107 protein-coding genes and 2 tRNA genes (2 of these 109 running past the window's edge) are annotated in these 110,971 nt (G+C 72.3%); 54 read left to right on the top strand and 55 right to left on the bottom strand.

Annotated features, from left to right (window positions below):
• Both ITJ55_RS09980 and msuE read right to left on the bottom strand, forming a co-directional pair.
• Positions 1-145: the 5' end (the start) of a hypothetical protein gene (locus ITJ55_RS09980; protein WP_194595217.1), read on the bottom strand. 284 nt of this gene lie to the left of the window's left edge; only the first 145 of its 429 coding nucleotides appear in the window; it begins with the start codon at positions 143-145; the stop codon falls past the left edge of the window.
• A gap of 49 nt (positions 146-194) precedes the next feature.
• Positions 195-902, bottom strand: coding sequence for an FMN reductase (msuE, locus tag ITJ55_RS09975; protein ID WP_194595216.1), 708 nt, complete (start codon positions 900-902; stop codon positions 195-197).
• A 72-nt stretch (positions 903-974) separates the two neighbouring features.
• On the opposite strand from msuE, the gene ITJ55_RS09970 reads away from it, so the two are divergent.
• The 3 genes from ITJ55_RS09970 (at position 975) to kynU (ending at position 4,306) form a co-directional block, all read left to right on the top strand.
• Positions 975-1,769, top strand: coding sequence for a class I SAM-dependent methyltransferase (locus tag ITJ55_RS09970; protein WP_194595215.1), 795 nt, complete (start codon positions 975-977; stop codon positions 1,767-1,769).
• Between the two features lie 105 nt (positions 1,770-1,874).
• Positions 1,875-3,047 (top strand): amidohydrolase, encoded by a 1,173-nt coding sequence (locus tag ITJ55_RS09965; RefSeq protein ID WP_194595214.1) that lies wholly within the window; start codon positions 1,875-1,877, stop codon positions 3,045-3,047.
• Positions 3,044-4,306, top strand: coding sequence for a kynureninase (gene kynU, locus ITJ55_RS09960; RefSeq protein WP_194595213.1), 1,263 nt, complete (start codon positions 3,044-3,046; stop codon positions 4,304-4,306). The genes ITJ55_RS09965 and kynU overlap by 4 nt, the downstream gene beginning before the upstream one ends.
• 175 nt (positions 4,307-4,481) lie before the next feature.
• Here the strand turns inward: kynU and nrdF are convergent, their stop codons facing one another.
• From nrdF to nrdH, 4 genes are all read right to left on the bottom strand, one after another.
• Positions 4,482-5,507: a class 1b ribonucleoside-diphosphate reductase subunit beta gene (gene nrdF, locus ITJ55_RS09955; protein ID WP_228498105.1), complete on the bottom strand. Its 1,026-nt coding sequence runs from the start codon at positions 5,505-5,507 to the stop codon at positions 4,482-4,484.
• A gap of 445 nt (positions 5,508-5,952) precedes the next feature.
• A complete protein-coding gene (gene nrdE, locus ITJ55_RS09950) occupies positions 5,953-8,058 on the bottom strand; it encodes a class 1b ribonucleoside-diphosphate reductase subunit alpha (RefSeq protein WP_194595609.1) in 2,106 nt (701 codons plus the stop codon).
• Between the two features lie 32 nt (positions 8,059-8,090).
• Entirely contained in the window at positions 8,091-8,510 is a 420-nt protein-coding gene (nrdI, locus tag ITJ55_RS09945; RefSeq protein WP_056261864.1) for a class Ib ribonucleoside-diphosphate reductase assembly flavoprotein NrdI, read from the bottom strand.
• An 82-nt stretch (positions 8,511-8,592) separates the two neighbouring features.
• Positions 8,593-8,826: a glutaredoxin-like protein NrdH gene (gene nrdH / locus ITJ55_RS09940; RefSeq protein WP_043596549.1), complete on the bottom strand. Its 234-nt coding sequence runs from the start codon at positions 8,824-8,826 to the stop codon at positions 8,593-8,595.
• 316 nt (positions 8,827-9,142) lie between these two features.
• On the opposite strand from nrdH, the gene ITJ55_RS09935 reads away from it, so the two are divergent.
• From ITJ55_RS09935 to ITJ55_RS09925, 3 genes are all read left to right on the top strand, one after another.
• On the top strand, positions 9,143-10,351 hold the full coding sequence (locus ITJ55_RS09935) for an MFS transporter (protein ID WP_194595212.1): 1,209 nt from the start codon (positions 9,143-9,145) through the stop codon (positions 10,349-10,351).
• Between the two features lie 107 nt (positions 10,352-10,458).
• Positions 10,459-11,289, top strand: coding sequence for an aldo/keto reductase (locus tag ITJ55_RS09930; RefSeq protein WP_228498103.1), 831 nt, complete (start codon positions 10,459-10,461; stop codon positions 11,287-11,289).
• A 156-nt stretch (positions 11,290-11,445) separates the two neighbouring features.
• Positions 11,446-11,979, top strand: a complete 534-nt coding sequence (locus tag ITJ55_RS09925) for a ribonuclease H (RefSeq protein ID WP_194595211.1) — start codon at positions 11,446-11,448, stop codon at positions 11,977-11,979.
• 243 nt (positions 11,980-12,222) lie between these two features.
• Here ITJ55_RS09925 and ITJ55_RS09920 read toward each other — a convergent pair whose 3' ends face one another.
• Positions 12,223-12,984, bottom strand: coding sequence for an SDR family NAD(P)-dependent oxidoreductase (locus ITJ55_RS09920; RefSeq protein WP_056261851.1), 762 nt, complete (start codon positions 12,982-12,984; stop codon positions 12,223-12,225).
• A 69-nt stretch (positions 12,985-13,053) separates the two neighbouring features.
• A complete protein-coding gene (locus tag ITJ55_RS09915; RefSeq protein WP_194595210.1) occupies positions 13,054-15,624 on the bottom strand; it encodes an RNA helicase in 2,571 nt (856 codons plus the stop codon).
• A 527-nt stretch (positions 15,625-16,151) separates the two neighbouring features.
• On the opposite strand from ITJ55_RS09915, the gene ITJ55_RS09910 reads away from it, so the two are divergent.
• Positions 16,152-16,667 carry a flavin reductase family protein gene (locus ITJ55_RS09910; protein ID WP_194595209.1) on the top strand — a complete coding sequence of 172 codons (516 nt, stop codon included), beginning with the start codon at positions 16,152-16,154 and terminating at the stop codon, positions 16,665-16,667.
• Positions 16,668-16,706: 39 nt separating this feature from the next.
• Here ITJ55_RS09910 and ITJ55_RS09905 read toward each other — a convergent pair whose 3' ends face one another.
• Complete coding sequence (locus tag ITJ55_RS09905) at positions 16,707-16,889, bottom strand: hypothetical protein (RefSeq protein ID WP_194595208.1); 183 nt, start codon at positions 16,887-16,889, stop codon at positions 16,707-16,709.
• Positions 16,890-17,113: 224 nt separating this feature from the next.
• Here ITJ55_RS09905 and ITJ55_RS09900 point away from each other — a divergent pair, with 224 nt between their 5' ends.
• The gene (locus ITJ55_RS09900) at positions 17,114-18,016 is read left to right on the top strand and encodes an NAD(P)-dependent oxidoreductase (RefSeq protein WP_071256952.1); all 903 of its coding nucleotides are present in this window, start codon (positions 17,114-17,116) and stop codon (positions 18,014-18,016) included.
• 203 nt (positions 18,017-18,219) lie between these two features.
• Here ITJ55_RS09900 and ITJ55_RS09895 read toward each other — a convergent pair whose 3' ends face one another.
• The 6 genes from ITJ55_RS09895 to galU form a co-directional block, all read right to left on the bottom strand.
• On the bottom strand, positions 18,220-19,818 hold the full coding sequence (locus tag ITJ55_RS09895) for a methyltransferase (protein WP_370544106.1): 1,599 nt from the start codon (positions 19,816-19,818) through the stop codon (positions 18,220-18,222).
• Positions 19,819-19,931: 113 nt separating this feature from the next.
• Positions 19,932-20,135 (bottom strand): hypothetical protein, encoded by a 204-nt coding sequence (locus ITJ55_RS09890; RefSeq protein WP_194595207.1) that lies wholly within the window; start codon positions 20,133-20,135, stop codon positions 19,932-19,934.
• Positions 20,136-20,340: 205 nt separating this feature from the next.
• Positions 20,341-20,416 (bottom strand) — tRNA-Ala (locus ITJ55_RS09885).
• A gap of 68 nt (positions 20,417-20,484) precedes the next feature.
• Entirely contained in the window at positions 20,485-21,534 is a 1,050-nt protein-coding gene (locus tag ITJ55_RS09880; RefSeq protein ID WP_194595206.1) for a hypothetical protein, read from the bottom strand.
• 118 nt (positions 21,535-21,652) lie between these two features.
• Positions 21,653-22,300 (bottom strand): GNAT family N-acetyltransferase, encoded by a 648-nt coding sequence (locus ITJ55_RS09875; RefSeq protein WP_194595205.1) that lies wholly within the window; start codon positions 22,298-22,300, stop codon positions 21,653-21,655.
• A 16-nt stretch (positions 22,301-22,316) separates the two neighbouring features.
• A complete protein-coding gene (galU, locus tag ITJ55_RS09870; RefSeq protein ID WP_194595606.1) occupies positions 22,317-23,213 on the bottom strand; it encodes a UTP--glucose-1-phosphate uridylyltransferase GalU in 897 nt (298 codons plus the stop codon).
• 66 nt (positions 23,214-23,279) lie between these two features.
• On the opposite strand from galU, the gene ITJ55_RS09865 reads away from it, so the two are divergent.
• The 3 genes from ITJ55_RS09865 (at position 23,280) to mscL (ending at position 24,901) form a co-directional block, all read left to right on the top strand.
• Positions 23,280-23,858: a 5-formyltetrahydrofolate cyclo-ligase gene (locus tag ITJ55_RS09865; protein WP_194595204.1), complete on the top strand. Its 579-nt coding sequence runs from the start codon at positions 23,280-23,282 to the stop codon at positions 23,856-23,858.
• Between the two features lie 26 nt (positions 23,859-23,884).
• A complete protein-coding gene (locus ITJ55_RS09860; RefSeq protein ID WP_194595203.1) occupies positions 23,885-24,313 on the top strand; it encodes an FmdB family zinc ribbon protein in 429 nt (142 codons plus the stop codon).
• A gap of 93 nt (positions 24,314-24,406) precedes the next feature.
• Positions 24,407-24,901 carry a large conductance mechanosensitive channel protein MscL gene (gene mscL / locus ITJ55_RS09855; protein ID WP_194595202.1) on the top strand — a complete coding sequence of 165 codons (495 nt, stop codon included), beginning with the start codon at positions 24,407-24,409 and terminating at the stop codon, positions 24,899-24,901.
• 127 nt (positions 24,902-25,028) lie between these two features.
• Here mscL and ITJ55_RS09850 read toward each other — a convergent pair whose 3' ends face one another.
• Together ITJ55_RS09850 and ITJ55_RS09845 are read right to left on the bottom strand one after the other, a co-directional pair.
• Complete coding sequence (locus ITJ55_RS09850) at positions 25,029-25,244, bottom strand: hypothetical protein (protein ID WP_194595201.1); 216 nt, start codon at positions 25,242-25,244, stop codon at positions 25,029-25,031.
• Positions 25,241-29,008, bottom strand: a complete 3,768-nt coding sequence (locus ITJ55_RS09845; protein WP_194595200.1) for an AAA family ATPase — start codon at positions 29,006-29,008, stop codon at positions 25,241-25,243. The genes ITJ55_RS09850 and ITJ55_RS09845 overlap by 4 nt, the downstream gene beginning before the upstream one ends.
• A gap of 275 nt (positions 29,009-29,283) precedes the next feature.
• On the opposite strand from ITJ55_RS09845, the gene ITJ55_RS09840 reads away from it, so the two are divergent.
• Complete coding sequence (locus ITJ55_RS09840; protein WP_194595199.1) at positions 29,284-29,688, top strand: hypothetical protein; 405 nt, start codon at positions 29,284-29,286, stop codon at positions 29,686-29,688.
• A gap of 341 nt (positions 29,689-30,029) precedes the next feature.
• A complete protein-coding gene (locus ITJ55_RS09835; protein WP_056261800.1) occupies positions 30,030-30,236 on the top strand; it encodes a DUF1508 domain-containing protein in 207 nt (68 codons plus the stop codon).
• Between the two features lie 19 nt (positions 30,237-30,255).
• Here ITJ55_RS09835 and ITJ55_RS09830 read toward each other — a convergent pair whose 3' ends face one another.
• Positions 30,256-31,098 carry a sulfurtransferase gene (locus tag ITJ55_RS09830; RefSeq protein WP_194595198.1) on the bottom strand — a complete coding sequence of 281 codons (843 nt, stop codon included), beginning with the start codon at positions 31,096-31,098 and terminating at the stop codon, positions 30,256-30,258.
• Positions 31,099-31,258: 160 nt separating this feature from the next.
• Here ITJ55_RS09830 and ITJ55_RS09825 point away from each other — a divergent pair, with 160 nt between their 5' ends.
• Together ITJ55_RS09825 and ITJ55_RS09820 are read left to right on the top strand one after the other, a co-directional pair.
• Positions 31,259-31,954 (top strand): DUF4166 domain-containing protein, encoded by a 696-nt coding sequence (locus ITJ55_RS09825; RefSeq protein WP_194595197.1) that lies wholly within the window; start codon positions 31,259-31,261, stop codon positions 31,952-31,954.
• Positions 31,951-32,919 carry an epimerase gene (locus tag ITJ55_RS09820; protein ID WP_194595196.1) on the top strand — a complete coding sequence of 323 codons (969 nt, stop codon included), beginning with the start codon at positions 31,951-31,953 and terminating at the stop codon, positions 32,917-32,919. The genes ITJ55_RS09825 and ITJ55_RS09820 overlap by 4 nt, the downstream gene beginning before the upstream one ends.
• Positions 32,920-32,937: 18 nt before the next feature.
• Here the strand turns inward: ITJ55_RS09820 and ITJ55_RS09815 are convergent, their stop codons facing one another.
• Positions 32,938-33,369: an Lrp/AsnC family transcriptional regulator gene (locus ITJ55_RS09815; protein WP_194595195.1), complete on the bottom strand. Its 432-nt coding sequence runs from the start codon at positions 33,367-33,369 to the stop codon at positions 32,938-32,940.
• 147 nt (positions 33,370-33,516) lie between these two features.
• Between ITJ55_RS09815 and ITJ55_RS09810 the strand changes: the two genes are divergently transcribed.
• The 3 genes from ITJ55_RS09810 to ITJ55_RS09800 all read left to right on the top strand — a co-directional run bounded on the left by ITJ55_RS09810 (position 33,517) and on the right by ITJ55_RS09800 (position 36,893).
• Positions 33,517-34,548 carry an ornithine cyclodeaminase gene (locus ITJ55_RS09810; protein WP_370544105.1) on the top strand — a complete coding sequence of 344 codons (1,032 nt, stop codon included), beginning with the start codon at positions 33,517-33,519 and terminating at the stop codon, positions 34,546-34,548.
• A 45-nt stretch (positions 34,549-34,593) separates the two neighbouring features.
• Positions 34,594-35,655 (top strand): citrulline utilization hydrolase CtlX, encoded by a 1,062-nt coding sequence (gene ctlX, locus ITJ55_RS09805; RefSeq protein WP_370544104.1) that lies wholly within the window; start codon positions 34,594-34,596, stop codon positions 35,653-35,655.
• Between the two features lie 197 nt (positions 35,656-35,852).
• The gene (locus ITJ55_RS09800) at positions 35,853-36,893 is read left to right on the top strand and encodes a TerC family protein (protein WP_194595193.1); all 1,041 of its coding nucleotides are present in this window, start codon (positions 35,853-35,855) and stop codon (positions 36,891-36,893) included.
• Positions 36,894-37,120: 227 nt separating this feature from the next.
• On the opposite strand, the gene ITJ55_RS09795 is transcribed toward ITJ55_RS09800, so the two are convergent.
• Positions 37,121-39,295 carry a phosphoenolpyruvate carboxykinase (GTP) gene (locus tag ITJ55_RS09795; RefSeq protein ID WP_194595192.1) on the bottom strand — a complete coding sequence of 725 codons (2,175 nt, stop codon included), beginning with the start codon at positions 39,293-39,295 and terminating at the stop codon, positions 37,121-37,123.
• Positions 39,292-41,073: a glyceraldehyde-3-phosphate dehydrogenase gene (locus ITJ55_RS09790; protein WP_194595191.1), complete on the bottom strand. Its 1,782-nt coding sequence runs from the start codon at positions 41,071-41,073 to the stop codon at positions 39,292-39,294. Before ITJ55_RS09790 ends, ITJ55_RS09795 begins: the two co-directional genes overlap by 4 nt.
• 135 nt (positions 41,074-41,208) lie before the next feature.
• On the opposite strand from ITJ55_RS09790, the gene ITJ55_RS09785 reads away from it, so the two are divergent.
• Both ITJ55_RS09785 and ITJ55_RS09780 read left to right on the top strand, forming a co-directional pair.
• Positions 41,209-42,642 carry a helix-turn-helix transcriptional regulator gene (locus ITJ55_RS09785; RefSeq protein WP_194595190.1) on the top strand — a complete coding sequence of 478 codons (1,434 nt, stop codon included), beginning with the start codon at positions 41,209-41,211 and terminating at the stop codon, positions 42,640-42,642.
• A complete protein-coding gene (locus ITJ55_RS09780) occupies positions 42,632-43,084 on the top strand; it encodes a DUF6314 family protein (RefSeq protein ID WP_194595189.1) in 453 nt (150 codons plus the stop codon). The genes ITJ55_RS09785 and ITJ55_RS09780 overlap by 11 nt, the downstream gene beginning before the upstream one ends.
• Positions 43,085-43,152: 68 nt before the next feature.
• Here ITJ55_RS09780 and ITJ55_RS09775 read toward each other — a convergent pair whose 3' ends face one another.
• Positions 43,153-43,401 (bottom strand): glutaredoxin domain-containing protein, encoded by a 249-nt coding sequence (locus ITJ55_RS09775; protein WP_194595188.1) that lies wholly within the window; start codon positions 43,399-43,401, stop codon positions 43,153-43,155.
• A gap of 322 nt (positions 43,402-43,723) precedes the next feature.
• Here ITJ55_RS09775 and ITJ55_RS09770 point away from each other — a divergent pair, with 322 nt between their 5' ends.
• On the top strand, positions 43,724-45,124 hold the full coding sequence (locus ITJ55_RS09770; RefSeq protein WP_194595187.1) for an MFS transporter: 1,401 nt from the start codon (positions 43,724-43,726) through the stop codon (positions 45,122-45,124).
• Between the two features lie 25 nt (positions 45,125-45,149).
• Here ITJ55_RS09770 and ITJ55_RS09765 read toward each other — a convergent pair whose 3' ends face one another.
• Entirely contained in the window at positions 45,150-46,631 is a 1,482-nt protein-coding gene (locus tag ITJ55_RS09765) for an amino acid permease (RefSeq protein WP_194595186.1), read from the bottom strand.
• Between the two features lie 241 nt (positions 46,632-46,872).
• Between ITJ55_RS09765 and ITJ55_RS09760 the strand changes: the two genes are divergently transcribed.
• Complete coding sequence (locus tag ITJ55_RS09760) at positions 46,873-52,302, top strand: S-layer family protein (protein ID WP_194595185.1); 5,430 nt, start codon at positions 46,873-46,875, stop codon at positions 52,300-52,302.
• 123 nt (positions 52,303-52,425) lie between these two features.
• On the opposite strand, the gene ITJ55_RS09755 is transcribed toward ITJ55_RS09760, so the two are convergent.
• A complete protein-coding gene (locus tag ITJ55_RS09755) occupies positions 52,426-52,611 on the bottom strand; it encodes a hypothetical protein (protein ID WP_194595184.1) in 186 nt (61 codons plus the stop codon).
• Between the two features lie 175 nt (positions 52,612-52,786).
• Between ITJ55_RS09755 and ITJ55_RS09750 the strand changes: the two genes are divergently transcribed.
• Positions 52,787-53,008 carry a hypothetical protein gene (locus ITJ55_RS09750; RefSeq protein WP_194595183.1) on the top strand — a complete coding sequence of 74 codons (222 nt, stop codon included), beginning with the start codon at positions 52,787-52,789 and terminating at the stop codon, positions 53,006-53,008.
• Between the two features lie 430 nt (positions 53,009-53,438).
• Here ITJ55_RS09750 and ITJ55_RS09740 read toward each other — a convergent pair whose 3' ends face one another.
• Together ITJ55_RS09740 and ITJ55_RS09735 are read right to left on the bottom strand one after the other, a co-directional pair.
• On the bottom strand, positions 53,439-53,627 hold the full coding sequence (locus ITJ55_RS09740; protein WP_194595182.1) for a hypothetical protein: 189 nt from the start codon (positions 53,625-53,627) through the stop codon (positions 53,439-53,441).
• Positions 53,628-53,901: 274 nt separating this feature from the next.
• Positions 53,902-54,624: a hypothetical protein gene (locus tag ITJ55_RS09735; protein WP_194595181.1), complete on the bottom strand. Its 723-nt coding sequence runs from the start codon at positions 54,622-54,624 to the stop codon at positions 53,902-53,904.
• A 192-nt stretch (positions 54,625-54,816) separates the two neighbouring features.
• On the opposite strand from ITJ55_RS09735, the gene ITJ55_RS09730 reads away from it, so the two are divergent.
• The 3 genes from ITJ55_RS09730 to ITJ55_RS09720 all read left to right on the top strand — a co-directional run bounded on the left by ITJ55_RS09730 (position 54,817) and on the right by ITJ55_RS09720 (position 56,087).
• A complete protein-coding gene (locus tag ITJ55_RS09730; RefSeq protein WP_194595180.1) occupies positions 54,817-55,101 on the top strand; it encodes a putative quinol monooxygenase in 285 nt (94 codons plus the stop codon).
• Between the two features lie 152 nt (positions 55,102-55,253).
• Positions 55,254-55,517 (top strand): hypothetical protein, encoded by a 264-nt coding sequence (locus ITJ55_RS09725; RefSeq protein ID WP_194595179.1) that lies wholly within the window; start codon positions 55,254-55,256, stop codon positions 55,515-55,517.
• Between the two features lie 183 nt (positions 55,518-55,700).
• Positions 55,701-56,087 carry an iron chaperone gene (locus tag ITJ55_RS09720; RefSeq protein ID WP_194595178.1) on the top strand — a complete coding sequence of 129 codons (387 nt, stop codon included), beginning with the start codon at positions 55,701-55,703 and terminating at the stop codon, positions 56,085-56,087.
• A 138-nt stretch (positions 56,088-56,225) separates the two neighbouring features.
• Here the strand turns inward: ITJ55_RS09720 and ITJ55_RS09715 are convergent, their stop codons facing one another.
• Positions 56,226-56,636, bottom strand: a complete 411-nt coding sequence (locus ITJ55_RS09715; protein ID WP_194595177.1) for an ester cyclase — start codon at positions 56,634-56,636, stop codon at positions 56,226-56,228.
• A 170-nt stretch (positions 56,637-56,806) separates the two neighbouring features.
• On the opposite strand from ITJ55_RS09715, the gene ITJ55_RS09710 reads away from it, so the two are divergent.
• Complete coding sequence (locus ITJ55_RS09710) at positions 56,807-57,706, top strand: SDR family oxidoreductase (protein ID WP_194595176.1); 900 nt, start codon at positions 56,807-56,809, stop codon at positions 57,704-57,706.
• A 207-nt stretch (positions 57,707-57,913) separates the two neighbouring features.
• Here the strand turns inward: ITJ55_RS09710 and ITJ55_RS09705 are convergent, their stop codons facing one another.
• The gene (locus tag ITJ55_RS09705) at positions 57,914-60,406 is read right to left on the bottom strand and encodes an excinuclease ABC subunit UvrA (protein WP_194595175.1); all 2,493 of its coding nucleotides are present in this window, start codon (positions 60,404-60,406) and stop codon (positions 57,914-57,916) included.
• A gap of 196 nt (positions 60,407-60,602) precedes the next feature.
• Between ITJ55_RS09705 and ITJ55_RS09700 the strand changes: the two genes are divergently transcribed.
• Positions 60,603-61,706, top strand: coding sequence for a hypothetical protein (locus ITJ55_RS09700; protein WP_194595174.1), 1,104 nt, complete (start codon positions 60,603-60,605; stop codon positions 61,704-61,706).
• Between the two features lie 131 nt (positions 61,707-61,837).
• On the opposite strand, the gene ITJ55_RS09695 is transcribed toward ITJ55_RS09700, so the two are convergent.
• The 3 genes from ITJ55_RS09695 to ITJ55_RS09685 form a co-directional block, all read right to left on the bottom strand.
• A complete protein-coding gene (locus ITJ55_RS09695) occupies positions 61,838-62,341 on the bottom strand; it encodes a GIY-YIG nuclease family protein (RefSeq protein ID WP_370544151.1) in 504 nt (167 codons plus the stop codon).
• A 241-nt stretch (positions 62,342-62,582) separates the two neighbouring features.
• Positions 62,583-62,816 (bottom strand): PLDc N-terminal domain-containing protein, encoded by a 234-nt coding sequence (locus ITJ55_RS09690; RefSeq protein ID WP_194595173.1) that lies wholly within the window; start codon positions 62,814-62,816, stop codon positions 62,583-62,585.
• 206 nt (positions 62,817-63,022) lie between these two features.
• Entirely contained in the window at positions 63,023-63,766 is a 744-nt protein-coding gene (locus tag ITJ55_RS09685; RefSeq protein ID WP_194595172.1) for an SDR family NAD(P)-dependent oxidoreductase, read from the bottom strand.
• Positions 63,767-63,960: 194 nt separating this feature from the next.
• Here ITJ55_RS09685 and ITJ55_RS09680 point away from each other — a divergent pair, with 194 nt between their 5' ends.
• Both ITJ55_RS09680 and ITJ55_RS09675 read left to right on the top strand, forming a co-directional pair.
• Positions 63,961-64,806: a helix-turn-helix transcriptional regulator gene (locus tag ITJ55_RS09680; protein ID WP_194595171.1), complete on the top strand. Its 846-nt coding sequence runs from the start codon at positions 63,961-63,963 to the stop codon at positions 64,804-64,806.
• A 56-nt stretch (positions 64,807-64,862) separates the two neighbouring features.
• On the top strand, positions 64,863-65,918 hold the full coding sequence (locus ITJ55_RS09675; protein WP_194595170.1) for a Gfo/Idh/MocA family protein: 1,056 nt from the start codon (positions 64,863-64,865) through the stop codon (positions 65,916-65,918).
• 76 nt (positions 65,919-65,994) lie between these two features.
• On the opposite strand, the gene ITJ55_RS09670 is transcribed toward ITJ55_RS09675, so the two are convergent.
• Together ITJ55_RS09670 and ITJ55_RS09665 are read right to left on the bottom strand one after the other, a co-directional pair.
• Positions 65,995-66,891, bottom strand: a complete 897-nt coding sequence (locus ITJ55_RS09670; RefSeq protein WP_194595169.1) for a hypothetical protein — start codon at positions 66,889-66,891, stop codon at positions 65,995-65,997.
• Positions 66,884-67,453, bottom strand: coding sequence for an RNA polymerase sigma factor (locus ITJ55_RS09665; protein ID WP_056259293.1), 570 nt, complete (start codon positions 67,451-67,453; stop codon positions 66,884-66,886). The genes ITJ55_RS09670 and ITJ55_RS09665 overlap by 8 nt, the downstream gene beginning before the upstream one ends.
• 188 nt (positions 67,454-67,641) lie before the next feature.
• Here ITJ55_RS09665 and ITJ55_RS09660 point away from each other — a divergent pair, with 188 nt between their 5' ends.
• A complete protein-coding gene (locus tag ITJ55_RS09660; protein ID WP_194595168.1) occupies positions 67,642-68,382 on the top strand; it encodes a CHRD domain-containing protein in 741 nt (246 codons plus the stop codon).
• A gap of 1 nt (position 68,383) precedes the next feature.
• Entirely contained in the window at positions 68,384-69,013 is a 630-nt protein-coding gene (locus ITJ55_RS09655; protein WP_370544103.1) for a sortase domain-bontaining protein, read from the top strand.
• A 69-nt stretch (positions 69,014-69,082) separates the two neighbouring features.
• Here ITJ55_RS09655 and ITJ55_RS09650 read toward each other — a convergent pair whose 3' ends face one another.
• From ITJ55_RS09650 to ITJ55_RS09615, 8 genes are all read right to left on the bottom strand, one after another.
• Positions 69,083-70,267, bottom strand: coding sequence for a M28 family metallopeptidase (locus tag ITJ55_RS09650; protein WP_194595167.1), 1,185 nt, complete (start codon positions 70,265-70,267; stop codon positions 69,083-69,085).
• Positions 70,264-71,544: a hypothetical protein gene (locus ITJ55_RS09645; RefSeq protein ID WP_194595166.1), complete on the bottom strand. Its 1,281-nt coding sequence runs from the start codon at positions 71,542-71,544 to the stop codon at positions 70,264-70,266. The genes ITJ55_RS09650 and ITJ55_RS09645 overlap by 4 nt, the downstream gene beginning before the upstream one ends.
• Positions 71,541-72,230 carry a TenA family protein gene (locus ITJ55_RS09640; RefSeq protein ID WP_194595165.1) on the bottom strand — a complete coding sequence of 230 codons (690 nt, stop codon included), beginning with the start codon at positions 72,228-72,230 and terminating at the stop codon, positions 71,541-71,543. Before ITJ55_RS09640 ends, ITJ55_RS09645 begins: the two co-directional genes overlap by 4 nt.
• Complete coding sequence (locus ITJ55_RS09635; RefSeq protein WP_194595164.1) at positions 72,212-72,961, bottom strand: glutamine amidotransferase; 750 nt, start codon at positions 72,959-72,961, stop codon at positions 72,212-72,214. The genes ITJ55_RS09640 and ITJ55_RS09635 overlap by 19 nt, the downstream gene beginning before the upstream one ends.
• A 70-nt stretch (positions 72,962-73,031) precedes the next feature.
• Entirely contained in the window at positions 73,032-74,120 is a 1,089-nt protein-coding gene (locus ITJ55_RS09630; protein ID WP_194595163.1) for a phosphotriesterase, read from the bottom strand.
• On the bottom strand, positions 74,117-75,172 hold the full coding sequence (locus tag ITJ55_RS09625) for an ABC transporter permease (RefSeq protein ID WP_056259307.1): 1,056 nt from the start codon (positions 75,170-75,172) through the stop codon (positions 74,117-74,119). Before ITJ55_RS09625 ends, ITJ55_RS09630 begins: the two co-directional genes overlap by 4 nt.
• Positions 75,169-75,924: an ATP-binding cassette domain-containing protein gene (locus ITJ55_RS09620; RefSeq protein WP_194595162.1), complete on the bottom strand. Its 756-nt coding sequence runs from the start codon at positions 75,922-75,924 to the stop codon at positions 75,169-75,171. Before ITJ55_RS09620 ends, ITJ55_RS09625 begins: the two co-directional genes overlap by 4 nt.
• Complete coding sequence (locus ITJ55_RS09615; protein WP_194595161.1) at positions 75,924-76,955, bottom strand: substrate-binding domain-containing protein; 1,032 nt, start codon at positions 76,953-76,955, stop codon at positions 75,924-75,926. Before ITJ55_RS09615 ends, ITJ55_RS09620 begins: the two co-directional genes overlap by 1 nt.
• Positions 76,956-77,209: 254 nt before the next feature.
• Between ITJ55_RS09615 and ITJ55_RS09610 the strand changes: the two genes are divergently transcribed.
• Complete coding sequence (locus ITJ55_RS09610) at positions 77,210-78,214, top strand: LacI family DNA-binding transcriptional regulator (protein WP_194595160.1); 1,005 nt, start codon at positions 77,210-77,212, stop codon at positions 78,212-78,214.
• A 97-nt stretch (positions 78,215-78,311) separates the two neighbouring features.
• Here the strand turns inward: ITJ55_RS09610 and ITJ55_RS09605 are convergent, their stop codons facing one another.
• A complete protein-coding gene (locus ITJ55_RS09605; RefSeq protein WP_194595159.1) occupies positions 78,312-79,424 on the bottom strand; it encodes a M20/M25/M40 family metallo-hydrolase in 1,113 nt (370 codons plus the stop codon).
• A gap of 141 nt (positions 79,425-79,565) precedes the next feature.
• On the opposite strand from ITJ55_RS09605, the gene ITJ55_RS09600 reads away from it, so the two are divergent.
• Positions 79,566-80,087, top strand: coding sequence for a Rho termination factor N-terminal domain-containing protein (locus tag ITJ55_RS09600; protein WP_194595158.1), 522 nt, complete (start codon positions 79,566-79,568; stop codon positions 80,085-80,087).
• Between the two features lie 126 nt (positions 80,088-80,213).
• Entirely contained in the window at positions 80,214-80,846 is a 633-nt protein-coding gene (locus ITJ55_RS09595; protein ID WP_194595157.1) for a Pr6Pr family membrane protein, read from the top strand.
• 226 nt (positions 80,847-81,072) lie between these two features.
• On the opposite strand, the gene ITJ55_RS09590 is transcribed toward ITJ55_RS09595, so the two are convergent.
• A complete protein-coding gene (locus tag ITJ55_RS09590; RefSeq protein WP_194595156.1) occupies positions 81,073-81,645 on the bottom strand; it encodes a YdeI family protein in 573 nt (190 codons plus the stop codon).
• Positions 81,646-81,878: 233 nt separating this feature from the next.
• On the opposite strand from ITJ55_RS09590, the gene ITJ55_RS09585 reads away from it, so the two are divergent.
• Positions 81,879-83,357: a CDP-alcohol phosphatidyltransferase family protein gene (locus ITJ55_RS09585; RefSeq protein ID WP_194595155.1), complete on the top strand. Its 1,479-nt coding sequence runs from the start codon at positions 81,879-81,881 to the stop codon at positions 83,355-83,357.
• 18 nt (positions 83,358-83,375) lie between these two features.
• On the opposite strand, the gene ITJ55_RS09580 is transcribed toward ITJ55_RS09585, so the two are convergent.
• On the bottom strand, positions 83,376-84,089 hold the full coding sequence (locus ITJ55_RS09580) for a LysE/ArgO family amino acid transporter (RefSeq protein WP_194595154.1): 714 nt from the start codon (positions 84,087-84,089) through the stop codon (positions 83,376-83,378).
• Positions 84,090-84,158: 69 nt separating this feature from the next.
• Between ITJ55_RS09580 and ITJ55_RS09575 the strand changes: the two genes are divergently transcribed.
• Entirely contained in the window at positions 84,159-85,136 is a 978-nt protein-coding gene (locus ITJ55_RS09575; protein WP_194595153.1) for a LysR family transcriptional regulator ArgP, read from the top strand.
• A 231-nt stretch (positions 85,137-85,367) separates the two neighbouring features.
• Here ITJ55_RS09575 and ITJ55_RS09570 read toward each other — a convergent pair whose 3' ends face one another.
• Complete coding sequence (locus tag ITJ55_RS09570; RefSeq protein ID WP_194595152.1) at positions 85,368-87,578, bottom strand: NADP-dependent isocitrate dehydrogenase; 2,211 nt, start codon at positions 87,576-87,578, stop codon at positions 85,368-85,370.
• A 274-nt stretch (positions 87,579-87,852) separates the two neighbouring features.
• Here ITJ55_RS09570 and ITJ55_RS09565 point away from each other — a divergent pair, with 274 nt between their 5' ends.
• The 11 genes from ITJ55_RS09565 (at position 87,853) to ITJ55_RS09515 (ending at position 99,868) form a co-directional block, all read left to right on the top strand.
• The gene (locus ITJ55_RS09565; protein ID WP_370544102.1) at positions 87,853-89,391 is read left to right on the top strand and encodes an O-acetylhomoserine aminocarboxypropyltransferase/cysteine synthase family protein; all 1,539 of its coding nucleotides are present in this window, start codon (positions 87,853-87,855) and stop codon (positions 89,389-89,391) included.
• Between the two features lies 1 nt (position 89,392).
• Positions 89,393-90,700 carry an LLM class flavin-dependent oxidoreductase gene (locus ITJ55_RS09560; protein ID WP_194595151.1) on the top strand — a complete coding sequence of 436 codons (1,308 nt, stop codon included), beginning with the start codon at positions 89,393-89,395 and terminating at the stop codon, positions 90,698-90,700.
• A 209-nt stretch (positions 90,701-90,909) separates the two neighbouring features.
• Positions 90,910-91,932: a methylenetetrahydrofolate reductase gene (locus tag ITJ55_RS09555; RefSeq protein ID WP_194595150.1), complete on the top strand. Its 1,023-nt coding sequence runs from the start codon at positions 90,910-90,912 to the stop codon at positions 91,930-91,932.
• Between the two features lie 78 nt (positions 91,933-92,010).
• Positions 92,011-94,335 (top strand): 5-methyltetrahydropteroyltriglutamate--homocysteine S-methyltransferase, encoded by a 2,325-nt coding sequence (metE, locus tag ITJ55_RS09550; RefSeq protein WP_194595149.1) that lies wholly within the window; start codon positions 92,011-92,013, stop codon positions 94,333-94,335.
• 220 nt (positions 94,336-94,555) lie between these two features.
• The gene (locus ITJ55_RS09545) at positions 94,556-94,834 is read left to right on the top strand and encodes a hypothetical protein (RefSeq protein ID WP_194595148.1); all 279 of its coding nucleotides are present in this window, start codon (positions 94,556-94,558) and stop codon (positions 94,832-94,834) included.
• Entirely contained in the window at positions 94,831-95,442 is a 612-nt protein-coding gene (locus tag ITJ55_RS09540) for a hypothetical protein (RefSeq protein ID WP_194595147.1), read from the top strand. The genes ITJ55_RS09545 and ITJ55_RS09540 overlap by 4 nt, the downstream gene beginning before the upstream one ends.
• Complete coding sequence (locus tag ITJ55_RS09535) at positions 95,439-96,494, top strand: peptidoglycan-binding protein (RefSeq protein ID WP_194595146.1); 1,056 nt, start codon at positions 95,439-95,441, stop codon at positions 96,492-96,494. Before ITJ55_RS09540 ends, ITJ55_RS09535 begins: the two co-directional genes overlap by 4 nt.
• Positions 96,491-97,087 carry an ABC transporter ATP-binding protein gene (locus ITJ55_RS09530; protein WP_370544101.1) on the top strand — a complete coding sequence of 199 codons (597 nt, stop codon included), beginning with the start codon at positions 96,491-96,493 and terminating at the stop codon, positions 97,085-97,087. Before ITJ55_RS09535 ends, ITJ55_RS09530 begins: the two co-directional genes overlap by 4 nt.
• On the top strand, positions 97,084-98,157 hold the full coding sequence (locus ITJ55_RS09525) for a hypothetical protein (RefSeq protein WP_194595144.1): 1,074 nt from the start codon (positions 97,084-97,086) through the stop codon (positions 98,155-98,157). The genes ITJ55_RS09530 and ITJ55_RS09525 overlap by 4 nt, the downstream gene beginning before the upstream one ends.
• A gap of 5 nt (positions 98,158-98,162) precedes the next feature.
• Positions 98,163-99,134 (top strand): ABC transporter ATP-binding protein, encoded by a 972-nt coding sequence (locus tag ITJ55_RS09520; protein ID WP_194595143.1) that lies wholly within the window; start codon positions 98,163-98,165, stop codon positions 99,132-99,134.
• Positions 99,131-99,868, top strand: coding sequence for a hypothetical protein (locus ITJ55_RS09515; protein WP_194595142.1), 738 nt, complete (start codon positions 99,131-99,133; stop codon positions 99,866-99,868). The genes ITJ55_RS09520 and ITJ55_RS09515 overlap by 4 nt, the downstream gene beginning before the upstream one ends.
• 96 nt (positions 99,869-99,964) lie before the next feature.
• On the opposite strand, the gene ITJ55_RS16015 is transcribed toward ITJ55_RS09515, so the two are convergent.
• A complete protein-coding gene (locus ITJ55_RS16015) occupies positions 99,965-101,311 on the bottom strand; it encodes a MalY/PatB family protein (RefSeq protein WP_228498098.1) in 1,347 nt (448 codons plus the stop codon).
• 130 nt (positions 101,312-101,441) lie between these two features.
• Here ITJ55_RS16015 and ITJ55_RS09500 point away from each other — a divergent pair, with 130 nt between their 5' ends.
• Complete coding sequence (locus ITJ55_RS09500) at positions 101,442-101,918, top strand: GNAT family N-acetyltransferase (RefSeq protein ID WP_370544100.1); 477 nt, start codon at positions 101,442-101,444, stop codon at positions 101,916-101,918.
• Between the two features lies 1 nt (position 101,919).
• On the opposite strand, the gene ITJ55_RS09495 is transcribed toward ITJ55_RS09500, so the two are convergent.
• Positions 101,920-102,360, bottom strand: a complete 441-nt coding sequence (locus tag ITJ55_RS09495; RefSeq protein WP_194595140.1) for a MarR family winged helix-turn-helix transcriptional regulator — start codon at positions 102,358-102,360, stop codon at positions 101,920-101,922.
• A 72-nt stretch (positions 102,361-102,432) separates the two neighbouring features.
• Here ITJ55_RS09495 and ITJ55_RS09490 point away from each other — a divergent pair, with 72 nt between their 5' ends.
• Positions 102,433-102,795, top strand: a complete 363-nt coding sequence (locus tag ITJ55_RS09490; protein WP_194595139.1) for a VOC family protein — start codon at positions 102,433-102,435, stop codon at positions 102,793-102,795.
• A gap of 73 nt (positions 102,796-102,868) precedes the next feature.
• On the opposite strand, the gene ITJ55_RS09485 is transcribed toward ITJ55_RS09490, so the two are convergent.
• Both ITJ55_RS09485 and ITJ55_RS09480 read right to left on the bottom strand, forming a co-directional pair.
• Positions 102,869-103,474 carry a hypothetical protein gene (locus tag ITJ55_RS09485; RefSeq protein ID WP_194595138.1) on the bottom strand — a complete coding sequence of 202 codons (606 nt, stop codon included), beginning with the start codon at positions 103,472-103,474 and terminating at the stop codon, positions 102,869-102,871.
• A gap of 352 nt (positions 103,475-103,826) precedes the next feature.
• Positions 103,827-104,633 carry a phosphatase PAP2 family protein gene (locus tag ITJ55_RS09480; protein WP_194595137.1) on the bottom strand — a complete coding sequence of 269 codons (807 nt, stop codon included), beginning with the start codon at positions 104,631-104,633 and terminating at the stop codon, positions 103,827-103,829.
• A 158-nt stretch (positions 104,634-104,791) separates the two neighbouring features.
• On the opposite strand from ITJ55_RS09480, the gene ITJ55_RS09475 reads away from it, so the two are divergent.
• Positions 104,792-104,968, top strand: a complete 177-nt coding sequence (locus ITJ55_RS09475; protein ID WP_194595136.1) for a hypothetical protein — start codon at positions 104,792-104,794, stop codon at positions 104,966-104,968.
• Positions 104,969-104,989: 21 nt separating this feature from the next.
• On the opposite strand, the gene ITJ55_RS09470 is transcribed toward ITJ55_RS09475, so the two are convergent.
• The 4 genes from ITJ55_RS09470 to ITJ55_RS09455 form a co-directional block, all read right to left on the bottom strand.
• Positions 104,990-105,061 (bottom strand) — tRNA-Arg (locus ITJ55_RS09470).
• Between the two features lie 165 nt (positions 105,062-105,226).
• On the bottom strand, positions 105,227-105,721 hold the full coding sequence (locus ITJ55_RS09465; protein WP_194595135.1) for an HNH endonuclease: 495 nt from the start codon (positions 105,719-105,721) through the stop codon (positions 105,227-105,229).
• Positions 105,722-106,051: 330 nt separating this feature from the next.
• Positions 106,052-106,936, bottom strand: a complete 885-nt coding sequence (locus ITJ55_RS09460; protein ID WP_194595134.1) for a C40 family peptidase — start codon at positions 106,934-106,936, stop codon at positions 106,052-106,054.
• Positions 106,937-107,262: 326 nt separating this feature from the next.
• Positions 107,263-107,955 (bottom strand): metal-dependent transcriptional regulator, encoded by a 693-nt coding sequence (locus ITJ55_RS09455; protein ID WP_056259359.1) that lies wholly within the window; start codon positions 107,953-107,955, stop codon positions 107,263-107,265.
• A gap of 88 nt (positions 107,956-108,043) precedes the next feature.
• On the opposite strand from ITJ55_RS09455, the gene serC reads away from it, so the two are divergent.
• Complete coding sequence (serC, locus tag ITJ55_RS09450) at positions 108,044-109,156, top strand: phosphoserine transaminase (protein WP_194595133.1); 1,113 nt, start codon at positions 108,044-108,046, stop codon at positions 109,154-109,156.
• Positions 109,157-109,249: 93 nt separating this feature from the next.
• On the opposite strand, the gene ITJ55_RS09445 is transcribed toward serC, so the two are convergent.
• Both ITJ55_RS09445 and ITJ55_RS09440 read right to left on the bottom strand, forming a co-directional pair.
• Entirely contained in the window at positions 109,250-109,927 is a 678-nt protein-coding gene (locus tag ITJ55_RS09445) for a DUF3027 domain-containing protein (protein ID WP_194595132.1), read from the bottom strand.
• Entirely contained in the window at positions 109,920-110,297 is a 378-nt protein-coding gene (locus ITJ55_RS09440; protein ID WP_043593516.1) for a cold-shock protein, read from the bottom strand. Before ITJ55_RS09440 ends, ITJ55_RS09445 begins: the two co-directional genes overlap by 8 nt.
• Before the next feature lie 91 nt (positions 110,298-110,388).
• On the opposite strand from ITJ55_RS09440, the gene ITJ55_RS09435 reads away from it, so the two are divergent.
• A complete protein-coding gene (locus ITJ55_RS09435) occupies positions 110,389-110,667 on the top strand; it encodes a hypothetical protein (RefSeq protein WP_194595131.1) in 279 nt (92 codons plus the stop codon).
• Positions 110,668-110,706: 39 nt separating this feature from the next.
• A protein-coding gene (locus tag ITJ55_RS09430) for a helicase-associated domain-containing protein (protein WP_194595130.1) crosses the window boundary here: on the top strand, positions 110,707-110,971 show its start. It continues 1,595 nt past the right edge of the window; the window shows 265 of its 1,860 coding nt (coding positions 1-265); it begins with the start codon at positions 110,707-110,709; its stop codon lies off the right edge, out of view.

Genomic DNA, 110,971 nt, shown 5'->3' with positions numbered 1-110,971 from the left:
ATCGGGCGGCACGCGTCGGCAGGACGCCCGGGGGCAACAGGCCGAGCCTGCGCTGGGCCTCGCTGTCGCGGATCTCGGCGCGCGCGACGGACGGGCCACGGGGCGTCGGGTCGGGGGTCACGTCGACCACGATACCCGTGGGCATCGTGCGTGGCTGCCCCGCCTTCGGGTCGCGACGCGTGGTGCGGGTCCGCTCAGCTGAACAGCCTCGTCGGCGTCGTGACCTCGAGTCCGTCCGCCCGGGGGTCGTCGACCGACAGCGCGTCGTCCGCCTCGCCGCGGTCGAGGGCCTGCTCGATGCGGCCCTTCTCGAGGATGCTCGAGCGGATCAGCGGCAGGCCCCGCTGGATCGCGTTGCGGATGCGCTCCTGCAGCAGGGGCGCCGTGACCGCGTACTTGTCGGCTCCCCCGGTCGCCGTGAAGTCGGTCGTGTGGGCGTAGACGCCGAGGGGCAGCGTGAGCGCCTGGAAGAACCCGAACAGCGGTCGCAACGAGTGCTCGATGATCAGCGCGTGGCGTTCGCTGCCGCCCGTCGCGGCCAGCAGCACGGGCACGTCGACCAGCGCGTACTGCTCGACGAAGTCGAACAGGTGCTTGAACAACCCCGTGAAGGAGGCGCGGTAGACCGGCGAGGCCGCGATCAGCAGGTCGGCGGTCTCGATCGCGACCAACTCGCGCTCGACCCGCGCGTCGAGCTGGTCGCGCGTGAGCGCCCCGGCGAACAGCGGACCGAGCTCGCTGACCCGGATCACGTGCGCCTCGATCGGCAGGACGTCGCCCAGCGCGGCGACGATCTCGCGCACGAGCGCGTCGGTCTTGGACGGCGTGCTGAGGGTGCCCGACACGGCGACGACCCGGAGGGGCCGGGGCGGACGCGGGGGCGGGGTGGGTGCGGAAGTCATCCCCACCATGCTGCGCCTGCGACCGGCGTAACAGAGGGTGTGTGACGGATCGTGACGTGCGACAGTGTTCTGGTGACACATCAACCAACCCGTCAGGGGTCCGATCCGGCCGCCCACGGCTTCGACCCCACGCGACCCGATTCCGACCTCGCCGCCTCGTTCGGGCTGGCCGCCGACGTCTACGAGAGGGGCCGCCCGTCGTACCCGCTCGAGGCCGTCGACTGGCTGCTGCCCGACGGCGCCTGTCACGTGGTCGACCTGGGGGCCGGCACCGGCAAGCTCACCCGACTGCTGCTCGACCGGGCACCGACGGTCACCGCCGTCGAGCCGTCACCCGGCATGCGCGCGACCCTCGAGCAGGTCGTGCCCGGGGCCGTCTCGGTCGCCGGTTCGGCCGAGGCCCTCCCGCTCGACGACGACTCGGTCGACGCCGTGCTGGTCGCGCAGGCGTGGCACTGGGTCGACACCGACCGCGCCGTGCCCGAGATCGCCCGGGTGCTGCGCCCCGGCGGCACGCTCGGCCTCATCTGGAACATCCGCGACGAGTCGGTGCCGTGGGTGGCCGAGCTCAGCCGCGTCATGCACCAGCCCCGCGAGCGCGACATGGGGTCGGACGCCCCGGTCGTCGGGGCCCCGTTCGGCGCCGTCGAACGTCACGACGTCACCTGGGTGCACGAGCTCGGGCGGGACGAGTTCCTCGCCATGATCGCGTCCCGCAGCTACGTCATCACGCTGTCGCCCGACGACCGCGCGGCGTTGCTGCGCGACGTCGAGCGGTTGCTCGACACGCACCCCGACACCCGCGACGTCGACCTGATCCGGTTGCCGTACGTGGCGCGGTGCTCGCGGGCCGTCCTGCCCGGGTAGGTCGCGCCTCCTCGGCTCCTCCCCAGCCCGCGGGCCCGCCTCGTCGTCCCCGGACGCGGGCGGGCCTGCGAGGCGTCGGCAGCGCGCACGAATAGGGTCGGGGTCATGGATCAGGAGGCGCGGCTCGTCACGGTCGACCACGCCTGGTCGGGCCGGTGGTCCGGTCGCAGCCTGCTGCGGCTCGACGCGCACGGCGTCGTCTTCGCCGGGCCCGCGGACGCCCACGACGCCGACGCGCTCGTCGGGGCCGAGCTGCCGCACGTCCCCGGCACCGTGCTCGCCCCCTTCACCGACTCGCACGTCCACCTCGGCCTCGTCGACGCCGCCCATCTGCCCGCCGGCGGCATCGCCCGCGTCGTCGACCTCGGGTGGGACCCTGCCGTGGCCCGCGGGTGGCTCGACCGGTCGGGTCGCGACGGCTGGCCCGAGGTGTCCGTCGCCGGCGGGCTCGTCACGGCCCCGGGTGGTTACCCGAGCCGGTCGGGCTGGGCGCCGCCCCGGGCCGCCCTGGCCGTCGGCGGCCTGCGTGCCTCGACCCGGCTGCGGCGTGCCGCCCGCGTGGTCGGGCAGCAGCACGCCCTCGGCGCCACGGTCGTGAAGGTTGCGCTGAACTCCGACGTCGGCCCCGTGCTCGACGACGCGACGCTCGCCGCCGTGGTCGACGCGGCCCACGGGTTCGGGCTGCCCGTCGTCGCGCACGTCCAAGGGGCGGGCCAGGCCGCGCGGGCACTCGAGGCGGGCGTCGACCGGTTCGCGCACACCCCCTTCAGCGAGCGGCTCGACGACGACCTCATCGCGCGGCTGGCGGCCTCGACGACGTGGATCAGCACGCTCGACATCCACGGGCCGCGCGGTGCAGCTCAGGGGGTCGCGAAGCGATCCGCGACCCCAGCGCCGAGGGAGCCTGCGACCGAGGTCCCGGGTGGGTCCGCATTCCTCACAGCCGTCGACAACCTGTCGCGGTTCCGCACCGCCGGGGGCCGCGTGCTCTACGGCACCGACCTCGGCAACGGCGACCTGCCCCTCGGGGTCAACGAGCGCGAGCTGCGCGCCATGGGTCGGGCCGGCTTCGGGCTGGCCGGCCTGCTCGAGGCACTCGCGCCCGACGTGGCCGAGCCGACCGGGGGCGCCCGGTTGCCCTTCACCCGCGTGACCTGGATCGCCGACGCGCCCCGCGCCTCCGCGTCCTCCGACGAGCGGGCCGCCTGGCTCGCCGGCGCCACAGCCCTGACCGCCGACGAACTGCTCGGCGTCGCCCTCGAGGAGAAGACCCGATGACCGATCCGCTCGCCTACCCCGTCGACGCCGCCGACCCCGACGAACAGGCCTCGGCGCACCCCGCGGCACCGCTCGACGCCGCCGACCCGCTCGCGTCGTTCGTCGACCGGTTCGTGCCGGCGGGCGACGTCGTGTCGTACCTCGACGGCAACTCGCTCGGCCGACCGGTCGCCGCGACGTCGACCCGCCTGGCCGAGTTCGTCGCGGACGCCTGGGGCACCCGGCTGATCCGCTCGTGGGACGAACGCTGGATGGCCTTGCCGACCGAACTCGGCGACCGCATCGCCTCGGCCTGCCTCGGGGCCGCCCCGGGTCAGACGGTCGTCGCCGACTCGACGACCGTGCTGCTCTACAAGGCGATCCGGGCGGCGCTGCGGGCCCGGCCCGACCGGCACGAGATCGTCATCGACGACGACCAGTTCCCCACCGACCGCTTCGTCGTCGAGGGCATCGCGCGCGAGCACGGCGCGACGATCCGCTGGATCGCCGTCGACAAGGCGACCGGCGTGACCGTGCCGCAGGTGCGCGACGTCGTGGGGCCCGACACGGCCCTGCTGATCGTCAACCACGTCTCGTACCGCTCCGGGTGGCTGGTCGACCTGCCTGCGATCACGGCGATCGTGCACGAGGCGGGCGGGCTCGTGCTGGCCGACCTCTGCCACAGCGTCGGGGTCGTGCCGATGCGGCTCGACGACTGGGGCGTCGACCTCGCCGTCGGCTGCACGTACAAGTACCTCAACGGCGGGCCGGGGGCGCCCGCGTTCGTCTACGCCCGCGCCTCGCTGCTGCCCGAGCTCGACCAGCCGATCCAGGGCTGGATGGGCGCGGCCGACGTGTTCGCCATGGCCGACGGGTACACGCCCGCCGAGGGCATCCGGCGGTTCGTCAGCGGGACTCCCCCGGTGCTCGGCATGCTCGCGATGCACGACATGCTCGACCTGATCGACGAGGCCGGCATCGACGCCGTCCGGGCGAAGTCGCTCGCGCTGACGGACTATGCGTTCGAGCTCGTCGACGCCTGGCTCGTGCCGCTCGGGGTGACGGTCGCGACGCCGCGCGACGCGTCGGAGCGCGGCAGCCACGTCACCATCACCCACGAGTCGTTCCGCGAGATCGTCGCCCGGTTGTGGGAGGGCGGCGTCGTGCCCGACTTCCGCAACCCCGACGCCCTGCGCATCGGTCTGTCTCCGCTCAGCACCTCGTTCGCCGAGGTGCGCCTCGGCATCGCGGCGATCCGGGCGGCGCTGCTCTCCGACTGAGCACGCCCCCGGCACACCGCCGTGTGGACAAGACACCGCGGCACGAGGCGGTGTCCGGTCCACTTCCCGGTGTTCTCGCCGATCGACCGCGCCGAAACCGACCTGCGGGGCGCACCCGGACGCAGAACAGGCGCCGCCCGGGTGGGCGGCGCCTGCTGCGCGGTGCGGGGGTGGGCTAGAAGTCCCAGTCCTCGTCTTCGGTGTTGACGGCCTTGCCGATGACGTACGACGAGCCCGACCCCGAGAAGAAGTCGTGGTTCTCGTCGGCGTTCGGCGAGAGCGCGGACAAGATGGCCGGGTTCACGTCGGTCGTCTCTTTGGGGAACATCGGCTCGTAGCCGAGGTTCATCAGCGCCTTGTTGGCGTTGTAGTGCAAGAACTTCTTGACGTCTTCGCTGAGGCCGACGCCGTCGTAGAGGTCTTGCGTGTACTGGATCTCGTTCTCGTACAGCTCGAAGAGCAGGTTGAACGTGTAGTCCTTGATCTCTTGCTTGCGCTCGTCGGAGGCGCCCTCGAGACCCTTCTGGAACTTGTAGCCGATGTAGTACCCGTGCACGGCCTCGTCACGGATGATGAGGCGGATCAGGTCGGCCGTGTTGGTGAGCTTGGCGCGCGACGACCAGTACATCGGCAGGTAGAAGCCGCTGTAGAACAAGAACGACTCGAGCAGCGTCGAGGCGACCTTGCGCTTCAGCGGGTCGTCACCGGTGTAGTAGTCGAGGACGATCTGGGCCTTCTTCTGCAGGTTGACGTTCTCGGTCGACCAGCGGAAGGCATCGTCGATCTCGGGCGTCGACGCGAGGGTCGAGAAGATCGACGAGTAGCTCTTGGCGTGCACCGACTCCATGAACGCGATGTTCGTGTAGACGGCCTCTTCGTGCGGGGTGATCGCGTCGGGGATCAAGCTGATCGCGCCGACCGTGCCCTGGATCGTGTCGAGCAGCGTCAGGCCGGTGAAGACCCGCATGGTCATCTGCTGCTCTTCGGGCGTCAGGGTGTTCCAGGACTGCACGTCGTTCGACAGCGGGATCTTCTCGGGCAGCCAGAAGTTGTTGACGAGCCTGTTCCACACCTCGACGTCTTTGTCGTCGTTGATACGGTTCCAGTTGATCGCACTAACGCTGCTCACCAGCGGCACGGACCTTCCAGTGGCGTGAGCCGGGTCGCCTGCAACGCTGTTGATCTTGTCGGTGATAGTCATGCGAGAAGCCTGCTCCAGAGTTGAGTCATCTTTTGGGTGGTGCGGCGGGCCGAAGACCCGCCGCACCTAGGGCACTAAACGCGCTGCGTGATCGTGCCGTTCGGGTTTCGAGCCGCAGTACTGGCCGTGACAAAACGACCAGTGCTAGCGGAACGGTTCACGGACGTGGAATTGCTCGTGCCGCGTCCCACTCGTTCCGTCGTGGTCTTACTGGGCCACCGCGCTGCGGCTGCCTTACTGACGAATCGACCAGAACCGGCACTTCGGTTGACTGTTCGAGCCATGTTTTCACCTCCCCTCCGGAGCGTTAGCCCCGGAGAGCCCAGCCGTAGTGGCCGGTTCAACTCGGTGTAGGGTTGACCTTCCGACTCGCCAGTTGGAAGTCCCTATCCGGGGCTTTGGAGGCCGAACCCTTGCAGGGGTTCGGCCTCCAGCTTTTTAAGTTCTAGAGCATGCAGCTGACGCAGCCGTCGACCTCGGTGCCCTCGAGCGCGAGCTGGCGGAGGCGGATGTAGTAGATCGTCTTGATGCCCTTGCGCCATGCGTAGATCTGCGCCTTGTTGATGTCGCGCGTGCTCGCGGTGTCTTTGAAGAAGAGCGTGAGCGACAGGCCCTGGTCGACGTGCTGCGTCGCCGCGGCGTAGGTGTCGATGATCTTCTCGGGGCCGATCTCGTACGCGTCGGTGTAGTACTCGAGGTTGTCGTTCGTCATGAACGGCGCCGGGTAGTACACGCGACCGAGCTTGCCCTCTTTGCGGATCTCGATCTTCGAGGCGATCGGGTGGATCGACGACGTCGAGTGGTTGATGTACGAGATCGAACCCGTGGGCGGCACGGCCTGCAGGTTCTGGTTGTAGATGCCGTGCTGCATGATGCTGGCTTTGAGCGCGAGCCAGTCGTCCTGCGTGGGGATCGAGACGCCGGCGTCGGCGAAGAGTGCGGCGGCCCGCTCGGTCTCGGGCTTCCACTCGGTCTCGGTGTACTTGTCGAAGAAGGTGCCCGACGCGTACGTGCTGTCTTCGAAGCCGCCGAAGGTGACACCACGCTCGATCGCGATGGTGTTCGAGGCGCGCAGGGCGTGGAACAGCACCGTGTAGAAGTAGATGTTGGTGAAGTCGATCGCCTCGGGCGTGCCGTAGTGCACGCGCTCACGGGCCAGGTAGCCGTGCAGGTTCATCTGGCCGAGGCCGATGGCGTGCGACTGGTCGTTGCCGACCTCGATCGAGCGGACCGACGTGATGTGGCTCATGTCGCTGACCGCGCTGAGGCCGCGGATCGCGGTCTCGACGGTCTTGCCGAGGTCGGGGGCGTCCATCGAGAGGGCGATGTTCATCGAGCCGAGGTTGCAGCTGATGTCTTTGCCGATCTGGTCGTACGAGAGGTCTTCGTTGAACGTGGTGGGCGTGTTGACCTGCAGGATCTCGGAGCACAGGTTCGACATGTTGATGCGGCCCTTGATCGGGTTCGCCTTGTTCACCGTGTCTTCGAACACGATGTAGGGGTAGCCCGACTCGAACTGGATCTCGGCGATCGTCTGGAAGAAGTCGCGCGCCTTGATCTTGGTCTTCTTGATGCGCGAGTCGGCGACCATCTCGCGGTACTTCTCGCTGATCGCGACGTCGCCGAAGGGGACGCCGTAGACCTTCTCGACGTCGTACGGCGAGAAGAGGTACATGTCTTCGTTGTTCTTGGCGAGCTCGAACGTGATGTCGGGCACGACGACGCCGAGCGACAGCGTCTTGATGCGGATCTTCTCGTCGGCGTTCTCGCGCTTGGTGTCGAGGAACCGCATGATGTCGGGGTGGTGCGCGCTGAGGTACACGGCACCGGCACCCTGACGGGCACCGAGCTGGTTCGCGTAGCTGAAGCTGTCTTCGAGCAGCTTCATGACGGGGATGATGCCCGACGACTGGTTCTCGATCTGCTTGATCGGCGCGCCGGCCTCGCGGATGTTCGAGAGCGACAGGGCGACGCCGCCACCACGCTTCGACAGCTGCAGCGACGAGTTGATGCCGCGCGAGATCGACTCCATGTTGTCTTCGATGCGCAGCAGGAAGCAGCTGACGAGCTCGCCGCGCTGGGCCTTCGCCGTGTTGAGGAAGGTCGGCGTGGCCGGCTGGAAGCGTCCGGCGATGATCTCTTCGACCAGGTCGACGGCGAGCTTCTCGTCACCCTGGGCGAGGCCGAGGGCCGTCATGACCACTCTGTCTTCGAAGCGCTCGAGGTAGCGCTTCCCGTCGAAGGTCTTGAGCGTGTAGGACGTGTAGTACTTGAACGCCCCGAGGAAGGTCTGGAAGCGGAACTTCTTCGAGTAGGCCAGGTCGTTCAGCTTCTCGATGAACGCGAAGTCGTACTGCTCGATGGTCGCGAGCTCGTAGTACTCGTTCTCGACGAGGTAGTCGAGGCGCTCACGCAGGTTGTGGAAGAACACGGTGTTCTGGTTGACGTGCTGCAGGAAGTACTGCTTGGCCGCCTCGCGGTCCTTGTCGAACTGGATCTCGCCGGACGGGCCGTAGAGGTTCAGCATCGCGTTCAGGGAGTGGTAGTCCATGCCGGAGCTGAGACCCTGCCCCGGTGCGGCGATCACTTCGAGGTCATCGACTGCAGTGTCCAAAATTCTTCCAATCCTGTCTGTACGGCTTGTACGTCGTCTGGCGTTCCGAAGACTTCGAAACGGTAGAGAAGGGGAACGTCGCACTTGGCGGCGATGATGTCGCCGGCCAGGCAGTAGCCCTCTCCGAAGTTGGTGTTGCCCGCCGCGATCACGCCTCGGATGAGGCGCCGGTTGCCCTCGTCGTTGAGGAACCGGATGACCTGCTTCGGGACGGCGCCTCGCCCCTCGCCGCCACCGTAGGTCGGCAGGACGAGGACGTAGGGGTCACGGACGTGGAGCGGTGGCTCGGACGGGAACAGCGGGATGCGCCGGGCCGGCAGTCCGAGCTTGGTGACGAAGCGGGCGGTGTTGCCCGAGACGCTCGAGAAGTAGACGAGTTCGTTCGTCACGACGAGTCCTCGCCTCCGACGCGGTGTGGGGCAGGGCCCCGGGTCACGATGCTGACTGGACGGACGCGACGCGCCCGGTCGACTAGTCGACCTTGGCGGCCAGCGCGGCGATCTTGTCGGGGCGGAAGCCGCTCCAGTGGTCGTCGTCGGCGATGACCACGGGGGCCTGCATGTAGCCCAGGGCGCGGACCTTCTCGAGGGCGGCGTCGTCGGCGGTGACGTCGAGCACGTCGTACTCGATGCCCTTGTTGTCGAGGGCTCGGTAGGTGGCCGTGCACTGGACGCAGGACGGCTTGGTGTAGACGGTGATGGCCATGGGATCCCCTGTGTTCTGGCCGGCCCCTGAGGCCGGATCGGTGGTTCGTGAGCCTGCGGGGCGTAGTGCCCGTGGCGACTCTTCGATACTACATCTTGTGGCCGACACTGGTGGGCACAACTAGATGCGGTGTTACACGGCTGTAATTATCCACAGGCCCATGCACAGGTTGTGAACAGATCGGGGCCGGTTCTCCCCCGTTTCTGGCGGGGTTGTGCACATCTTTCTCCCCACCACCGACATTCGGGGCCGGTGTCCCCAATTCGGGCCACCGGCGTGTCGCAACCGTCGACCGCGCTCGTAGACTTGACCCCTCGTGAGCACCTATTCGACCCTGCTGAAGACGCCCGGCGTCTCGCGCATCATCGCGGCCCAGCTGACCGCGCGCTTCCCGTTCGGCATGCTGTCGCTCGCGTTCCTGCTGCACGTCGAACACGTGCACCACTCCTACGCCGCGGCCGGCCTCGTGCTCGCCGCGACGAGCATCGGCCAGGCGATCTCGGGGCCGCTCACCAGCCGCTGGATGGGCCGCTGGGCGATGCGCCCCGTCCTGACGCTGACGCTGGTGGTCTGCCTGATCACGATGGTCACCTTCACCCTGTACGACTTCTCGGTGCCCGTGTTCATGGCCCTCGGCTTCGTCACGGGCCTCAGCGTGCCGCCCGTGCAGCCGGCCGTCCGCACCATCTACCCCAAGATGGTGACCTCGAACCAGCTGACCCCCCTCTTCTCGCTCGACGCGTCCGCCCAAGAGATCATCTGGGTGGCCGGCCCGGTCATCACCACCTTCGTCGGCACGCAGGTCGGCACTCGCGAGGCCATCTGGCTCGCGGCCGCGTTCCTGGTCGGTGGCGGCATCTGGTTCATCGCCTCGCCCGAGGTCGGTCGCGTCCGCATCCCCCGCAGCAAGCGGGCCTTCGGCAAGGTGCTCGCCCGCCCGACGGTGCTGCTCGCGACCGTCGCCGGGTTCTTGCTCATCGGGGCCTGCGCCGCGGTCGAGGCCGGGGTCGTGGCGCTCTTCGGCGAGGGCAGCGCCGACTCGGGCATCGCACTGGCGATCTTCGCCGCGGGCTCGCTCGTGGGCGGCCTCGCGCTCGGGCACGTCCCGGTCGGCCCGTGGGCGCTCGCCCGACGCATCGCCATCGTGTTCGTCGGCATGACGCTCGCGATCTTCGCGACGGGCCTCTGGCCGATCAGCCTCACCCTGTTGATCGCAGGCGTCGGCATCGCCCCGGCACTCGCCGTCATGTTCGCCGTCGTGTCGTCGAGCGTGAAGTTCAGCGACACCGCCGAGGCCTACGGCTGGGCCGGCACCGGCCAGCTGATCGGCTCGGCCCTGGGGTCGGCGATCGCCGGCTTCGCGATCGACCACGTCGGCGGCCAGGGCGGCCTGATCGTCGCGGCCTGCTTCGCCTTCGTCGGCACGATCGTCGGTGCCGTGTTCCACAAGGCGCTGCCCGACCTGCGTGGTCGCGACGCGAGCCCGCTGCCCGACACCGAACCGGTGCCGATCCAGGCGAGCTGACCCGCGCCTCCCGGGCCCAAGAGGTTCCGCCGCGGCACGCACCGTTCACCCGACCGTCGCCGACGACGGGCGACACGTGTCAGCCGGAGGCTGGCAGAGTTGTGGGCATGCCCACACCCGACATGCCCCAGATCACCCTCAACGACGGCCGGACGATCCCGCAGCTCGGGCTCGGCGTCTACAAGGTCGCCGACGACGAGGCCGAACGCGTCGTCGAGACCGCCCTCGCCGAGGGCTACCGGCACCTCGACACGGCCGAGTTCTACGCGAACGAGACGGGTGTCGGCCGAGCCCTCCGCGCGTCGGGCCTGCCCCGCGACGAGGTGTTCCTCACGACGAAGGTCTGGAACACCGCGCACGGCTACGATGAGACGCTCCGCTCGTTCGACGAGAGCCTGGCGAAGCTCGGCACCGACCACGTCGACCTCTACCTGATCCACTGGCCGGCCCCGCGGCAGGACAAGTACGTCGAGACGTACCGCGCCCTCGAGACGATCCGCGCCGAGGGCCGGGCGCTCTCGATCGGCGTGAGCAACTTCCAGGTGGCGCACCTCGAACGCCTGCTGGCCGAGACCGACGTCGTGCCGGCCATCAACCAGGTCGAGGTGCACCCCTGGCTGCAGCAGCACGAGCTGCGCGCCTTCGACGCCTCCCACGGCATCGTGACCGAGGCGTGGTCACCGCTCGCCCGCGGACGCATCCTCGACAACGCCGCCCTCGTCCGCATCGGCGCGAAGCACGGCGTCACCCCGGCCCAGGTGACCATCCGCTGGCACCTGCAGCAGGGTCTCGTCGTCATCCCCAAATCGGTCACGCCCTCGCGCATCCGCGCCAACCTCGACGTCTTCGGCTTCGAGCTCGACGCGGGCGACCTCGCGGCGATCGCGGGCATCGAGACCGGCGAGCGCACCGGTTCGCACCCCGACCACAACGGCTGACCCCGGCACTCCCGTCGGGCTCCGACGCCGACGGGCCGGCGACGACGCCCGGCCGCGACGTCGCTCCTCGACTCCCCCGCAGGAGGCGCGGGTCCGGTCGGTCGCGCCCGGCACGTTACCGTGGAGCGGCAACCCGTCGACGCAAGGAGCACCCGCATGACCATCACCGCCGCAGCAGACGGATCGGCCCTCGGCAACCCCGGCCCCGCCGGATGGGCCTGGTACGTCGACGACGAGCGGTGGGCCGCGGGCGGCTGGCCGCGCGCGACGAACAACCAGGGCGAGCTGACGGCCGTGCTCGAGCTGCTGCGCGCCACCGCCGGCACCGACGACGACCTGCACATCCTCTGCGACAGCCAGTACACGATCAAGGCGTGCACCGAGTGGATGCCCGGCTGGAAGCGCAAGGGCTGGCGGAAGGCCGACGGCAAGCCCGTGCTGAACGTCGAGATCCTGAAAGAGCTCGACGCCGCACTGGCCGGGCGGAAGGTGCGCTTCGAGTGGGTGCGCGGCCACGTCGGCCACGAGATGAACGAGGCCGCCGACGTGCGGGCCCGCGGCGCGGCCACGGCGTTCCAGAACCGCACCGACGTGCCGTCCGGGCCCGGGTGGCCGGGGGCACCGGCCGCGACGACCGCCCCGATCGCGGCGCCCGCGACCCCGCCCGCGCCTCCTGCGACGCTCTTCTGACCCCGGCGCCCCCGCACCGCACCGCACCGCACCGCACCGCACCGCACCGCGAATCGCGCACCGCACCTGATCTAGTCGCGGTGCCATGCACGAAACGCGGTGCCGTACCGCGAGGCGCGGGGCAGCGCAGGGCAGGGCAGGGCAGCGCGGGGCAGCGCAAGGCCGTGCCGTGATGTGCCGTGCCGTGGCGGGCCGTGGCGGGCCGTGCCGTGCGGTGCCGGGTCGGGCCGGGCCGCCGCGCAGCTACATCGAGGGGTGCGTGCTCGACAGGCCGCCGTCGACGACGAACTGCGCGCCGGTCGAGAAGGCCGAGTCGTCGCTCGCGAGGTGCAGGGCGAGCCCGGCGACCTCGTCGGGCTTGGCGAGCCGCCCGCGCGGGCTCATCGCCTTGAACGCGTCGAGCACCTGCGGCTGGGCCTCGACCTGGCGGCGGAACAGCGCCGTGTCGGTCGGGCCCGGGTGCAGCGAGTTGATGCGGATGTTCCAGCCCTCTTGGGCGGCGTGGGCCGCACTCGACCGGGTCAGGCCGACGAGCGCGTGCTTGCTCGCCGTGTAGGCCGCGTCGTCGCCGAAGCCGAGGAACGACGTCGCCGGGGCGAGGTTGATGATCGACCCGCCCCCACCGTCGGGGTTGGCGCGCATCTGCTCGATGGCGAAGCGGGTGCCGAGCATGACGCCCGTGACGTTGACGGCGAAGACCCTGTTCCAGCTCTCGAGCTGGGTGACGTCGATCGACTGGCCCGAGACGATGCCGGCGTTGTTGACCAGCACGTCGAGCCGACCGTAGTGCTCGGCGATGCGATCCATGACGCGCTTCCAGTCGCCGCCGTTGGCGACGTCGTGCTGCACGAACTCGGCCCCCGTCTCGGCGGCCACGCTCGAGCCGTCGACTATGTCGGTGGCGACGACCCGGGCCCCCTCGTCGGCGAACCGCCGGACGATCGCCTCGCCGATGCCCGAGGCGGCCCCGGTGACGATGGCGACTTTGCCGGACAGACGGGACATGGCGACCTCTTCGTGGTGGAACGCGGGCGGTGCTGGTCGGCTGCCGGGGTGTGGCACGACCCTACGAGATTACCCCTCGACGGGTGACGGTCGGCTCCGTTCGGAGGCCGGCCCGACGGCCGTCACGGTGACCACGGCCTCGCCGCGTTCGTCACTCGAGGCGAGGTCGACGACGGCCGAGATGCCGAAGTCGTGGTCACCCTCGGGGTCGGCGAAGATCTGCCGGACGCGCCAGACGCTGGGCAGCTGCTCGACCTGCAGCATCTGCGGTCCGCGCGCGGCGGCGTCGGTGCCGATCGCGTCGTACTCGTCGTAGTACCGGTCGAGCGCCTCGCCCCACCGGTCGGCGTCCCACCCCGAGCCCGCGTCGAGGGCGCCGAGGGCGTCGGCGTCGTCCCGCGCGGCCAGCTCGACGCGGCGGAACAGCTCGTTGCGCACCATGATGCGGAAGGCCCGCTCGTTGGCGGTGAGGGTGCGCAGGGTCGGCGGCACGATCTCGTCGTGGGCCAGGGCCTCTCGCGGGTTCACCATCTCCTCCCACTCGTCGAGCAGGCTCGAGTCGACCTGACGCACCAGCTCGCCGAGCCACTCGATCACGTCGACCAGCTCGTCGGTCTTGGCCTCGTCGGGCACGGTCTGCCGCAGGGCCCGGAAGGCGTCCGACAGGTAGCGCAGCACGAGCCCCTCGGAGCGGGCCAGTCCGTAGAAGTTCACGAAGTCGCCGAACGTCATCGCGCGCTCGTAGAGGTCGCGCACGACCGACTTGGGGCTGAGCGCGAAGTCGCCGATCCAGGGCTGCGAGGCCGCGTACGTCTCGAACAGGGCGGTCAGCAGTTCGTCGAGCGGCTTCGGCCAGGTGACCTCCTCGAGCAGCTCCATGCGCTGGTCGTACTCGATGCCCTCGGACTTCATCGCCGCGACGGCCTCGCCCCGGGCCTTGAACTGCTGCTGCGACAGGATCGGCCGGGGGTCGTCGAGCGTCGCCTCGACGACCGAGACCATGTCGAGGGCGTAGGTCGGCGACTCGACGTCGAGCACGTCGAAGGTCGCCAGGGCGAAGGGCGACAGCGGCTGGTTGAGCGCGAAGTTCGCCTGCAGGTCGACCGTCAGCCGGATCGTCGGGGCTCCGCCGTCGGGCGCGGGCTCTTGCACGACCACCTCGGCCGTGCGGAGCGTCCGGTAGATCGAGATGGCCTGGCGGGCCATGGCGTACTGCTTCGCGAGCGGCTCGTGGTTGTCGAACACCAGCGACCGCACGTTCGCGAACACGTCGCCGCCCCGGCCGATGACGTTCAGCAGCATCGCGTGGGTGACCTGCATGTGCGACGTCAGGGCCTCGGGCTCGGCCGCGATCAGCTTGGTGAAGCTGGGCTCGCCCCACGACACGAAGCCGTCCGGCGCCTTCTTGCGGACGATCTTGCGCTTCTTCTTCGGGTCGTCGCCCGCCTTCTCGATCTGCTTCAGGTTGTCGATCTCGTGCTCGGGCGCCTGCAGCGTGACCGTGCCCGAGGTGTCGTAGCCCGCGCGACCGGCCCGGCCGGCGATCTGGTGGAACTCACGTGCGCTCAGCTGGCGCATGCGGGTGCCGTCGAACTTGGTCAGGGCCGTCAGCAGCACGGTGCGGATCGGCACGTTGATGCCGACGCCCAGGGTGTCGGTGCCGCAGATGACGCGCAGCAGTCCGCGCTGGGCGAGCTGCTCGACCAGGCGGCGGTACTTCGGCAGCATGCCCGCGTGGTGCACGCCGATGCCCGAGCGCACGAGGCGGTTCAGGGTCTTGCCGAAGCCGGTGCTGAAGCGGAACCCGCCGATCAGCTCGGCGATCTCGTCGCGCTGCTCGCGGCTGGCGATCTTGATGCTCGACAGCGCCTGCGCCCGTTCGAGTGCCGCGGCCTGCGAGAAGTGCACGACGTAGACGGGTGCCTCACCGGTCGAGAGCAGCTCTTCGACCGTCTCTTGCACGGGGGTCTGGGCGTAGAAGTAGTGCAGCGGCACGGGGCGCTCGACGCCGGTGACCCGGGCGACGGGTCGACCGGTGCGACGGGCGAGGTCGTCGGTGATGCGCGTGACGTCGCCGAGTGTCGCCGACATCAGCAGGAACTGCGCCCGGGGCAGCAGCAACAGCGGCACCTGCCAGGCCCAGCCCCGCGACTGGTCGCCGTAGAAGTGGAACTCGTCCATGACGACTTGGTCGACGGCCGCGTCGGCCCCGTGCCGCAGGGCCAGGTTCGCGAGGATCTCGGCGGTGCAGCAGATGATGGGCGCGTCGGCGTTGACCGACGAGTCGCCGGTCACCATGCCGACGTTCTCGGGCCCGAACAACTCGACCAGCGCGAAGAACTTCTCGCTGACGAGCGCCTTGATCGGCGCCGTGTAGTACGACCGCCCGCCCTGGCTCAGGGCCACGAAGTGGGCGCCGGCCGCGACGAGCGACTTGCCGGTGCCGGTGGGCGTGCTGAGGATCACCGACGCACCGCCGACGAGCTCCATCATCGCCTCGTCCTGAGCCGGGTAGAGCGGCAGCCCGCGCGACTCGGCCCACTCGGCGAACGCCGTGTACGCCGTGTCGGCGTCGTACGAGTCGACGCCCGGGTGCGACGGGAGCAGGGCGGCCAGGGGGGCGACGGGAGCGGGCGACATGATGACTCAACCCTGCACCATCGACCGGGTCGTGGGCGACGTCCGCGACGCGACTCCGACGACGCGCGGATCGTCCGACCGCGGGGACGCGTCGACGCCCCCGCGGCCGGCCCCCCGCCTCGTGCCCTGAACCTCCACGAGGTGAGAGGAACTCAAGTAAAACACGAGGAGGCGCGCCTCGCGAACCGACGGCGACGGCGACGACGACGGCCTCGGCGGGCGGCGCCGACGCCGAGAAGAGGGCACGCCCCGGTCGACGAGCAGAACTCGGACCAGGGCGTGCCCACCGGGCCCACGGCCGAGGACCTCACGAAGTCGGATCAGGAGACCACGCTGGGTTCGACAGCCGCTTGTCGGGAACGGGCGCCCCGGTAACCAGCCGGTGAGCGCACTACACCGTACCTCGGACGGCGCCCGACGTGGTGGGTGACTTGCAGGTGATTGGACGAACGCGTAATCCGGACGAAACACCCGCGGGCTAACGTCGCGGTGAACCAACTGGTTCACATCAGTCGACGGGAGCCCCGATGACCCACACCACGACGCTCTCCCCGGTCGACCGCTCGGCCTTCGCCGTCTTCCCGAGCGGGGTCGCCGCCCTGGCCGCGACCCGCCCCTCGGGCCCGGACGGCCCCTCCGGCCCCGACGGCATGGTCGTCTCGAGCTTCACGGTCGGGGCGTCGTTCGACCCGCCCATGGTGACCTTCTCGGCACGCGACGACTCCGCGACCTGGGCCCGCCTTCGCGAGGCCCCGACCCTGGGGGTGTCGGTGCTCGCGGCCGATCAGGGCGAGCTGTGCCGACGGCTGTCGTCACGGACCCGCTCGGCGCGGTTCGCCGACGTCGAGTTCACGACGACCCCGGACGGGGCCGTCCTGGTGACGGGCGCCCCGCTCCGCCTCGAGTGCGTCGTGCACCGCGAGGTGCCCGCGGGCGACCACGTCGTCGTCATCTTGCAGGTGCTCGGCGCCGAGGTCGACGGCTCGGCGTCGCCGCTGGTCTACCACGACACGGCCTTCCACTCGCTGCAGCCGATCGCCTGAGCGGCCGCCGACTCGGGTTCTCGTGGGGCCGAGCGAACGTCAGCGCAGGGGCTGTTGTCCACCCAGCAGGTCGTCGAGCTGCTCGACCGCACCCTCGGTCGCGGCCTCGTCGGCGGCGGAGTCGCCGTGCACGTCGACGGGCTCGGGGCTGTCGCCGTGCACGGCCGCGGGGTCGGTGTGGTCGTCGGCGTCGTGCTGCGCGGGGTCGGTGTGCGTGCTCATGGGGGCCTCTCTCGGGGGCCGACGGTCGACCCCGGTCAGGCCGAAGCTACCCGTCACCTCCGACACGGCTCCCAGCGGACCGAGGCCGACGCCGCGCCTCCTCGGTGACGCGCTCGGCGCGGACCGACCGCGGACGGCCCCGGCCTAGTAGAAACGTGAGGAGGCGCGCAGCCCGACCCGTGCGCCTCCAGACCCGCCGGGCCCCCCGGCAGAAAGGGCCGACGATGTCGTCTCCCCGCACCCCCACCACCCGAGTCGCCGTCACCGGCGGCAGCGGCAAGCTCGGTCGCGCCGTCGTGCGCGACCTCGCCGAGCACGGCTACGAGGTCGTGCTGCTCGACCGCGTCCCGAGCCCCGACCCCGTCGAGGGCGTCGTCTTCGTCAAGGTCGACCTGACCGACTACGGCCAGGTCGCCCAGGCCCTGACGAGCGTCGACGACCGGTACGACCACATCGACGCCGTCGTGCACCTCGGCGCGATCCCCGCACCCGGCCTCGTGCCGAACGCGGCGCTGTTCACGAACAACGTCACCTCGAGCTACAACGTGTTCGCCGCGGCCCGCGCCGCGAAGATCCGTAACGTCGTATGGGCATCGAGCGAGACGCTGCTGGGCATCCCGTTCGACATCGACCCGCCGTACCTGCCGCTCGACGAGGAGTACCCGGTGCGCCCCGAGTCGTCGTACTCGCTCGGCAAGGCCGTCGAAGAAGAGATGGCGCGGCACTTCACGCGCTGGGACCGTCAGCTCAAGCTGATCGGCCTGCGCTTCTCGAACGTGATGGACGACGGCGACTACTCGGAGTACCCCTTCGACGAGACGCCCGAGAAGCGCACCTTCAACCTCTTCTCGTACATCGATGCCCGCGACGGCGCCCAGGCCGTCCGCAAGGCACTCGAGAGCGACCTGGTCGGCTTCGAGGCGTTCATCATCGCGGCGTCCGACACGGTCATGAACACGCCGACGGCCGTGCTCGCCGAGCAGTACTGGCCGCAGGTCGAGAAGCGCCGGGCGGTCGAGGGCGTCGAGCCGTTGCTCAGCAGCGACAAGGCCCGCGACCTGCTCGGCTTCGTGCCCGAGTACTCGTGGCGCGAGTGGGGCGAGCGCACCGGCAACCACCGCGGCTGATGCGTCGCCCGGCGGGCACGATCAGTCGGGCACGCCCAGGCGGGCGCGCTCAGGCGGGAACGATCAGTCGGGCGCGCCCAGGCGGGAACGATCAGTCGGGCGCGCCCAGGCGGGAACGATCAGTCGGGCGCGCCCAGGCGGGAACGATCAGTCGGGCGCGCCTCGGCGGGGACACTCCAGCGGGCACGGTCAGGCGGCCGCGATCAGGCGCGCAGCATGCCGATCGTCACGAGCTCGCGCACCCGGGGCAGCAACTCGGCCCGGAGACCGGCCTCGTCGACCCCGAGCAGTTGGGCGAGGGCCCCGACGATGGCGTCGACGCTGAGTTCGCCGTCGCAGGCTCCGACCAACGCCGAGAGCGCGGTGCCCGATTCGACCGTCCGGGCGAAGCCCCCGCCCTGGCGTAGCAAGATCACGGTGGGGTCGTCGTTGCCGGGCCAGTAGTGACGTTCTTCGGTGACGTCGCCCGCGACCACCAGTCGTCGCCCGGCCAGCTGCTCGTCGTCGAGCCCGCGCAGCAGGTCGATCGCCTCGAGCGTGCCGAGCAGGTGGGCACCGAGGCCGACGTCGTTCTGTCCGAGCCCGCCCAGGAGGCGCTCCGTGCGCACCATGGGCGCGCTCGCGTCGTCCGCCGGTCGCCTCACCGTGACGTACCCGAACCCGACCTCGACGACGCCCCGGGACTCGAAGTCGCCGAGCCACGCCTCGTAGAGCCGCTCGAAGTCCGGGGTGCCGGGGCGCGTGCCGCCGTCGCGGATCCAGGTCTCGGCGTACGCGGTGGGGTCTTGCACCTCGCGCTCGACCACCCAGACGTCGACGGGCACGTCGCCCCGGGCGGCCCAGCCGGCCACCGAGTACGCACCGCGCTTGCCGGCCACCGAGCCCGCGCCTCCGGACTCCCAGTTGCCGAGCAGCTGTGCGACGCCGCCCGGCGCGAGGTGCCGGCCGAGGCCCTCGACGACCGAGGCGACGAGGTCGTCGCCCACCATGCCGCCGTCGCGGTACTCGTACTCGGGCACGCCCTCGACCCGCGGCGTGATGACGAAGGGCGGGTTCGAGACGATGTGGTCGAAGGTCTCGCCGACGACCGGCTCGAAGAGGCTGCCGAGGCGGAGCTCGATGCCGTCGACCAGGTTGAGGGCGGCGTTGAACGCGGCGAAGTCGAGGGCGCGCCGCGAGATGTCGGTCGCGACGACGTGCCGCGCGTGCCGTGCCGCGTGCAGCGCCTGGATGCCGCACCCCGTGCCGAGGTCGAGCGCCCGGTCGACCTGCCGCGAGACCATGAGGCCGGCCAGCGTCGCCGAGGCTCCCCCGACGCCGAGCACGTGGTCCTCGCGGAGGGCCCCCTCGACCACGAGCTCGCCCAGGTCGGAGGCGATCCACCAGCTCGCCTCGCCCGACGCGTCGACGAACGCGTAGGGGCGGAGGTCGACGAGCGCCCGGACCACGTCGCCGTCGCGGGCCACGAGACCGACGTCGACCGCGCCGTCGACCCCGAGGGTCGGCAGGGCCTCGGCGACGACCTTGGGGGCCTGCGGGTAGCCGAGCACGAAGAGCAGGGCGAGCGTGGCGGCCGGGCGCACCGACTCGTCGCGGGCTGCGCTCCGGGCCAGGGCGCGTCTCGCGGCGACCCGCTCGCCACGGAAGAGCGCGGCGCCGGCGTGCGAACCCCAGGCGTCGGCACCCTGCAGCCGCTCGACCGTGAACCCGGACGCGGCCAGGTCGGCCCGCAACCGCGCCAGCAGCTCGGGGTCGGTGGTCAGGTGAGGCGTCGGGGCGTCGGTCGGGGTCGTCGGAGGCACCCGACCATCATGGTGCAGGAGGCGCGGTGCCGGTCGCCGAGGAGGCACGGCACCGCCCACCGGTGAGGCGCGGCGTCCGTCGCCTGCGGGCAGTCTTCCGTCGCGACGGACGATCAGGCGGGCAGCACCGAGAACTCGAACTCGCCGTACATGTGGGCGGCCTCACGGAGGTGGTGCAGGGCCTCCTCGGCGTCGAGTCGCGAGTGGTACGGCCCGCGGGCCGGCGCGCCCGGCAGGCTGCGCGCGTACGAGTAGTGCAGGTACCAGACCGGGTGGTCGTGCTCTTCGTGCTGCACGATGCTGACTGCGAGGGACATGCCGGGATGCTACGACCGCCCCACCCCGGCCGCACCCGCTCACAGCGGATCCATCAGATCGCACGCCTCACGCGTTCCGGGACCGTGAGACCCCACGAACTCGCCGAGACCCCTGTGCGCGCAAGAGGGTCTCGGCGACTTCGTGGGGTCTCGGCGGCGGGCGGCACGCAGAAGGCCCGGGTCGTGGTCGACCCGGGCCTTCGTCTGGTGGAGCTAAGGGGATTCGAACCCCTGACCTTCTCATTGCGAACGAGACGCGCTACCAACTGCGCCATAGCCCCAGAAACTGCTCTGCCACGATAGCACCTCGTCGAGCGACGGATGAACCTCGACAGGGCGCAGCCGCGGGTCAGACGGCGCGGCGGCGCTGCAGGGCCTCGTCGAGCGAGAAGGCCGACTGCGGCAGCTCGTCGATGATGCCCATCCGGGCGAAGCGGCTCTGGGGGCGGGGCGGGGCGACCGGCTCGACCCGCGCCTCCTCGGCGGGCGCGGCAGGCGCGTCGGCAGCCGACGCGGCGGGCGCAGGAGGCGCGGCGACGGTCACCGGAGCGCGTCGCGTCGACTGCAACGCGGCCTCGGCCCGCGCGGCCTCGCGCAGGGCGTCGTGCTGTGCCGCCCGCAGGGACTCGACCGAGCGACGGGAGTCCTGCCGCAGCACGGCGGCCGGGTCGACCGTCGCGGCGGCCGGGGCGGGACGCTGCCGCCCGCGGCGCAGGTAGAGCGGCTTCGGCACGGGCACGGGCGTCCAGAGGCGCGACTCCGCGGCGGCCTCGTCGTCGCGGACGACGACGCCCTCGCCCATCACGCCGGAGAAGTCCTTGAGCGGCTGGGCCACGGGGGCGACGACGGCCCGACGGGCACGAGCGCGCGAGACCGCGGCCAGTTGGGCCAGCATCGCGATCGACCCGCCACCGAAGACGAGCCCGGCGACGACCAGCACCCACGACGACGTCAGGCCCGCGGCGACTCCCCCGACGACGGCCACCACGCTGAGGGCCAGCACGACGGTCGAGACCAGCCGGGAGCGCCGCAGCCGACGCGCGGCGAGGGCGGGGTCGCGGTCGGCGGCCCGCAGCACGGGGGCGGCCGCGGCGAGCTCGCGGGTGACGGCACGCTGCCGCGCGGCCTCGTGGGCCCGCCTCAGGGCCTCGCGCCGCGCCTCCTCGTGTCGCAGGATCTTCTGGGCGTCGGCGACCGACCGGGCGTTCGCCTCGACGCGCACCTCGTCGGGCACCTCGGCCGTCTGGGCGAGGATGCGCAGGGTCTGCTGCAGCCGCACGGCGTTGCGCTCGGTCGCGAGGTACTCGCGTCGGCGCTGCCAGGTGGGCACGAGGTAGACGAGCCAGAGCGCGGCGACGAGAGCGAGGACGACGCCTCCACCCCACGACTCGATGTTCATGGTGACCAAGGTATGAGGGCGCGGGGCCCGGAAGCCGCTGATCGACAGGTGTGTCCGCGTGTCGCACGGCGGAACCGCCTCGGGGAGCCGGCCGACGACCCCCGCGGGGCCGGGCCGGCTAGAGCGGCAGCGTGCGCCCGGCCTCGGCCAGCGCCTCGGCCGGCACGCTGCCCTGGCCGACCGGCACGGTGCCCGTCGTCCAGCGACGCAACACGCCCTCGGGCACCTCTTCGGCGACGAGCGCGAAGCAGAAGTGGTCGCGCCACGAGCCGTTGATGTGGATGTACCGCCGACGCAGGCCCTCGTAGCGGAAGCCGAGCTTCTCGACCACGCGCAGGCTCGGGGCGTTCTCGGGCCGGATGCAGATCTCCATGCGGTGCAGGCCCAGCGCCCGGAAGCAGTGGTCGGTGGCGAGGGCGACGGCCGTCGGCGTCGCGTTGTGGCCCGCCGCGCCCTGGGTGACCCAGTAGCCGATGGTGGCCGAGCCGAGCGAGCCGTACGCGATGCCCGAGACGTTGAGCTGGCCGACGAAGCGGCCGTCGAGCTCGATGGCGAAGGGCAGCCCGAGACCGGCACGGGCGTTGGTCTGCAGCGAGCGGATGCTGCCGCGGACGTCGTGGCTGGTGAAGCCGTTCGGGTTGGTGGCCTCCCATTGCCGCAGCCACGACCGGTTCTCCATCAGGGCCTGGTCGAGGTCGCGGGTGTCACGGAGGCGGAGGGGGCGGATGGTCACCGCCCCCTCCGTCAACGTGGGGATGCTCGTCACGGAACGTGTCGCCTGCTTACTTCTCGAGCCCGGCGGTGAACTCTTGCAACCACGGGCGCAGTTCGCCACCGATGTCGTCGCGGTCGCTGGCGAGCTGCACGATGGCCTTGATGTAGTCGAGCTTGTCACCGGTGTCGTACCGACGACCACGGAACACGACGCCGTACACGCCGCCGGTCCACTCTTCGGCCCCGGCCATCTTCATGAGGGCGTCGGTGAGCTGGATCTCGCCGCCCTTGCCGGGCTCCTGCTTCTCGAGGACGTCGAAGACCTCGGGGCGGATGACGTAGCGGCCGATGATGGCCAGGTTCGAGGGCGACTCGCCCTGCGCCGGCTTCTCGACGAGGCCCGTGACCTTCACGACGTCGTCCTCGTCGGTCTTCTCGACCGTGGCGATGCCGTAGAGGTGGGTCTGCGAGGGGTCGACCTCGAGCAGGGCGATGACGGTGGCGTTCTTCTGGCCCTGCACCTCGACCATGCGCGTGAGCAGCGGGTCGCGCGCATCGATGATGTCGTCACCGAGCAGCACGGCGAAGGGCTCGCGACCGACGTGCATCTTGGCCCGGAGCACCGCGTGGCCGAGGCCGAGCGGGTCCCCCTGACGCACGTAGTGCATGTCGGCCAGGTCGGTCGATTGGTTGACCTTGGCGAGCTTGTCGTGGTCGCCCTTCTTCTTCAGCGTCTCTTCGAGCTCGCTGACGTGGTCGAAGTGGTTCTCGAGTGCGTTCTTGTTGCGCCCCGTGATCATCAACACGTCGGTGAGGCCGGCGGCGACCGCCTCCTCGACGACGTACTGGATCGCCGGCTTGTCGACGACCGGCAGCATCTCCTTCGGCATTGCTTTCGTGGCGGGAAGGAACCGTGTCCCCAGACCCGCGGCGGGAATGACTGCTTTAGAAATCGTGAAGCCCATGCGGGTCAGCGTAACCATCCCCGACGTTTCACGGAGGTTAATAGTCGGACGGTTAAGATCGACGTCATGACTGACGACGTCGGCAACGCCAAACGCGCCCTGCGAGCCGAGATCCGCCAGAAGCGTCGCACCCTCGGTGCGCACGAGAGAGAGACCTCGACCGAGGGCATCACGCAGCACCTCACCGAACTCGCCACGAGCCTGTCGGTGCGCTCGATCGCCGCCTACCTGTCGACCGACGTCGAGCCCAACACGCGCCCGTTCTTGAACTGGGCCTTCGCGAACGGCATCCGCGTGCTGTTCCCGATCACCCGTGCCGACGGCCTGCTCGACTGGGCGGTCGGCGACGGCGAGAGCGAGCGGCGCGGCCTGTTCGACCTGCCGGAGCCCGTCGGCGAGGTGCTCAGCCCGATGGCGATCAACGACGTCGACCTCATCGTCGTGCCCGCCGCCTCGATCGACCACGGCGGCATGCGCATGGGCTGGGGCCGGGGTTACTTCGACAAGACCCTCGGCTCGATGGAGCGTCGCCCGCCCGTCTATGCTGTGGTGTTCGACCCCGAGTACGTCGAGTCGGTGCCCCGCGAGCGGCACGACCAGCCCGTCGACGGCGTCGTCACCCCCTCCGGCATCCACGAGTTCTAGACTCGCCTTCCCCCAGGAGCGCCTCCGTGCCCACCTACTCGTACCGCTGCACCGAGTGCGACAACGCGTTCGACATCGTGCAGTCGTTCACCGACGACACCCTCACGGTCTGCCCGGTCTGCCAGGGCAAGCTGCGCAAGGTCTTCAGCCCCGTCGGCGTCACCTTCAACGGGTCGGGCTTCTACCGCACCGACTCGCGCTCGAAGAGCACCTCGGGCGCCGGCTCGGGCTCTGGCTCGGGCGACAAGGGCTCGTCGTCCGCCTCGTCGGACAAGGGCTCAGGAGGCGCGAGCGGCTCGTCGTCGTCGGGCGCCTCGGGCAGCGGGTCGGGTTCGTCCTCGTCCGGCAGCGGCTCGTCGGGGTCGGGTTCGTCCGGCTCCGGCTCCGGCTCGTCGGGCTCGGGCTCGTCCGGGTCGGGCTCGGGCTCGTCGAGCGGTTCGTCCCGCCCGTCCTGACCCGCTGAGGCGACGGGCGCGACCACGGCCGCGCGCCTCCGTGGTTGGCTGTACGTCGAGAAACTCATCTCGACGGATCAGAAGGAGTCGCCCGTGAAGGGTTTCAAAGAGTTCATCCTGCGCGGAAACGTCATCGACCTGGCGGTCGCGGTCGTCATCGGAGCGGCCTTCACGGCCATCGTGACGTCGCTCGTGACGAACGTGTTCAACCCGCTGATCGGCGCGGCGTTCAACGCGACGATGCTCGACAAAGCTCTCATCGTCACCATCCCCACGCTGAGCGGTGGCGAGGCGCAGCTGAAGTTCGGCGCCGTCATCGGGTCGGCCATCCAGTTCTTGATCATCGCCGCGGTCGTGTACTTCGTGCTCGTGCTGCCCGTGAACAACCTGCTCAAGCGCACCTTCGCCAAGCAGAAGGCCGAAGAGACCCCGGCCGACGTGCCGCCGACCGACGTCGAGCTGCTCAGCGAGATCCGCGACCTGCTGCGCGCCCAGGCGACGCCCACGACGGGCACCGGCTCGCACGCCGCGCCCGTGCTCGAGTCGCGCGACCCGCACAGCGAGAACGGGCCGCTCGGCAGCCGCTGACGCCCCGGGCGCCGACCAGACGCCGACCGCCCGCGAACCCCGGATGCGACGACGAACCCCGACACGACGGGGTTCGTCGGCGCATCCGGGGTTCGTCGTGTCGGGCGCTCGGCCCGGTGCGGCCCGCTCAGCCCCAGTGGGGCGGGACGTCGGCGCGCAGACGCTGGTCGTTCTCGCTCGACCCCTGGCGCGCGGGCTCGGGTGCCGGCGTCGGATCGCTGCCCGGCACGGGGTCGGTGGTGACGCGGCGACCGGCCCGTCGACGCACCACGAGGGGCCGGGGCTCGGCCGTCTCGAAGGCGTCGGAGGCGTCGCCTTCAGACGCCGCGCCTCCTGTGCTCATCGACGGTTGACGTGCTGACTGGCCGACAGGGCGGGCACCTCGTGCGTGTTCGCGTCACCGATGCCGAGGACGTCGGCGACGCGCTCGGCCACCGCGTCGGGGTCGGTGAAGAGCTGGAAGGCGTGCACCCGGATGTAGTGCCAGCCGAGTCGGCGCAGCACCTCGGGGCGCGAGCGCAACGATTCGCGCAGGCTCGTGCGCGACAGCGTCGTGTCGGTCTCGATGGTGACGCAGACGCCGTCGTGGGCCGCGACCAACCCGAGCTTGCCGCGGTGCCCGAGGGCGACGGGGATGCCCTTGGCCTCGAGTCGGCGGGCGAGGTCGACGAGCATCGGCTCGCTGTCGTCGGGGACGTGCTCGGCGGTCGTGCGGGCCTGCACCTCGGTGAGGATCTCGCTGAGCGCGACCGTGCCGTGGCCCATGCGGCTCGAGTCGATGTCGCCCGGCTGGAAGCAGGTGACGATGACCATCGACCGGCGGGCGCGCGTCATGGCGACGGCCAGCAGGCGTTCTCCGCCCGGCTGGCCGAGCGGACCGAAGTCGCTCAGCACGCGGCCGTGCGGCGTGCGGCCGTAGCCGATCGAGAACACGACGTGGTCGCGGCTCTGGGCGACGCTCTGCTCGAGCGTGGCGACCATGAACGGCTCGCTGCGGTCGCCGACGACGAACTCGGTCAGGTCTTTGTGGCCCGACACCGCGGTGAGCACCGCCTGCTGCACGCGGACGGCGTGCTTGGCCGAGGCCGTCAGCACCATGAGCGACTCGCTCGGACGCGTGCGGGCGTGCTCGAGGACGAGCGAGACGACGCGGTCGACCTCGGCGTCGACGCTCTCGACGGCACCCGACTCGGGGTCGGGCACGGCGGTGCCGCCCGAGACGTAGTCGAGCGCGATGCTGCCGTGCCCGAGGAAGCTGCCGGCCCACGGCAGCGACTCGATCCGGCCACCGTAGAAGCGGCGGTTCACCAGCTCGGCGAGGTCTTCTCCGCCGGCCCGGTAGCTGCGGGTCAGCGAGAGCGTCGGCAGCAGGGTCGCGAGACGAGCCAGGGCACTCTCGGAGTGCGAGGCGGCGAGGCTCTCTTCGTCGGCGTCGGCCACGGGCTTGCCCGGCAGCACCCCGATGTCGAACTCGGAGGGCGTCTGCGTGACGGGATCGCCGAAGGCGACCGTCTGCTTGCCGCGACGGATCGCCCCGACGTTCTCGGCGAGCGTGGTCGCCCCGGCGTCGACGAGCACGACGGTGTCGAACGGCACGGTGTCGGCGATCGTGTGCACCTCGTAGGGCGACGCGACCCAGACCGGTGCGACGGCACGCGACAGGTGCGGCGCCGCGTCGTGCAGGAGGCGCGCCGTCAGGTGGCCCTGCCGCAGCAGGCCCTTGAGGGCCGAGGCCTCGTCGGGCCAGTCGACCAGGCCGATCTTCCAGTTCTCGGCCAGCAACCAGGCGAGCAGTTGGGCGCTGCCGGCGGCGTGCGCCTCGTCGACGAGGCGGAAGTCGGCCTCGAGCCGGTCGAGCATCGCGGTGTTGGCCCCGAGCAGCGCCCGGTCGGCCTCGAGCAGCGACTCGAGGGCCGAGCGCCACCAGGCGAGCTCGAGCTCGGCGGCCACCTGGTGCTCGGGCACGTGCCGGTTGGCCAGGTCGGTGATCAGCGGCGTCAGCTCGAGGTCGCGGAGCGTCGTCATCAGCTCGGTGCGCTCTTGGAGGTTCTGCAGCACGTCGCTCTCGGCGGCGAGGGCCTCGAGCCGCTGCTGCAGCTCGACGACGCCGATCTCGGTGAGCCCGTCGTCGCCCGAGAGCCCCAGGGGGCCGTCGAGGCGTTCGAGGTCTTGAGAGACCTGCTGGTGCAGCACGTGCGTGTCGGCGATGCCCGTGGGCACCTCGGGCGGGGTGCCGGCCGACACGTAGCGCTGCCAGACGACCCGCTGCTGCTGGATGCGCTGCAGGGCACCGTGCAGGTCGGCGATGTGGACGCCGGGACGCACGTACTCTCGGGCGAGCTTCTTCAGCCGACGCCGGTTGGCGCTCGACATGTCGGGGGCCTCGCGCTTGGGCGCCGTCGCGGCGACCAGCTCGGCGACCGACCGGTCGAAGACGACGGGCATGAACTTGTCGAGGGTGTCGCGGATCTCGGTGAGCAGCCGCAGGTACACGCCGAGCTCGGCGACGCTCTCGAACGGACGCATGCGCGTGCTGCCGATGACGTCGGTCGCCCGCTCGAGCAGGCGGGGCAGGTCGCGGTGGTGCAGGTTCTTCGCGAGCTGGTGGGCGTCACCCGCCCCGACGCTCTCGGTGAAGCGGGCGCCGTACCAGGGCGAGTCGCCCGGCCCGTACTTGAACTCGCCGAGGTTGGCCGCACCGACCATCGTCTCGGCCACGCGGCCACGACCGTCGACCATGGCGGAGATGCTGCGGCGGCTGAGGCGCGCCGTCGTGGCGGGCGCGGCCGGCAGCAGCGCGAGGCGGGACAGCTCGGTCAGGCAGTCGAGCACCGAGACGCCGAGCTCGGGGTCGCGGCGGCTGAGCGCGCCCCGGTAGTCGACGAGCACCTTGCGGAGGCGCACGAGGGCGTCGTCGACCTCGCCCATCTGCGGGTGCGTGGCTTTCTCGTTGCGCGTGATCGAGCGGATCACGTCGCGGCGCAGGGTGGTCGGGCTGACGGCCACGCCGGGCAGGCCGATGTCGGCGAGACGGCTGGTGATGCCGCGCAACGAGGCACGCCGTGCGCTGACCACGAGGACCCGCTTGTTCTGCGAGACGAGGCGTCCGACGGCGTTGACGATGGTCTGGGTGCCGCCGGTGCCGGGCAGCGTCTTGACGACGACCGAGTTGCCGGCGGCGATCTGCGCCACGACGTTCTCTTGCTCGGGGTCGGCGTCGAGCAGCAGCGTGTCGGTCTCGGGGCTGCGCTCGTCTTGGGGGGTCGCCGTCGTCGGGCGGTACGCCTGCTCGACCTGACGGACGGCCAGGGGGTTGCCGGCGAGGGCGTCGAGCACGGGGTGCCCCAGCTCGCGGGCGTCGAGGGCCATCTCGGTCGAGACCTCGGCGAAGGTCGAGACGACCAGGCGCGGCTGCACGGTGAACCACTCGAGGTGCGCGGTCAGACCGCGGAGGCGGTCGATGACCGGGTTGGGCGTGAACGACCCCTCGCGGCTGGCGAGCGAGACGAACGACTCCGCGTCGAGGGTGATGTCGAACTGGTCGTGCAGGGCGTCGACCAGGGCCGGGTTGAGGAAGGGCTCACCGAGCAGCTTCACCTCGAAGTCGCGGCCGTGGCGACGGATCGCCAGGGGACGCAGCAACACGGGGGCCCGGAAGTCCTCGCCGGCGAACGACCAGGCGGCGACGCCGATGGCCAGGTGGACGGCGTCGATGCCGCGCACCGTGCTGAGCTCGAGCCCCTTGGCCGCGATCTCGCCCGCGGCCGCGCGAGCCGTCCGCAGGGCCAGGTCGTCGCGGATCAGGCTCGAGAGCAGGGTCGTCTTGCCCGTGATGAACTGCGCGAGCCCGCCCGGGTGGGTCGTGCTCAGCTCGATGCGGGACCGCTGCGAGTCACCGAAGTGCAAGAGGGCGGACGGGCCGCCCACGCGCCGCAGCGACTCGCGCCAGGTGTTCCAGACGGGCTCGGCCACGTTGCCCAGGGACTGCCCCGGGTGACCGAGGCTGACGGCGTGGGGTGCGATCACGCCCGTGGGCGCGCCGGTCGGGACGGCGACGGAGTCGTTCTCGTCGTCGTCGTTGTCATGCTGTCTGTCGGCTCGCCACACCCTGACACCTTAAGCGGTCCGCCCCGACGAAAGCCGGAGGTCGGGCCATTCCGTCGCGAGTCGTCGGGGCGGACGACGTTCGGCACGACGGGTGACTCGACAGCACCTGTCGTTCATCGCACGTCGGTGTTACATGAGCCGTCATCATGCGCGATACGTTCGGTTATGTGAGTTGGCGTCATGGCGGCACGCAGACACGTCAACGTGCAGTACGGTCATCACGGGGGCTATTCAATGAGCTGACACGACACCGTGTCTCGACATCAGGAGCGCACATGCCTTTCGAACAGAAGTACAGCGACGAGACCCGCGAGAAGTCGCTCGCCCGGGTGCTCGAGCGTCGCGAGGCCGAGCCCGGCAACCGGGCCATCATCCGTGAGACGGCCGCCGAGTTCGAGGTCGGCGAGCAGTCGTTGCGCGGCTGGATCCGAGCCCACGAGCGCTCGATCGCGCCGACGCCCGCACCCGACGACGCGGTCGAACGCGAACTCGACGCCGAGGCCGAAGCCGACGACGACGCGGCCGCGGCCCCGACGTCGGCCCCGCGTCGGGGTCGCCCGCCGGGATCGGGCTCGGCCGCCACGGCCGAGCGCGTCGCCGAACTCGAGGCCGAGGTCGCGAAGCTCCGTCGCGACCGCGAGTCGCTGAAGAGCGCGATGGCCGTCCTGCTGGCCGACTGAGCCGGCGACGAGACCTGCTGGCCGACTGGGCCGGCGACGAGGGCGCCCGCCCCCGAGACTGCCATCCGGGGCCGGGCGCTCTCGTGTGCCCGGACGGACCGGCCGCCGAGACGGGTCGGTGCGACCGCCGAGGCCCGGAGGGGGGAACGGGCCTCGAGGCGGTCGCACCGACCCCCTCAGTGTGGCGCATGACATGTCACATGTCAAGATGCTCGGCGAGACAACGTCGCTCGAGCGTGCTGCCCGTCGAGCGTCGACACCATCTCGTGCCGCCCGTCGGGCGTCGGCCCTATGCTGTCGCCACGCAGAGCGCGTGGACCACATCGGGCAAGGGGCCACCCATGGCAGGCAAGTTCATCGTCACCCAGGACGCCTCGGGTGAGTACCGCTTCGTGTTGACGGCGAGCAACGGCGAGGTCATCGCCTCGTCCGAGGGCTACAAGCAGAAGGGGTCGGCCATGAACGGCATCGACGCCGTGCGGAGCACCGCCGTCGACGCCGTGGTCGACGACCGGTCGGCCGCGCCCGCGCCCGGTCACGCCGACTGACCGCCCGCGAGCCGGCGCCTCAGCCGGGGCGGTCTCCCGTCGCGAGGGGACGGGCCGGGTCGTTCGACCAGGCGCTCCACGACCCCGCGAAGAGCACGGGCTCGAACCCCGCGATCGTCGCCGCCAGGGCGTTGTGCGCCGCCGTGATGCCCGAGCCGCAGTAGACGGCCACGGGCGTCGACGGCCCGACCCCCGCCTCCTCGAAGCGCGCCCTCAACCGGGCCGCGTCGACGAACCGGCCCGAGGCGTCGAGGTTGCCGCCCGTCGGCAGGTTGACGGCCCCGGGGACGTGGCCGGCCCGGGGGTCGACGGGTTCGACGTCGCCGCGGTAGCGCTCGGCCGCCCGGCTGTCGACCAGCACGCCGGTGCGCGGCCAGGCGGCGGCCTCGTCGGCGTCGATCACGGGCCACGGGTCGTCACCGAGCGTGACGTCACCGGGCCGCGCGACCACGTCGCCCTGCTCGAGCGGAAGCCCCGCCTCGCGCCAGGCCGAGAACCCACCGTCGAGCAGGCGCACGTCGGCCAGCCCCGAGGCCCGCAGCAGCCACCAGGCGCGCGCGGCCGACTGCCCGCCGAGGTCGTCGTAGACGACGACCGCGTCGCCGTCGTCGATGCCCCAGCGACGGGCCGCCGCCTGCAGGTCGGCCCGGTCGGGCAGCGGGTGCCGCCCCTCGACCGGGTCGCCGTGTCGGGCCAGCTCGGTGTCGAGATCGACGTAGACCGCCCCGGGCAGGTGGCCCTCGCGGTGGGCCGGGCGGCCGTCCGGTCGGTCCAACCGCCACCGGACGTCGAGCAGGCGGACGACGCCGCCACGCTGCAGGGTCGAGGCGAGCTCGGTCACGGTGACGAGGGGGTGGCTCATGCCGACGAGGCTAACGGGCGCGCGCCTCCTGACAGAGGCCCCGGCCGCCCCGAGGAGGCGCGCGCGGGCCACCCGCGGAGGGTCACGACGAACAGGTGAGTACTTCTCGACGTCGAGGCAACCCCGGCCCGTCGACCGGTCGGTCCCCTAGCGTGAGGCCATGACCGTGGCGCGCTCCCCGTACGAGGCCGCGATGGGTGACGAGCTCGACCGGCTGCACCCGCGCCTCCGGCCCTATTTTTCGGCCGTCCCCGCGGGCTCGGTCGGCCGGGGCCGGGGCACGTTCACCGTCGTGGGCACGCCGAGGCGCTGGCTCTGGCCCGCCCTGTGGGTGCTCGGCCGTCAGGGCGTGCTGTTCGCGGTCGACCGCCGGGACGTGCCGTTCCGGGTCGAGAACCGACCGTCGACCACCGCGAGCGGGGCGGTCGCCGTGACCGCCGTCCGCACCTTCGCGTTCGCGGACGGGTCGCGCCACATGGTCGACGAGATCATGGCCCGCGGCGACGGCCTCGAGGACCACCTCGGCCACCGACACCGCTGGTCGGCGCGCCTGCGGGCGACCGTCGTCGACGGGGCGCTGACGATGGTCTCGACGAGCACGGCGCTGCGACTCGGCCCGGTGCGCCTGCGGGTGCCCCGCGCCGTCGCTCCCCGCGTGACGCTGCACGAGAGCTTCGACGAGTCGGTGGGCCGACAGCGCGTCTCGGTCGTGCTCGACTCCCCCACCCTCGGCCGCCTGTACGAGTACACCGGCCACTTCGACTACGAGGTCGTCGCCGACGACCCCGCGCAGCCCGTCGGGTCCGCCGACGAGCAGCACCCCACCCAGCCCCGCCGACGAGGACCCCGCCCATGACCGACCACATCGTCCTCGCCGGAGCCAGCGGCTTCATCGGCCAGCACCTCGCCGCGGCCTTCCGCGCCGAGGGTGCCCGCGTCAGCCTGATCGGCCGCCACGGCCCCGACGCCTCGTGGGGCGACACCGCCGCGATCACGGCCCTGCTCGAGGGCGCGGACCTGCTCGTCAACCTCGCCGGCAAGAGCGTGAACTGCCGCTACGGCGCCGAGAACCGGGCCGAGATCATGCGGTCGCGCGTCGAGACGACACGCGAACTGACGGAGGCGGTGCTCGCCTGCACCGCGCCTCCTCGGGTCTGGATGAACTCGTCGACGGCGACGATCTACCGCCACGCCGAGGACCGCCCGATGACCGAGTCCACCGGCGAGATCGGTTCGGGGTTCTCGGTCGACGTCGCCACGTCGTGGGAGGCCGAGTTCTTCTCGGCCGAGCTGCCCGCGACCCGCCGCGTCGCCCTGCGCATGGCGATCGTGCTGGGCGACGGCAGCGCGCTCGTGCCGCTGATGAACCTCGTGCGGGCCGGGCTCGGTGGCCCACAGCTCGACGGCCCGTGGCCGGCCACCCGGGCACGGCTCGCGGCAGGCACGTACCACCGTGAGGGCCGAGGGGGCGGGCGCCAGAAGTTCAGCTGGATCCACGTCGACGACGTGCTCGGGGCGATCCGGTTCGCACGGGCGGACGAGTCGCTCGAGGGCGTGCTGAACCTGTCGTCGCCGAACCCGAGCGACAACCGGGGCATGATGCGCACCCTGCGCCGCGTTCTCGGCGTGCCGTTCGGCCTGCCCGCCTGGCGCTGGATGCTCGAGCTGGGCACGGCCGTGCTGCGCACCGAGACCGAGCTCGTGCTCAAGAGCCGGTGGGTGCTGCCCGAACGACTGGTCGAGGGCGGCTACGAGTTCGTCCACCCACACCTCGACGAAGCCCTGAAGAGCATCGTCGCCGGGAGGCGCGGCGCGGTCTAGCGCCGGACGGTCGTCGGGTCAGCGCAGCACCGAGCTGAGCAGCAGGCTGGTCTCGCTGTTGACCACGCCCTCGACGCTGCGGATGCGCGCGAGCACGCGGTCGAACTCGCCGAGCGACGACGTGCGCAGCTCGGCCACGAGGTCCCAGCCGCCGTTGGTGGTGTGCAGCGACGTCACCTCGGGGAACCCCCGCAGCTGCCGGATGACGTGGTCGGTCGAGCGCCCCTCGATCTCGATGAAGCCGACGGCCCGGATCAGGTCGGGGTCGTCGGCCTCGCGCACCCGCACCGTGTAGCCGAGCACCGTGCCCGACGCCTCGAGCCGGTCGAGCCGCGAGGTGACCGTCGCCCGGGTCACGCCGAGCCGCCGCGCCAGGCTCGCCGCCGACTCGCGGGCGTCGACCCGCAGGGCGGCGAGGAGGCGGCGGTCCAGTTCGTCGAGATCGGCCATGACACGGAACGTACAGCACGGGTGCGCAGATCGCCTGTCTCGGCGTGCGGAATGACGCTCGATGGTGATTGTGGCTGCACATCGCCCAGTCCTAGCGTGGTGCCACCGGGCGCGAGACCGAGCCGGGCCGAGCAGGAGGAGGTCGCCGTGGTGCGCTTCGTGGACGTGCAGAACATGATCCGGTGGGTCACCGACCGCGGGGTCGGCCCGATCACCAGCGGCATGGTGACCGCCCTCGAACGCGACTTCGCCCGCTGGCCCGCCTTCGACAAGTCGCCCCGCGTGGCCTCGCACAGCCCCATCGGCGTCATCGAGCTGATGCCCGCCAGCGACAGCGAGACCTACGGCTTCAAGTACGTCAACGGCCACCCCTCCAACCCCGGGCGCGGCTACCAGACCGTCACGGCGTTCGGCGTGCTCGCCGACGTCGACACCGGCTACCCGACGTTCCTCGCCGAGATGACGATCCTCACCGCGCTGCGCACGGCCGCCACGAGCGCGATGGCCGCCAAGCGCCTCGCCCGGGCCGACTCGCGCGTGCTCGCCCTGATCGGGGCGGGGTCGCAGGCCGAGTTCCAGGCGCTGGCGATGCGCGCCTCCCTGGGGCTCGAGACGGTCCGCGTGTTCGACGTCGACCCGCGCGCCACCGAGAAGTTCGTCCGCAACCTCGAGCCGCTCGGCTTCGACATCACCGTGTGCTCGAGCCCGGGCGAGGCGGCCTGGGGCGCCGACGTGATCACGACGTGCACCGCCGACAAGCAGAACGCGATCGTGCTGCCCGACGAGGCCGTCGCCCCCGGCGTGCACGTCAACGCGATCGGCGGCGACTGCCCCGGCAAGACCGAGCTCGACCCCGTCACCCTGCGCCGGGCCGACGTCTTCGTCGAGTACCCCGAGCAGACCCGCGTCGAGGGCGAGATCCAGCACCAGGCGGCCGACTTCGCCGTCACCGAGCTGTGGGAGGTCGTCGCCGGCCGCCGCCCCGGGCGCACGAGCGACGACCAGATCACGATCTTCGACTCGGTCGGCTTCGCCATCGAGGACGTCTGCGCCCTCAAGTACCTGCGCGACGACGTCGTCGGCACCGACTACGCCGTCGAGATCGACCTCGTCGCCGACCCCGACGACCCGAAGGACCTCTTCGGGCTCGTCGCCGCCCGTCGGCCCGTCGGCGTCTGAGCCGCCGGACGCCCAGCCCGAGCCCCTAGCCGCGCCGAGACCGTCGTGACGATCCTCGACCGCCCGCCCCGCGCCTCCTCGTCGTCCGCGACGGCCTCGCCGTCGGCCGCGACGAGGGCGCCGGCGTCGCCCCCCGAACTCCGCGCCTCCTCGCGCACCCGAAGCGCCGACGAGGAGGCGCGGCTGACCACGCAGTCCCCCGCCGCGGTCGTGATGGTGCGACCGCACCACTTCACGCCGAACCCGCAGACCGCGGCCGACAACGCGTTCCAGACCGACCCCGCCGACGTCGACGCGACCCGGGGCGAGCTCGCCGCTCGGGCCGCCGCCGAGGTCACCCGCGCGGCCGCGGCCCTGCGCGCCGCGGGCGTCACGGTGCACCTCGTCGACGACGTGCGGGCCGACCGACCCGACGGGGTGTTCCCGAACAACTGGTTCTCGACCCACGGCGACGGCCGGGTCGTGCTCTACCCGATGCACTCGCCGAACCGGCGGGGCGAACGGCGCGCGGACGTCGTCGACCTGCTGCGCGACGGGTACGCCGTGACCGACGTGCTCGACCACTCGCCGCTCGAACGCGCCGGTCGCGTGGTCGAGGGCACCGGGGCGCTCGTCGTCGACCACGTCGACCGCGTCGCCTACGTCGCCCTGTCGCAGCGGGCCGACCCGGCGGCCGTCGCGGTGGTCTGCGCCGACCTCGGCCTCGACGTGCTGGCCTTCACCGCCACCGACGCCGAGGGCGTGCCGATCTACCACACCAACGTCATGATGAGCTTGGCGTCGCGCTTCGCCCTGGTCGGGCTCGAGTCGATCGAGTCGACGAGCGAACGGAGGCGCGTGGTCGAGCGCCTGACGGCCTCCGGACGCGAGGTGGTCGCCCTGCGCCGCGACCAGCTCGGCGAATTCGCCGGCAACGCCCTCGAACTGCGAGGGGCCGACGGGCCCGTGCTGGCGATCTCGGCTCGCGGGTGGGCCGCCCTGACCGCAGCGCAGCGGCGGGCCGTCTCGCGGCACGCCCGGCCCCTGCCGCTCGAGGTGCCGACGATCGAGCTCGCCGGCGGATCGGTGCGCTGCATGCTGGCCGGGGTGCACCTGACGCGACGGTGAGGCGGTCGCCGAGCCGCGCCTCCTGGGCGGTCGGGTTCTTGCGCTCCCTGCAGCTTCTCAGCAGGGTCACGGTCGGTTGAGGGCTCGCCCCCAGCACGCACCCACGTACCGTTCTCTCAGGAGCTTGTTGCCCGGCGTCGGCCGATCGCGTCGACGTCCCACCCGCCTCATCAGCCCGACCCACCCGGAGCACCCCCGTGGACGTCTCACTGACCACCTGGCTCATCACGATCGCCGTCACCATCGCGTTCTTCGTGTTCGAGTTCTTCACCCACGTGCGCAAGCCGCACGAGCCCACGATCGGCGAGTCCGCCCGCTGGTCGGCGTTCTACATCGGGCTCGCGCTGCTGTTCGGCGTCGGCATCGGGTTCGTCAGCGGCTGGGGCTACGGCGGCGAGTACTTCGCCGGCTACCTGACCGAGAAGGCGCTGTCGATCGACAACCTCTTCGTGTTCTTGCTGATCATGACCGGGTTCGCCGTGCCGCGCATGTACCAGCAGAAGGTGCTGATGATCGGCATCGTCATCGCCCTGATCATGCGCGCCGGGTTCATCGCTGCCGGCGCCGCACTGATCGAGAACTTCTCGTGGGTGTTCTACCTGTTCGGCGCCCTGCTGTTCGTGCTGGCCTACCAGCAGATCAAGGGCGACCACGGCGGCAACGCGGCCGACAACGCCTTCGTCAAGATCGCCCGCCGCATCCTGCCCGTCGACGACGAGTTCCACGAGGACAAGTTCACCGTCAAGAAGGGCGGCAAGCGCTTCGTCACCCCGCTGCTGCTCTGCGTCATCGCCATCGGCTTCGTCGACCTGGTCTTCGCGCTCGACTCGATCCCCGCGATCTACGGCCTGACCAACGAGGCGTACATCGTCTTCACCGCCAACGCCTTCGCCCTGATGGGCCTGCGCCAGCTGTACTTCTTGATCGGCGGCCTGCTCGAGCGTCTCGTCTACCTGTCGCAGGGCCTCGCGATCATCCTCGCCTTCATCGGCGTCAAGCTGGTCTTCCACGCCCTGCACGTCAACGAGGTGCCGTTCATCAACGGCGGCGAACCGCTGCTGTGGGTGCCCGAGATCCCGATCTGGTTCTCGCTGCTCTTCATCGGCGCGACCATCACCGTCGCCACGATCGCCAGCCTCGCCAAGACCCGCGGCGACGCCCAGAAGGCCAAGCGCGACGAGATCGAGGGCGAGAAGGTCACGGTCGCCAAGGACGCGGACGACCCGACGCGCCACTAGGCGCCGGCGTCGGGCCGGCCCGACGACGCACCGCACCGCACCGCACCGCACCGCACCCCATCCCATCCCACCCCACCGCACCGCGTTTCGTGCACGGCACCCCGACTAGTCCGGGTGCGGTGCACGAAACGCGGTGCGGTGTCGTGTGAAGGGGCTCCGCGTCCCCACGACGCGGAGCCCCGGGCCCGTCACCCGCTGATCACGGGCGACGGGAGTCGTCGGTGCCGTCAGCCGGCCAGCGTGCCTGCCACACCCGCGGTCGGCACGGCCACACCCGCGGTCGGCACGGCCGCACCCGCGGTCAGCACGGCCGCACCCGCGGTCGGCACGGCCGCACCCGCGGTCAGCACGCCAGCGGCGGTCGGCACGCCAGCGGCAGCGGCGGCAGCGGCGGCCTCGAGCCGGGCGCGCAGGGCGGCCAGCTCGTCGCGCAGCGCTGCCGGCAGCGTCGACCCGAACCGGTCGAAGAACTCGTCGGTGAGGTCGCACTCGGCGAGCCAGGCGTCCGTGGGCACCGCGAACGACTCGGCCAGCGCCTCCTCGGTGAGGTCGAGGCCGTCGAGGTCGAGGGCTCCCGGCGCGGGGGCGAGGCCGAGCGGCGTCTCGACGGCGTCGGCGGTGCCCGCCAGGCGACCGGCGATCCAGGCGATCACGCGCGAGTTCTCACCGAAGCCCGGCCAGAGGAACGAGCCGTCGGCCCCCTTGCGGAACCAGTTGACCTGGAACACCTGCGGTGCCCGGTCGCCGAGCGCCGCCCCGAGCCGCAGCCAGTGCGCGAAGTAGTCGCCCATGTCGTAGCCGCAGAACGGCAGCATCGCGAACGGGTCGCGACGCAGCTCGCCGACGATGCCCTCGGCCGCGGCGGTCTGCTCGGACGCCACGGTCGCGCCGACGAACACGCCGTGCTGCCACGACCGGGCCTCGGTCACGAGCGGCACGTTCGTGGCACGGCGTCCGCCGAACACGATCGCGTCGAGGGGCACTCCGTCGAACGCGTCCCAGTCGGGGCTGAGCGACGGGCACTGCTCGGCGGGTGCCGTGAAGCGCGAGTTCGGGTGGGCGGCCGGGGTCGAGGAGGCGCGGGTCCAGTCGTCGCCCTGCCAGTCGGTCAGGTGCTCGGGCGCCTCGTCGGTCAGCCCCTCCCACCAGACGTCGCCGTCGTCGGTCAGCGCCACGTTCGTGAAGATCGTGTTCGCGTGCAGGGTGCGGACGGCGACGGGGTTCGACGTCTCGCCGGTGCCGGGGGCGACCCCGAAGAAGCCCGTCTCGGGGTTCATCGCCCAGAGGCGGCCGTCGGGGCCGGGCTTCATCCAGGTGATGTCGTCGCCGAGGGTCTCGACCCGCCAGGCGGGCAGGGTCGGCAGCATCATCGCGAGGTTCGTCTTGCCGCAGGCCGACGGAAAAGCCGCAGCGATGTGGAACGCCCGCCCCTCGGGGCTCGTGACCCGGATCAGCAGCATGTGCTCGGCGAGCCAGCCCTCGTCGCGTCCCATGGTCGACGCGATGCGCAGCGCGAAGCACTTCTTGGCCAGCAGGGCGTTGCCGCCGTAGCCCGAGCCGAACGACCAGATCTCGCGCGTCTCGGGGAACTGGGTGATGTACTTCGTGTCGTTGCAGGGCCAGGCGACGTCGTCTCGGGTGGTGCCGTCGTCGTCGCGCAACGGGTGGCCGACGCTGTGCACGCCGCGGACGAACGGCACCTCGCCCTCGGCGCCTCCGAACGCGGCCAGCGGCTCGGAGCCCACGCGCGCCATGATGCGCAGGTTGAGCACGGCGTAGGCCGAGTCGGTCAGCTGCACGCCGAGCTGCGAGAGCGGCCCGCCCACCGGGCCCATGCTGAACGGCACGACGAACATCGTGCGGCCCCGCATCGATCCGGCGAACCAGGGGCGCAGCTCGCGCTTCATGGCCCCGGCCTCGCGCCAGTTGTTGGTGGGGCCGGCGCCCGCGGGGTCGGTCGTGCAGATGAAGGTGCGGTCCTCGACGCGGGCGACGTCGCCGGGGTCGGTCCGAGCCAGGTAGCTGCCCGGGCGCCGCTCGGGGTCGAGCGCGATCAGAGCACCGCTCGCGACCAGGTCGGCGGTCAGTCGCGCGGCCTCGGCGTCCGAGCCGTCGATCCACTGCACGCCGTCGGGCTCGAGCAGCTCGACCTGTTCGGCGACCCAGGCTGCGAGGGCACGCGGAGCCCACGACGGGGCGGGCGCGTGACGCCGGCGGGCGACGCGCGCCCAGTCGGTCGCCGGAGCCGAGGAGGCGCGGGTCGCGTCGGCCGCGGAGGCGCGGCTCTCGTCGGTTGCTGAGGCGCGGGACGCGTCGCCCGAGGAGGCGCGGCTCTCGTCGGCCGAGGAGGCGCGGGTCGCGTCGGCGAGGACGCCGGGGTCAAGGGGTCGGGTGGTGATCATCGCGTGGCCTCCAGGGTCAGGTCGAGCTGGTCGTCGGTGGGTGCGGGTCGCGGCGCCGCCTCCGAGGCGGGGGCACCTCGTTCTCCGGCCGATCCGATACGTACCGGATCACGCGGAGCCGATCCGGTACGTACCGGATCGGCGCGCGAGGGGGATGCCTCCGCCGGGGCGGCGGGCGAACCGGACGCCGCGCGGGCCGAGCCGGCCGCGCGGGCCGAGCCGGCCGGGCGGGGCAGGGAGGGCGGCGTGCCGCCGGCGAGGTGCTCGAGCAGGCGGACGACCTGGCAGCTGTAGCCGAACTCGTTGTCGTACCAGACGTAGAGCACGACCCGGTCGTCGGCAGGAGCGCCTCCATCCGAGACCACCGTCGCGAGCCCGTCGACGACGCCCGCGTGGCGCGACCCGACGAAGTCCGTCGACGCGACCTCGGGCGACTCGACGTAGTCGATCTGTCGCCGCAGGGGCGAGTCGAGCGAGGCACGACGCAGGTGGGCGTTGAGCTCGTCGCGGTCGACGGGCGTCCGCAGTCGCAGGTTCAGCACCGCGACCGACACGTCGGCCGTCGGCACCCGGATGGCACTGCCGGTCAGGCGTCCCGCGAGCTGCGGCAGCGCCTTGGCGACCGCCGTCGCGGCCCCCGTCTCGGTGAGCACCATGTTGAGCGACGCCGATCGCCCTCGACGGTCGCCGGGGTGGAAGTTGTCGGTGAGGTTCTGGTCGTTCGTCACCGCGTGCACGGTCTCGATGTGACCCGACTCCACGCCCCACCGCTCGTCGAGGGCGGCCAGCACCGGCGTGATCGCGTTCGTCGTGCACGACGCGGCAGCGACCACGGCCTCGTCGCCGACCGTCTCGTGGTTCACGCCGAACACGACGTTCGGGATCGACCCCTTGCCCGGGGCCGTGAGCAGCACGCGGGACGCGCCCCGCGCCTCCAGGTGTCGTCGCAGGGACGGTTCGTCCCGCCACCGTCCGGTGTTGTCGACGACGATGGCGTCGCGGATGCCGTACCGCTCGTAGTCGACCGTCGCCGGGTCGTCCGAGTAGATCACCTGGATCGTCGTGCCGTTCGCGACGATCGTGTCGGTGGCCTCGTCGACCACGATCGTGCCCGCGAACGGGCCGTGGATGGAGTCGCGCCTGAGCAGGCTGGCACGCTTGACCAGGTCGTCGGCCGAGCCGCGACGCACGACGACCGCCCGGAGGCGCGCGCCTCCTCGTCCCCCGGCGTGCTCGATCAACAACCGGGCGACGAGCCGACCGATGCGACCGAAGCCGTAGAGGACGACGTCTCGCGTCGCGGCACCCCCGTCACCGCGACGCCCGACGACCTCGGCGAGCTCGGAGCGCACGACGTCCGCGAGCGACGACGCGACGTGGCCCTCGCGCCCTTCGCGCCCCTCTCGCCCCTCGCGCCCCTCCCGCTGACCCGTGCGCTCGGCGCGGTGCCGGGCGCTCAGCCGGGCGAGGTCGATCGAGGCGGGGCCGAGGTCGAGGCCGTCGAGCAGGTGCAGCACCGCCAGGGTCTCGGCGGGGTCGAGCACGTGGTCGTCGAGCTGACGGGCGAAGCGGTGCAGCTTGAGGACGCCGACGGGCGACTGGTCGAGCAGGCTGCGCCCGTGGATCGACACGACGACCCCGTCGCGCCGCCAGAGCCGACCGATCACGGGGATCATCGCCTCGGCGAGCGCCATGCGCCCCGCCCAGTCGTCCTGGCGCTCGTCGTACCGGACCACGGGGTCGTCGGTCGGGCCGGGGGCGGTGGGCGTCGGTGCCATCGCGTCTTCTCTCGTCGTCAAAAGGGGTGTTTATCCACGATGGCTGCCTCCGACCTTGATCTGCAGGCCGGTCGTGCGTAAAGATCGGGTGTTCTTTCGCATCCGTCAAAGTCCTGGCTCCGAGAGGGGTGCCCCGTGGTCGATGCCGACCCCCTGTTGCTCGGTCAGGCGGTGCGGCACGCCCGCAGCACCCGCGGCCTGACCCTCGACCAGCTCGCCTCGCGGGTCGAGGTGAGCGCGAGCCAGCTCTCGCTGATCGAGACCGGGCGGCGCGAGCCGAAGATCGGGCTGGTCAGGTTACTGGCCACCGCGCTCGACGTACCCCTGGCGACCCTGCTCACCGCCGAACCGCCGAGCGAGCGGGCGGCCCTCGAGATCGAGCTTGCCCAGGCGCAGCGCGGCTCCCTCTACCGGTCGCTCGGCCTGCCCGACGTCAAGGCGAACAAGGGGTTGAGCACGCCCGCGCTGCAGACGATCCTCGGGCTGCACCGCGAGCTCGCGCGTCGGCAGAGCGAGGCCAGCGCCACCCCGGAGGAGGCGCGGCGGGCGAACACCGAGCTGCGGCTCTGGATGCGCGAGCGCGACTCGCACCTGCCGTACGTCGAGGAGGTGGCGGCCGACCTGCTGCGCACCGTCGGGCACACCGCGGGCGCCCTGTCGCACAGCAGCGTGAGCCGCATGGCCCGCAGCCTCGGGCTCGAGATCATCCACGTGACCGACCTGCCGCACTCGGCCCGTTCGGTGATCGACCTGGCCAACGGGCGCATCTACCTGCCGCCGGCGTCGATCCCCGGCGGTCACGGCCTCCGCGCGTTGGCGTTGCAGGCGATGGCGCACCGCCTGCTCGGGCACGAGCGGCCCTCGACCTACGCCGAGTTCTTGAAGCAGCGCCTCGAGATCAACTACTTCTCGTCGGCCTGCCTCATGCCGCTCGAGGCCGCGGTCGAGTCGTTGCAGAGGGCCAAGGCGCAGCACGACCTCTCGGTCGAGGACTTCCGCGACGGCTTCGGCGTCACGCACGAGGCGGCGGCGATGCGCATGAGCAACCTGCTGACCTCGCACCTCGGCATCCGCATGCACTTCTTGCGGGTCACGGGCGACGGGGCCATCGCGAAGGCCGCCGAGAACGACAGCCTGCCCCTGCCCACCGACGTCACCGGCGCCGTCGAGGGGCAGCTGGTCTGCCGCCACTGGGCCGCACGCACGGCGTTCGCCCGGACGAACCGCACCACCGAGCACTACCAGTACGACGACACCCCCGCGGGCACCTTCTGGTCGGCTTCGCAGACCGGCACGACCGAGCACGACGAGTTCTCGATCACCGTCGGGGTGCCGTTCGCCGACGCGAAGTGGTTCCGCGGTCGCGACACCGACCGGCGCGAGACCTCGACCTGCCCCGACGAGTCGTGCTGCCGACGTCCACCGGCCGGCCTCGCCGCACGGTGGCGCGACGCCGCCTGGCCGAGCGCCCGCCTGCACGCCCACGTGCTGGCGCCGCTGCCGTCGGGCACCTTCCCCGGCGTCGAAGACACCGAGGTCTACGAGTTCCTCGACCGCCATGCCGGCTGAGACGCTCGCGCTGCTGCTCGGCCGCTGGGCGGTGGTCCGCGAGATCGACGACCACCGCACGGGCGAGAGCGCCCGCTTCGACGGGACGGCGACGATCGAGGAGGCGCGCGCGGCCTCCGACCTCGCCGCGACCTACGACGAGACGGGCGAGCTGGTCGTGGCCGACCGGCGGACGCCCGCCACCCGGCGCCTCGGCTACGCCGCCCGGGCCGACGGTTCGCTCGACGTCCGCTTCGCCGACGGCCGGCACTTCGTCGACCTCGACCTGCGGTCGGGAGCCTGGGAGGCGCGCCACCCGTGCGCACCGGACAGCTACCTCGTCGAGACCCGGGTGCTCTCGCCGACGTCGTTCGAGGAGCGGTGGACGGTGCGCGGCCCGGCCAAGTCGTACGACGCGCTGACGACGTACGAGCGCTTCGCCGAGCATCCCGCCACGAGATAAACACGCCGCCACACGTTCGCGTGGCGGGTTGTTTATTTCGTGGCGGGGTGGGGCCGGCGCGGCGGGGGCTAGAGCTTGGCGGAGAGCTCGGCGTCGGTCGGCTCGACCAGGTGGCTGCCGTCGGGGAAGACCACGACGGGGATCTGCGTGCGGCCGCTGATCGCGTACGCGCGGTCGGCCCCGTCGGCGACGGCCTCGAGGTCGACGTAGTCGTAGGCCACGCCCTCGCGGTCGAGCAGCGCCTTCGAGCGGCGGCAGTCGCGGCACCACTCGGCGCCGAACATCAGGATGCGGTCGGGGGCGGTGTCGGTGCTCATGGCGACCAGGGTACGCGCGGTGACGGGCGTCGGGCACGGCCGCCGCGCCTCCTCGGCTCGACCGGCCCCGCTCGCCGCGAGCGAACGCGGCCCCGATCTCGTTCGGGGGCCTTGCGGGCCTCCGGGGGTGGCATGTCACACTGGATGAGCGCCCTCGTCGTGGAGTGGCAATCCCCCCAATCCACCCGCCAGCAGCTCGGCCCGCGACGAGTGTGTCGCATCGTGCAGACCGGGGGTCGACCACGAGTCGGCCCGCCGACGTCCACGGTGCCCCCGACGAGACCATCGTCGTGCGCACGCGCCACGGGCCCGGAGGTACCCCGTGATCGACACCCTTCAGCGCCCGCCCGAGACCGCGAGCACGCCCGCCGTCAGCACGCCCGTCGCCCCGCCCCACGGGCGCGCCGCGACCAGGCACCCACGTGACGACCGTCCGACGCCGCAGCCGCACCGGCTGACCCCGTCCGGCGTCGTCGGCATCGCCGTCCTCTGCCTCGCGACCTTCTTCGCCATCACGACCGAGCTCAGCCCGGTCGGCCTGCTCTCGACCATGAGCCGCGACCTCGGCGTGACCGAGGCGCGCCTCGGCGTCGTCGTGACGGTCTACGCCGTGGCCGTCGCCGCGCTCGCGCTGCCGCTCACCTGGGCGACCGCGCGGTTCCCCCGCAAGGCCGTGCTCGTGACGACGCTCGTCGGCTACACGGTCTCGAACCTGATGGTCGCGCTGGCGCCGAGCTTCGGGGTGCTGCTGACCGGCCGCGTGGTCGGCGGCATCGCGCACGCGCTGTTCTTCTCGGTGGCCTCGGCCTACGCGACGCGGATCGTGCCGGCCCGCCTGGCCGGCCGGGCGATCGCGTTCGTCTACTCGGGCAGCTCGCTCGGCTTCGTGGTGGGCGTGCCGCTCGCCACCACCGTCGGCGACCAGCTCGGCTGGCGTCCGGCCGTCGGGGCCGTCGCCGTCGCCACCGCGGCCCTCGCCGTCGTCGCCGCGGTGTTCCTGCCGCACGTGCAGGGCGAGTCGTCGCCGCACGTCGGGTCGGTGCGTTCGTGGGCCCGGTCGGGGCTGCTCGCCGTCATCGTGGCCGACCTCATGCTGTTCGCCGGGCACTACGTCGTCTACACCTTCGTCGGCCCGTACCTGACGGGGGCCGGCCTCGGCGAGGACCTCGTCGGCGGTGCCCTGCTCGTGCTGGGCGGCGCCGGGGTCGTCGGCCTGCTGGCGGCCGGAGCGTTCGTCGACCGGGCCCCGCGACAGACGCTGATCGTGGCCGTCGCCGTGATGATCGGCGCCCTCGCCACCCTGCCGTTCGTGCACGGGTCGCTCGTCGGCACGTTCGTCGTCGCCGGCCTCTGGATGGCCGCCAACGGCACGACCGGCACCCTCTTCATGGCCGCGGCGATCCGCACCGGCGGGGTGAGCCCGGACATCGCGGGCGCCCTGATCAACGCCGGGTCGAACGTCGGCATCGCCGCCGGGGCCGCGATCGGCGGCCAGGTCTACGGCCTCTCGGGGCTGGCCACCGTGCCGTTCGCGGCCGCCGCGATCGTGGCGATCAGCCTCGTCGTGATCGTGGCGGGCCGCCGGGGCTTCCCGCTGGTCGGCCACGCGCAGGCCACCCTCTCGACGTCGTCGCTGGCGGTCATCACCTCGTCGGTCGCCGTCGTCACGACGTCGATCCCGACGGTCGGCGAGGGCCACCGCGGGCGTCGTCCCCGCCGCTGACGACGGCCGGCTCAGGAGGCGCGGGTCACGAGGCGCGGGTCGCGTCGCCCCCGTCACGCGCGGCCTCACGCGCGGACTTCAGCCGCGGGCTGTCGGGGTTCATCAGCGAGTGCCGACGCCCGTAGCCGAAGTAGAGCGCCAGGCCGACGGCGAGCCAGACGACGAAGCGCAGCCAGGTCTCCCAGTGCAGCTGTGAGATCAGGAACCCGCTCGCGACGACGCCGAAGGCCGGCACGACGGGCATGAAGGGCAGCCGGAAGGTGCGGGGCGCCTCGGGCTTGCGGTACCGGAAGACGATGACGGCGACGCAGACGACGACGAACGCGGCGAGGATGCCGATGTTCGTCAGGTCGGCGACCTCGCGGATCGGGAAGACCCCGGCGAGCAGGGCCGAGGCGACGCCGGCGATCCACGTGACCCGCTGGGGCACGCCGCGACGGTCGGTCCGGGCGAACCAGCCGGGCAGCAGGCCGTCGCGACTCATCGAGAACCAGACGCGGGTGACCCCGAGCAGGAAGGTCAGCATGACCGTCAGGATCGAGATCACGGCGAAGACCGAGATGACCGTCGCGACCACCGGCAAGCCGACGCTCTGGAACGCCGACGCGAAGCCCGCGGCCGGGTCGATGTCGCGGTAGTCCTGCATGCCGGTGAGCACGAGCGTGGCGAGCACGTAGAGCACCATGGCGATGACCAGCGACAGGATGATGGCCTTCGGCATGTGCTTCTTGCCGTCGACGCTCTCTTCCGCCGCGGTGCTCATGGCGTCGTAGCCGAACACGGCGAAGAACACGGTGGCCGCGCCCGTGAAGACCGGGCCGAAGCCGTTCGGCACGAACGGGGACCAGTTCTGCGTGTCGAGGTGGAACAGCCCGAGCCCGATGATGAAGAGCACGAGCAGCACCTTGAGGCCGACGGCCACGATCTCGAACCGCCCGAATGCCTTCGACCCCCGGCTGAGGATGAACGTCACGAGCAGGCACACCACGACGGCCGGCAGGTTGACGATGCCGCCCTGGCCCTCGTCGGGCGTCGACGCCATCCAGGTCGGCAGGTGGACCCCGAGCCCCGACAGGAAGGCGTCGAAGTACCCCGAGATGCCGATCGCCACGACGGCGACGATCGCGACGTACTCGAGCAGGAGGTCCCAGCCGATGAACCAGCCGACGATCTCGCCGAGGGCGACGTAGCCGTAGGTGTAGGCCGAGCCGGCCCGGGGCACCATGCCGGCGAACTCGGCGTACGAGAGGGCGGCGGCGGCCGAGGCCAGGCCCGCGATCAAGAAGGAGAAGAGCACGGCCGGGCCGACGCCCGGGTTGGCGTCGTCGCCGTGGGCGACGAGCCCCGCCAACGAGAAGATGCCGACGCCGATGATGCCGCCCACGCCGATCGCCGTGAGCTGCCACAGGCCGAGGCTCTTGAAGAGCCCGCTGCCGCCGACCTCGTCCTCGATCTCGACGATGGGCTTCTTGCGCAACACGGAGCGCGATCCATCGTTGGATGCCATGCGACGAGGGTAGACCCGCCGTGCCGTACCCCGATGTCCCCCACGTGGCGGACACGGGTGACCCCCGGTCTGGGGACTCTGCTCGACAGCAGAGAAGCTTTATTGTCGAAACATCCACTTCCGTGGTGCCCCCGATCCCGTGGGGGTGACACGCGGGCCCCTGAACCCCCGCGTGTCGACAGCACGACTGACGTCCGGCCGGATCCGACCCGGCCGGACGCCCCACCCGAGGACACCACCCATGTCGCTTCTCCGCGCCTCCGCGCGCCCCCGCCGTCGCGCCCTCTCGTTCGCAGCCTTCGCCACCGCCTCCCTGCTGGCGGCGGTCGCCGTGACGCAGGCCGTCGCGCCGGCACCCGCCCAGGCCGCCGCCGCCCTCTCGTGCGACCAGAACACGATCTACGCCACCGCGAGCCAGGGCCAGTTCGTCGCGATCAACGTCGCCGCCAACACGGTGTCCGACGTGATCGCCGGAACGGCCAACCCGTTCTCGCCCGCGAACAACGGCCTCGGTGTGGGACGCAACGGCCTCGACGCCTACGCCTTCACCAACGGCGCGGTTAACGGCTCGAACGGCAACGTGCTCGCCCGGTACGACTCGGCCAGCGGCGCGGTCACGACCGTCGCCGACGCGAACCCGACCGGCGCCCCCGCCTCGACGCTGCGCGGTGCCGTCAACCCGGTCACGGGCATCTACTACTACGCGACCGGCGGCGACCCCGCCACGATCTCGGCGTACAACCCGAAGACCGGTGACAAGATCGGGGTCGTCGGACGCATCCCCGGCCTCCAGGCCGGCAACGGCGACTTCGCCTTCAGCACCCAGGGCCTGCTCTTCGTCGTGGCGAGCAACGCGGTCTACCGCCTCAACGACGAGACCGTCCCCACGACGGCCGGCACCACCTCGCTCGCCGCGACCAAGCTGACCGACCTGCCCACGGGCACCAACAGCCCCGGCATCGCCTTCTCGTCGGACGGCTACCTGTACGTCTCGTCCGGCATGCAGATCATCAAGCTCGACTCGAGTTCGGGTGCCGAGGTCAGCCGCATGACGACCCCGGCCGTCAGCAACATCACCTCGTACTCCGACCTCGCGAGCTGCAACTACGCCAACACCCTCACGGGCAAGGCGGACGTCGAGGGCCGCTGGAAGTCCGGCGACCAGTTCGCCCTCAGGGTCGACGGCGGCAACCTCGCGTCGCCCTCCACCGCGACGACGTCCGGCAGCGCGACCGGCGTCCAGGCCCAGAAGGCCGGCGCCGCCCTGGCGATCCCCGCCCGCACCTACACGGTCTCGCAGACCGCGGGCAACTCGTCCACCCGCCTGGCGGACTACTCGACGACCTACGACTGCACGAACGTCAACAGCTCGACGTCGGTGGCCTCCGGCTCGGGGAACACGGCCCGGTTCAGCTTCCCGGCCGCTACCAGCGCCGACGGCACCGACGTCGTCTGCACCTTCACGAACGCGGTGGCCGCGACCTCGGCCGCAGCCAGCGACGACCAGGCGACCACCGCCTCCGGAACGACGCTGACCGTCGACGCACCCGGCGTCCTCGCGAACGACGCGGGCACCGATCTCACCGTCACCTCGAACACGCAGCCGGCGAACGGCACCGCCACCGTGAAGGCGGACGGTTCGTACGCCTACACGCCGGCGAAGGGCTTCTCGGGCACCGACACCTTCCAGTACACGACGACCGACGGAGGCGGCGGCACGTCGACCTCGACCGTCACGATCTCCGTCACCCCGTCGAGCAGCGACGACGTCGCGACCGCTCGCGCCGGCCAGCCGCTCGTCGTGGACGCCGCCTCGGGCGTGCTGTCGAACGACTCGGGCAGCGGCCTGACCGCCGCGGTCGCGACCGGCCCCTCGCACGGCTCCCTCGTGCTCGGTCGTGACGGCTCGTACCGGTACGTCCCGGCCGACGGGTTCTCGGGCTCCGACTCGTTCACCTACACGGCGACCGACGCCGACGGCGCACAGACCACCAGCACCGTCACCATCACCGTGCTGCCCACCGCCGCCGACGACACCGCGACCGCGATCTCGGGCACCCCGACGACCATCGCGGGCAGCGACCTGACGAGCAACGACGACGGCATCGACACGACGGTGACCGCGGTCTCGACGCCCGGGCACGGCACCGCCTCGGTGACGCCCGCCGGCGACGTCGCCTACACGCCCTCGGACGACTTCTCGGGCACCGACACCTTCGACTACACCGTCACCGACGGCCAGGGCGGCACCGACACCGCCACGGTCACCGTGACGGTCGCCCCCCGCGCCTCCGACGACTCGGTCGACGCCGTCGCGGGTGCACCCCTCGACGTCCCGGCCGGCCGTGGCCTGCTGGCGAACGACGGCGGCACCGGCCCCCTGACCGCCGCGGTCGCGACCGCCCCCTCGCACGGCACCGTCGTGGTGTCGCCCGACGGCTCGTTCGTCTACACGCCGGAGAAGGGCTTCTCGGGCACCGACTCGTTCACGTACACCCTGACCGACGGCAACGGCGTCACGAGCACCGCGACCGCCACCGTGGCGGTCGCCCCGAAGGCCGTCGACGACGCGGTGCAGGTCACGGCGGGCGGCAACGCCCACGTCGACGGGCCCGGCGTGCTCGGCAACGACCTCGGCACCGGCCTGACGGCCGCCGTCGTGACCGGGCCGCAGCACGGCACCGCGACCGTCGCCCCGAACGGCGAGTTCGACTACACGCCGGCGCCCGGCTTCTCGGGCACCGACACCGTGACCTACCAGGTCACCGACGCCGCGGGTCGCACCTCGACCGCGACGGTGACGATCACCGTCAAGCCGGTGGCCGTCGACGACCAGGCCACGACCCCGAGCGGCACCACCGTGACGATCGCGGCGCCCGGCCTGCTCGGCAACGACCTCGGCACCGGCCTCCGCGTCACCGACCACGGCACCCCCTCGCACGGCACCGTGACGGTGGACGCCGACGGCACCTGGAGCTACGCGCCGGACGCCGGCACCTCGGGCACCGACTCGTTCGAGTACCAGGTCACCGACGCGTCGGGTCAGACCGCGACGGCCCAGGCCTGGGTGATCGTGGGCGACCTCGCCGTGGCCGACCAGGGCACCGCGACGGCGGGCCGGCCCCTGTCGGTCGACGCCGCGAACGGCCTGCTGTCGAACGACAGCGGCACCGGCCTCACCGCCGTGCTCGACGGCGCCCCCCGCCACGGTGACGTGACCGTCGCGAAGGACGGCTCGTACGTCTACACCCCTGCGACGGGCTTCTCGGGCACCGACACCTTCACCTACACGGCGACCGACGCCGAGGGGCAGAAGAGCACGGGCATCGTGACGATCGTCGTCGTGCCCGACGCCGTCGACGACGTGACGTCGACGAAGGCCGGCACCGCGGTCACGGTCGCGGCGCCCGGCGTGCTCGGAAACGACCTCGGCACCGACCTGCGCGCCGAGCTCGTCGACGCCCCGGCCCACGGCACCGCGACGATCGCGGCCGGCGGCACCATCACCTACACGCCCGCCGACGGCTTCTCGGGCACCGACCAGCTGACCTACCGCGCCACCGACCCGTCGGGCGGCTCGGACGTCGCGACCGTGACGATCCACGTCGGTCCGATTGTGGTCGACGACTCCCCCGTCGGCGGCACGGTCGCCGACCAGCCCCTCGTCGTGGACGCGGAGCACGGCGTGCTCTCGAACGACAAGGGCACCGGCCTGACCGCGGCCGTCACCGACCAGCCGAAGGCCGGCACCGTGACGATGGGCCCCGACGGTTCGTACACGTACACCCCGAAGCCCGGCACCTCGGGCAAGGACACCTTCGGCTACGAGGTCACCGACGGCGCCGGCCAGAAGGGCACGGGCACCGTGACGATCGTGGTGGCCCCGAAGGCCGTCGACGACGTCGCCACCGTCGTGGCCGGCGGTCACGTGACGGTCGCCACCCCGGGCGTGCTCGGAAACGACGTCGGCACCGGCCTGACCGTCACCGCGGTCACCCCGGCGTCGCACGGCACCGTGACGGTCGCACCGGACGGCACGTTCGACTACACGCCGGCACCCGGGTTCTCGGGCGACGACATCGTGGTCTACACGGTCACCGACCGCGACGGCGGCACCGACACCGCGACGGTCACCGTCACCGTGGCGCCCCGCGCGATCGACGACCTCTACACGACGCCCGCCGCGACCACGCTCACCGTGCCGGCCCCCGGCCTGCTCGTGAACGACCTCGGCACCGGCCTGACCCTGACGAGCGTCGGCACCCCGTCGCACGGCACGATCGTCACCCAGCCGAACGGTTCGGCGGTCTACACGCCGGACGCGGGCTTCTCGGGCACCGACCGCGTCGAGTACACCGCGACCGACGCGTCGGGCCGCAGCACGAAGGCCGTCGCCACGATCGTCGTCGGCGCCCTCGCCGTGGACGACGCCGGCACCACCCACGCCGGCACGCCGCTGACCGTCAACGCCGCGCACGGCGTGCTCTCGAACGACTCGGGCAGCTCGCTGACCGCGACGCTCGACGGACGCCCCGCCCACGGCACGGTCGACCTGGCGAAGGACGGTTCGTACGTCTACACGCCGACGGCCGGGTTCTCGGGTGTCGACACGTTCACCTACACGGCCACCGACGCCGAGGGCCAGACCCGCACGGGCACGGTCGTCATCACGGTGCTGCCGACGGCGGTCGACGACAAGGCCTCGACCCCGGCCGACACGACGCTGACCGTGGCCGCCCCCGGCGTGCTGGGCAACGACCTGGGCACGGGGCTGCGCGTCACCGCGACGGGCACCGCCACCCACGGCACGGTCACCATCGACGCCGGTGGTCGCCTGGTCTACGTGCCGACGGCCGGCTACTCCGGCCCGGACGCGGTGACCTACACGGTCACCGACCGTGACGGCGGCACCGCCACCGCCACCGTCCGCATCAGCGTGGGCGTCAAGGCCGTGGACGACAAGGGCACGACGATCGCCGGGCAACGCCTGGTGTCGGGCAAGGTCGGCGGCGTGCTGGGCAACGACGACGGGTCGGCCCTCTGGGTCACCCTGGCCTCGAAGCCCGCGCACGGCACCGTGACGATGCAGCGCGACGGCTCGTACGAGTACCTGCCGGACGCCGGCTTCGTCGGGGTCGACTCGTTCGACTACGCGGCGACCGACGCCTCGGGGCAGACGTCCCGTGCGACGGTGACCATCACCGTGCTCGGTGCGGCCGTCGCGGTCGACGACGAGCAGCGCGGTACGACCGACCACGCCGTCACCGTCGACGTCACGACGAACGACACACCCACCCAGGGCGCGACGTTCGACCGCGGCACGGTCGTGATCGTGGACCCGGCGACCGGTGACGGGGTCAGCACGCTGGCCGTGCCCGGAACGGGCACCTGGACGGTCGTCGACGGCAGCGTCGTCTTCACCCCCGAGGCCGGCTTCGACTCCAAGGCCTCGGTGCAGTACCGCGTGACCGACACGGCCGGGGTGACGGTCCAGGCCGTCGTCACCGTGACGTTCCCGATGATCCTGACGGCGACGCAGCTCGCCTTCACGGGCAGCGCCTCCGTCCTCGGCATCGCCGCGATGGCCCTGCTCGGGGTCGCGATCGGCCTGGCGCTGTCGCGTCGCGGTCGCCGCGTCACCGGACCGATCCGGGGTCGCCGCGCCGAATAGCGCCCGACACCACGACGTCCCCGCCTGCCGGCCCTCTCGCGAGGAGCCGTGCGGGCGGGGACGTCCGTCGTTCAGGAGGCGCGGTGCCGGGAGGCGCGGAGGGCGCGCGGCCCGGTCGGTCGGCTAGCGCTGCTGCCGCTTCTGCTGCCAGGGGAAGCCGTGCACGAGACGCTGCCACAGCGACGGGTGACGGACGGGGGTCTGCTCTTCACCCGGCCTGTCGCCCCGGTGGTCCCCGCCGTTGACCGTGTCGGCCGGGTCGACGGCCCGTGCGTCTGCCTGGGCCAGCCACATGTGGTCTTGGAACATCCGGTGCCTCCTGGAGTGGGCGCGTGCAGGGTTGCGAGTTCTCGAACACTAGACCCCTCTGCCCGCTGGCGAAACAGGTCGTCGTCTGCGACGACCGACGTCTCAGCGGCCACCTCGGACCCGTGCCACTGAGGAGCCCGTGGTGCCGGACGCCTGTCGAGAGGACACTGGCGACGTGGGCGATCTGACGTGGTGGGACGGCGTGGACGATCAGGCGAGGGCGTGGTTGATCGCCCACAACGGCGAGGCGGTGGCTCCAGACGTTCTCGACCAGATCGTCGCCGCTGGCGGTGACCTGACGACCGACGCATGGTGGGTCGGGCAGACAGGACCGGAGGGCGTCCATCTCTCAGACGAGGCCACGGACTGGATCGAGACCGTCGCGAACGAGGAGTAGTCCCGATCGAGAAGGAATGACACCCACACGCTTGTCCCACGAAGAGAACGAGCGACACTTCTCTGCGGATGCGCACGGTCTGTCGGACATCCATCCGTCATCGGACTGGATCGACCTACACTCTGCCTTGTGAGTAGGAGCAGTGCTGGGCCGCGTTTCATGCGACGGCCGAAGGTCTACCGGGGCGAGGAAGTCTGGATCGTGCAGCATGATGACTCGCCTCACAACACGGTGCTCGGTGTGTTCGCCACAGTCGGCGAGGCGGATGCCTTCATGGACACGGTGAAGGACGACTACGAGAACGGCGTGATCTGCTCGAGCTTCCCGATCGGCTACCGGTCCACCGACGGAGCCGTTCGGTACCGGGCCGAGGACTGACGTCTGAGCCCTCGAGCCCGTCCCCTGGCGGGCAGCGCATCTCACTCGCGAGTCAGCGACGCATCTCGCCCATGGCGCGAACGTTGAAGTAGAGGCCGATCGCGATGAACCCCACACCCAGGAGCATGAGGGAGGTGGGCAGAGCCCCGAACGCCTTCAGGAGGAACAGCGTGGCCCCGAGGAGGTAGAAGATCGTGGCCACGCCCATGAGCTTCCGCCAAAGAGGCATCTTGGGTGGCATCAGTCGCTCCATGTCGATCGGGAAAGGTCACGCTTGAGAGCTGGGGAGATCGAGTCGTGACGAGACTCCCCGCAAGGTGTTGACGCGTGGTTCTGCATCAACATATGGGATGCAGAGGTCACGTGGTGAGGGGCAGACGACGCCCCGATCGATTAGTGACCGGCTATCAGGCCCTTCCCCCGGGCGCTGCCGCATGCGGCATAATCAGCCCGTGATGGCTTCCCATCTCAAGCTCGGCGATCGAGTCCCCCGACCACGCGCGATCGCCGATCGGTTAGTGAGACGGTTGCACCTTCTGGGTCGCGGGGCCGGTCACGAATGGAAGAAAATGCAGCTGACGGGGACGCAGCCGATGCACCCCGTCTCGATACGGGCCTCCGACGACAGCGCCATCGACGTCCAGGAGGTCACACGTGCGCCACGTACTGCGAACGGTCCCGCCCCTGACGACGAACTGCGTCACCACGCGGATCGCCTCGACCAGGCCGTCATCGCCGTCGCCGCCCAGATCCCACCATCCGAAGTCGTCACCCCGGACCACGACCGAGTCGTCCTTGATCACCAGGACCTCGAAGGGCACGGCCCCGCGCCGTCGCGGTCTCACGGTCATCACACGGTCGAACTCGGCCTGAACGGTGGAGACCTCGACGTCGCCCGCATCCCCGACCATCCCGATGACCCGGGCGACGAAGCCATCGAGAGCGCCGGGCTCGAGTCGCCCGGTCAGGAGGTGGTCCGAGAGCAGGAACCAAGCCTCGGCGAAGTCAGCCTCGTCCCAGCCGAGCTCCCACCGCCGTGCGGGCATGCCCGGGGTCGGAGCGATGTCGACCACCAGTCCGTCGGCCGCGACGACCGAGAACGAGCCCACCTGGAGCATAGGCAGCATCGAGCTGCCGGAACCGAGCGATCTCGACAGGACAGCACGACCGAACTCGTCACGGGCGCGAGTGGCGAACACCTCGAACCGCTCGACGACGTCGTCGGGGACCGGTGCCATGACTTCATCCTGCGGCATCGAGACCCAGACCGGCCACTACTCTGCAGACTCATGCCTGCTCGGTGAGCGCTCGCCTGTCGGGACGCGGCTTCGTTGCACTTCCCTGGCCTACTGAGCCCCTCGCCCCTGCGTGGGCTCCATGTCGCAGGTCACCCGAGCTGTCGGGTGCCAAGAGCGCCGTACGGTGTGCACATGACCGACGTGCATCTCACTGGCCAGCTCATCTGCGCAACCGAGGATGAGGCGAGGGTCGTCAGCCTGCACCTGCCCCAGCATGTCGAACTGACTCGGGCCGAAGCCGGCTGCATCGCCTTCGACGTCACTCCGACTGACGACCGTCTGGTCTGGGCGGTGGAGGAGCGATTCCACGATGGGCACGCATTCGAGCTGCATCAGCAACGAGTCGCGGGCAGCGAGTGGGGCCGAGCCACGGACGGATTCACACGCCGCTACTCGATCGAGGGCCTCGCCCACTAGAGCATCTCCTACCGGACAGTGAAGTCGACTCACGACAGAAGGCCTCGGGGCGTGAAGCCGCGGAGAGAAACAGGTCGTGCCGAGCTCCGCTCAGCGATCGCCTTTCGGGACGATTCTCGATGCCGGATCACGTCATGGAGCATGCTCGTCCCATGAGCAACCAAGAACGGCTGCCACGTGCTCGCCCTGTCGACGAAACCGCAGTGACTGAACGCCCGACTCCGTGGCTGCCGGCAAGGTCCGTCCTCCTCAACCTCGTCTTGATCTTGGTCGGCGGGGGGCTCTTCTGGTTCCTGATCGACCGCGTCCAAGCGCCCTTGTGGGTGGCCTTCATCGCCTACGCCGTCATCTTCACGGTGGGATCTCTCGCCGTTCGCTCCATTCGGAACGCCCGAGCTGATCGCACTCGCAACTGACGCCGATCGCCAGGCGACGCGATCCGGTGTGGGAGCCCGCAGAGCCTCACCATCGCGCGGGTGCCGACGCGGATCGTCAGCACACCAGGAAGGTCGAAAATCACGACTGCCTGGAGCGGCCCGGGGCTGGCGGCGCGGGGCGTTCCGTCGCACACTGGTGCCCAGCGAACGAGAGGACTCGTCATGAGCGACAGCGTGGTCGATCAGTACATCGCGGGGTTCCCGCCCGAGAAGCGCGAAGCGCTCGAGCGGGTGAGGGGGGCGATCCATGCCGGGTGCTCCGGCGGGGTCGAGAGCCTCAAGTACGGCATGCCCGCCATCCGCTTCGCCGACGGCCGCACGCTCTACTTCGCGGCATGGACCCGCCATCTCGGCATCTACCCGGTCCCGCGATTCGACGGAGCCCTCGAAGGCGACGTCTCTCCGCACCGCCGCGCCAAGGACACCGTCGCCTTCGGCTGGGGCCGACCGGTGCCGGACGAACTGGTCGAACGCATCGCCCGCGCCGTGGCGTGCGGAACGGGGGCGACGTCCGACGCGCCTCCCCCGGCCTTCGCCGTCACGCGCTGACGCGACCTCGCACCCGTCGACGCCCGCCGACGGGCCGGTCGAGTGGTCGCAAAACGTCCTCCGCGTACGACGGAAGGACGTTCTGGGACCACTCGACGCCCGCGACGACGGACGCGGGCGGGCAAGCAGTCCCGAGCGTCAGACGAGCCCGAGCTGCTGCAGGATGCCCAGCACGTCCGTCGACCCCCAGCGGTCGCACGCCTTGCCGTCGCGGTAGCCGATCACCTGCACGTTGCGCACCGTGAACCGCTTGCCGGTCGGCGCGTGCCCCATGAACTCACCCGTGTGGGTGCCCGACAGGTCGCTGATCGTGACGAACTTCGTCGGCGTCACGATCGTCTCGAGCACCGTGCGGTCGACGTCGCCGAACGACTCGCCGAACGTCTCCCAGAACCAGGCGATGCCCCCGCCGCCCTCGGGCTGCCCGTCCGCCGGGTCGTGGTCGGTGAAGTCGTCGGTGAAGCGCTCGTCGAGCGGGCGCTCCTGGTCGCGCATGCGCTCGACGGCGTCCATCGTCGCCTGCCCGCCCTCGGTGATCTCGGTCGCCATGATGCCCACTCCGTCCCGGCCGCGCTCGTCGCGACACCCGACCTGCCTACGCCCGCCGGTCGCGCCCACCGTGTGAAGTCGTACCCCGGAGCAGGAACCCACCCGCGGGGTACGACCCGCAGTGCACCCGGCGTACCGTCCAGGGCACCGCGACCACGAGAGGACCCCGCATGACCCGCGACCAGTACACCTTCGCCGACCCGCGCACGCTCTACCCGACGATCAGCCCCGAGGTGCAGCACCAGGACGAGCCCGGCCTGCAGTCGAAGATGACGCCCGTGCCCGACCTCGGCGAGGAGACCTACCGCGGCACCGGCCGCCTGACCGGCCGCAAGGCGCTCATCACGGGTGCCGACTCCGGCATCGGGGCCGCCGTCGCCATCGCCTACGCCCGTGAGGGTGCCGACGTCGCGCTGAACTACCTGCCGAGCGAGCAGTCCGACGCCGACCACGTGATCGCGATGATCGAGGCCGCGGGGCAGAAGGCCGTGGCACTCCCCGGCGACCTGACCAGCGCCTCCTTCTGTCGCGAACTGGTCGAGAAGGCGGTCGACGGGCTCGGCGGCCTCGACGCCGTCGTCAACGTCGCCGGCAAGCAGGTCTGGCACGAGGACATCGCCGACATCACCGACGAGCAGTTCGACCTGACCTTCCGCACCAACGTCTACGCGCCGTTCTGGATCGTCAAGGCAGCCGTCCCGCACCTGGCCCCCGGCTCGACCATCATCAACACGGCGTCGGCCGAGGCGCACACGCCGGCTCCCGACCGCCTCGACTACGCGGCCACCAAGGGCGCCGTCAACAACCTGTCGAAGGGCATGGCGCAGCAGCTGATCAAGAAGGGCATCCGCGTCAACGTCGTCGCCCCGGGCCCGACCTGGACGGTGCTGCAGGTCACCGACGGCGTCGACCCCGAGTCGCTGCCCGAGTTCGGCTCGAGCGAGGCGCCGCTCGGCCGTGCCGGGCAGCCCGCCGAGCAGGCTCCGGCCTACGTGTTCCTCGCGTCGGCCGAGTCGAGCTTCGTCTCGGGCGAGACGCTCAACGTGAACGGTGGCATGGTCTCGCCGTAGCCCCCGCTCCGACACGACGTGCCGCCCCTCTACCGGTGGGCGGCACGTCGTGTCTCGTCTGGATGTCGCGAGGGCAGGAGGCGCGGGTCGCGAGGGCAGGAGGCGCGGGTCGGCTGCACCGCGCCTCCTCGGCTCGGCGGCTCGGCAACTCGTCGGCCCGTCGGCTCGTCGCGTCGGCGGCTCGTGGGCTCGTCCGCTCTCGGCGGGTCAGCCCGGCAGCGCCGCCGCGAGGTACGGCGCGGTCCGACTGCCGGACGCCTCCGCCACCTGCTCGGGCGTGCCGACGGCGAGGACGCGGCCGCCGGCGTCGCCTCCCCCGGGGCCGAGGTCGATCACGTGGTCGGCCGCGGCGACGACGCCCATGTGGTGCTCGACCACCACGACGGTGTTGCCGGCGTCGACGAGCAGCTGCAGCTGGGCGACGAGCAGTTCGACGTCGGCCGGGTGCAGCCCCGTCGTCGGCTCGTCGAGCAGGTAGAGCGTGTGACCGGTGCGCGCCCGCTGCAGCTCGGTCGCCAGCTTGATGCGCTGCGCCTCGCCGCCCGACAACTCGGTCGCCGGCTGCCCGAGCCGCAGGTAGCCGAGCCCGACCTGCCGCAGCGTCTCGAGGGCCCGGGAGGCGCTGGTCACCTCGGCCAGGAACGTCGCGGCCTCGTCCACCGTCATCGCGAGCACATCGGCCACCGTCGCCCCGTGCCAGGTGACCTCGAGGGTCTCGGGGTTGAACCGGGCGCCGTGGCACTCGGGGCAGGGCGAGTAGCTGCCGGGCAGGAACAGCAGTTCGACCGAGACGAACCCCTCGCCCTGGCAGACCTCGCAGCGGCCGCCGACGACGTTGAACGAGAAGCGTCCGGCGCCGTAGCCGCGCTCTCGCGCCAGGTCGGTCGCCGCGAAGGCCTGCCGCACGGCGTCGAACAGGCCCGTGTAGGTCGCGAGGTTCGACCGCGGCGTCCGGCCGATCGGCTTCTGGTCGACCTGGACCACGCGGTCGATCCGCTCGTGCCCGGTCGCCGTCTCGGCCAGCACGCCGCCGACCAGCGTCGACTTGCCCGAGCCCGACACCCCCGTCACCGCGGTCAGGACGCCGAGCGGCAGGTCGACGTCGACGCCGTCGAGGTTGTGGCGGGTGACGCCCCGCAGCTCGAGCGTGTCGACCGGTTCGCGGCGGACGGGCGGCTCGCTCTGGGCGCGAGCCGCGACGAGCGGCTCGAGGAAGCGTCGCGTCACCGAGTCGGCGACCCCGGCGAGCCCGGCGACGGGCCCGCTGTAGAGCACCGCGCCTCCTTGGCTGCCGGCCCCCGGGCCGACGTCGACGACCCAGTCGGCGCGGCGCACGATGCTCATGTCGTGCTCGACGACGAAGACCGAGTTGCCGCTCGCCCGCAGCCGTTCGAGCACCTCGACGAGCGACTCGGCGTCGGCGGGGTGCAGGCCGGCGCTCGGCTCGTCGAGCACGTAGACGACTCCGAACAGGCCCGACCGCAGCTGCGTCGCGATGCGCAGCCGCTGCATCTCGCCGGGCGAGAGGGTGGGCGTCACCCGGCCGAGGCTGAGGTAGCCGAGCCCGAGGTCGTCGAGCACGGTCGTGCGGGCCAACAGGTCGGCGGCGAGGCGGACGGCGACCTCGGTGACCTCGCCCGACGAGGCGTTCGACACGGCGGCGGACGCGCTCGTCAGGGTCGCGGTCGGCCGCAGGACGTCGCCCAGCTCGGCGATCGGCAGGGCGTTCAGCTCGGCGATCGTCCGGCCCGCGAAGGTCACCGCGAGCGCCGCCCGGGTCAGTCCGCTGCCACCGCAGAGCGAGCACGGCCCGCTCTCGACGTACCGCAGCACCTTGGTGCGCTGCGTCTCGCTCTGCGAGTCGGCGAGGGTGTGCATGACGAAGGCGCGGGCACTCCAGAAGCGGCCCTTGTAGGGCTTCGCGACCCGGTCGCGTTGGGGGTTCACCTCGACGACGGGCTGCTCGTCGGTGAACAGCAGCCAGTCGCGGTCGGCCTGGGGCAGCTCGCGCCAGGGGCGGTCGATGTCGTAGCCGAGGACGCTCGTGACGTCGCGGAGGTTCTTGCCCTGCCAGGCTCCGGGCCAGGCGGTGATCGCGCCGTCGCGGATGCTCAGCGAGGGGTCGTGGACGGCCGACGACTCGGTCACCTCGTGGGCGACGCCGAGGCCGTGGCAGCGCGGGCAGGCCCCGGCGACGGTGTTCGGCGAGAACGAGTCGGACTCGAGCCGGTCGGCGCCGGCGGGGTAGCTGCCGGCCCGCGAGTAGAGCATCCGCATCGAGTTCGACAGGGTGGTCAGGGTGCCGACGGTCGAGCGTGAGCTCGGGGCTCCGCGACGCTGCTGCAGGGCGACGGCGGGGGGCAGACCCGTGATCTCGTCGACGTGCGGTGTGCCGCCCTGCGCGATCAGCCGGCGCGCGTAGGGGGCGACGGACTCGAAGAACCGGCGCTGCGCCTCGGCGAAGATCGTGCCGAAGGCCAGCGACGACTTGCCCGAGCCCGAGACGCCCGTGAACGCGACGATGCTGTCGCGCGGCACGTCGACGTCGACCGCACGCAGGTTGTTCTCGCGGGCGCCGCGCACGCGGACGAAGCCCCGGGCGTGGACGTCGGCGGGGGCTGCTGCGGCTGCGGCGGGGGCTGCGGCGGCTGCGGGGGCTGCGGCGGGGGTGGGCACGTCGGGAGGCGCGGTGTCGGGCATCCGGTCGATGGTACGGGTGTCGGAGGTGGCCGGGCCGGGCCGGGCCGGGTCGGGCCGGGCCGGGCCGGCCGGACTGCGTCTCGCCGAACCCCGTTCACGAAGACGAACCCCGTTTTCCCGTGGTTCGTCTTCGTGAACGGGGTTCATGGCCTGGGAGGCGGGTTCGGATGTCGGTGGCCCGTCGTACCGTGTGCGCGTGCCCGAGCCGATCGCCGCCTGGTGGGCGCGACGCCAGACGTCGCGCGGCCTCGCCGTGCCCTACGCGGTGGGCAGCTACCGCGAGGCGTGGGCGTCGTACCCGGTGCTCGTGCGGCAGTACCGCCCCGAGCACAACGGGGGCATCGTGCTCAGCCAGATCCCGCCCGCGGCCGACGTGTGGCTGTGCTGGCTCTGCGACGCCGGCCACGTGTTCGTGGCCACTCCCGACGAGCAGCGGCATCGGCCGGGGCGCGAGCGACGCCGGTCGTCGTGGTGCCCCACCTGCAGCGAACTGGCCGCGCCGCGCGCGCTGCCGATGCGCCCGCCGATGGCTCCTGCGGCTGCCGTGCGGGAGCAAGCCGAGGCCGCCCGCTCGTCCGAGCCGGCGCGCGCCTCCCAGCCCGCCCGCGCCTCCCAGCCGAGCCGCGCCTCCAAGCCCGCCCGCGCCTCCCAGCCGAGCCGCGCGTCCGAGCCCGCCCGCGCCTCCCAGCCCGCCCGCGCCTCCGAGCCCGCCCGCGCCTCCCAGCCGAGCCGCGCCTCCGAGCCCGCCCGGGCCTCCCAGCCGAGCCGCGCGTCCGAGCCCGCCCGCGCCTCCCGGTCCGGTCGCGCCCCGCGACCGACGCGGGCCTCGCGACCGGTCTGCGACAAGACGCCGGTGCTGCCGACGGGCACCCCGTTCACCAGCGTGTGTGCGCCGAAGCCGGCGTCGGCGGTCGAGGCCGAGCTGCGGGCCGAGTTGACGGCCCGGCTCGAGTTCGAGCCCGGGCTCAACGCCGTGCGTGTCGGGCGTCCGTTCTTCGACCACGTCGAGGTGTGGCCCGACATCGTGCTGAGCGAGCTGCGGGTCGCCATCGAGTACGACTCGACCGGGCGGCACGGGCTCGAGCACGTCGGACACCGCGAGACCGCCGACCGGCGCAAGGACGCGGCCCTCCGCGCGGCAGGCTGGCAGGTCGTGCGACTGCGCACGGGCAAGCTGCCACCCCTCGGCCCGCACGACCTGCAGCTCTCGGGGCTGACCCGGCAGACGGTGCCGCTGCTGCTCGACGAGCTGCGGGCCATCCGTGGCCCGCTGCTCGTCGACGCCTACCTGCGCCCCTGACCCCGGCGCGCACCGGACGGCTGGGCGCGGCGACGACACCGCACCGCGTTTCGTGCACGGCACCCGTTCTAGTCGCGGTGCGGGGCACGAAACGCGGTGCGACGAGGCTCTCGCCCCGGCACGGACCGGAGTCAGCCGCGGAGGGCCAGCGCTTCGCTGCGCCAGCGGGCGTACCGCTGCCACGGGTCGTCGACCCCTGCGGCGAGCGCCGCGACATGGGCGTCGAGCTCGGTGCTGGGCGCGAACCACTCGGTGCGACCGAAGCGCGTCGACGCGAACTGACCGTGCCGTCGCCGCTCGACCACGCGGTCGCCCCGCTCGAAGGCCAGCAGCTCGTCGTGCCAGAGGGTGCCCAGGCGCTGCCGCGGGTTCGACGAGGTGCCGATCTTGATGCGGTCGTCGAAGCGGATGTAGTAGACGACGTCGACCCTCACCACCCCGAGCTCGGCGTCGGGCACGTCGCCCTGCCGCCACTCGCAGACGGCGCAGAGCCAGCCCGACGGCCAGTGCACGCCGAGCCGTGAGCCGCACGCGAGGCACGGTGACGGCAGCAGGTCGGTCACTCCGTCGCCCGAGCCCTCGCGTGCCGCCACCCAGTCGGCGGCGACGGCCAGGTGCCGGTCGCAGAGCGGCACGGGCGACGACGCGTCGACCGGGCGGCCGCAGGCGGTCTCGAGGGGCCCACCCGCGCCTCCTCGGCAGGCGTCGGGTGCGGGCGGGGCGTTGGTCACCTCCGCAGGCTAGACGCGGCCGCCGACAGTCGAGCCGCCCGGAGGTGGGCCGTGTCCCTCAAGGGCGGCGCCGTGCCACGCGGGGGCGTGCCCAGCCGGAGGCGAGGCCGTGCCCACCCGGAGGCGGGGCCGTGCTCGGCCTGGGCTACTCGTGCTCGCGATCGATGCGGAGGCCCAGCGGGTGCGGCCCGAGCAACAGCCACACGGCCCCGGCGCCGATCGGGAAGAGCACGGCGGCGACCGTCCAGACGGTGCGCTCGAGCGGGGTCGTGTCGGCTCGCCGGCGGACGGCCCGGACGATGCTCACGACGATCGCGAGGTAGACGACGGCAACAACGATCGCCGCCACGGCCGGACCCCAGTCACCCCATGCACTCATGCGTCCAGCCTAGGGCGCGGTGCCCGGCACGACACAGTGCCCGACACGACGCGGTGCCGAAGACCGGGGTGCCCGAAGACCCTGAGCGCGCCGATGCCGTACCCGCCAACCCGATGGCGCCGATGCCGTACCCGCCAACTTGTCGCCCGGTGCCCGGTGCCCGACATCACCCGCTGCCCCGCCGACTCCGTCCGACCCGTCCCGGCTCAGTGCCCGCTGAGCCGCGCCAGCACTGCGTCGTACCGCCCCTCGGCCTCGGCGTGGCGCAAGGCCTTCACGCGCTCGACCAGGATCTCGTGGGCGTCGGGCTGGGCCTCGAGCAGGGCCATGGTCTCGTCGAGGTACTCGTCGAGCGGCATGGCCGAGGGGTCGTCCTGCTGCCCGAGCAGGGTGGTCTGCACGGCCGGCGGCACGAGCTCGACGACCTGCACGCTGGTGCCCTCGAGCTGCACGCGGATGGACTCGCTGAACGAGTGGATCGCAGCCTTGGTCGCCGAGTAGGTCGGCGTGATCGGCAGCGGCACGCTCGCGAGCCCCGACGAGACGGTCACGATCGACGCGGCCGGCTTCGTCTGCAAGAACGACGTCCACGCGGCGATCAACCGGATCGGACCGAGCAGGTTCGTCGTGACGGTCGCCTCGGCGGTCGCGAGGAAGTCGCCGGTCGTGACGTCTTCGGTCTGCATGATGCCGGCCATCGCCACGAGCACGTCGGTCTCGGGCCAGCGGCGCTGGACCTCGGCCGAGACGTCGACGACGGCCTGCGGGTCGGTCGTGTCGAGCTCGACGGCCTCGACGCCCGGGTGGTCGCGGACGATCTCGTCGAGCAGGGCCCGGCGGCGGCCGGCCACGATGACGGTGTTGCCGGCGGCCTGCAGGCGCAGGGCCAGGCCCAGGCCGATGCCGGACGTCGCTCCGGGGATGAACACGGTGTTGCCGCTGATCTTCACTGTTGCTCCTTCGTGGGGTGCCGCGCGCGGCGCGGCGTGGGTTGTGTGCACCGCACGGCGGGTGCCGCTCGCCGGGATGACGACCGCGGGTGCTGACACCAGCCTGACCCCAGGAGGCGCGGGTCGGCAGAGAGCGCTCGTCCAGGGATCACCGGTCCCTGGCTGGGTGACGCCCCGCCTGACAGCATGGGGCGATGGACCGTGCCGAGCTCGCCGACTTCCTCCGTCACCGCCGAGAGGCGCTGCGGCCGGCCGACGTCGGCCTGCCCGAGGGGGTCCGGCGGCGCACCGCGGGCCTCCGCCGTGAAGAGGTCGCGGCCCTGGTCGGCATGTCGACCGACTACTACGCGCGGCTCGAGCAACAGCGCGGGCCCCAGCCGTCCGAGCAGATGGTCGTCGCCCTGACCCGTGCGCTGCGTCTCAGCCTGGACGAGCGCGACCACCTCTACCGCCTGACCGGCCACCACCCGCCGCGTCGGACGCGGGGCGGCGACCACGTCAGCCCGGCCCTGCTGCGGGTGCTCGACCGGCTCGTCGACACGCCGGCGCTCGTCCTCAGCGACCTGGCCGAGACGCTCGCGCAGAACAGGCTCGCGGTGGCGCTGCTGGGCGACCAGATGCGGTACGAGGGGCTGGCCCGCAGCGCGTTCCACCGGTGGTTCACCGACCCGGCCGAGCGCGCCTCCTACCCGGTCGAGGACCACGCGCACCAGCTCGAGCTGCAGGCCTCCGGGCTGAGGGCGGCACTGAGCCTGGCGGGTGGCGGCGGTCGCCCGAGGGAGCTCGTGGAGGCGCTGCTCGCCTCGAGCGAGGAGTTCGCGACGATCTGGAGCCGGCACGCGGTGCACCAACGCTTCGACGACCGCAAGACGCTGCTGCACCCCGAGCTCGGCCGCATCGAGGTGAACTGCCAGGCGCTCTTCACCGAGGACCAGTCGCAGACGCTGCTCGTGCTGACGGCGACGCCCGGGTCGGACGACGACGCCAAGCTGCGCTTGCTCGACGTGATCGGCGTGGGACGGTTCGCCGAGCAGGGCTGAGCGTGGTGCGCGCGAAGATGGACGCACGCACGACGACGTGACACCGAGGAGACCGCATGCCCACGCAGACCCCGAGCACCCCCAGCACCCCGAACACCCCGAGCTTCCCCGCCGCGACGGCCGTCCCGCTGCGCGGCGGGCCGACCCTGCGCTGGGGCGTGATCGGCCCGGGCGAGATCGCCGGTGACTTCACCGCTGCGCTGCACGCGCACACCGACCAGCGCGTGGTCGCCGTGGCGTCGCGCAGCCTCGACCGGGCCGAGGCGTTCGCCCGCGCCCACGGCGTCGACGCGGCGTACGGAGACCAGGAGGCGCTGGTCGCCTCCCCGAACGTCGACGTCGTCTACGTGGCCACGCCCCACACCCGGCACCTGCCGGACGCGCTGACCGCGATCCGGGCCGGCAAGCACGTCCTGATCGAGAAGCCGATGGCGACCAGCACGGCCGAGGCCGACCAGATCGCGGCCGCGGCGAGCGCCGCCGGCGTGCTCGCCATGGAGGCGCTCTGGACCCGATACCTGCCGCACACCACCGTCATCGCCGAGCTGCTCGCCGACGGCGCGATCGGCGACGTGCGGCTCGCGACCGCCGACGTGGCCTGGGCGAACGACCTGTCGGCCGGCGGGCGCATGGCCGATCCGGCGCTCGGCGGCGGAGCCCTGCTCGACATCGGCGTCTACGCCTTCTGGTTCACCCAGTTCGCGACCGGGCACCCCGTCGAGTGGCACGCCACCGGCTCGACCCGGGCCGACGGGGTCGACCTCGACGCCGCCGTCGTCACCCGCACGGCCGACGGCGTGCTCGCGACCGCCGCCACGAGCCTGCTGACCACCTCGCCCGGGCTCGGCACCATCTCGGGCACCACCGGGTCGATCCGCACGCTGCAGAACCTGGTCTTCCCCGCGACGTTCGAGCTGACCACGGGTGCCGGTTCGGCCGTCTGGAGCGACCCGTCCGTGCCGACCGGCCGGCAGGGGCTCGCCTACCAGGCGACGGCACTCGCGTCCTACGTGGACGCCGGGCTGCGCGACTCGCCCCTGCACTCGCTGGCCGACTCGAGGTCGCTGCTCGCGACGATCGAGGCGACCCGCGCCTCCTTGACGGTCGTCTGACCCGCGAGCCGACCGCGCCGGACGCGCGGGGCGCGGATCAGGAGGCGCGGGTCGGCTCGTGCGCAGGAGGCGCGGGTCAGCTCGCGACCGGCGGCACCGACGCCACGGCGATGTCGTGCCCGTCGGCCGCACGGATCTCGACCGAGGCCACGTCGGTACGCAGCACGGCGGCGTTCAACCGGCAGTCGACGCGGACGTCCGAGCCGAGGAAGGCCCCGGACTCGTACTCGCGGCCGTCGTCGCCGACCACGACCACGGTGAACGCCGAACCCGTCGGCAGGCCGTCGACGCTCAGCACGGTCTCGGTGCCCCAGGTGTGGGCGACGAGGTCGCCGTCGAGGTCGACGCCGGCCGGCTGACCGGTGAAGTCGACGTGCTCGGTGGCCCCCAGGGTGCCGGCCGGCCCGTCGACGACGGTGTCGCGGGGCGTCGCGAGCAGGGCGCCTCCGCCGGCGCCGACGGCGAGGCACGCGGCGGCGGCGACGGCGATCAGCAGGGGGCGTCGGCCACGACCCGAGCGGGCGGCGGCGACGTGCGGGCCGATCCGGGTCACAGTCGCGTCGGCACCGTCTGCAGCGTCGGCGTCGTCCCCCGCGACGCCAGCTCCGCCGGTAGCACCAGCGGCGTCGAAGGCCCCTCCGGCGCCGATCGCGTCGACCCGTTCGCGCAGCCGGTCGCTCGGGGCGACGTCGTCCCAGCGCCCGAAGCCCGACAGCCCCTCGACGACGACGCCGAGCGAGTCGAGCTCGGCGTCGACGCCCGGGTCGGCGGCACGCAGCTCGTCGAACTCGGCGCGTTCGGCCGGCGAGAGGTCGTCCGCGAGCGCCGCGGCGATCAGCTCGTCGCGACGGGAGCCACCGAGACCGGCCCCGCCCTCGGCACCGTTCCCGGCTCCGGCGCCGCCCCCGGCTCCGGCGCCACCCCCGGCCCCGCGGTCGGCGCCGCCCCCGGCATCTGGCGTGCGGTCAGTCATCGGTCGTCTCGCCTTCGTCGAGGTGGGTGCGCAGGGCGCGCAGCGCGTGGAACACGCGGGTGCGCAGGGTCGCGACGGGCACGCCCGTGCGGTCGGACACCTCGCGGTAGCTGAGGCCCTCGAGGTGGACGGCCACGACGGCCGCCCGGTGGTCGTCGCTCAGGCGGGCGAGGCCCTCGGCCATGCCCAGTCGTTCGAGCGGGTCGGCCACGGTCGCCACCGGCTCGGGCGCGTGGTCGTAGGGCACGAGCGACGGGGTGCGTCCCCGCGCGCGGTGCACGTCGAGCACCACGCGGCGTTCGATGGCGAAGAGCCAGGTGCGGACGCTGCCGCGGTCGGCGTCGAACGAGTCGCGGGCCCGCCAGGCGCGGACGAACGTCTCTTGCACGCAGTCCTCGGCCAGCGACCGGTCGCGCAGGGCGTTGACGGCGAAGCCCAGCAGCGCCGAGCCGTGCTCGACGAACGCGGCCCGGACGTCGAGCCCCGGCGACCCCTCGCTCATCGGGCTCCGATCTGTCGTGCGGCTCGAGACGGGAGCGGCGCGACCCATGACGGCGATCATCCGCCTGACCTCCAGCCTATCCACGCCGGTCGCGGATGCCGACGGGGTGTACGTCCGCCGCGCCTCCCGCGTTCATCGGGCGGGGCACGAACTTTCTCGGACCCGGGGTGAACGCATCGGCCGGTGCCGACGTAGGCCCTGTCGAGCGGCACCCGCCCGGGCGCCGCCCCGTCGAGAGGACCCGGAGCATGCCGAAGATGACGCGCACGACCAAGAAGACCGCGATCCGCCCCCTGACGATCGGTGGCGCCGCCGCGACCGCCGTCACCCTGTTCGCCGCGACCCCCGCGTTCGCCGAGACCGAGGTGCCCGAGCCGTCCACCTTCACCAGCGCCTACACGGTGATGGCGACGCCCGACCAGGTGATCAACAACGACGGGGTCGCCACGCCGGGCGAGCCCGGCGCGACCGGCACGTTCGACTTCCGCGTCAACAGCGACACCGAGGTCATCTGCTACGACATCACGCTGCGCGGCGTGACCGGCGACTACCAGAGCCCGGCGAAGACCGCGACGCACATCCACGAGGCGGCCCAGGGGCAGGCCGGCCCGCCGCGCATCGCGTTCCCGAACCCGGTCGACCGCGGTGACGGCACGCGCACGAGCAGCGGCTGCTTGCAGGGCCCGTTCACCACGGGCGTGACGAGCGACGCCGGCTCCGACACGGGCACCGGCTTCAGCCTGAAGCAGCTCGAGGCGAACCCGGCCGGCTTCACGGGCGACTCGCACACGGCGTCGTTCGCGGCCGGCGTGGTCCGCGGCCAGCTGACGCAGGTGCCGGTCGGCGGCGTCGACACCGGACTCGGAGGCGCGGCCACCGAGGGCGGGACGGCCGGCTTCGGCCTCGCCGCCGGTGGTGCCGGCGCGCTGGCCCTGCTCGGCGCGGGCGCGTACGTCCTGACCCGTCGTCACCGCCAGGCACAGGCCTGACGTGCGCCGCCCCTTGCCTGCGGCGGTCGTCGCCGCCGTCGTGCTGGCCCTGACCGGGTGCGCGTCACCCGGGGTGGTCGCACCGACGGCGTCGTCGACCCCGGGGGCGGGGGCGGGCGCTTCGCCGACCGCGGCTCCGTCGGCGACCGGCACCGCGCCTCCTGCGGTCGACGCGGTGGTCGGCGCGGGCGTGGCCCCGGCGGCCGTGTCGGTGCCCGCGATCGGGCTCGACGCCCCGCTGATCGACCTCGGCATCGCCGACGACGGCGCGATGGAGGTGCCCGTCGACGCCGACGACGTCGGGTGGTTCACCGGCGGCGGGCGGCCCGGCGGGCGCGGACCGACGGTCATCGCCGCACACGTCGACTCGGCCTCCGGGCCCGCGGTCTTCGCGCGACTCGACGAGCTCGTCGCGGGCGACCGCGTCGACGTGACGACGGTCGAGGGCGGCGTGGTCGGCTACGTGGTGACCGAGGTGCTCGACGTGCCGAAGGCCCAGTTTCCGACCGGGCGGGTCTTCGGCGCACAGCCGACCGACCAGCTGCGGCTGATCACCTGCGGCGGCGTCTTCGACCGCTCGTCGGGGCACTACGACCAGAACCGGATCGTCTTCGCCGAGCCGGTCGGCTGAGAGGCAGAGCGGGCGAGCCGGGTCGGGCCGGGCCGGACCGACCCCGCCGACCGGCCCGGCCGCCCGCGCCTACAGCACCCCGGGAGGCGCGGCGCGGGTCGGCCGCGCCAGGGTCGCCACGAGATGCTCGACGAGCGGCACCGTCCAGGCCACGTTCGCCGCGATGCCCCGGTTCGGCTCGTCGTCGGGCTGGTGCAACCGGTGCAGGTCGTTGAAGGTGAGGAACGCGCTCGGCACCCCGGCCCGGTAGAACGACGCGTCGTCGGTGCCGGTCGTCGGCGGGAACCGCGTCACGAGTTCGAGGTCGGGCCGAGTCGCCGCCGCGTGCTGAAGCAGGGCCGAGCGGAACGCCGTCGAGAACGCCTCGGGCGCCCCGAAGGCCTCGACGAACGAGCCGCGGCCGAGTCCGTCGACGTTCAGCACGTAGTCGATCGCGTCGAGGTCGGCGGTCGGGGCGGTGTCGACGAAGTGCCGCGACCCGCCCAGGTGCCACTCCTCGGCCGTGAAGAACACGAGGCGGACCGACGGCACCGGCGGCTCAGCCGCCCACTTCTCGGCGAGGTGCAGCAGGGCGATCGTCCCGCTGCCGTTGTCGTAGGCGCCCACGGTGTTGAAGAAGCTGTCGTAGTGGGCGCAGAGCAGCACCGACCCGTCGCCCGTGCCCGGCACGTCCACGATCAGGTTGTCGCTCGTCGCCGCCTCGACGGCACCGCTGTCGGCCTCGACGTCGACGACGAGCGCCTTGCCGTCACCCAGCCACTCGGTCAGTTGCAGGCCGTCGAGCCGGCCGATCGCGAGGTGCGCGACCTCGAGGTCCGACCCCGAGGGCAGGGGCTGCGGCGCGGCGGGGCCGTCGTCTCGGGCGTGCAGGTACGCGAGCACGCGCCCGCCGTCGTCGGTCACGACGAACTTGCGCCAGGTCATCGAGTCGCCCCAGAGCCCCTGGGGACCGACGGCCTCGACCGTGCCGCGACGGGGGCCGCCGGTCGAGCCGCTCCAGAGCATCGGCCAGGCGGGCAGCTCGCGGACGATCGGGTCGTGCACGACCACGCGGTGCACCGCTCCCGGCTGCCAGCCGGGCAGCGTCACGGCCTGCCGTTCGACGGGCCACCCGACCGCACCCAGGTGCTGCTCGAGCCAGTCGGCTGCGGCCGCGATGCCCGGCGTGCCGTGGAAGCGCGGACCGTGCTCCACGAGCGCGACGAGGTCGTCGTAGGCGCGGTCGACGGCCTCGGGGTCGGTCTCGGGGGTCATGTCGTTCCTCTCGGGGACGGGGCGCTGCTCGGGGACGGGGCGCTGCTCGGGCTGGTCGTCGGAGCGAGCGATGTCGGCGTCGGCGTCGACGGGGCCGTCGGCGGGGCCGTCGACGACCCGAGGAGGCGCGGCGCGGCCCCCCGGGCGGCTCGCGCCACCGTCGCGGCCGGCACCCCGAGCAGGTGCTGGGCCACGCGGGCGACGTCGTCGGTCCGCCCCCGGAACCACCAGCTCGAGAACCGGTCGGTGACGGGCCCGGGTCGCGGACCGAGCACGGGGGTGCCCCGCGCCTCGATCTCGGCGAACCCGCCGAGCCCGCCGTCGTCGTCGTAGAGGTGCAGCGAGTCGCCCCGGACGCCGGGCGACGGGTCGGGCTCCTCGGAGTACTCGGCGGACGGGTCGCTGTGGCTGCCGCGCACGAACAGCACGGCGCGGTCGTCGGCGGGCTCGCCCACGGCGCGCACGTGGCCGACGCGGCCGGCGACGTGCGGTGCGGCGAAGCCGATCTTGAAGCGGTCTGCACCGGTGAGCGACACGGCGACGCCGCCCGGCACCTCGGCCAGCAGGTCGCCGACCGGCTCGTAGTAGTCGGTCACCTGCGCCTCGGGCACGGCCGAGACGAACGCGGTCCCCCCGGGCCGGACCTGGTCGAGCACCCACGACTCTGCCTCGTGCGCGCCGTCCGAGGCGATCTCGAGGCGGACCTCGGTCACGTAACCGCCGTAGTCGACGCAGTCGACCACGGACGCCCCGTCACCGTTCGCGACAGAGGCCCCGCGCAGATGGCGCAGCGGGTGCGCCGCGGGCCGGACGACCAACCCCAGCTCGGCCCGGACGGCCCCCGTCGGCTCGGTGAAGGCCTCGAGCTCGGCGACCCGGGTCATCGTGACGCGGTCGCCCGTGCGCTCGAGCTCGTGCCGGCCGGGGTCGAGCGACGGCGGCATCTCGTAGCTGCCCCAGTAGTCGCTGCGGTCGCGGATCATGTAGGCGATCTCGGGGCCGATCCAGACCCGGTCGCCGCCGACGTTCCAGTCGCCGCCGGCCACCAGCGCGCCGAACGAGGCGTCGTCGCCGAAGGCGTCGGGCAGCCAGTTCTCGGCCTCGCCCGCCGCGAAGAACGGCCCGTAGACGCGGCCGCCGTACGACGAGACGACCACGACGGCGTCGGGCCCCACGATCAGCCGTTCGAAGGCGACGCCGGCCGTGCCGAGACGGGCCTCGACGGCGGCGAGGTCGACGGCCGGTCCGCTGGCAGGGTCGACGGCGGGCCCGGTCACGCCGCGACCTCGTCGAGCGCGCTCGCGTGGAACGCGTCTTCGGCCCGCAGCATGGCGACGAACCACCGGTCCAGCTGCGCGTCGGTCACGTCGGCGGGCAGCTCGTCGACCAGCTGGTGCAAGGAGCCGACCTGTTCGCGGAACGACCCGGTCACGTGCAGGTCGATCCACTCCTGGACGTCGGCGGGCCGGGCCACCGACTGCCCGGCAGCCTGCGTGCACCAGTGCAGGTAGAGGGTCTCGGCGGCGGCGAGGCTCGTGACCACCCCGGCGTAGCCGCCCTCGTCGAGCGCGGCCGTCACCGTCGCCTCGAGGACGGAGGCGCGGCGCAGCAGGTTCCCCAGGGTCGCCTCGTCGACGGGTCGGGTCGCGAGCAACCGCTCGAAGTACCGGCTCTGCGGGCCGACGAGGTCGGCCACCGCCGCCGCGTGACGCTCGGCCCTCGACCATTCGGGCTGCTGCCAGAGGCAGTACCCGGCGAGTCGGGCGGCGGTTCGGACGAACGCCTGCTCGATCGCGAGGTAGCGACCGAAGTCGGCGTCGACGACGGTGCCGTCGGCCATCCGGGCGAGCAGCGGCACCGCCGCCGACGCGTCGAGCTCGCCCGAGCAGCGCGCGACGAGCGCGGCGGCCCGCCCTGCCCGGCCCGCCGAGGGGCCGGCCGGCGTCAGCGGCTGGTCAGCCACGAGACGATGCCCTGGAACACCTTGGCGTAGCCGCTCCACTCGTCGCAGAAGGCCGGCGGCGCCCAGTGCGGCGAGCAGTCGCTCGTGAAGACCGCGGTGCGCCCGGCGCCGGCCTCGCCGACGACGACGAGCGGGTCGCCGTCCAGGCGGGCCAGCTCGACGGCACCCGGCTTGACGACCGTGCGGTTGTAGCCGAGCAGCAGGGGCCACTCGGTGCCGGCGCCGCCGAGGGCGGGGTGGTCGGCGTCGAGCACGGTCGCGACCACGCCGGCCGGGCGCTCGACGCGGTCGTCGCCGATCAGCAGCTCGACCGGCAGCACGTCGGCGATCTCGGTCCGGGCGTAGCCCGCGCGACCCTGCCAACCCGAGAACGACAGGTAGCCGCCGATCATCAGCAGCGCGCCTCCCGCCTCGACCCAGCGGGCGAGCTCTTGCACGCGGTCTCGACCGGGGATGCTCTTCTCGAAGACGGCGGGCGCGAGCTGCAGCGAGTTGACCCCGATGTCGGACAGCACCACGACGTCGTAGGCGTCCAGCGCCTCCTGGGTCTCTGGGAACTCGGTGGGCACGAGGTGCGCGGGCAGGTGGACGACCTCGTGGCCGCCGGCCTGCAGGGCGGCCCGGAGCTGCGCGACGCCCTCGGTGTACGAGTGGGCGGTGAACTCGTCGACGCCCTTGGTGTGGGTGGTCGCGGTGATCCAGCTCTCGCCGGCGATGAGGATGCGGGACATGGTGGTGCCTTCCGGTGGTGACGGGACGGGACGAGGAGGCGCGCGCGGCTCACGGCCGCACGGTCGCCTCTCAGCGGGTCAGGGCCGCGCCCTCGAAGAGGTCGCGGACGTTGCGGGTGCCGACGCCGTGCACGACGTCGGCGTCGACGCCGAGGTCGACGAGGCGGTCGAGGAACACGGCGGGGATGTACGAGAGGCCGTTGCCGCCGTGCCGACGCAGCATGCTCTTGAGGAACAGGTCGTGGCTGAAGAGCAGGCGGCGGCCGAACCCGGCCGACACGAGGCGGGCGATCGCCGCGGCCGTCTCGACGGGCGACGGCGACTGGCCCTCGCCCGGCAGCGAGAAGCGGTACGGCATGCCGATCATGTCGAACTCGAGCCAGACGCCGCGCTCGGCGAGGCTGCGCTGGTAGTCGGGGTCGGAGCCCGAGGGGTCCATGTGGCAGAGGACGACCGCGGTCGGGTCGACGCCCTCGTCGCGCAGCACGACGTCGAGCACGCGACCGCCGTGGCGGACGAAGCCGGGCAGGTGCACGAACATCGGCAGGCCGGTCTCGCGCTGCAGGCGGCACGCGGCCCGCAGCGAGCGCTCCTCGCGTTCGGTGAAGCCGGGCGAGACGCCGATCTCGCCGATGACGCCCGAGCGGGGCAGGCCCGTCTCGGCCGGGTCGGCCCGGAACCGGGCGACGAGGCGCGCGGCCAGGTCGTCGACGCTGTCGGTGCCCGTGGCCTCGGGGTGGAACCTCTCGAGGTACCAGCCACCGCCCGTGACGACGTTCACCCCGCTGCGGCGCGAGATCTCGGCGAGCCGCCGCGGGTCGCGGCCCTGGCCGTCCGAGGTCAGCTCGATCACCGTGCTGCCCCCGAGGTCGCGGAACGCCACGAGTTCGTCGACCGCGTCGTCGTCGCCGTCGAGCACGCAGTTGTCGCGGCAGGCGAGCGGTCGGTCGCGCAGCAGCCAGGCGATGTCGGCGGTGACGGGGGCGTCGAACAGCTCGGGGAACTCGGGGTCGGGTTCGAGGCCGCCCTCCTCGATGCTGTTGATCAGGTGCTCGTGCGGCAACGTGTAGCCGAGCCGGTCGCTCGGCACGGGGCCGGTCACCGTCTGCACGTCGACGACCGCGGTCGTCTCGACGCCGAACCCTCCGACGCGGCTCATCGGGTCACCACCTTGCGCACGAGGTCGGTGAACGAACCGCCGCGCAGGTTGATCCAGATGACGATGATCAACAGGCTGCCGGTGACGATGGGCACGATGTAGGGGCTCAGGCCGAGCAGCGTGAGGCCGTTCGTGATGACGCCGGTCAAGATGGCGCCGATCGCGGTGCCGATGACGCTGCCCTTGCCGCCGAGCAGGTTCGTGCCGCCGATCACGACGGCGGTGATGACCGTCATCGCGAAGTCGACGCCCGAGTTGGCGTCACCCGACCCGAGGCGGGCCGCGGTGATGATGCCCGCGGCGCCGGCCGCCGTTCCGCTGAGCACGAGGGCCGTCATCTTGACGAAGCGGGTGTCGACGCCGGCCCGTCGGACCGACTCCTCGTTCGAGCCGATGCCGGTGATGTACTGGCCGAACCGCATGCGCTGCAGGCCGACGATGCCGACGCCGACGATGATCAGCGCGAGCCAGGCGGGGTAGCCGAGACCGAACAGGCGCCCCTGGCCGACCTGCGCGAAGATCAGGCCGGAGCCGATCGCGATCGAGTAGCCCTTCGTGATGAGCAGCGCGACGCCCCGCACGATCGACATGGTGGCGAGCGTGACGATGAACGAGGGGATGCCCTGGTAGCTCGAGAACCAGCCGTTGACCAGCCCGCAGAGCGCGCCGACGGCGAGGCAGATCACCATGACGAGCACCGACTCGAGCCCGGCCCTCAGCAGCACCGCGCCGATCACCGAGACGAGGGCGAGCGTCGACCCGACCGAGAGGTCGATCATGCCCGCCGTGATGACGAAGGTCATCGCCACGGCCACGATGGCCGCCGGGGCGACCTGCACGGCGACGTTGCGCAGGTTCGTCCCGGTGAGGAACGTCGGGGTCGCCACCGAGAAGACGACGATCACGACGAGCGTCACGACCAGCATGAGCAGCGTCGACTTGTTGACGCGTTGCAGGGCCTCCCAGCGTCGCTCCCGGGCCGCGGCGGGGCCATGGCCCCGGCCCGGCTCGGGGCCGTCGGTGCGGGTGGGGTCAGAGGTCGTCGTGGTCATGCGGCGGCGCTCCCTTCTCGGGTGATCATGTCGACGAGCGACTCGATGGTCAGGTCGTCGATGCGGGCGTCGTCGACGCTGCGGCCCTCGTACATGACGGTGATGCGGTCGCAGACCCGGAAGAGGTCCTGCAGCCGGTGGGTGATCAAGATCACGCCGACCCCGCGGGCCGCGACCTCCTTGATGAGGCGCAGCACGGACTCGACCTCGGTCACCGCGAGGGCCGCGGTCGGCTCGTCGAGGATCAGCACGTCGGGGTCGACCGAGGCGGCGCGGGCGATGGCGACCGACTGGCGCTGCCCGCCCGAGAGCTGCGAGATCAGCTGGTGGGTCGAGGTGACCCGGACGCCGAACTCCTTCAGCACGGCCGTGGCCTCGGCGTGCATCTCGCCGACCTTGAGGAACGGCCCGATCCGCGGCTCGCGGCCGAGGAACAGGTTGGCGGCGACGTTCAGGCTGTCGCACAGGGCGAGGTCTTGGTAGACGATGCCGATGTCCTCGGCCTGGGCGTCGCTCGGGGACTGGAACCGCACCTCCTTGCCCTTGATGCTGATCCGGCCGCCGTCGTGCTGCACCGAACCGGCGAGCACCTTCATCAGTGTGGACTTGCCGGCGCCGTTGTCGCCGACGAGGCCGAGCACCTCGCCCCGAGCGAGGCGCAGGTCGACGCCGCGCAGCACGTCGACGGCGCCGTACGACTTGCGGATGCCCTCGAGTTCGACGAGCAGGTCGTGCGTCGTGACGTCGGTCATCAGCCCTCCAGGTAGTACGAGAAGTCGGACAGGTTGTCGGGCGTGACGATCGTGATCGGCACGTCGACCGTCGCGGGCACGTCTCCGGTGCCGCAGGCCAGGTTGATGGCGGCCTTCGCGGCCTCGTAGCCGAACCCGAAGGTGTCCTGCTGGATGACCGCCTTCACGTAGCCGTCCTGCAGCCCCTCCACGGCCGAGGCCGAGAGGTCCCAGCCGACGATGCTGACCCGGTCCTGGGCGCCCTGGCTCTTCACGGCGGCGATGGCGCCGTTGAGGGCCGGCTCGCCCGTCGCGTAGATGTACTCGAGGTCGGGGTTGCCCGTGAGCAGGTTCTCGGCCGCCGCCTGGGCGTCCTCGTTGACGTTCTGGCCGTCGACGATCGTGCCGATGGTCATGCCGCCGGCCTCGACGGCGTCGGTGAAGCCGTTCTGGCGCTGGATCTGGATCGCGCTGTTCAGGGCGCCGACGACGCCGACCTCGCCCGTGCCCCCGGTCAGCTCGAGGAAGGCCTCGCCGAGCTGGGCCCCGCCGTCCTCGTTCGCCGTGCCGACGTACGAGTCGATGGCCGAGGCGTCCTCGACCGAGCCGTCGGCCGCGACGACGGGGATGCCGGCTGCCTTCGCCGCGGTGAGGGCGGGGATCAACGCCGTCGCGTCGACCGGGTCGACGATCAGCGCGTCGACGCCCGACGCGACGAGGTTCTCGACGCCCGAGACCTGCGTGGCGCTGTCGTTGTCGCCGCTGACGATCTGCAGGTCGGCACCGGCCTCGTCGGCGACGTCCTGCACGCCCTCGTTCATCTGCGTGAAGAAGGCGGTCTGCTCGTTGATGTCGACCATGCCGAGCTGGAGCGTGCCGCCGCCGTCAGGGGCACAGGCCTGCGGGACGTCGGTCGGGGCGGGGCGCGTGGCGGTGGTGGCCCCGGGCGAGGCGCCGGAGGTGGTGCTCGCGGTGGAGTCGCAGCCGGCGAGGGTGCCGACCGCGAGGGCGCCCACGGCGAGGGCGGTGAGGACGGTGCGGGTCGAGGGCATGAGGGGCCTTCCTGGGGAGGACGAGGTGGAGCATGCGGGGACTGACGGGGGCGGTCTCGTGGGGGCGAGAACGGTGGGCAATCGATTGCCGACTGGAACTGCGTCAAGAGTGACGCCTGCGTGTTTCGAGTGTCAACACCTTTGTGTTTCCGACGTGTAAAAGAGATCGACGGTCGGCAATCGGTTTCCGTCAGGCACCCGCTACGATGGTGTCCTCCCCCGTCGTCCCGTGACCGCCGCCCCCCGAGGAGCCCATGAACGCCGTCACCATCTCGGACGTCGCCCGCCGCGCGGGCGTCTCGCCCGCGACGGTCTCGCGCGTGATGTCGGCGTCACGCCCCGTCGGGCCCGAGGTCGAGGCCCGGGTGCGGCTCGCGGCCGACGAGCTCGGCTACTCGGGCAACGGCATCGCCCGCGCCCTGCGCACCCGCCGCACCGACACGGTCGGCATGGTCGTGCCGAGCATCCTCAACCCGTTCTTCACCACCCTGGTCGACAGCCTCGAGAGCGCGTTGCACGGCGAGGGCAAGCACCTGTTCCTCTGCGACTCGAGGCAGGACCCTTCCGTCGAGGCCGACCACCTGCGCTCGCTCATCGAACGTCACGTCGACGGCATCGTCGTCAGCCCGGTGCACGACACCGAGAGCGCCGCGGCGGTCGCGGCGTCAGCCAGGGCCGTGCCCCTGGTGCAGCTCGACCGCCGCGTCGACGTGCCCGACACCGACTGGATCGGCCTCGACGACGCCGAGGCGATGAAGCTCGTGCTGACGCACCTGGCGGGCACCGGCGCCCGGTCGGCGGCGTTCGTCACGTCCGAGCTGACGAACTCGTCGACGACCCTGCGCCTCCGGGGGTTCCGGCACTGGTCGGCCGAGCTCGGCATCCGTGAGGTGCGCGACGGCGTCGTCCTCGGCGACTACTCGGTCGACAGCGGCGACGCCGCCGCCCGGAGGCTGCTCGCGTCGGACGACCGACCCGACGCCATCGTCTGCGCCGACGACCTCATCGCCATGGGCGTGCTGCGGGCCGCGCGCGAGCTCGGCGTCCGCGTGCCCGACGAGCTGCAGGTCACGGGCTTCGACGACATCGTCTTCGCCTCGTACGTGACCCCGGCGTTGACGACCCTGGCGCAGCCCACCGACCGCATGGCCAGCGAGGCCCTGCGGCTGCTGTCCCTCCGCGGGACGACAGGAGGCGCGGGTGGCGGAGCCCGCATCTCGTTCGCCCCGAGACTGGTCCGGCGGCAGAGCACGCGCTGATCGTGCCCCTCGCCGATCGGCCGGCAGCCCGGCAGCCCGGCAGCCCGGCGGCCCGGCAGCCCGGCGGCCCGTCGCGACGCGTCGCCCGGTGGCGCCGTCAGTGCCCGGCGGCCCAGCGTTCGCCCGCGTGGCGGTACTGCGGGACCGCCCGCACGACCGCGTCGATCGACACCGACTCGTCCACGGTGTGCACCACGGTCGGGTCGCCCGGGCCCCAGACCACGACCGGCACCCCGTCGTCCAGCGAGCGGACGAGCACCGAGGCGTCCGTGAAGTACGAGGCGGGCTCCTCCGAGACCGGGGCGCCCAGGCCGGCGAGCCAGGGGTGGTCGCGCGGGGTCCACACGGCGGCGAGGTCGAGGTCGACTCGGACGTCGGTCACCTCGGGCTGGTCCCGCCACCACCCGACGAGATCGTCGACGTCGTCGCGGACGACCCGCAGGTCGATGCGCGCCTCGCAGGCGTCGGGCACGATGTTCGGCACGCTGCCGCCCGACACGACACCGACGTTGACGGTCTCGCGGCCGAGGTCGGCGTGGGCCCTGAGCGGCAGGTCGTCCAGACGCCCGAGCACGGCCACCAGGTCGAGGATCGCGTTGTGGCCCCGCTCCGGCGTGCTGCCGTGGGCGGCGACGCCCGAGGTGCGCACCGTCAGCCAGAGCGCGCCGCGGTGGCCGAGCACGACCCGGCCGTCGGTCGACTCGGGGACGACGACGGCCCCGACACGGTGACCGGCCAGCAGGTCGACCACCGCCGGGGCACCGAGGCAGCCGACCTCCTCGCCCGTCGAGACGGCGAGCGCGACGGGTGCGCCGCTCCGCAGGAGGTCGCGGACGGCGACCACCGACGCCGCGAGCCCGGACTTCATGTCGGACGACCCCCGCCCGTGCAGGCGGTCGCCCACGACGACCGAGCCGAAGGGGTCGTGGCTCCAGGCCGTGGCGTCGGTCACGGGCACGACGTCGGCGTGCGACGCGAAGACGAGCAGCGGACCGTCGGAGGCGACGGTGGTCGGCGAGACCAGGAGCGCCGTGGGCCCACCGTCGACCCCGCGGGCGAAGGCGACCCGCGCCTCCTCGACGCCGTCGAACTCGGAGGCGACGCGGCTCAGGACGGCGCCTTCTCCGGCCGTGCCGCTCGTCGAGTCGATCGCGACGAGGTCGCGCAGCAGGGCGATCACGGGGGCGTGGTCCGGGGTCGAGGGCGTCATGCCGACACGCTAGCGGCCGGTGCCCGGCGGCTCGGGTCGTCACGTGCCCCTGGACGTGATCCCAGGGCGTCGTGCCAGCGTGGGGGCACACGTCCGCACGCCCGACACGACCGACCGACCGACCGAAGGGGATCGCCGACCATGGCCGACCAGAAGAAGCTCAAGAAATCCGCCACCAAGGCCTACGACAAGGCCGAGGACGCCGTCGCCGACGCGCGCAAGGCCGTCGACGAGGCCCGACGCCGGGCGGAGAAGCTGACGAAGAAGTCCCGCCCGAAGGTCGCCCCGCTCGACGACGCGCTCGAGGACGCCACGGCCGGCCTCGGTGGCGCGAAGAAGGCGCTGAAGAAGGCGAAGCAGGCGTCGAAGGGCGCGCCGGAGTCCTCGAAGGAGTCGTCCTCGAAGGACTCGAAGGCGTCGCCGGAGTCCACGGAGGAGTCGTCGACCTCGTCCGCCACCCCGGCCGAGCCTCGCTCGATCTACACCCCGCCGCTGCCCGAGGTCGACGAGACGACCGTGTCCACGCCCGACGGGCCCGACGCCCACGTCGACCTGCACGCGCAGACCCTCGTCGCCCTGCGCGCCCTGGCCCGCACGAAGGGCGTCACCAACGTGTCGCGGTACACCAAGGCCGCCCTGATCGAGAAGATCGAGCAGGCCTGACCCGACGCGCCACCGCGCCCCGCGGGCGTGTTCGTGCCGGACGGGCGTCCGTCGACGCCCGTCACGCACGAACACGCCCGTCACGCCGACGGTGACCCGGTCGTCACGCGTCACTAGGGTGAGGACATGACGCGTGCTCAGCTGATGGTCCCCTACCGGTTCGCGTTCGCGGCCCTGTCGCTCGTCGCGGTCGTCGCCCAGTTCGGCGTTCAGCTCGAGAACGACTACGGCATCGTCAACTTCTTCTCGTACTTCACGAACCTCGGCAACCTGTTCGCCGTCGTGGTCTTCGTCGTCGGCGGCGTCCGCACGCTGCGGCGTCGCCCGGGCAGCCGTGCCTGGGACACCGTGCGCCTGATCTCGGTCGTCAACATGGTCTTCATCGGCCTCGTGTTCAACGTGCTGCTCACCGAGGTGAGCGGTGGCGTGCTGCCCTGGGTGAACGTCATCGTGCACATCGTGATGCCGATCGCCGTACTGGTCGACTGGCTCGTGCTGCCCGTCGGTCGCCGCCTGCCGTGGTCGGCCGCCGCGATCGGGCTCGTCGTGCCCGTGGCCTACAGCGTCTACTCGCTCGTCCGCGGCTCGATCACCGCGTTCTACCCGTACCCCTTCTACAACCCGGAGGCGCTGGGCGGCTACGGCCCCGTGGCGGTCTACATGGTGGTGCTGCTCGTCGCACTCGCCGTGCTGTCGGTCGCCCTGGTGGGACTCGCGCGCCTGGCCGGCCGCTTCTGGAAGCAGCGCACGCGCCGCTGACGCGACCCGCGCCTCCTGCGGTCGCCGCGTCGCGCCGCCGCCGCCGCTGCCTGGCCCCGCCGAGCCCGCCCCGCCCCGCCGCGCCCACCCCACCCCGCCACGCCCACCCCGCCACGAGATGGGCACCACGCCACGAAGTGGGCACCGCGCCACGTTTTCGCGTGGCGCGGTGCCCACTTCGTGGCGGCGTAGGGCCCGGCCGACGTCGAACCCGGCTCGGCGCCACTCAGCGGTAGTGCTGCTCGCCGCGGGCCGCCGCGGCGACCACGTCGCGGATGCGCGCCGCGCGGGTCTCGGGTCGCTTCAACGCCGCCAGCCGGAAGTACACCCGGAACCGCTCCGTCTTGGTCAGCGACGAGAAGTGCGCGGCCGCGGCCGGGTCGGCGTCGAGGGCGGCCTGCAGGTCGTCGGGCGGCACGGCGTCCTTCTGCCGGTAGGCGGCGTCCCAGCGACCGTCGCACTTGGCCCGGTCGACCTCGGCCTGCCCCGCCGGGGTCATGCGCCCCTCGGCGACCAGGCGGGCGACGTGCTCGCGGTTCACCTGGGACCACGGGCTGTCCTTCCGCCGCGGCTGGAACGCGGTCAGCATGTAATCGTCGTCGAGCCGGCTGCCCTGACCGTCGATCCACCCGTGGCAGAGGGCCTCGTCGAGCGCCTCGGACCACGTCATGCCCGGCGCAGTCGAGCGCACCTTGCGCAGCTTCAGCCTCACCCCGCCCGCGTCGGGGTCGCCCTCGAGGTACTCGCGCCACTGCTCGACCGTCACGTCGAGCACGGGCTTGTCGGCGAAGCTGACCATGCCGCGACCCTACCGACCCGCGACCGACCCGCACCCGCCACACCCCAACCCCCCGATCCCGGCCTCGCTCCGCCCCGCACCGGCCCGGCCCCGCCCCACCTCCGGACCTCGCCCCCCATCCCCCGGGACCACCCCGGCCCCTCCCCCGGGACCACGCCACCCCGCACACCGGACGACCCCGCCCCGTCCCCCGCACGATGCGCCTGCTCGCCCCGCTCCCCTAGCCTGGCGGGATGGACCTCATCGGGTGGATCACCGACATCGGCTCGACGCTGCCGACCCCGCTCGTCTGGGCGTTGGGTGCCCTCTTCTCGTTCACCGAGTCCGGCCTCGGCCTCGGCGTGTTCGTGCCGGGCGAGACCATCGTGCTGCTGCTCGCGGCAACCTTCGACAGCCCGGGGCCCGCGGTCGCGTTCTTCGTGTGCGTGGCGGTCGGCGGCTCGCTCGGCGACCACGTCGGCTACCTGCTCGGCCGCCGGTTCGGCACCGGGTTCCGCGACACCCGCATCATCCGCAAGATCGGCGTCGACAGCTGGGACCGCGCGGTCGCCGTGCTCGAGCGCCGGGGTGCCGCCGCGGTGTTCCTCACCCGTCTCGTGCCGGTCGTCCGCACGCTCACCCCCGCGGCGGCCGGGGTCGCGAACGTGCCCTACCGGTCGTTCCTGCCCGCGTCGTTCGGCGGGGCGCTGACCTGGGCCGCGGTCTACGTCGGCATCGGGTTCCTGCTGCGGTCGTCGCTCGAGGCGGCGCGGCAGTACCTCGGCACGTTCTCGTCCTGGGCGTTGATCGGCGCGGCCGTCGTCGTCGCGATCGTCTTCGTCGTGCGGCTCGTGCGCCGTCGACGGGCTGCCGCCGCCGAGGCCGCCGCGGCCCCGGGCGCGTCGACCGGCGCCGTCGACGAGACCGTCGCGGCCGACGACACCACCGCGCGAGCCGACGCGGCGTCCCGCGACGGGTCGTCCCTCGACACGACGGACGACGAGGCGCGGGCCGGCGACCGAGGGCCCGTCGCGTCGGCCGTCCACGCGGCCGGGCACGCCGTGGCCGACCCCGTGGTGGCGGGGGCGACCGCCTCGGGCGAGTTCGTGGCCGAGCACCTGTCGTCCCGTCGGCTCGCAGCCCTGCGTCACCGCCTCTTCGAGGTGGACGAGTGGCGGACCGTGCCCAACGCGATCACGGCCGCGCGCCTCCTGCTGTTGCCGGTCTTCGCCGGCCTGCTGCTCGCCGAGCTGTGGTGGGCGGCCCTGGCCGTCATCGCCGTCGTGTTCGCGACCGACTGGCTCGACGGCTTCGTGGCGCGGCGCACCGACTCGGTCTCGGTGCTGGGGTCGTGGCTCGACCCGGTGACCGACCGGCTGACCGTCGTCGTCGTGGCCGTGGCCTTCGCGGCGGCGGACGTCTTCGGCTGGCAGGAGGCCGTGCTGCTGATGGTGCCCGACGTGCTGCTCGCCGTCGGCGCCGTGGTGGCGTTCCGCGGCGACCCGGCCGTCCCGGTGTGGTGGGCCGGACGACTGCGGACCGGGCTCTGCTTCGTCGGCCTCGCCGTGCTGCTGCTCGGCGTCGCCCTCGGCGGCCCCGAGTGGACCGCCGTGATCGGCGTCGGCTACCTGGTGTTCCTGGTCGGGCTGGTCTTCCACTACGTGTCGGCCGTGCACTATGCGCGGGTCATGCTCGTCCGCTGGCAGCGCGCGATCGCCGAACGCCCGGTCTGAGGGCGGCGCGACCAGCCGTCACAGACCGAACAGCAGCCTGAGCCCGAGGGCGACCATCACGACGGCGATCACCGCGTCGAGCACCCGCCAGGCGGCGGGCCTCGCGAACACCGGACGCAGGAGGCGCGCGCCGAACCCCAGCGCCGAGAACCACACGAGGCTGCCCGCGATCGCACCACCCGCGAACCACCAGCGCAGCTCGGGCGGCTGGTGGTTCGCGACCGACCCGAGGAAGACGATCGTGTCGAGGTAGGTGTGCGGGTTCAGCCAGGTGAAGGCCAGGGCCGCGAGGACGGCGGGGACGACCCGGGCGGGGGCGACGGGCTGCGGCACCGCGGCGGCAGCGGCGCCGTCGGCCGACACCGCGCCTCCTGCGGGCGTGCCCACGAGCGCCGGCGTCGGCGCGACGTCGACGGTCAGGGCCCCCACCGGTCGGACGGCCCGCTTCGCGGCGAACGCACCGTAGACCAGCAAGAACCCGGCGCCGACGAGCTGCACGACGACGACCGCCCGGGGCGCCGCCTCGACGAGTGCTCCGACGCCGGCCACGCCCGCGCTGATCAGCACGGCGTCGCTCACAGCGCAGACCACGACGACCGGTACGACGACGCGCGTCACCGCCCGCAGCCCGACGCGGAGCACGTACGCGTTCTGGGCGCCGATCGCGACGATCAGGGCGAGGCTCGTGCCGAACCCGAACAGGACGGCGGGCAGCACGGTCGCGAAGGTCATGACGTCACGCTAGGGCCGGCCCGGTGCATCGGTCCAACTCATGTTCGTGATGCTGCATAAGCTCTGCTCATGACCCGGTTTCCGCTCGACCAGCTCGACACGCTCCGGACGATCGTGGACGAGGGCACGTTCGAGGCGGCCGCGCGACGCCTGCACGTGACGCAGTCGGCGGTGTCGCAACGCGTCAAGCAGCTCGAACGCTCGGCGGGGCGGGTGCTGCTGCGCCGCACGACGCCCGTGACCACGACCGAGGCCGGCGACGTGCTGCTGCGTCACGCCCGGCAGGTCGACCTGCTCGCCTCGGACGCGCTCGCCCGGCTGGGTGGCGACCCCGCGCACCGTGCCGACGGCGACGGGTCGGACGACCCCGTGCCGACGACGCTGCCGATCGCGGTCAACGCCGACTCGACGGCGACCTGGTTCGTCGAGGCGCTGGCCTCCGTGCCGCCGAGCGTGCCCGTCGTCTTCGACCTGCGCCGGGCCGACCAGCAGCACACGGCCGAACTGCTGCGGTCGGGCGACGTGCTCGCCGCGGTCACCGCCACCCGCGAGGCCGTCCAGGGGTGCAGCTCGGAGCCGCTCGGCGTCATGCGCTACCGAGCGGTCGCCAGCCCGGGGTTCGTCGAGCGGTGGCTGGACGGAGACCCCGCCAGCCTCGACGAGGAGGGCACCACGAGTGCACCCCGCGCGTCCGGCAGCGCCGACCTCGAGCCGCTCGATCGCGCCCCGATGGTCGTCTTCGACCGCACCGACGACCTGCAGCACGACTTCGTGCGTCGGCTCACCGGTCGCGAGCCGCTCTCGCCCCGGCACCACGTGCCCGCGTCGGCCGACTTCGCCCGGGCCGTCGTGCTCGGCCTCGGCTGGGGCATGCTGCCCGAGGCCCAGGCCACCCCCGAGCTCGCGGCCGGTCGCCTCGTCGAGCTGGCCCCCGCCGACCCGGTCGACGTGCCGCTCTTCTGGCAACGCTGGACCCTCGCCTCCCCCCTGCTCGACGCCGTCTCCGACGCCGTCCGCGCCACCGCCCGTCACGCCCTGCACCCCTGACGTCCCGTCCGCCTCACGCCCCGTCCCCCTGAAGCCCTACCAGCTGGTCGAGTGGTCCCGAATCGTCCTCGGCGACGCCACGAAGGACGATTCGGGACCACTCGACCACCGACCACTCGACCCCTCGACCCCTCGACCGCTCGACCACTCAGCGACTCGACGACCGACCCGACGGACGACAGGAGGCGCGGTGCCGACCGGAACCGCGCCTCCTGTTCTCGAGAGGGTCGCCTACAGCGTCGCGAGCGCCTCGTTCAGCGTGTGCGACGGGCGCATCACGGCCTCGGTCTTGGCGGCGTCGGGGTGGTAGTAGCCCCCGATGTCGACCGCCGTGCCCTGGGGCTCGATCAGCTCGGCGACGATGGCCTCTTCGGACTCGCCCAGGGTGGTGGCGAGGCCCGAGAAGGCGGCGGCCAGCTCGGCGTCGTCGGTCTGCGCGGCGAGCTCGTCGGCCCAGTACTTGGCCAGGTAGAAGTGGCTGCCGCGGTTGTCGATCGAGCCGAGCTTGCGGCCCGGCGACTTGTTCTCGTCGAGGAAGGTGCCGGTGGCACGGTCGAGCGTGTCGGCGAGGATCTGCGCCCGGGCGTTGCCGGTCGAGGTCGCCAGGTGCTCGAAGCTGACGGCCAGCGCGAGGAACTCGCCGAGGCTGTCCCACCGCAGGTAGTCCTGCTCGACGAGCTGCGAGACGTGCTTCGGGGCCGAGCCGCCGGCGCCGGTCTCGAACAGGCCACCACCGTTGATCAGCGGCACGACCGACAGCATCTTGGCCGAGGTGCCGAGCTCCATGATCGGGAACAGGTCGGTCAGGTAGTCGCGCAGCACGTTGCCGGTGACCGAGATGGTGTCGTCGCCGCGGCGGATGCGCTCGAGCGAGAACGCCATCGCATCGACCGGCGACAGGATCTCGATCTGCAGGCCGTCGGTGTCGTGCTCGGCGAGGTAGGTGCGCACGAGCCCGATCAGGGTCGCGTCGTGGGCACGGGTTTCGTCGAGCCAGAACACGGCGGGCGTCTGGCTGGCGCGGGCCCGCGTGACGGCGAGCTTGACCCAGTCGCGGATCGGGACGTCTTTCGTCTGGCAGGCGCGCCAGATGTCGCCCGTGGCGACCTCGTGCTCGATCAGCGTCTCGCCCGCCTGGTTCACCACGCGGACGGTGCCGTCGCCGGGCACCTCGAAGGTCTTGTCGTGCGAGCCGTACTCTTCGGCGGCCTGGGCCATCAGGCCGACGTTCGGCACCGAGCCCATGGTGGCGGGGTCGAAGGCGCCGTTCGCGCGGCAGTCGTCGAGCACGGCCTGGTAGATGCCGGCGTAGCTCGAGTCGGGGATCACGGCGAGGGTGTCGTGCTCGTCGCCGTCGGGGCCCCACATGTGACCCGAGGTGCGGATCATCGCGGGCATCGAGGCGTCGACGATGACGTCGCTCGGCACGTGCAGGTTGGTGACGCCCTTGTCGGAGTCGACCATGGCCAGGTCGGGGCCGTCGGCGATGCCCTGGTCGAACGCGGCCTTGATCTCGTCGCCGTTCGGCAGTGCCGCGAGGCCCTGCAGGATGCCGTTGAGGCCGTTGGCCGGGTCGAGCCCGGCGGCCTGCAGGTCGGCGCCGTACTGCTCGAACACCCGCGGGAAGAACGCGCGGATGACGTGACCGAACAAGATGGGGTCGCTGATCTTCATCATCGTCGCCTTGAGGTGCACCGAGAACAGCACGCCCTCGGCCTCGGCGCGCTCGATCTGTGCGGCCAAGAACTCGTGCAACGCGGCGACGTGCAGCACGGTGCCGTCGACGACCTCGCCGGCCAGCACGGGGATCGACTCGCGCAGCACCTGCGTCGTGCCGTCGGTGGCGACGAACTCGATGCGCAGGGTGTCGTCGGCCGGGACGACCACGGTCTTCTCGTTCGACCGGAAGTCGTCGACGCCCATCGTGGCGACGTTCGTCTTCGAGTCGGCCGTCCAGGCACCCATGCGGTGCGGGTGCTTGCGGGCGTAGTTCTTGACCGAGAGCGGTGCGCGCCGGTCGCTGTTGCCCTCGCGCAGCACGGGGTTGACCGCGCTGCCCTTGACCTTGTCGTAGCGGGCCTTGACGTCGCGTTCGGCGTCGGTCGAGGGCGAGTCGGGGTAGTCGGGCAGGTCGTAGCCCTGCGACTGCAGTTCTTTCACCGCGGCCTTGAGTTGCGGCATCGACGCCGAGATGTTCGGCAGCTTGATGATGTTGGCCTCGGGCGTCTTCGCCAGGGCCCCCAGCTCGGCCAGGGCGTCGCCCTGGCGCTGCTCGTCGGTGAGGCGCTCGGGGAACTGGCTGACGATGCGGCCGGCCAGCGAGATGTCGCGGGTCTCGACGTCGACCCCCGCGGTCTTGGCGTAGGCCTGGATGATGGGCAAGAACGAGTAGGTCGCCAGCATCGGCGCCTCGTCCGTGAGCGTGTAGATGATCTTCGCCATGCGGCAGGTGCTCCCTCGTTGTCGGGCATGCGTGTGCTCGGTCGTGCCCCTACGCTACTCGCGCAGAGATCTCTCGACATGAAGATACATGCCCCGTCTGGGCGACCCCGCCGCGGCCCGCCCTGGGGACGAGACGAACGCAGGAGGCGCGGGTCGAGTCCGCTGCAGGCTCGCGCCGGGCACGGTAACCGGGCGTCACGGTCCTTGGTCGCCCAGCGTCGTCGGTGGCAGGCTGCACCGCACCGCGGCATCGACCCGCGACGAGGAGGCACCCGTGACCCACACCGCATCGCACGCGCCGACGCAGCCCGCACCGACGCCGTCCGAGTCGGGGCAGGACGAGCAGGCGCAGCACGAGCCCGCCGGCTTCACCACGCGCCAGGTGCACGCCGGCGCCTCGCCCGAGGCCGCGCACGGCGCCAGGGTCACGCCGGTCCACCTCAGCGCGGGCTTCGTCTTCGACAGCTTCGAGCACGCCCGCGAGCGCTTCGCGGGCGACGACGAGGGCTACCTCTACACGCGCAACGGCAACCCGACCACCGACGAGGTCGAGCGTCGGCTCGCCGACCTCGAGGGCGGGGCCGAGGCGATCCTCGTCGCGAGTGGTCAGGCGGCCACGACCTCCGCCCTGCTCGGCATCGTCCAGGCCGGCGACCGCGTGCTCTCGTCGCGCAGCATCTACGAGGGCAACCGCGGCCTGCTGCTGCAGAACTTCGGCCGTCTGGGCATCGGCGTGGACTTCGTCGACGACGCCACCGACCTCGCCGAGTGGGAGCGCCGCATCGGCCCCGACACGCGAGTCCTGTTCGGCGAACCCATCCCCAACCCGAAGAACGACCTGCTCGACGTCGCCGGCCTGGCCGAGGTCGCGCACCGCCACGGCCTGCCGCTCGTCGTCGACAACACGCTCGCGACGCCCTACCTGCTGCGGCCGATCGAGTTCGGGGCCGACGTCGTCGTGCACTCGACGAGCAAGTTCCTGGCCGGTCACGGCACGGCGCTCGGTGGGGTCGTCGTCGACGCCGGCACCTTCGACTGGTCGGCCCGCCCCGAGCTGTTCCCGCACCTGAACCAGCCGGAGCGCTCGTTCGGCGGTCGCAGCTGGGCGGAGCGGCTCGGCCGACGGGCGTTCGTCTCGTACACCCGAGAGATCGTGGTCTCGCGGTTCGGTCCGACGCCCTCGCCGCTCAACGCCTTCCTGCTGCGCCAGGGGGTCGAGACGCTCTCGCTGCGCGTCGAACGGCACTCGAGCAACGCCCTCGCGATCGCCCGCTGGCTCGAGGCGCGCCCCGAGGTGTCGAGCGTCGACTACTCCGGGCTCGAGTCGAGCCCGTCGTACGCCCTGGCGCAGCGTCAGCTGCCGCGCGGCCAGGGCTCGGTGTTCTCGTTCACCCTGGCGGGCGGCGAGGCGGACGCCGCGGCCTTCGTCGACGCCGTCGAGCTGTTCAGCCGCATGACGCACCTCGGCGACGTCCGCTCGCTCGTGCTGCACCCGGCCTCGACCACGCACGCGGGTCGCACCCCGGCCGAGCGCGACGCGGCCGGCATCTGGCCCGGCCTGCTGCGCCTCTCGATCGGCATCGAAGACCTCGGCGACCTGCTGCGCGACCTCGAGCGCGGTCTCGCCGCGGTCCGCGAACAGGCCGCGGCACGGGCCACGGACGCAGGAGGCGCGGGTCGCCGAGCGCGCCTCCTCGGTTCCGAGCACGGGGCCGCCGCCGAGGCGGGCGCCGACCGGCCCGACACAGACCGGCCCGACGCCGACGCGGTCGACGCCGGCCGCCGCGCGTCCCGCCAGCCAGTGGACGCCTGACGTGGCTCGCCGTCAGCACCTCGGCTGGTTCTTCTCGCGCGGCTTCGGGCCGCAGGGCTGGGGCCACCCGTACCGCGAGTGGAACCACGACTGGACGCGGCCCGAGCTCTACCAGCAGTCGGCCCGCGAGCTCGAGCAGGCCGGCTTCGAGCTGATCGTGATGGAGGACGCCGTCTCGCTCGGCTCGCCCGACACCCTCGACCTGCGCGTGCGCAGCGCCTACGGCGGGCCGAAGCACGACCCGCTGCTGCTCGCTCCGTACCTCTTCGCGGCGACGTCGCGCATCGGGCTGGCGCCGACCGTGAACGCGGGCATCACTCCCCCGTACCTCGCGGCCCGCCAGGCGGCGACGCTGGCGCACCTCAGCTCGGACCGCTTCGGCATCAACCTCGTGACCGACGTCGGCAGCGCCCGACACGTCGGTCTCGAGCCGCTGGGCCACGACGCCGCGTACGACCGGGCGGACGAGTGGATGGCCGTCGTCCGTCGCCTCTGGCACAGCTGGGGCGAGGGCGCCCTGGTCGCCGACCCGGCCACCGGGCGGTACGCGGACGGCACGAAGATCGACGCGTTCCGGCACCGGGGCGAGCACTTCGCGGTCGACGGGCCGCTCAACGCGATCCCGTTCGAGCACGGCGACCCGCTCGTGGTCTCGCCCGGCGGGTCGGCGCGGGGGCTGGCGTTCGCGGGCACGCAGTCCGACGTGCAGCTCGCGCTCGCGCCGCTGCAGGCGCAGGCCGTGCTCGACTACCGGGCGAAGGTGCTGGCCGCCGCGACCGAGCACGGCCGCGGCCCCGACGACCTGCGCGTCCTGTTCGTCGTCAAGCCCGAGATCGTGTCGAGCCGCGACGAGGCGTCCCGCGTCGTCGAGGCGTCGCGCCACCCGGCCGACGAGGTGCTCGCGCAGGTCGCCCTCGGCTGGTCGAGCGACCTCGAGACCGACCTGACCGGGCTCGACCTCGACCGCCCGGTCGACCGCGGGGTGTTCGGCGAACACGTGTCGCACGGCAGCATCGCCGGCTTCTACGGCGGCACCGACGACGCCCCGCTGCGCGAGCTGCTCACCCGCAAGGCGCGCAAGGGGCTCGTCGCCGACCGGGCCGGGTTCGTGGGCACCGCCGACGAGTTCGCCGACTTCGTCGAAGAGCTGGGCGACGACGGCGACAACGACGGGCTCCTCTTCTCGGGCGACCTGCACCCCGTGACCCTGCACCGCATGCTCGACGACCTCGTCCCCGTGCTGCGACGCCGCGGCGTGCTGCGCGGCGAACTCGCCCCGGGTGGGACGCGCGCCAACCTGTTCGGCTGACCCGCGCCTCCTGGTGGCCGGCACTCCGGCCTGTCGGAGCGCCGACATAGAGGAGGCGCACCGGACACCCGGCGTCACCGGACGACACGGGGCGTCACAGGCCTCGACGCGCGGGCGGGCCGCTCGTAACGTCACTGCCACCCGGCCGACGACGGACGGCCGGCACCCCGAGCAGAGCCCCGCACCGAGCACGACGAGGAGTGACCACGATGCCGACCTTCTCCTTCGAGATGTACCCGCCCCGCACCCCGGCGAGCGCCGACGCCCTGCACGCGTCGCTGCGTCAGCTGGCCTCCACCGGGCCCGAGTTCATCTCGGTGACCTACGGGGCGTCGGGGTCGTCGCGGGCCGAGTCGCTGGCCGTGCTGACCGAGGTGCTGCGCGACACCGACGTGCAGGCGATGGCTCACCTGACCTGCGTGGGCTCGTCGTACGCCGAGGCGTCGCGGCTGATCCGCGAGTTCCTCGACGCGGGGGTCACGGCGTTCCTCGCGCTGCGCGGCGACCCGCCGGCCGGCCTGACCGAGGACGACGTGTTCCTCGGCGACCTGGGCAGCGCCGGCGAGCTGGTGCAGCTGATCCACCGGGTGCAGGCCGAGCGCGTGCCGTTCGTCGAGAACGCCGTGCCCGGCAACCCGTTCGCCTCGCGACTCAGCAGCGGGCCGAAGACGACCGTCGCGGTCGCGGCGTTCCCGAACGGGCACCCCCGGTCGCGGTCGAGCCGGCAAGACATCGACACCCTGCTCGCCAAGCAGGCGGCCGGGGCGACGCTCGCCATCACGCAGCTCTTCTTCGAGGCCGACGACTACCTCGGCTTCGTCGACCGGGCGCGCGAGGCCGGCGTGACGATGCGCATCCTGCCCGGGCTCATGCCGATCCTCGGCGCGAGCCAGCTGCGACGCATCGTCGAGCTGACCGGCGAGACGCTGCCCGCCGACCTGCTGCGCCGCCTCGAGACCGCCGACCAGCCGACCGTCGTCGGCGTCGACCACGCCGTCCACCTCGGTCGCCGCCTGCTCGCCGGCGGCGCCCCGGGCCTGCACCTCTACACGTTCAACCGCCACGAGGCGCCGCTCGCCGTGCTCCGCGGCTGCGGGCTCCTCGACCACTGCGTGCCGTCGACCCCGGTGCAGACGGCCTGTGTGCCGTCGACCCCGGCGCCCACGACCCCCGTCAGCACCCTCCCCCAGGCGACGCCCGTCCTCGAGACGGCGTCGCCTCCGTCGTCCTGAGCCGCGCCGCGCCGCGCCTCCCGACCGACCGCCGATCAACCCACCGTTCCGCACCACCGCACAGAGAGAACCGTCCGCATGAGCACTCCCTCCTTCCCCGCCGGCACCGTCCTGGGCTACCCGCGCATCGGCGCGGACCGCGAGCTGAAGCGCGCCGTCGAGTCGCACTGGCGCGGCGACACGACCGTCGACGAGCTCGAGGCGACCGCCGCGTCGCTGCGTGCGACGACGCGTGCCCGCCTGGTCGAGCTGGGCCTCGGCCGTGACGACTCGTCGATGCCCGAGTCGTTCTCGTACTACGACCAGGTGCTCGACGCGGCCGTGACCGTCGGCGCCGTGCCCACCCGCTTCGCCGACCTCGTCGACGCCGACGGGCACCTCGACCTCGACGGCTACTTCACGCTCGCCCGCGGTGACGCCGAGCGCGCCCCGCTCGAGATGACGAAGTGGTTCGACACGAACTACCACTACCTGGTGCCCGAGATCGGCCCGTCGACGACCTTCCGTCTCGCGAGCGACCGCCTGGTGCGCGAGGTCGAAGAGGCGCGCGCGGCCGGGTACCGCACCCGCCCGGTGGTCGTCGGGCCGGTCACGCTGCTGGCCCTCGCCAAGCCTGACGGGGACGCGCCCGAGGGCTTCGTGCCGCTCGACCGCCTGGCCGACCTGGTGCCCGTCTACCGCGAGCTGCTCGCCCGCCTGGCCGAGGCCGGGGCCGAGTGGGTGCAGCTCGACGAACCCGCCCTGGTCAGCGAGTCGCTCGACGTCGACGCCGCGACCGTGCGGGCCGCGGCGGCGTCGGCCTACGCCTCCCTCGGCGCCGACCGTCCGCTGGCGATCCTCGTCGCGGCACCCTACGGCGACCTCGGCGAGGCCCTGCCCGTGCTGCTCGACGCGCCCGTCGACGGCGTCGCGCTCGACCTCGTGAAGGGCTCGGTGCCGACCGGGGTGACGACCGACAAGGTGCTGGTCGGCGGCGTCGTCGACGGCCACAACGTCTGGCGCGGCGACCTGGCCGCCGCGCTCGAGTCGCTCGAGTCGCTGCGCTCGGTGTCGCCGACGGTCTCGGCCGGCACGTCCACCAACCTCTTCCACGTGCCCCACGACGTCGAGGTCGAGCAGCAGCTCGACGCCCGGCTGCGCAGCTGGCTCGCCTTCGCCGACCAGAAGGTCGGGCAGGTGGCCGTGCTCGCGACGGGGCTGACCGCGGGGCGCGAGGCCGTCCTCGACGAGCTGAACCGCGCCTCCTCGGCCCTCGCCGACCGCCTCGCGGCACCGGGCGTCCGCGACGGGGCCGTGCGCCGTCGGGCCGCGGCCCTCACGCCGTCGGACCGCGTCCGCGGGGACGAGGAGGCGCGGGTCGCCGAACAGGACGCCGCCCTCTCGCTGCCCGCCCTCCCGACCACGACGATCGGGTCGTTCCCCCAGACCGGCGACATCCGCGTCGCCCGGGCCCGGCACGCCCGCGGCGAGATCGACGACGCCGCCTACCGCGAGTTCTTGCGGGACGAGATCCGCCGCGTGGTCGCGCTGCAAGAGGAGATCGGCCTCGACGTGCTGGTGCACGGCGAGCCCGAGCGCAACGACATGGTGCAGTACTTCGCCGAGAACCTCGACGGGTTCGCCGTGACGCGCCACGGCTGGGTGCAGTCCTACGGCTCGCGGGCGACGCGGCCGTCGATCCTCTGGGGCGACGTGTCGCGTCCGGCGCCGATCACGGTCGAGTGGTCGTCCTTCACGCAGTCGCTGACGGCCAAGCCCGTCAAGGGCATGCTGACCGGGCCGGTGACGATCCTCGCGTGGTCGTTCGTCCGCGACGACCAACCGCTCGGCGAGACCGCCGACCAGGTGGCGCTGGCGCTGCGCGACGAGATCGCCGACCTCGAGGCGGCGGGCATCCCCATCGTGCAGGTCGACGAGCCGGCCCTGCGCGAGTTGCTGCCGCTGAAGACCGCGGACCAGGCGGCGTACCTCGACTGGTCGGTGGGGTCGTTCCGGCTCGCGACGGCCGGCGTGGCCCCGCGCACGCAGATCCACACGCACCTCTGTTACTCGGAGTTCGGCGTCGTCATCGAGGCGATCGACGCCCTGGACGCCGACGTCACCTCGATCGAGGCCGCACGCTCGCGCATGGAGGTGGTGGCCGAGGTGCGCGACGGCGGCTTCTCGCGCGGCGTCGGGCCGGGCGTCTACGACATCCACTCGCCGCGCGTGCCGAGCGTGGACGAGATGTCCGAGCTGCTGAGCACGGCGCTCGACGCCCTGCCGGTGCGCCAGCTCTGGGTGAACCCGGACTGCGGCCTCAAGACCCGCGGCTACGCCGAGACCGTCGCGGCGCTCGAGAACCTCGTGGCCGCGACCCGCGCCGCGCGCGAGCGCGTGGCGGCGGTGCCCGCCGCCGTGTAGCGCGGGTGCGGGCCCTGACCCTGGCCCATCCCACCACGAAATGAACACCCCGCCACGTCTTTTCATGGCGGGGTGTTCATGTCGTGGCGGGTTGTTCACCGGTCGATCTGGGCGTTCGATCGCGACCCGTCGGAACCCGAATGTCACCCTTGATACGGCACGTCTTTAACGTTAGTTTCGACGCCTGGCGAAACGGATTCGTCAGAGGGAGGAAGCACACGTGCTCATCAAGAAATTCGCGATCGCGGCCGCGGTCACCGTCGTCCTGGCCGGGGGCACGATCGCGGCGGACGCGGCCACGGCACCCGAGGCGCAAGCCGCCTGCTACGGCAGCGTCTCGCTCTACAAGGGCAAGAACAACTCGTGCTCCAAGGCCCGACACTGGAACGCCATCCGCAATTCGGCGTCGAAGTACGGCTCGTGGGTCGGCCGGGGTGGATGGTCGAGTCAGTCGCAGTGCTGGGCCAACGTGGTGTCGTACGGGATGACCGCGAAGTGAGGCCGACGGTCACGGCGGCGGCTGCCACGGCCGCCGCCGTGCTCGTCGCCCTGGTCGGCTGTGCCAGCCCTCAGCCCGACGGCACCCCTCGACCCGATGCCGCCGCACTCGGGCTGTCCGGGCCGTGGGCCGACGCCTTCGCCGAGGCGCTCGACGAGAGCGAGAGCGATGTCGAGAAAGCGATCCTGGCCGACGGCGTAGTCACCTCGACCGAACTCGAACAGGCTCACGACGGCGTCCGAGGCTGTCTCGCCGACTCAGGTCTGGCCGTCGACTACTTCCCCGACGGAGGGTTCGAGCTCACCGACCTCGACGGCGACGCCCCCGACATGCCCTTCGAACGGTCGGATGCAGCGTTGCGGGCCTGCGAGACCAGGTTCGACAGCTGGGTGACCTTCCTCTTCGAGCAGGTTCGACGCAACCCCGAACGCCTCGACGAAGGGACCATCCAGGTCCGGTGCCTGGCCGATGCCGGGCTGGTCGATCCGTCCTACGGTCGTGACGACTGGGAGGCCGACGACGAGACGGGCGCCTTCCCGTTCGACACCCAGGCCGAGGCCGCCCAGTCCTGCCTCCGCGACCCCCTCGGCCTCTGGTCCGAGCGATGAAGCCGACGAGACTCCCGAGCGCGACGGTGGTCGGTCTCGTGGCGGTCACGGCACTCGCGATCGGTGCCGGGGCGGTCCTCGTGCTCGTCCCACCCGACCAGCCCTCCGCCCTGCGCCCACCCACCCCAGCCGAGGCGGTGCCCGTCGAGACGCGCGAGGACGTCGACGAACGCCAGGTCCAGCTGGTGCTGCAGACGGGGTCGCCGCGCGAGATCGTCTCGCCTCGAGCGGGTGTCCTCACCGGCTCGTCGTGCTCCACGGGCGGTGAGATCTCGAGCGGCGACGTCGTCGCGACCGTGGACGGCCGTCCTGTCATCGCGCTCGCGACCGCCGTGCCGCTCTGGCGAGGTCTCGACCTCGACGACCGCGGAGACGATGTCCGGGGCCTGCAGGCTGAGTTGGCCCGGTTGGGCGTCCCCGTCACCGTGGACGGCGCGTTCGGCGTCGACACCCGCCGGGCCGTCCGGTCGTTCCTGACCGCGAGGGGAGTCGCCATGTCGGCCGTCGACGCCGTCCCGGTCGATGCCGTCACCTGGCTCCCGGCCCCCCGGGTCCGTGCCGAGGGGTGCGAGGGCGTCGTCGGTTCGCCCGTCGACACCGGGGACGAGCTCATCCGACTTCCCGTCGAGTTGCAGGCTGCCCGGCTCGAGAAGCTGCCGCTCGACGCCTCACCCGGCGACCGCGTGGTGACCGTGGCCGGGGTCACGACCCCCGTCTCGGCCGAGGGGGCCGTGACCGATCCGACCGAGCTGGCACGCCTGGCCTCGACGCCCGACTACGCGTCCGTCATCGACGACGACGCACCGGCCGTCACCGCCCGATGGTCCCTCGCCGAACCCGTCCGGGTCACGGTCGTGCCTCCGAGCGCCCTGGTCGACGTGCGCGACGGGTCGGCGTGCCTGCAACCCGTCGACGACTCGGGCGAACCCCGACAGCCCGTCCTGGTGGACGTCGTCGGCTCGCAGCTGGGTCAGTCCTACGTGGTCCCGCCCGACGGCACGCCCGTGACGTCGGTCGTCCCCCGTCCCGACGGGAGCCTCACGTGCCGGTGAACTTGCATGGGGTCGGTCATGCGTTCGGCGACGGCGCTCCCCTCTTCACCGACGTCGACCTCACCCTGCACCGTGGCTCCGTGTGCGCCGTCGTGGGTCCCAGCGGTTCGGGCAAATCCACGCTCCTGGCCGTCGTCGCGGGCATGGTGACACCTCGCTTCGGGCAGGTCGCGCGAGCCGCGGGCACACGCGTCGGCTGGGTGTTCCAGAACCCTCACGGGGTGCCGCGGCGGACCGCCCTCGATCACGTCTCACTCGCATTCCTGGCCGCCGGGGCTTCGCGGGTCGAGGCCGACCGTCGGGCGAGGGCGCTCCTCGACCGCTTCGACCTCACGCCGCGCGTGGGGGCTCGGTTCGCCGAACTCTCGGGTGGCGAGGCACAGCGCCTCATGCTGGCCCGCGGCATCGCTGCCGAGCCCGACGTCCTGCTCGTCGACGAGCCCACCGCGCAGCTGGACCGTCGGACGGCCGCCGAGGTCAACCGTGTCATCGGTTCGCTCGCCGACCACGGCACCGCGGTGCTCGTGGCCACGCACGACGACGCCACGCGAGATGCCTGCGACGACGTGCTCGATCTCGGTGAACACCGGTGAAGGCCCGTGAGGTCGCCCGCGAGGCCCTGCGTGACCTCGTCTCGGGCACCACGACGACGTCGCTCTGGATCGCCCTGTTCGTCGTGACCGTCGGGGCCGTCGTCGTCGCCCAGGCGACGAGTGCGCGATCCGCCGTCGACGCGGCCGACCGATGGCTGGCGAGCGGGGCCGCCACCCTGGTCGAGACCGCCGAGGAGCGAATCGACGGACGCGCCTGCGACGCCCTGTCCGCCCTGCCGACCGTGCAGGCCGCGGGTGCCATGCGCGCAGCCACCGTCGACCTGTCTCCCGCGGCTCTGCCGAGGGGAACCGTCCCGACGTACGACGTCACGCCGGGTTTCGCGGCACTGCTGCCGGTCGAGGGCACCACCGACGGTCTCGGTCTCGTCGTCAGCGACGAGGCCGCCCGGGCCCTCGGAGTCACCGGCCCGGGCGACCTGGCGACGCGAGACGGGCACGCGCCCGTGCAGGGGGTGTTCGGGTACCCCGACGACGGGCACGATCCGGCGCTCACGTACAGTGCTCTGGCGGCCAGCAGGGCCGACGACGGGCCCTTCGACGCCTGTTGGGTCGCGTCGTGGCCCGCCAGCGACGACGTCGTGCAAGCACTCGGCCGGACGGTCCTGCCCGGCAGCGGAGGCGACACCGAGTCCCGCCCTGTGCTGGGCCAACTGAACTCCACCCTCGGGGTCTCGTTCCACTCGCCTCCGGTGGCTCTCGACGGATGGGGTGCAGCAGCGGCCGGCGGGCTCGGCGTCGCCTCCGGGGCGGCCAGCGTCTGGCGACGACGGAGTCACCTCGCCTCTGACCGACACGTCGGGGTCACCACCGCCGCCCAGCTCGGGTCGCAGTCGCTGCAGGGAGCGGTCTGGACGACCGTGGCGTCGCTGTGCCTCGTGCCCGTCGTCCTGGCCGTCACGGCCGGCCTCCGCCCCGACGACTCGATCCCGATCTCCTGGGACGCCGGACGGACCCTGGCCGTCGGCGCCGTCGGCGTGCTGCTCGGCGTCGTCGTGGCCGCGGTGTCCGTCCGTGAGTCCTCGCTGCTCCGCTACGTGAGACAGAGGTGAAGAGCATGAGACAGAGCTCTCCTGATCCGTACCCGGTGTCGGTCCGCAGCCTCTCCAAGGCCTACGGCCGACGAGCCGTCGTCCACGACGTCAGCTTCGACGCGCACGCGGGTCGGGTCACCGCACTGCTCGGGCCGAACGGGGCCGGCAAGTCGACGACGCTGCGGGCGGCGCTCGGACTCGTCCGATCGACGAGCGGAACGGCACTCTTCGGGGGCCGCCCCTTCGCCGAGCTCGACCGACCGGGCCGAACGGTCGGCGTGCTGCTCGACGCGGGTGCCGGCCACGGGGGGCGCAGCGTCCGCGAGACCGCCCGCCTCTCGGGCCTGGCGATCGGCGTCACTCCACGACGCGTCGACGAGTGTCTCGACCTCGTCGGCCTGTCGACCGTGGGCGGCCGTCGAGTCGGGGCGCTCAGCCTCGGCATGCGCCAGCGCCTGGGCCTCGCCGTCGCCTTGCTCGGCGAGCCGACGACACTGATCCTCGACGAGCCGGGCAACGGCCTCGACCCCGAGGGGCTGCGGTGGTTGGACGACGTGATGGTCGGCTTCGCCCGCGCCGGTGGCGCCGTCCTGCTGTCCAGTCACCACCTCGCCGACATCGAGATGATCGCCGACGACGTCGTCATCCTCGATCGTGGCCGCGTGGTCCACACCGGGCCGGCTCGAGGTGCTGCCCCGGCGAGCGTCGCGTTCAGCAGCGCGGACGACGAGCGGTTCGTCCGCGCCCTCGTCGGTCAGGGGGTGGCGGTCGAGCGAGGGCGAGACGACGCGGCGATCCTGTCCGCCGCGACCACGGCCGATCACGTCGGACGCCTGTCCCTCACCCTCGGCATCCCGTTGACCCATCTGTCGGAGTCCCGTCCGTCACTCCGTTCGTTCTTCCTCGACCAGACCTCTGGCGAACACACCGCGCGCCTCCCGACCACGACGCCACCGTCACACCCGTCGACGTCCCTGCCGAAAGCGACCTCATGACCCCCTGGTCCGTCCTCTTGCGCATCGAGATCCTCAAGGCGACCGACACCCGCGCCGCCCGCGGGCTATTCGCCACCATCGCACTCCTGGGCGTCGGCACGGTCACCCTGTCCCAGACGACCGACACGTCGCTCGAGACGTTCGTGGGCGGGGTGGCCCTCCCCCTCACGGCACTGCTCCCCGTCGTGGCCGTCCTCGCGGTCACCGGCGACTGGACCGGACGCTCCGCCCTGGCGACGTTCACGCAGACGCCCCGGCGCCTGCTGGTCCTGACGGCACGCGTCGTCGCGATCGTCGCACTCGTCCTGGGAGTCGCTCTCGTCACGGCCGCGGGCGCGGCCCTGGCGTTCGTCGCGCTGCACCCCGACCGCCTCGCCGCGACCGATTGGTCCGCCGTGACGACCGCCGCAGGCGGTGTCGTGGCCTTGGCCGTCGCAGCCGCCCTGACGGGCACCGCCGTCGGCTCACTGCTGCTGAACACGCCCCTGGCCATCGTCGTCACCATGCTGCTGCCCATCACGTACGACGTCGCCGCCGCGCTGCTCGTCCCGTCCGTCGCCCCCTGGATCTCGACGCTCGCCTTCTCGGCCTGGCTCGCGCATCCGCACCTGACCTGGGGGGAAGGCCCCGGGGACGTGCCGGGCACGGGGCAAGCGCTGACCTCGCTGGTGATGTGGGTCGTGCTGCCGCTGGGGCTCGGCTGGTGGCGCCAGCTGCGGCGCGACGTCGCCTGACGCGACGAGCGGGTCGGGCACCGGGCAGGCACAGCCGGAGGGCGCAGCGGTAGCCGAGGCGGCACGCCGGCGCGGCGACCCGGCGCGGCGGGCCGCTCAGGTGCGGGAGGCCACGAGGGCGGCGATGCGTCGCACGGCCTCGACCAGCACCCCGGGGTCGCACGCGAGGTTCAGGCGGGCGTGACCGGCGCCTCCTGGTCCGTAGGTGTGGCCGGCGTTCAGGGCGACCCGGGCCTCGGCGAGCACGACGGCCGCGGGGTCGTCGCCGAGCCCGAGCGGGCGGAGGTCGAGCCAGGCGAGGTAGCCGGCCGCCGGGCGGTGGTACGTGACGCCGGGCAGGTGCTCGGCGAGCAGGGACGCCAGCAGGGCGTCGTTCGCGACGATCCGGGCGACGGCGTCGTCGAGCCAGTCGATACAGCCGAACGCGACGACGTTGGCGTGCAGGACGAGGATGCTCGTGCGACACGCGACCTCCTCGACGAGGCCGTCGAGCAGCACGGCCGTCCGGTCGTCGCCCGCGACCACCAGCGAGCACTTCGCCCCCGCGAGGTTCCAGCCCTTGCTCGCCGAGGTGACCGTGACCGACCGCGCACCCTGCGCCTCCGCGACCGGTGAGAACGGCGTGAAGGCGACGCCGGGGTGCGTCAGCGGTGCGTGCACCTCGTCGCTCACGACGAGAACGTCGTACCGTGCGGCGAGACGTGCCACCTCGGCGAGCGCCGCCGCGTCGTGGACGATGCCGAGCGGGTTGTGCGGGTTGCAGAGCAGCACCGCGTCGACGCCTGAGGCGAAGGCCCGCTCGAGGCCGGCCAGGTCGAGGCCGGCGCGGTCGAGGCCGGCGCGGTCGAGGCCGGCGCGGTCGAGGCCCGCGCGTCCGGTGCGGGCCCGTCCGTCACCGGCCCGTCCGTCACCGGCCCGTCCGTCACAGGCGAGCGCCGGCGACCCCGAGGAGGCGCGGGTCGCGTCACCGACGGACTCCCCCGGCACCAGCAGCGGCACGCACACGACCTCGGCCCCGGCCTCTTCGACGAGCTCGAAGAACGGCGGGTAGACCGGCGGCGTCACGACGACGCGGCCGCCGCGGGGCACGGCGAGGCGGAGGGTCTCGACGATGCCGACGCTGACGTCGGTCGCGATGTGCACCCGGGACTCGTCGACGCACCAGCCCCACCGGTCGAGGGCGAACCGGGCGAAGGCGGGCGCGAGGGGCCCGGGGCCGTCGAGGTAGCCGACGTCCGAGGCGCGCACCCGGCGGACGAGCTCGTCGACGGTCGGCTCGGCGAGGTCGTAGTCCATCTCGGCGACGAAGAGCGGCAGCACGTCGTCGGCGAAGCGCGTCCACTTGATGCTCGTGCGCTCGCGGCGGAGGCGGGCGAGGTGCCGCTCGGCGGGTGCCGAGGGCGGGGCCGGTGCCGGAGCCGGGGCTGTCGTCGCGTTCACCATGCCGACACGATCCTCCCGGCGCGGCGGATGCACCAGCAGCCTCGTCACACGGCGACTCACGGGACCCGCAGCCCCGCCACGCCGACCGCTCGGCGACATCGGACGACCGACGATCGGCCAGGATGTCGAGGTGACCACACCGGCGCCCGCGACGAGCATCGAGCCCCGCCCCTACGACCACCCCGACGTGCAGACGCTGGTCGAGGGGCTGCAGCAGCTGTACGTCGAGATCTACGGCGGACGCGACGACAGCCCGATCGACCGTTCCGAGTTCGAGCTGCCGAGGGGCACGTTCGCGGTGGCGTACGAGTCGGGCGAACCCGTCGCCCTCGGCGCGTGGCGGCTGCTGCCCGACGGCCGAGCCGAGCTCAAGCGGATGTACGTGCGTCCCGACCGACGCGGACGCGGCCTGTCGCGCTCGGTGCTGACCTGGCTCGAAGGGTCGGCGTCGGACGCCGGCGTCACCGAGATGGTGATCGAGACCAACGTGGCCCACGACACCGCGATCCGCCTCTACGAGTCGGCCGGGTACCGACCCATCGCGGCCTACGGCCACTACGCCGACGACGCCGGCACCGTCTCGCTCGGTCGCACACTCGCCAGCTGAGTCACCGCAGCGCGGTCACGCACCCCCGCAGCGCCTCGGCCAGCTGTCGCCGCGCGGCCGGTGCGAGCCCAGCGGTCATCCGGTCTTCGACGCCCCGCACGGCGGCGCTCGCCACGGCCAGCTGCCGACGCCCCGCGGCCGTCAGCTCGGTCGGCAGGGCTCGGCCCGTCGGCGCCCGATCGGCTCGACATACCAGCCCGTCGCGCTCGAGCGCCTGCAGCAGCACGTTCATCGACTGACGCGTGACGAACGCGCCGCGGGCGAGCTCGGAGTTCGACAGCCCGGGCCGCTGCGCGAGCAGTTCGAGGCACGAATAGTGGGTGACGGTCATGCCGAGGGGCCGGAGCTCCGCCTCCATGGAGGCGCGTAGAGCACTCGACGCCTCCTTCAGCAGGTAGCCCACCGAGGTCTCGAGGTCGATCGCCGATCCGACTTGACTCATGTCAGTAGTCTGACATAGGTTCGTTGATGTCAGCTAACTGACACATATCACCGACACGAGAGCAGGCACACCATGACCGCCACCGGCCCCGACTTCATCTCGCTCCAGGTCCGCGACGTCGAGCGATCGGCCGCGTTCTACGAGCAGCACCTCGGCCTCACCCGGCAGGACGGCCCGCCGCACGCCGTCGTCTTCGCCACGAAGCCGATCGCGTTCGCCGTCCGCGGCGCGCTGCCCGGCGTCGACCTCGACGCGGCCCCGCTCGGTCGCGGTGTCGGCCTGTGGCTGCTCGCCCCCGACGCGCAAGACATCCACGACGCCCTGGTCGCCGCCGGCGTCGAGATCGCCACCGCACCCGTCGACGGCCCCTTCGGCCGCACCTTCACCTTCGTCGACCCCGACGGCTACCAGGTCACCCTGCACGACCGCGCGTGACGTCCGTGACGGTGCGATCAGGTCGCGTCGGACCGATGCCCGGCACGCCTCACGCCTGCGGCGACGGGCGGACTCACGACCAGATGCGATGCGTCAAAGCCTGCAGCAGCGAGCCCGAGGGCTTGCCCAACTCGGCGACCGTGATGACGACGCCGTCGCGGCAGAACATCGTGAAGAGGCCGTCGAGGTTGTCCGGCGACTGCGCGCCGACAGTCCCGGGTCTCGAGAACGAACACCGCGTGCCCCCCAGCGAGTCGGCGCACACCCCGCCCTCGTTGCTCAGGTCGTAGAGGTAGCGGTCGGCCTGCGCGGGGTCGAGGGTGCTGTAGTCCACGCTGGCGCCGACCATCGTGCCCGGCTCGGTCCACGAGCAGGACAACACCTCGGCTTCGATCACCGGGCGTTCGCTCGGCAGCAGCGCGTCGTCGGGATTCCGCAGTTCGAGCTCGACGACCGGCCGATCGCCCACCGCCTCGGCCGCCTCGGCCGGTGGAAGTGCGTCGTCGCACGACGTCGGCAGCGAAGCGGTCTGCATCGTCGGCTCCGGGGTGACGCCGGGAGGCGCGGTGTCGGCAGGATCGAGGTCGGGCGAGGTTGCAGGCGGTCGAGCGGAAGGCTCGTGACGCCCGGCGGCCGATGGCTCCGTCGCGCATGCCGACGAGGCGACGACGAGTCCCACGGCGAGCAGGACGACCGGGACGAGCCGACGTGGCCGACGGGACGACGAGGAGATCAGACGGTCGATGCTCACGGGAGTCCTCACGGGGCGGCGCGCGCTGCGCAGGCGGCAGGGCGGACACGAACACGCCCCCGCCCCCTTGCCGGACACGCCGGCGGGCCGACCATAGCAAGCCGGGCACAGGCAGGGCTAGCGTGTCGTCACCGGGGGACGGCGACGACCCCGCCCCGCGATGCCGACGACAGCCGACCGACCAGACGCTCACCGTCGTCGACCAGGACGACTCAGAGGTCACGCTCGAGACCACGAGCGACTCGGAACGTCGGTCAGCCCGTCTCTCGTGGATGCGTCGTCACTCGTGGACGTCGTCGTCGTCCTGGGTGCTGAGGTAGAGGCGGTGACTCGTGACGATCAGCGAGAGCCATCCGATGCCGGTGACCCACCCGACGGCGACGTCGGTGAACCAGTGCGCCCCGAGCAGCACGCGCGACAGCCCCACGACGCCGGCCGTTCCGGCGGCGGCCCCGACGATCGCCACCTGCGGCGCCTGGTTGCGCTGCCGGAGCGCCAGCAGGTAGGCGAGCACGCCGAGGATGGTGGTCGTGTTCAGGGTGTGCCCCGACGGGAACGACGGTGACTTCTCGTAGGGCGGGATGGCCTCGTGACGGTCGGGCCGGTTGCGCTTGATGAGCTTCTTGCCCACGACCGTCATCGCGAGCGAACCCGCTCCGGCCGCCACGACGAGGGTGACGGGGCTGGGGTGACGGTCACGGATGCCGAAGGCCGCGGCGGCGCCGACGGTGAGGGCCGGCAGGGCGATCGGGCCGAAGACGTGGGCGATGGTGGCGGCCGCGCCGTTGATGAACGGCGAGCGGAGCCGCTTCGCCCGCTCGAGCGCCGGGCGGTCGAGGCTCTCGATGCCGTCCCGGCCCGTCACCCCGTCGTAGATGTAGGCCGCCCCGGCCGTCGCCGCGATCGCGACGCCGCCCCCGACGGCGAGGGTCGCGACGAGCGCGCGCCGGGCGCCGACCTTCTGCGCGACGGTCTTGTGCCGCGAGGCGAGCCGTTGGCCCGCGGCGGACCGCCATTCGGTGAGGTCACGGCGCCCGATCTGCCGGTCGTAACGGGTGGTGGTGGCGGTGTCGCGAGCGGAGGGCATGCGCTCTACTCTGGCCCGGCCGCGACTCCGGCCTCCAGGTAGCGTTGTTCCCGATCGTCTGAGCTCGGATGGGCACTCACGGTGGCGTGTGCGCCAGACACTCCCCCGACACAGGCTCGCCGATGTCAGCACCGCTCCCCTCAACCGGAAGGCCACCCATGGTGTTCTCGATCACCCTCCTCATCCTCGGGCTCGTCGGAATCGTCGGCGGCATCCTGATCATCCGGCAGCGGGACGGCGGCAGCGCCGTACCGGGCGTGGCGGTCACCGCCCTGGGAACGCTGGCGGCCGCGTTGGGCATCGCACTCCTGGCCCTGCCCGAACTCCCTGCGTAGTCGATCGGCGCCGGCGAGGGGTGCCCCTGGAGGGACTCGAACCCCCAACCCTTTCCTTAGGACGGAACTGCTCTTCCATTGAGCTACAGAGGCTGACCGTCCGAGTCTACCGAACCCGCGCCTCCTGCCGTCCGGCCCTCGAGACCACTGCACCGCCCTTCGTGCAGTGCACCCCGACTAGTCACGGTGCGATGCACGAAACGCGGTGCGAAGCAGCCCGCCCGCCCGCCCGCCCGGCCTGCACCGAGCAGGCCGGACTCACGCGGCGGTGAGGTACTCGTCCCAGTCCGCCTGCGTCCGCTCCATGCCGCGCACGACCCAGCCGACCCCGTGGGGTGCCTTGGGCCTGAAGCGCAGCTCCCAGCCCATCTCGTGCGGGGTGCGGTCGCTCTTGAGGTTGTTGCACTTGAGGCAGCACGCGACGAGGTTCTCCCAGCTGTCCGCGCCCCCGCGCGACCGGGGCTGCACGTGGTCGATGGTCGTCGCCGCCCGGCCGCAGTACGCGCAGCGGTGTGCGTCGCGCCGCATGACCCCGCGGCGCGACACCGGGATCTGCCGCGTGTGCGGGATGCGGACGTACCGCGTCAGCACGATGACCGACGGACGATCCCACGACATCACCGCCCCGAGCACGGGGTGCTCCGCGTCGGCGGCGACGACGGTCGCCTTCTGGCTCATGACGAGGACGAGGGCCCGCCGGTCGGACACCACGGCGAGGGGTTCGAAACCGGCGTTCAGGACGAGAGTGCGCATGCTTTCCCTTTCGAAGCACCCTGGACGGCTTCCAGGGATTCGATCTCTCGGGGCATCGCCGGCCCAGCAGGCCCGCCGACACGAAAAAAGCACCGTCACGGGGACGGTGCTCTGTCACATGGCGGGGTGTCGTATGTGCTCGTACGACAGCGCACCCATGGTGCGGGTGGCGGTCGTACGAGGCATGTGACGCTCCTGGTCTCAGCGGAACTCCGAGGTCGCCAGGTTAACCCCGGAAGGGCCGCGCTGCCTAGAGGCAGAACAGCCCTTCACAGGTTGTTCACGCGGAGCCCGTCGCGAGACGGGCCGAGCGTGGGAGGCGCGGGTCGGCTACGCCCCGAAGCGCACGTAGTGCACGGCGCTCGTCCAGAGCGGCCGCACGCTGACGAACCCGCCGGGCTTCGGCGCGTCGAGGATCATGCCGTTGCCGGCGTAGAACCCGTCGTGCGACCCGTCGTTGAAGATCACGACGTCACCGGGCTGCGCCTCGGCGGCCGAGATGGGCGTGCCCATGGCGCCCTGGCGGGTGACCGAGTGCGGCAGCGAGATGCCGTACTGCGAGTAGACGTACATCACGAAGCCCGAGCAGTCGAAGCCGGCGGGGGTGGCGCCGCCGAAGACGTACGGGGTGCCGACGTACTGCAGAGCCGTGTCGTAGACGGCACTCAGGCTGAACGCGCCCGGCGTCGCGACGGTGCCGGTCGCCGAGGCGGAGGCCGAACCGGACGACGACGCCGCCACGTTCTCGGCCGCCGTCGGGCCGGTGTAGCTGGCGTAGCTCGCGGCCAGGGCTGCTCGCTCGGCCTCGCGCTGGCTGGCCAGGGCCGCCGCGTTGAGGTCTTCTTGCGACGTCGCCGTGTAGCCGTCACGCGTCGCGTCGGCCAGGGCGACGTCGTCGCCCACCGCGACGTTCTGCGCGTGGCTGGTCGAGGCGGCCGTCGACGAGGCACCGACGCTCGGGCCGTTCGCCGCGCCGGGGTTCGACGCGAAGGCCGGCAGGGCCATCGTGCCGATGAGGCCGGCGGTGAGGGTCATGACGGTCACCGAGACCACGCTGCGCTTCACCGACGGGCGACCCGACCGGGCGGCGGGTGCGGCAGCGGCGGCCTGCGCACGACGCAGGGACGAGCGGGTCGGCAGGTCGGCGGGGGTGCGGGTGGCGACGGTGCGGTTCGGGCGCGAGTCGGGGGTGGGGTCTGAGCCGGGAAGCGTCAAGAGGGTGGGTCTCCTGCGTCTCGACAGCCCTAGGGAAGCTGCCCCGTCCGTTCGTCTTGATCGCAACGACACACGGCAGGAGACGGGCGCGAGAGACGTCCTGCCACGGGTCCGACGGCCGGTTCAGTGGCCTGGGGACTCAGCGACTGTACCTGAGGCCCGCGGTGAAATCATCCTTCAGAGGGAGATTTGTAACGAATCGGTAAAGCCCTGCGTGATCCGCAGCAGAACGCAGGAGGCGCGGCGCACGAACGCAAGAAACCCGCGTCACCCCGCGTCGGCTGTTCGGACGCCGGTCGACCCCCGGAAAGTCGGGGCCTGCGGGGTCAGAGCCCGACGTAGATGTGCTGCGCGACCTCGGTCGGCAGCTCGAGGCCCTCGTCGTGCCCGTCGACCTGGACGAAGACGTACGACCCTGCCGAGCGGACGGTCGCGACCCCACCGGGCAGGACGCCCGCGCCCTGCAGCTGCTGCAGCAGTTCGGGCTCGAACTGCACCGGCTCGGCCAGGCGTCGGATCGGCCGCGTGACGCCCTCGGGGTTCTCGGCCAGCACGGCGACGAGGTTGACGACGCCGTCGAGGAAGCGCCCCGCGGGCGAGTCGCCGAGCTCGTCGAGACCGGGGATGGGATTGCCGTAGGGCGACTCGGTCGGGTGGTCGAGCATGTCGAGCAGTCGACGTTCGACCTGCTCGCTCATGACGTGCTCCCACCGGCAGGCCTCGTCGTGGACGTACGCCCAGTCGAGGCCGATGACGTCGGCGAGCAGACGTTCGGCGAGACGGTGCTTGCGCATGACGTGGGTCGCCTTGGTGCGGCCGTCGTGCGTCAGTTCGAGGTGACGGTCGCCCGACACGACGACGAGACCGTCGCGTTCCATGCGGGCGATCGTCTGCGACACGGTCGGACCGGAGTGGCCGAGACGCTCGGAGATGCGCGCACGCAGCGGCACGATGTTCTCTTCTTCGAGGTCGAGGATCGTGCGCAGGTACATCTCTGTGGTGTCGACGAGATCGGTCAACAGGGGCCTCCCGGTGGAACACGTGGACTACCCCGCAAGCCTACCGGCTGCACGCTGGGCCCCGCGCCGCGTCAGTAGGATCGAGCGCATGGCGGACATCCGGATTCCCACTGACCTCTTGCCCACCGACGGCCGCTTCGGCTGCGGTCCCTCGAAGGTTCGGGCCGCCCAGCTCGAGCACCTCGTGACCGCCGGCGCGTCGATCCTCGGCACCTCGCACCGCCAGGCCCCCGTGAAGGACCTCGTCGGTCGCGTCCGGGCCGAGCTGGCTGAGTTGTTCCACCTGCCCGAGGGCTACGAGGTCGTGCTCGGCAACGGCGGTTCGACCGCGTTCTGGGACGCCGCGGCGTTCGGCCTCGTCGAGAAGCGGGCCGAGAACCTGTCGTTCGGCGAGTTCGGCTCGAAGTTCGCGAAGGCGAACGCCGCCCCCTGGCTCGAGGCCCCCCACGTGATCACGGCCGAGGGCGGATCGCTCGCCGAGGTCGAGGTCGTCGAGGGCGTCGACGTCTACGCCTGGCCGCATAACGAGACCTCGACCGGCGTCATGGCCCCGGTCACGCGGGTCGCCGGCGACCCCGGTGCCCTGACGGTCGTCGACGCGACGAGCGCCGCGGGTGGCATCGACTTCGACGCCTCGCAGGCCGACGTCTACTACTTCGCACCGCAGAAGAACTTCGCGAGCGACGGCGGCCTGTGGTTCGCCCTCTTCTCCCCCGCCGCGATCGAGCGCGTCGAGCGCATCGCCGCCAGCGGGCGGTACGTTCCCGAGTTCCTCAGCCTGAAGAACGCCGTCGACAACTCGCGGCTCGACCAGACCCTGAACACCCCCGCCCTCACCACCCTGCTGCTGCTCGAGGACCAGACCCGCTGGATGCTCGACAACGGCGGCCTCGCCTGGGCCGACGCCCGCACGCGCGAGTCGTCGTCGGCGCTCTACGACTGGGCCACCGCCTCCGAGTACGCGACCCCGTTCGTCGTCGACCCGTCGCACCGCTCACAGGTCGTCGCGACCATCGACTTCGCCGAGTCGATCGACGCGTCCGCCATCGCGAAGGTGCTGCGCGCCAACGGCGTCGTCGACACCGAGCCCTACCGCAAGCTCGGCCGCAACCAGCTGCGCGTCGCGACCTTCACGGCCATCGAGCCCGACGACGTGCGCCAGCTGATCCGCTCGATCGAGTACGTCGTCGACGCCCTCTGACCGATCATCCGCACGACGAAGGCCCCGACACGATCGTGTCGGGGCCTTCGTCGTGGAGCCCGACCGCAGGAGGCGCGGGTCGGGGCCGAGGGACTACTTCCGTCGCCTGCTCAGCGGGTCCTCGTCCTCGCCGTCCCAGTCGTCGTCGTGCGAGTCGTCGTCGAGGTCGGCCTCGGGATGGGCCGCCGGGACGACGGGCGCGTCCGCGGCATTGCCGCCGGAGGCGTCGTCGTCGTCGTCGTCGTCGTCCGAGTCGTCGTCGTCGGAAGCGTCGTCGTCCGAGTCGTCGACGAGGTCGTCGATGTCGACGCCGTCGACGTCGCCACCGTGCACGATCGAACCGGGCCCGTCGTCGTCCGAGTCGTCGTCGTCCGACTCGTCGTCGTCGGAATCGTCCGAATCGTCGTCGTCGTCGTCCGACTCGTCGTCGTCGGAATCGTCGTCGTCCTCGTCGCCGTCGCGCGCCTCCTGGGCCTTCATCTCGGCGAGGCGGTCGGCCCACGGCACCCAGTCCGGGGCGAGCAGGGCGCCGTCGCCGGGCATCAGCTCGGCCTCGAGCACCGAGGGGTCTTCACCGTCGAGGTGGGCGACGCTGACCGTCCAGTGCCAGCCCGGGTAGCCGGGCAGCAGCGTGGCGAAGCGCACCGAGGTGACGCCGGCCTCGTCGTCGACGGGGTCGGCCTCGGCCCCGATCGTCTCGTCGGGCGTGATCTCGGTCAGGGCGCGACGGGCGAGCTCGGACCAGCGCGTGCGCGAGGCGGCCTCAGGCATCGAACGAGTCCGCGACGGTGCGCAACAGCACGGCGATGCGGGCGCCGTTCTGCGGGTAGCGACCGTGACGCAGATCGCCGCCGGCCTTGTCGAGCACCTTGACGAGGTCTTCGACGATGACGGCCATGTCGTCGGCCGAGCGACGGTTCATCTTGGCGAGGCTGGGCGCGGCCTCGAGGACGCGGACCGACAGGGCCTGCGCGCCGCGCTTGCCGTCGGCGATGCCGTACTCGAGGCGGGTGCCCGCCTTGACACCCACGGTGCCGGCGGGCAGGGCCGACGCGTGGAGGAAGACCTCTTGGCCGTCATCGCTGCTGATGAAGCCGAAGCCCTTCTCGTCGTCGTAGAACTTGACCTTGCCGGTGGGCATGACTGGACCTCTCGTGAAGACGGGTGACCCTGGGGGTGGGTCGCCCCAGCTTAGATCGCCGGGTAGGGCCGCACCGCACTATCGTTGACCCGTGGCCAAGAAGATCGAGACGAGTGCGCCCTCTGACGTCAATCGTACAGAGCGCGTCCTCCTCTTCATGATCCTCGCCGTCGTCGTCGTCTCGGTCCTCGCGTTCTTCACGAGGCTCGTCGGCACGGCGATGCGGGTCGCCGACTTCACCGTCGGCGTCTGGCCCGCCCTCACGATCCTGCCCCTCATCGGGCTCCCGATCGCCTTCGCGATGCTGCTGGCATTCGTGGTGGCGAGCGCCGTGCGTCGCAGCCGCGACTCGCGGGGCACCAGACGGTAACCGCAGACCCGGGCTGCACGACGGCTGGAGGCCTCGACCATGGCTAGTGCACTCGACCTCGCGGGCGTCCTGCGCGCCGTCGACGACGACGACCTGCTGCGCCGCCTCGCGCGCCGGCAGGTCCGGGCGTCGAGCGTCCACGACGCCTTCGACCTCGCCGACGTCCTGCTCGAGCCGGCCAGCGTCCGCGACGCCCTGGCCCACCTCGACCGGGTGGCGCTCGTCGTGCTGCAGGTCGTCCGGGTGCCGGGCGACGTCGACGCCGTGCACGACCGCATCGACGCCGCCTTCGAGGTCGACCGCG

This window comes from Frigoribacterium sp. VKM Ac-1396 (assembly GCF_015350895.1).
GTDB lineage: Bacteria > Actinomycetota > Actinomycetes > Actinomycetales > Microbacteriaceae > Frigoribacterium.
This window is presented reverse-complemented; position numbering and strand designations above follow the sequence as displayed.

Excerpts from the sequence above, each read along its gene's own strand:
- msuE (WP_194595216.1), bottom strand. The coding sequence starts at position 902 with ATGACTTCCGCACCCACCCCGCCCCCGCGTCCGCCCCGGCCCCTCCGG.
- ITJ55_RS09965 (WP_194595214.1), top strand. The coding sequence starts at position 1,875 with ATGGATCAGGAGGCGCGGCTCGTCACGGTCGACCACGCCTGGTCGGGC.
- kynU (WP_194595213.1), top strand. The coding sequence starts at position 3,044 with ATGACCGATCCGCTCGCCTACCCCGTCGACGCCGCCGACCCCGACGAA.
- nrdF (WP_228498105.1), bottom strand. The coding sequence starts at position 5,507 with ATGACTATCACCGACAAGATCAACAGCGTTGCAGGCGACCCGGCTCAC.
- nrdE (WP_194595609.1), bottom strand. The coding sequence starts at position 8,058 with ATGGACTACCACTCCCTGAACGCGATGCTGAACCTCTACGGCCCGTCC.
- nrdH (WP_043596549.1), bottom strand. The coding sequence starts at position 8,826 with ATGGCCATCACCGTCTACACCAAGCCGTCCTGCGTCCAGTGCACGGCC.
- ITJ55_RS09930 (WP_228498103.1), top strand. The coding sequence starts at position 10,459 with ATGCCCACACCCGACATGCCCCAGATCACCCTCAACGACGGCCGGACG.
- ITJ55_RS09925 (WP_194595211.1), top strand. The coding sequence starts at position 11,446 with ATGACCATCACCGCCGCAGCAGACGGATCGGCCCTCGGCAACCCCGGC.
- ITJ55_RS09920 (WP_056261851.1), bottom strand. The coding sequence starts at position 12,984 with ATGTCCCGTCTGTCCGGCAAAGTCGCCATCGTCACCGGGGCCGCCTCG.
- ITJ55_RS09915 (WP_194595210.1), bottom strand. The coding sequence starts at position 15,624 with ATGTCGCCCGCTCCCGTCGCCCCCCTGGCCGCCCTGCTCCCGTCGCAC.
- ITJ55_RS09910 (WP_194595209.1), top strand. The coding sequence starts at position 16,152 with ATGACCCACACCACGACGCTCTCCCCGGTCGACCGCTCGGCCTTCGCC.
- ITJ55_RS09905 (WP_194595208.1), bottom strand. The coding sequence starts at position 16,889 with ATGAGCACGCACACCGACCCCGCGCAGCACGACGCCGACGACCACACC.
- ITJ55_RS09900 (WP_071256952.1), top strand. The coding sequence starts at position 17,114 with ATGTCGTCTCCCCGCACCCCCACCACCCGAGTCGCCGTCACCGGCGGC.
- ITJ55_RS09890 (WP_194595207.1), bottom strand. The coding sequence starts at position 20,135 with ATGTCCCTCGCAGTCAGCATCGTGCAGCACGAAGAGCACGACCACCCG.
- ITJ55_RS09880 (WP_194595206.1), bottom strand. The coding sequence starts at position 21,534 with ATGAACATCGAGTCGTGGGGTGGAGGCGTCGTCCTCGCTCTCGTCGCC.
- galU (WP_194595606.1), bottom strand. The coding sequence starts at position 23,213 with ATGGGCTTCACGATTTCTAAAGCAGTCATTCCCGCCGCGGGTCTGGGG.
- ITJ55_RS09865 (WP_194595204.1), top strand. The coding sequence starts at position 23,280 with ATGACTGACGACGTCGGCAACGCCAAACGCGCCCTGCGAGCCGAGATC.
- ITJ55_RS09850 (WP_194595201.1), bottom strand. The coding sequence starts at position 25,244 with ATGAGCACAGGAGGCGCGGCGTCTGAAGGCGACGCCTCCGACGCCTTC.
- ITJ55_RS09840 (WP_194595199.1), top strand. The coding sequence starts at position 29,284 with ATGCCTTTCGAACAGAAGTACAGCGACGAGACCCGCGAGAAGTCGCTC.
- ITJ55_RS09835 (WP_056261800.1), top strand. The coding sequence starts at position 30,030 with ATGGCAGGCAAGTTCATCGTCACCCAGGACGCCTCGGGTGAGTACCGC.
- ITJ55_RS09830 (WP_194595198.1), bottom strand. The coding sequence starts at position 31,098 with ATGAGCCACCCCCTCGTCACCGTGACCGAGCTCGCCTCGACCCTGCAG.
- ITJ55_RS09825 (WP_194595197.1), top strand. The coding sequence starts at position 31,259 with ATGACCGTGGCGCGCTCCCCGTACGAGGCCGCGATGGGTGACGAGCTC.
- ITJ55_RS09820 (WP_194595196.1), top strand. The coding sequence starts at position 31,951 with ATGACCGACCACATCGTCCTCGCCGGAGCCAGCGGCTTCATCGGCCAG.
- ITJ55_RS09815 (WP_194595195.1), bottom strand. The coding sequence starts at position 33,369 with ATGGCCGATCTCGACGAACTGGACCGCCGCCTCCTCGCCGCCCTGCGG.
- ITJ55_RS09795 (WP_194595192.1), bottom strand. The coding sequence starts at position 39,295 with ATGATCACCACCCGACCCCTTGACCCCGGCGTCCTCGCCGACGCGACC.
- ITJ55_RS09790 (WP_194595191.1), bottom strand. The coding sequence starts at position 41,073 with ATGGCACCGACGCCCACCGCCCCCGGCCCGACCGACGACCCCGTGGTC.
- ITJ55_RS09780 (WP_194595189.1), top strand. The coding sequence starts at position 42,632 with ATGCCGGCTGAGACGCTCGCGCTGCTGCTCGGCCGCTGGGCGGTGGTC.
- ITJ55_RS09775 (WP_194595188.1), bottom strand. The coding sequence starts at position 43,401 with ATGAGCACCGACACCGCCCCCGACCGCATCCTGATGTTCGGCGCCGAG.
- ITJ55_RS09765 (WP_194595186.1), bottom strand. The coding sequence starts at position 46,631 with ATGGCATCCAACGATGGATCGCGCTCCGTGTTGCGCAAGAAGCCCATC.
- ITJ55_RS09760 (WP_194595185.1), top strand. The coding sequence starts at position 46,873 with ATGTCGCTTCTCCGCGCCTCCGCGCGCCCCCGCCGTCGCGCCCTCTCG.
- ITJ55_RS09755 (WP_194595184.1), bottom strand. The coding sequence starts at position 52,611 with ATGTTCCAAGACCACATGTGGCTGGCCCAGGCAGACGCACGGGCCGTC.
- ITJ55_RS09740 (WP_194595182.1), bottom strand. The coding sequence starts at position 53,627 with ATGCCACCCAAGATGCCTCTTTGGCGGAAGCTCATGGGCGTGGCCACG.
- ITJ55_RS09735 (WP_194595181.1), bottom strand. The coding sequence starts at position 54,624 with ATGGCACCGGTCCCCGACGACGTCGTCGAGCGGTTCGAGGTGTTCGCC.
- ITJ55_RS09730 (WP_194595180.1), top strand. The coding sequence starts at position 54,817 with ATGACCGACGTGCATCTCACTGGCCAGCTCATCTGCGCAACCGAGGAT.
- ITJ55_RS09725 (WP_194595179.1), top strand. The coding sequence starts at position 55,254 with ATGAGCAACCAAGAACGGCTGCCACGTGCTCGCCCTGTCGACGAAACC.
- ITJ55_RS09720 (WP_194595178.1), top strand. The coding sequence starts at position 55,701 with ATGAGCGACAGCGTGGTCGATCAGTACATCGCGGGGTTCCCGCCCGAG.
- ITJ55_RS09715 (WP_194595177.1), bottom strand. The coding sequence starts at position 56,636 with ATGGCGACCGAGATCACCGAGGGCGGGCAGGCGACGATGGACGCCGTC.
- ITJ55_RS09710 (WP_194595176.1), top strand. The coding sequence starts at position 56,807 with ATGACCCGCGACCAGTACACCTTCGCCGACCCGCGCACGCTCTACCCG.
- ITJ55_RS09705 (WP_194595175.1), bottom strand. The coding sequence starts at position 60,406 with ATGCCCGACACCGCGCCTCCCGACGTGCCCACCCCCGCCGCAGCCCCC.
- ITJ55_RS09690 (WP_194595173.1), bottom strand. The coding sequence starts at position 62,816 with ATGAGTGCATGGGGTGACTGGGGTCCGGCCGTGGCGGCGATCGTTGTT.
- ITJ55_RS09680 (WP_194595171.1), top strand. The coding sequence starts at position 63,961 with ATGGACCGTGCCGAGCTCGCCGACTTCCTCCGTCACCGCCGAGAGGCG.
- ITJ55_RS09675 (WP_194595170.1), top strand. The coding sequence starts at position 64,863 with ATGCCCACGCAGACCCCGAGCACCCCCAGCACCCCGAACACCCCGAGC.
- ITJ55_RS09670 (WP_194595169.1), bottom strand. The coding sequence starts at position 66,891 with ATGACTGACCGCACGCCAGATGCCGGGGGCGGCGCCGACCGCGGGGCC.
- ITJ55_RS09665 (WP_056259293.1), bottom strand. The coding sequence starts at position 67,453 with ATGATCGCCGTCATGGGTCGCGCCGCTCCCGTCTCGAGCCGCACGACA.
- ITJ55_RS09660 (WP_194595168.1), top strand. The coding sequence starts at position 67,642 with ATGCCGAAGATGACGCGCACGACCAAGAAGACCGCGATCCGCCCCCTG.
- ITJ55_RS09650 (WP_194595167.1), bottom strand. The coding sequence starts at position 70,267 with ATGACCCCCGAGACCGACCCCGAGGCCGTCGACCGCGCCTACGACGAC.
- ITJ55_RS09635 (WP_194595164.1), bottom strand. The coding sequence starts at position 72,961 with ATGTCCCGCATCCTCATCGCCGGCGAGAGCTGGATCACCGCGACCACC.
- ITJ55_RS09630 (WP_194595163.1), bottom strand. The coding sequence starts at position 74,120 with ATGAGCCGCGTCGGAGGGTTCGGCGTCGAGACGACCGCGGTCGTCGAC.
- ITJ55_RS09625 (WP_056259307.1), bottom strand. The coding sequence starts at position 75,172 with ATGACCACGACGACCTCTGACCCCACCCGCACCGACGGCCCCGAGCCG.
- ITJ55_RS09620 (WP_194595162.1), bottom strand. The coding sequence starts at position 75,924 with ATGACCGACGTCACGACGCACGACCTGCTCGTCGAACTCGAGGGCATC.
- ITJ55_RS09615 (WP_194595161.1), bottom strand. The coding sequence starts at position 76,955 with ATGCCCTCGACCCGCACCGTCCTCACCGCCCTCGCCGTGGGCGCCCTC.
- ITJ55_RS09610 (WP_194595160.1), top strand. The coding sequence starts at position 77,210 with ATGAACGCCGTCACCATCTCGGACGTCGCCCGCCGCGCGGGCGTCTCG.
- ITJ55_RS09605 (WP_194595159.1), bottom strand. The coding sequence starts at position 79,424 with ATGACGCCCTCGACCCCGGACCACGCCCCCGTGATCGCCCTGCTGCGC.
- ITJ55_RS09600 (WP_194595158.1), top strand. The coding sequence starts at position 79,566 with ATGGCCGACCAGAAGAAGCTCAAGAAATCCGCCACCAAGGCCTACGAC.
- ITJ55_RS09595 (WP_194595157.1), top strand. The coding sequence starts at position 80,214 with ATGACGCGTGCTCAGCTGATGGTCCCCTACCGGTTCGCGTTCGCGGCC.
- ITJ55_RS09590 (WP_194595156.1), bottom strand. The coding sequence starts at position 81,645 with ATGGTCAGCTTCGCCGACAAGCCCGTGCTCGACGTGACGGTCGAGCAG.
- ITJ55_RS09585 (WP_194595155.1), top strand. The coding sequence starts at position 81,879 with ATGGACCTCATCGGGTGGATCACCGACATCGGCTCGACGCTGCCGACC.
- ITJ55_RS09580 (WP_194595154.1), bottom strand. The coding sequence starts at position 84,089 with ATGACCTTCGCGACCGTGCTGCCCGCCGTCCTGTTCGGGTTCGGCACG.
- ITJ55_RS09575 (WP_194595153.1), top strand. The coding sequence starts at position 84,159 with ATGACCCGGTTTCCGCTCGACCAGCTCGACACGCTCCGGACGATCGTG.
- ITJ55_RS09570 (WP_194595152.1), bottom strand. The coding sequence starts at position 87,578 with ATGGCGAAGATCATCTACACGCTCACGGACGAGGCGCCGATGCTGGCG.
- ITJ55_RS09555 (WP_194595150.1), top strand. The coding sequence starts at position 90,910 with ATGCCGACCTTCTCCTTCGAGATGTACCCGCCCCGCACCCCGGCGAGC.
- metE (WP_194595149.1), top strand. The coding sequence starts at position 92,011 with ATGAGCACTCCCTCCTTCCCCGCCGGCACCGTCCTGGGCTACCCGCGC.
- ITJ55_RS09535 (WP_194595146.1), top strand. The coding sequence starts at position 95,439 with ATGAAGCCGACGAGACTCCCGAGCGCGACGGTGGTCGGTCTCGTGGCG.
- ITJ55_RS09520 (WP_194595143.1), top strand. The coding sequence starts at position 98,163 with ATGAGACAGAGCTCTCCTGATCCGTACCCGGTGTCGGTCCGCAGCCTC.
- ITJ55_RS09515 (WP_194595142.1), top strand. The coding sequence starts at position 99,131 with ATGACCCCCTGGTCCGTCCTCTTGCGCATCGAGATCCTCAAGGCGACC.
- ITJ55_RS16015 (WP_228498098.1), bottom strand. The coding sequence starts at position 101,311 with ATGGTGAACGCGACGACAGCCCCGGCTCCGGCACCGGCCCCGCCCTCG.
- ITJ55_RS09495 (WP_194595140.1), bottom strand. The coding sequence starts at position 102,360 with ATGAGTCAAGTCGGATCGGCGATCGACCTCGAGACCTCGGTGGGCTAC.
- ITJ55_RS09490 (WP_194595139.1), top strand. The coding sequence starts at position 102,433 with ATGACCGCCACCGGCCCCGACTTCATCTCGCTCCAGGTCCGCGACGTC.
- ITJ55_RS09480 (WP_194595137.1), bottom strand. The coding sequence starts at position 104,633 with ATGCCCTCCGCTCGCGACACCGCCACCACCACCCGTTACGACCGGCAG.
- ITJ55_RS09475 (WP_194595136.1), top strand. The coding sequence starts at position 104,792 with ATGGTGTTCTCGATCACCCTCCTCATCCTCGGGCTCGTCGGAATCGTC.
- ITJ55_RS09465 (WP_194595135.1), bottom strand. The coding sequence starts at position 105,721 with ATGCGCACTCTCGTCCTGAACGCCGGTTTCGAACCCCTCGCCGTGGTG.
- serC (WP_194595133.1), top strand. The coding sequence starts at position 108,044 with ATGGCGGACATCCGGATTCCCACTGACCTCTTGCCCACCGACGGCCGC.
- ITJ55_RS09445 (WP_194595132.1), bottom strand. The coding sequence starts at position 109,927 with ATGCCTGAGGCCGCCTCGCGCACGCGCTGGTCCGAGCTCGCCCGTCGC.
- ITJ55_RS09440 (WP_043593516.1), bottom strand. The coding sequence starts at position 110,297 with ATGCCCACCGGCAAGGTCAAGTTCTACGACGACGAGAAGGGCTTCGGC.